Source organism: Corynebacterium faecium (assembly GCF_027257105.1).
Lineage (GTDB): Bacteria > Actinomycetota > Actinomycetes > Mycobacteriales > Mycobacteriaceae > Corynebacterium > Corynebacterium lehmanniae.
On the sequence record NZ_JAPYJX010000009.1, the window covers coordinates 56266 to 147692 of the forward strand.

The window sequence follows — 91427 nt, forward strand, 5'->3', positions numbered from 1 at the left end:
GGGTACTCGAATGTCATGCCGAACCGGTCCTCCAGGGCGTGGATGGTGGCCATGCATGCGTCGTAGTCGAGGTCGTTTTCGTACTTCTCCACCGCGGAGTGACACCGGTTGTAGAACTCCGCCCGGTCCTTGCGTTTCTGGCGCCGTTTCTCCAGCGTCGTCTTCCATCTCGGGTTCGTCGGCTGCAGGTAGTCGGTGATGAACCCTTCCGGCGCCGAGACCTGGAAGGTGCCGTCCGCGTGCAGCCACACAATTTCGCCGGTGACAGGGTCTGGCACGTAGTACACGCGACGATCGGTTTTGATGTTGTGGTGGTGTGCACACAGGCTGAACAGGTTGGACACGGTGGTCTTGCCGCCCTCGTCGTACGGGATGCGGTGGTCCAGCTGGCAGTTTTCGGCCTTCACGTTGCAGCCGGGCCAGAGGCAGACCCCGTCGCGGGCCTGCACCAGCGCGCGGATGGCGGCGGTGGGCACGTATGCCTCGGTTTCGGCGTGCTCGGCTTCGTCCAGGTCCACGATGTGGGGCGGGTTGTCCTCCAGCATCTGCTCCACCGCGGCGGTGCCGTCGGCGTCCGTCCAGCCGAAGTTGGGAATGTAGTAGGAGCTGCCCGGCGTTTTCGAGGTGAACATGTAGAGCACGACCTTGGGCGTCGCGCGAATGTCACCGGTGAGGATGGCCTTGATCGCGTCGTCCCGCGAGAGCTTGTGCTCGCGCGCCACTTGTTCGGTGTAGCGCTCCATCAGGCCGACCGTGGCGGGATCGCCCTCGACGTTCAGCCCCGCGTCGCCGTCGTCCTGGCCGTAGAAGTGGCTCCGGCAGGTGCCGAACGGCATGTCTTTCTCTTTCTTCCGCTCCTTGATCTTCTTTTGGTTCGGCGCGAGGTCGGAATCGATGCGCTGGATCCGCTCGCGCAGGCGGCGACGCAGCGAGCTTGGCGACGGCAACTCCGCCCCCACCCGCCGCGGCGTGAACACCTTGACCAGGTACTCATCCATGTCCGCGAGAATGTCTGGCGTGGCCAGGTCATTGAGACGGTTCAGTGTGGACTCGATGGCCGACAACCTCCGAACGTCCAACCTGCGGGTCTCCTCCTGCAGCGCACACAGCTTCGGCAAATCCGCCAGCACTGAGTACCCGAGGATCCCGCTTTCAGCCCAACTCTGGCTCTCGCCGACTGCCATCGCGATGGAATAGGCCTCTAGTTCGAAGTCCTCTACCTCCACCAACGGTTTGGCGTACCGGTGAAAGATTGCAAACTCCGCTTCCCGCATCGCCTGGCCTGCAGCTGCGACCGGACAACCTTCCTTTTCTGTGACAAATGTTCCGTTCATGTCTCACCCTCCTTCCCGAAACTAATATCGAACATAATGCCGACCAGCAACCAGAGTCAAGGGTTTTCAAAACTTTTTTCGGCAACTTTTTCGAACGCCTAAAAACGCGAAAATCCCCCGCGCATACCTATAGCAAACGACCCCGACACGGGCCCTAGACTGCGCCGACCACGCTTTCCGCGAGCTTCAGGTCCAGCGGGGTGGTGATTTTGAACGCCATGGGATCCCCCTCTACAGACACCACCGGCACCCCGAACCACTCCATCAACGAGGCGTCGTCGGTGGCGACAAACGCAGGCGTTTCGGCGAGGTACTTCTCGTTCGCGTCACGCAGCATCCGCAGGTCAAAGCCCTGCGGCGTCTGGGCGGCGCGCAACGCGGACCGGTCCAGGGTTGCTTCGATAGTCTGTCCCGATACCCGCTTCACCGTGTCCGCAACCGGCACCACCGGCACGACGGCGGGAGCGCCACCCAGCACCGCGTCGACCACGCGCGAGACCATCGCGGCGGGGGTTAACGCGCGGGCGGCGTCGTGGACGACCACGCAGGCGTCGTCAAGCGTAATTGCTTTGAGCGCAGCGAAGATGGAGTCCGCGCGCTCCGCGCCCCCGTGCACGAATTGGACCGTATAGTCCGCGAGAAGTTCGCGGGCGCGCGCTTCCATTGACGGGCTGACTACCACGACGACATGGTCGACGACCTCGGACATCGTGGCCACGGAGCGCTCGAGCAGCGTGCGGCCGCCGAGCTCCACGTACGCCTTGGGCACCTCGGCGCCGAGGCGGGTTCCCTGGCCGGCGGCGGCGACGACCGCCACTGTTTCGCGGCGCAATTTACTTGTCGTCATCCTCGTCGTCGAAGGAGAGGTCGTCCAGATCCACCTCGTCATCGTCGTCGACCTGGCCCGGATCCTCGGAAATACCGGCCTTGACCTGCGCGTCGATGATGGCCTGGATCTGCTTTTCCATCTCCTCGACCTTCTTCTCGTCCACCGGCTCCGCCAGCGCGAGCTCGCCGACGAGAATCTGCCGCGCCTTGCCCAGCATGCGCTTTTCACCTGCGGAAAGGCCCTTACCCTGGTCGCGGCGCCAGAGGTCGCGGACCACCTCGGCCACCTTATTGATGTCACCGGACGCGAGGCGCTCCTGGTTGGCCTTGTAACGGCGGGACCAGTTGCCCGCCTCCTCCACATCGGTCTCGCGCAGCACGGAGAACACCTTCTGCAGGCCTTCCTCGTTGACCACGTCGCGCACACCGACGAGCTCGGAGTTCTTCACCGGAACGCGCACTTCAAGGTCCGAGTGGAGAATCTGCAGCACCAGGTAATCGAGCGTCTCCCCGCGCATCTCGCGCTGCTCGATGTCGGCGATGCGGGCCGCTCCGTGGTGCGGGTACACGACCACTTCTCCGACCTTGAATTCCATTGCGGCTCCTTGCGTCGTTAGGCGAAGTTCAGACCCCAACACCCTACCACCGAGCATTTTGCTTCTCGACGACCAAAGGTCGGCTCGCCCAATAGGGGGAGCAAGTGGGAAAACTTACTGTGCAGACGCTAGAGTAAGGCGGAGAAAACCCTCGAATGAGTTTGATGATGGAGGACACCCCCGTGAAGTCCCTGAAGCGCGTCGCTGCCGCCGCCGTCGCTGGCTGCGCCACCCTGGCCCTCGTCGGCTGCTCCGCCGGCCAGATCACCCAGACCTCGAACCAGGTTGCGGCCGTTGACGGCGCAAGCGCCTCCACCGAGGACGGTTCCGTCGCCGTGCACGACGTGACCGTGGTGCTCGCTGAGGACGGCCAGGCCGCACTGAAGTTCACCGCCACCAACCAGGACACCTCCATGAAGGACCACACCTTGAAGTCCGTGGAAGTTGACGGCAAGCCGGCGACCGTTTCCAGCACCTCCGCAATCGCCTACAACTGCGCGCTGGTCGCGGATTCCAAGGACGGCCTGGAGCGCATGCCGCAGGACAAGAACGACAACTGCATCGAGTACACCGCCACCTCCCTGGTGAACGACGGCTTCGCCTACGGCGGCAACGTCCCGGTCACCTTCAAGTTCGATACCGGCTCCGTGGACGTGGACGCGACCGTGTCCGCCCCGACGCTGGCTTCCGGCCAGGTGGACCGCGAGGTTTAGTTCCTCTTTCAGAATTTGCCGCTGGCTTGACCAGCGGTTTTTCGTGTTCGAACGCCGTGTCGGGGCCGTGTTATACGGTGTGCCGCATGGCAAAGAAACCCCGTGTGATCCACACCTGCACCGAGTGCGGTTACTCCTCCCCCAAGTGGCTCGGCCGCTGCCCCGAGTGCGGGTCCTGGGGCACGCTCCAAGAAGAGGCACCGGTTGCGTCGGGGCCGGTGAAGACGTCCTCGCTGACACCGTCGGCTCCCGCGAGCCCGATCACGAAGGTGGAGGCCGCGGCGACGAAGACGGTGAAGTCCGGCATCCGGGAGCTGGACCGCGTGCTCGGCTCCGGTGTGGTGCCCGGCTCCGTGGTGCTGATGGCGGGCGAGCCCGGTGTGGGCAAGTCCACGCTGCTGCTGGAGGTGGCGTCGCGGTGGGCGAAGCAGGGACGCAAGGCGCTCTACGTCACGGCCGAAGAGTCCGCGGGCCAGGTCCGGGCCCGCGCCGAGCGCACCGAGGCGCTGGTGGACACGCTGTACCTTGCCGCAGAGTCCAACCTGGACGTGGTGTTCGGGCACGTGGAACAGCTGAAACCCTCGCTGCTGATTGTGGATTCGGTGCAGACCATGCACGCCGCCGGCGTCGAAGGCGTGGCCGGTGGCGTGGCGCAGTCCCGCGCGGTGACGGCGGCGCTGACCACGCTGGCCAAGACCACGAACATCCCGGTGCTGTTGGTGGGGCACGTGACCAAGGACGGCAACGTGGCCGGCCCGCGCGTGCTGGAGCACCTGGTGGACGTGGTGTTGAACTTTGAGGGGGACAGGCAGTCGTCGCTAAGAATGCTCCGGGGCATTAAGAACCGCTTCGGCGCCACCGACGAGGTCGGCTGCTTCGAGCAGACCTCCGGCGGCATCCGAGAGGTGCCGGACCCGTCGGGGCTGTTCCTGTCGCACCGCGGGCAAACGCCGGACGGGTCGGCGGTGACGGTGGCGATGGACGGCGTGCGCCCCATCCTCGCCGAGGTGCAGGCGCTGACCGTGGACCCGGTGAATAAGAGCCCGCGGCGCGTGGTCACCGGCCTGGATTTCAACCGGGTGCCCATGGTGCTGGCGGTGCTGCAGGCGCGCTGCGGGGAACGCACGAACGACAAGGACGCCTATGTGGCCACCGTCGGCGGGGTGAAGATCACGGAGACGGCCACGGACCTCGCGGTCGCGCTTGCCACTTGGTCGAGCTTGCACGAGAAGCCACTGCCTGCGAAAACGGTGGTTGTGGGCGAGGTGGGGCTGGCGGGAGAGATCAGGCGCGTGCCCAACCTCGGCCGGCGCCTCCAAGAAGCGGCGCGCATGGGCTACACCGGCGCGATCGTGCCTGCCGGTGAGAAGCTGTCTATCGACGGCCTGACGGTCCGCCCCGTCTCCACCCTCGCGGAGGCGCTGTCCTTGCTACAGTAGGCGCCATGAATGAGGGGGAAATTCAGCGGGCTATTCACGTGCTCCGCGAACACACGGCAGATCCAAACCATGTTGTTGCAGTAATTGAGACGGCGACGTTTCTGTTGCGGGGAGGGCTGCAAGACCAGGCGTTGGGCCTCGTATCCGGCACCGAGCCGTTCATCGAGTATCCGGCGGAGGCGATGGGCGCCCTCGGGGAATTCTTCGCGGTCGCGGCCGAGGCGGGGCTGGGGGAATATCCGCTCGTGCGGTTCACCTCCCCGCGCTGGCCGGGCACAGACCCGCAGGTGGCGTCGCTGGCGAAGGCGTTCGAGGGACGGTACAAGCGGGTGGAGGAGTCTTGCCTCGACCTGGCGGATTTCGCGGACACGGTGGTGTTTTCGTTGACGGCCCCCGTCGGGACGCACCTGCCGGAGCCGGACCAGCTGGTGGAGCAGGTGATGGTGCTGCAGGACCTGGACCTGGGCACGGAGCAGGCCCGCCAGATCTTCGACGCGGCCGGCGCGGTGGCGTTCCACCCGTCGCTGGACTACGTGGTGGTGTTCCAGCTCGCGCTGCTTGCCGACGAGGCGCGGCGTCCCCTGGACACCTTAGCGTTTCTGGACGCGCTGTCGCAGCTGCCGGAGCGAATCTGTCCCGGCATGGAAGAGATAGATCTCGCACTGGTGAAGGCCGCGAACTACATGGACCTGGGCGCCACTCGCGACGCCGCGGCGTGCCTGCTGCGGGACACCGCCGGTGCAGACCCGGACACCGCGCTGCGCCGGTATTCGCTGGTGATGCGCAGACTGCTACGTGCAGACGAGTTCGACGCCGCGCTGTACTTGGTCTCCCCCACCCAGGACATTGTGGACGCGGGGCAGGGTGCGCCGTGGTGGCGCCTGCAGGGGGCGTCGGCGGTGGCGCAGTGGGTCGCCTCCGCGGCAGACCCGGGGTTCGGCGAGCTGTGGCCGTCGGCGCGGGGCCGGCTTGAGCTCGTGTTTTCCGAGTACGTGGACAGCGGCGGGGCGGAAAGCTTGGGCGCGCAATACATTGGCAACGTGGTTACAGCGCTGCAAAAAACGCAGCGAGCCGAAGAAGCGGTGGATCTGTCGTCGTGGGCGCTGCCGGTCGCCGCAGAGTCGAACAACCCGCGGGAGACGCTGTTTACGCTGTGCGACAACGCAGTGTCGCTGTTTTGCTGCGAGCGCTTCGCGGAATCCGCGATGGTGCTTGAGTCCGTGCACCAGCGGGCGCGCGAGGTGGGCGACGCGGAGGCCATGGGCTGGGCCGTGAACTACCTGCGCGACTTCGGGGTGTTCTCGGGATCACCCGCGTATTCGCAGGCGCTCAAGCGGCTTAGGTGATGTTGAAGGGGCTGGCGTCGGAGGCGTTGTCTCCGATCACGCCGTGCAGGAAGTAGGAACCGGCCTTCACTTCCGGACGGTTGTCGCACTGCCCCGGCTGCGATGCGGTGGCGGACCAGCGGGCCTCCCAGCGCCGCTTCTCGCCCGGCGCGAACTCGACGGAGCCGGCGGCGACTGGCGGGTAGCAGTCGGTGTCGGACCAGATGCGGTCGTTGGTGGCCATGTCGTAGACCTCGAAGCGCAGCAGGTTGTTGTCCAGGTTGATCACGCAGTCGGTGTCCGTGGGGTTTTCCACCTCCATGTAGAACACCGGCTGGACCCCAACCGCATACGAGGGCTGGTTGCTGGACGCGTGGATTTGCAGGTCAGCCAGCTCGCAGCTGCCCTTCTTCACCGGGGCGGCGGCGGTTTCCTCGGTCGGTTGGGTGGGTGCCTCCGAGGATGTCGGTGTCGTGCTCTCCTCGGAAAGCTGCACCGTCGGCTCGGTGGCCAGGGTGGTGGACGGGGCTTCCGCCACGGTTTCGGGGGTGTTTTCCGTCTCGTCCGTCTTTCCGCTGCGGGCGAACGCGGACAGGCCCCACACCAAAAGCGCCACAACCACCAGCAGGATGACGAGTGCCGCCACGCGGCGGCGCATGTAAATCTCTGGAGGCAGTGGGCGCTGGTTCGACATGCCTATAACTTAATCGCCGAAGTTTTCGTAGGTGGTCTCGACACGGCCGTCGGACAGGCGGTAGCGTGCACCGACCACTCCGACCGTCTTGCGCTCCAGCCCGGAAATGACGGCCGGGATGCGCGCCACCAGGTGCTCTGCCCCGTTGCGGGCGTGCGCCTGCTCCACCTGTTCGCCGCGGGTTTTCGCCTCCGCCACGGCCGGCGAAATCTTCTCCACGAACACGCGCGTCAGCCCAGGCGGGATGTCACCGGACTCGAGCGCGGACACCGCGGCGCCCACAGCGCCGCACTTCTCATGGGCGAGGAAGAGCACGAGGTCCACCCCGAGGCCGTCCACGGCGTACTCCACCGACGCCGACACGGCGGAGTCCACGCAGCCGCCGGCGGTGCGGATGACAAAGATGTCGCCGAAGCCGGCGTCGAACAGCAGCTCAATGGGCACACGGGAGTCCGAGCAGCCCACCACGCACACCGCGGGGTTCTGGCCCGAGGTGAGCTGCTGGCGGGTGGCTGGGTCGCGGCGCGGGTCCGCGGTGTGGCCGGTGGCGAAGCGCTCGTTGCCGGCTTGGAGCAGCTCCCACACCTCGCGGGGTGTGGCGGCGGCCTGGAGATCGGTTACATCAGTCATGCCCACTATTGTTGCACGCATTGTGACGAAACTTCCCCCAAACAAGGTCATCGATTGGTACCGGGCCAACGCCCGCGAACTGCCGTGGCGTGTGGCGGGTACTTCTCCCTGGGGCGTGCTGCTCAGTGAGGTGATGAGCCACCAAACTCAGGTCGAGCGGGTCGCCCCCATCTGGCAGGAATGGATGGAACGATGGCCCACCCCGGCGGCGTTCGCGCAGGCTGGCACGGACGAGATCCTGCGGGCCTGGGGCAGCCTGGGCTACCCGCGCCGGGCGCTGCGTTTGAAGGAATGTGCGCAGGTCATCGTGGATGAGCATGGCGGCGAGGTGCCGGAGGACGTCGATAAGCTGCTGGCGCTTCCCGGCATCGGCGACTACACCGCGCGGGCGGTAACGTGCTTCGCGTACGGCAAGAATGTGCCGGTGGTGGACACGAATGTGCGACGCGTGGTGGCCCGCGTGGTGCGCGGCGAGGCGCTCGGGGCGCCCGGCAAGAAGGAAATCGAGCAGGTTGCGGCGCTGTTGCCGGAGCAGAATGGCCCCGAGTTTTCTGTCGGGCTGATGGAGCTCGGCGCGCTCGTGTGCACCGCGCGGGCACCGAAATGCGAGGAGTGCCCCGTAAGTGACGAATGCACGTGGCTCGCAGCCGGAAAGCCTGAGGCCGAGGTGAAAAAGCGCTCGCAGCGCTTTGTTGGCACCGACCGCCAGGTGCGCGGCAAGATCATGCGGTTGTTGCGGGAGTCCGAAAGCCCAGTGGAGCAAAAGCTTATCGACGCCCTCTGGCACGACCCCGCACAGCTTTCCCGCGCGCTATTTTCCCTGCTCGAAGACGGTCTGGCCGAGCAGGACGAGAAGGGTTACTTCCACCTGCCGCGGTAGTGCAGCCCGCCGGGCAGCTTCACGTACACGCCGCCGCGGGAATTGAAAGTGACCGGCCCGATCTTCCTTGATGCGGACACGCCGGACTTGGAGTAGTTGAGCCAGCTGCCGTCGCTGATCTTTTGGCGCTTGCGGTACTGAATTCCCATGGACGGGAGCTTACACTGCTTCATATGCGTAAACGGTGGTGTCTTTTTGCTGTCCCGCTCCTGATTTGTCCATCTGCGCACGCTGAGGATTTGAGCGCGGAGTCCCTGTCGTCGTTGTCGTCGGTTGGCTCGTCCACGAGGGATGTGGTCCGCGACGCGTCATCGTTGTCGTCCATACCGGAGCTGTCTTCGCAATCGTTTGACGGCGCGGCGGGTGGCACTGCCGGCAAGCTCGACGCGAAGAAGCGGGTGCTGGGGTCCAACGGCAAACGCATCCGCTACACCTCCGTCAACGAACGCGGCGAGAAAGTGCCGGTCACCGGCGCGTTGTACGACCGTCCGTTTGCGAAGGGCCTGGTTGTTCTCGCTCCGGGCACGCGCGGCCTGGGCGACCAGTGCGCGCCGTCGGCGGCGTCCTCCATGCTGTCTTCGCTCGGCCTCGACGGCACGGTGAACATCAACTACGAGGCACCTATGGTGCAGATGCTTCTCGACGACGGTTACCGCGTGGTCGTCACCGACTACATGGGGCTGGGCACCGACGGCCTGCACACCTACCTCAACCGCGTCGACCAGGGCCGCGCGGTCATCGATGCCGCCCGCGCCGTGTCCAAACGCGGCGAGAAGGTGGCGTTCTGGGGCTACTCTCAGGGCGGCGGTGCGGCTGCCGCGGCCGCGGAGCTCGTCGGCGACTATGCCCCGGAGCTCAACGTGGTGGGGACGTTTGCCGGCGCTCCCCCGGCCGACCCGTTGGCCGTGCTGCAGCAGGCATCCGCGTCGATGCTCACCGCCGTGGCGGGCTTCGCCGCCGCCAGCTACTCGGAGACCTACCCCGAGTTCCGCGACGCCATCCAGGAGTACCTCACCGACGACGGCAAGAAACTGTTGGAGGATCTGAAAACGTCGTGCGTGGTGGACGCGTCGATGCGCGCCCCGAAGATCACGGGCGACATCTTCGTCGACGGCAAGACCTTCGCGGAGATTGCGGAGGAAGACGAGCGGATTGGCAAGTACCTCGAGCGCAACAAGTTGGGCAAGGTGAAGCCGAACGCCCCGATTATGGTGCTGACCAACCCGGACGACGACCTCGTCCCGGAGCCGCAGGCCACCCAGTTGGCCGAGGACTACTGCGCGATCGGCGCCGATGTGGAGTACCGGCGCGTGGTGGTGCCGGGGTCGCCGACGCAGCCCTTGTCGTCCGGCCGCCGCGAGCTCACCCCGCGCGCGCCGGGTTCCGGCCACGCGCTGCCGCTGGTGCTGCAGACGGGCAACGTCTCGGACTGGCTGTCCGACCGCTTCAAGGGCAAGCCCATGAAACAGGTGTGCCCCTCCGACCACCCCGAGTATGAGGTGGTCGAGGGGCTCAACGCCGTGGAGATCACTGCGATCGTTGTCGCAATCCTCGGCGCCCTGGGCTTGTGGGCTTACACCGGCTCGGGGCCGTTGCCCTCGTTGCCGTCGCTACCGTCCTTGCCGTCGTTGCCCTTCTGATCTTCGCGCTCATCCGGGAACTCTGAGGCCTCGGACTCCGGCTGGGTGCGCTCCGGCTCGATGTCGCGGACTTCGTCCTCCGGCTCCACGTCGAAGGCCTCGGCCGGCAGCGGGCGCGGGCGCGGGGTGAAGGTGAACTTCGCGTCCGGCGCGGCCTTGCCACGCTCCTTGCGCGCGGACTCAACGTCGCCGTCCCAGCCCTCGACGTCCACGGTGATGATCTCGCCGGCGCCGATCTCGCCGAACAGGATCTTCTCCGACAGGATGTCTTCGATCTCGCGCTGGATCGTGCGGCGCAGCGGGCGGGCGCCCAACACCGGGTCGAAGCCGCGGACCGCGAGCAGGTTCTTCGCGTTCTCGGTCAGCTCGATGCCCATATCCTGCGCGGCCAGGTTCTTGTCCACGCGGCCGATGAGCAGATCCACCATCTTGACAATCTCGTCCTGGCTGAGCTGCTTGAACACCACGATCTCGTCGATGCGGTTCAAGAACTCGGGGCGGAAGTGCTTCTTCAGCTCGTCGTGGACCTTGCCCTTCATGCGCTCGTACTGCGCATCGGAATCCGCGGCGGTGTCGCCGGTGAAGCCCAGGCCGACCGGCTTGGAGATGTCGGACGTGCCCAGGTTCGAGGTGAAGATCAGCACCGTGTTCTTGAAGTCCACGTTGCGGCCCTGGCCGTCGGTGACGTGGCCCTCTTCGAGTACCTGGAGAAGCGTGTTGTAGATCTCCTTGTGCGCCTTTTCGATCTCGTCGAAAAGCACCACGCTAAACGGCTTGCGGCGCACCTTCTCGGTGAGCTGGCCGCCCTCTTCGTAGCCGACGTATCCCGGAGGGGCGCCGAAGAGGCGCGAGGCGGTGAAGCGGTCGTGGAACTCGCCCATGTCCACCTGGATCAGGGAGTCGTCGTCGCCGAAGAGGAACTCGGCGAGCGCCTTGGACAGCTCCGTCTTACCCACACCGGACGGGCCGGCGAAGATGAAGGAGCCGGACGGACGGTTCGGGTCCTTCAGGCCGGCACGGGTGCGGCGGATGGAGCGGGAGACGGCCTTGACTGCCTCGTCCTGGCCGATGATGCGCTTGTGCAGCTCGTCTTCCATGTGGAGGAGACGGCTGGACTCGCTTTCGGTGAGCTTGAACACCGGGATGCCAGTCCAGTTGGCCAGCACGTCCGCGATCTGGTCCTCGCCGACCTCGGCGATTTCCTCCAGGTCGTCGGAGCGCCACTTCTTCTCCTTGGCGGAGCGCTCCTCCCCCAGCTTGCGCTCGGTGTCGCGCAGGCCGGCGGCCTTTTCGAAGTCCTGGGCGTCGATCGCCGCTTCCTTTTCCTTGCGCACCTCGGAGATGCGGTCGTCCACCTCACGCAGGTCCTCCGGTGCGGTCATGCGTTTGATGCGCATGCGGGCACCGGCCTCGTCGAGCAGGTCGACGGCCTTGTCCGGCAGGAAGCGGTCGTTGATGTAGCGGTCCGACAACGCCGCGGCAGCCTTGAGCGCGTCGTCGGTGTAGGACACGCGGTGGTGTGCCTCGTAGCGGTCGCGCAGGCCCTTGAGGATCTGCACGGTGTCTTCCACGGACGGCTCGTCCACCTGCACCGGCTGGAAGCGGCGCTCGAGGGCCGCGTCCTTCTCGATGTGCTTGCGGTACTCGTCCAGCGTGGTCGCGCCGATGGTCTGGAGCTCGCCGCGCGCCAGCTTCGGCTTCAAAAGCGACGCCGCGTCGATGGCGCCTTCGGCGGCACCTGCGCCGACGAGGGTGTGGATCTCGTCGATGAACAGGATGATGTCGCCGCGCTGGTTAATCTCCTTGAGCACCTTCTTCAGGCGCTCCTCGAAGTCGCCGCGGTAGCGGGAACCCGCAACCAGGGAGCCCAGATCCAGGGAGTAGACCTGCTTGTCCTTCAGCGTCTCCGGGACCTTGCCATTGGCGATGTCCAGGGCAAGGCCCTCCACCACGGCGGTCTTACCCACACCGGGCTCGCCGATGAGCACCGGGTTGTTCTTGGTGCGGCGCGACAGCACCTGCATGACGCGCTCGATCTCCTTGTCGCGGCCGACAACTGGGTCGAGCTTGCCTTCCTTCGCGGCTGCGGTGAGGTTGCGACCGAACTGGTCCAGCACCAGCGAGTTGGAGCGCTCGCCGCCCTGCGGGCCGCCGCCAGCGCGCGGACCCGCGCCCGCACCCGCGAAGCCCGGCTGGTTCTGCTGCGGGGACTCCGGGTTCTGGCCCTCGCCGCCCTCGTAGCCGGACAGCAGCTGGATAACCTGCTGGCGCACGCGCGGAAGATCCGCGCCGAGCTTGATCAGCACCTGTGCTGCCACGCCGTCGCCCTCACGGATGAGGCCGAGCAGCAGGAACTCGGTGCCGATGTACTTGTGGCCCATCTGCAGGCCCTCGCGCAGGGAAAGCTCCAGCACCTTCTTCGCGCGCGGGGTGAACGGGATGTGGCCGGTCACCGGCTGGGTGCCGTGGCCGATAATGTCGATGACCTCGCGGCGCACGTCGTCGAGGTTGATGCCCATGGACTCGAGCGCCTTCGCTGCGACGCCCTCGCCCTCCTTGATCAGGCCGAGCAGGATGTGCTCGGTGCCCATGTAATTGTGGTTGAGCTCGCGCGCCTCCTCCTGTGCAAGGACGATGACGCGACGGGCGCGGTCCGTGAACCTCTCGAACATGTGGCAGACCCCTTTGCAATGCGGTTCCTAAACGAATTGTCCCCCACCATAACGCGCGGGTTCCACACGACTTCCCGCCTTTTTGGGCCTTTGCTTGCCGACGCCCCCTTTTTCCTGCTCAGACCCGGTGTTTGCTGGTAGCGAACGGCCGTCGAAAAGCAAAAATGCCCCGCTTTGTGCTACCGTCTCCCCCAGCCCGAAAGGGTGCCACAACAGATCCTTTAAGAACCGCGCACTGACGCGGAGAAGGAGCAGAATAATGAGCGAACTCATGGACGCTGCGGATATCAACCGCACGCTCGACCGCATTTCGCACCAGATCATTGAGAAGACCGCGGACGCTGACCGCGTTGTCCTCCTGGGAATCCCCTCCGGTGGCGTTCCCTTGGCGAAGCGCCTCGCCACCAAGATCGAGCAGTACGGGGGAAAGACAATCCCCTCCGGCTCTCTTGACACCACGCTTTACCGTGATGACCTGCGCGGACGCCCGCACCGCGCGCTGCAGCCCACCTCCATCCCCGACGAGGGGATCGACGGCGCCACCGTTGTGCTGGTGGACGACGTGCTGTACTCCGGCCGCACCATCCGCGCCGCGCTCGACAGCCTGCGCGACCTGGGCCGCCCCGCGCGCATCCAACTGGCGGTCCTGGTGGACCGCGGCCACCGCGAGCTGCCAATTCGGGCGGACTACGTGGGCAAGAACCTGCCCACCTCCACCGAAGAAAAGGTCGCTGTGCTGCTGGAAGAGATTGACGGCGGCGACTCGGTCATCCTCACTCGAAAGGAAGCGTAAGAAGCGTGAAGCACCTCCTGAGCATTTCTGACCTGTCCAAGGACGAGATCGTCGCCCTGATGGACACCGCCGACCGCTTCCGCGAGTCGCTCGAGGGCCGCTCTGTGCCCCAGCTGCCCACGCTGCGCGGCCGCATGGTGTTCAACCTCTTCTACGAGAACTCCACGCGCACCCGCTCCTCCTTCGAGGCCGCGGGCAAGGCGCTGTCGGCCAACATGATGAACATCGCCGCCTCCACCTCCTCGGTGAAGAAGGGCGAGTCCCTGCGGGACACGGGCCTGACGCTGAAGGCGCTGGGCGCCGACGCGATCATCATCCGCCACCCGCTCTCCGGCGCGCCCCAGCACCTGGCCGAGGTTGTCGCCCCGGGCGGCAAGGGCCCGAGCGTGATCAACGCCGGCGACGGCCGCCACCAGCACCCCACCCAGGCCCTGCTGGACGCGGTAACCATGCGCTCGCGCATCGGGGACGTTGCCGGCAAGAAGGTTGTCATCTGCGGCGACTGCCTGCACTCGCGCGTGGTGCGCTCCAACGTGGACCTGTTGTCCACCCTCGGCGCGGAGGTGGTGCTCGTGGCGCCGCCGACCCTGTTGCCGGTGGGCGTGGAGAACTGGCCGGTGCGCACCTCCGCCGACTTCGACGCCGAACTGCCCGACGCGGACGTGGTGATGATGCTGCGCGTGCAGGCCGAGCGCATGCTGGGCGGCTTCTTCCCGTCCAACCGCGAGTACTCCGCGCTCTTCGGCATGAACGAGGAGCGCTCCGCCGCGATGAAGCCCGGCGCGATTGTCATGCACCCCGGCCCGATGCTGCGCGGCATGGAGATGGACTACGTGGTGCCGGACCAGGACAAGTCCACCGTGCTGCAGCAGGTGACCACCGGCGTGCACGCCCGCATGGCCGTGCTCTACACCCTTCTTGCCAACGAGGATCTGGCCTAACCGGGCCGCGAAAGGACGACTTCCATGACTTCCCTGCTCATCACCAACGTCCGCCCCTACGGCGAGGGCGAGCCGGTTAACGTGCTGGTGGAAAACGGCGTGATCGCCTCCGTCAACGCGGGCGCGGACGCCCAGGCGGATTCCGCGCTCGACGGCAAGGGCGCCGTGCTCCTGCCGGGCCTGGTGGACATGCACGTGCACCTGCGCGAGCCCGGCGGCGAAGACGCCGAGACCATCGAGACCGGCTCCCGCGCCGCCGCGCGCGGCGGGTTCACTGCCGTGTTCGCCATGGCGAACACCACCCCGGTGAATGATTCCCCGGTGATCTCCGAGGCCATCTGGCACAAGGGCCAGCAGGTGGGCCTGTGCGACGTGCACCCGGTGGGCGCCATTACCAAGGGCCTAGAGGGCGAGACGCTCACCGAGTTCGGCCTCATGGCCCGCTCCGACGCCAAGGTGCGCATGTTCTCCGACGACGGCAAGTGCGTCGACAACCCGCGCGTCATGCGCCGCGCCATCGAGTACGCCCGCGGTACCGACGTGTTGCTGGCCCAGCACTGCGAGGAGCCGCGCCTGACCGAGGGGGCCAGCGCCCACGAGGGCGAGAACGCTGGCCGCCTCGGCCTGGGCGGCTGGCCACGTGCCGCCGAGGAGTCCATCGTGGCCCGCGACATCCTGCTTGCCCGCGACTACCACGGCCGCGTCCACTTCTGCCACGCCTCCACCGCCGGCTCCGTCGAGCTGATCGCATGGGGCAAGCAGCAGGGCGCGGACATCACCGCCGAGGTAACCCCGCACCACCTCCTGCTCTCCGACGACCTGCTGGACACCTACGACGGCACCTACCGCGTCAACCCGCCGCTGCGCGAGGAGACCGATGTGGAGGCGTTGCGCAGGGCGCTTCTCGACGGCACCGTGGACGTCGTCGCCACCGACCACGCACCCCACACCCCCGAGGACAAGGCATGCGAGTTCGAGCTCGCCCGCCCGGGCATGCTGGGCATGGAGACCTCCCTGGCCATCATCGCCGAGATCTTTGTCAAGGGCGGCCTCGCCGACTGGCGCTGGGTGGCCAAGGTCATGTCCGAGCGCCCCGCCGAGATCACCCGCCTCGCCGACCAGGGCCGGCCCATCGCCGAGGGCGAGCCGGCCAACCTGACCCTGGTCAACGAGGACGACACGTGGGCGGTGGACGAGGCCGGCTTCGCCTCCAAGTCCAGCAACACGCCGTACCGCGGCCACACCTTCAGCACCCGCGTCGCCGCGACGGTGTTGCGGGGCGAGGTGACGTTCGCTGGGGATCGTCGATAAGCAAACGGTGATAATTGTCATACGCGTTGGGCATAGAACAAGCAGCCGCCCCGGCGCTACCATCGGCAGTGGATGGAATTCCCACCGTCCCTTCCCAACGCGAAAAGGAGTTTCCAATGCCTGTCAGCCTCAGCGGCCGCAACTTCACCAAGTTGCTCGACTTCACCCCCGATGAAATCCGCTACCTGATCAAGCTCTCCAAAGAGTTCAAGAATCTGAAGCTCACCGGCACCCCGCACCGCTACCTTGAGGGCAAGAACATCGTCCTGCTCTTTGAGAAGACCTCCACCCGCACCCGCTGCGCCTTCGAGGTCGCCGGCATGGACCTGGGCATGGGCGTGACCTACCTGGACCCGGGCTCCTCGCAGATGGGCAAGAAGGAATCCATCGAGGACACCGCCCGCGTGCTCGGCCGGATGTACGACGGCATCGAGTACCGTGGCTTCGCCCAGGAGATCGTCGAGGACCTGGCCGCCAACGCCGGCGTGCCGGTGTGGAACGGCCTGACCACGGAGTTCCACCCCACCCAGATGATCGCGGACATGCTCACGGTGGAGGAGAACTTCCCGCAGGGCCTCAAGGGCCTCAAGTTCGTGTTCATGGGCGACGCCCAGAACAACGTGGCCAACTCGCTCATGGTCGTCTGCGCCAAGCTGGGCCTGGACTTCGTCGCCTGCGGCCCGCAGGAGCAGATGCCCGAGGCCGAGCTGGTGGAGCAGTGCAAGGAGATTGCCGCTGAGAACGGCGGCTCCGTCACCCTGACCGAGGACGTGGACGCGGCCGCCACCGGCGCGCACGTGATCTACACCGACATCTGGGTGTCCATGGGCGAGCCCGACGACATCTGGGAGTCCCGCATCAAGCTCCTCGAGCCCTACCGCGTTACCAAGGACGTCATGGCCAAGGCCGCCGACGACGCCATCTTCATGCACTGCCTGCCCTCCTTCCACGACACGAAGACCACCATCGGCGCCGACATCGCCGAGAAGTTCGGCGTGTCCGAGATGGAGGTCTCCGACGAGGTCTTCGAGTCCGCGCAGTCCAAGGTTTTCGACGAGGCCGAGAACCGCATGCACACCATCAAGGCCGTCATGTACGCCACCCTCAGCTAGGAGAATCAACATGGGACACCGTTTGGTTGTCGCCCTCGGCGGGAACGCCTTGGGCAACTCGCCCCATGAGCAGCTCGAGCTGATCCAGGGCACCGCCACCGCGCTGGTCGACCTCATCGAAGGCGGCCACGAGGTGATCATCACCCACGGCAACGGCCCCCAGGTGGGCATGATCAAGGTTGCCACCGACAATTCGGCCGAGAAGGTCGGCGGCACGCCGGAGATCCCGTTCCCCGAGTGCTCCGCCATGAGCCAGGGCTACATCGGCTACCACCTGCAGCAGGCGCTGGAAAACGAGCTCCGCAAGCGGGACATTGCCAAGCCCGTGGCGTCGCTGATCACCCAGACACTAGTTCAGGCCGATGACCCGGCCTTCAACAACCCGAACAAACCCGTCGGCTCCTTCTACTCCGAGGAGGACGCGAAGCGCCTCATGGAGGAGACCGGCGAGACGTACGTGGAGGACTCCGGCCGCGGCTGGCGCTGGGTTGTGGCGTCGCCGCAGCCGACGGAGATCGTCGAGGGCGAGGCCATCACCTCGCTCGTCAACGCAGGCGCAGTGGTTATCTCCACGGGCGGCGGCGGCATCCCCGTTGTCCGCCGCGACGGCGGCGGCTTCGAGGGCGTGCCCGCCGTGATTGACAAGGACCGCTCCGCCGCGATCATGGCTGACCAAGTTGGCGCGAGCCACCTGATCATCCTCACGGCCGTGGCGAACGTGGCAGTCAACTTCAACACGCCCGAGCAGCGCGACCTGACCGAGATCACCGTCGACGAGGCCAAGCAGCACATGGCGGACGGCCAGTTCGCCCCCGGCTCCATGCTTCCCAAGGTGGAGGCGTGCGTCTCCTACGTCGAGGGCAGCGCCGGGCGGACCGCCATCATCACCTCGCTGGAGAACGCCGGCGAGGCCCTGAACGGCACCGTGGGCACCTCCATCAAGAGCTAAGCCCGCCGCCCGATCGCGGGGCACGGAACCTTTCCAGGTTCCGCGCCCCGTTTTTCGTGGCCAAATAGTTGGCGCGCACCAACTTGTCCGCAATGCGGAGGCTTGACGCGCGGAGGGGGGCAAAAAACACGCACGTTATAGGCGCCGTTTCTGCTGGTAGAAATCCAGTGGGAAGCATTTTTATAATGACAACGAGCGGGAGCTGGGCTACCACGAGCTCGAGATTGCGCTGACCGTGTACGGCGAGACCGGCGGGTAGGACGTCGAGAAGCAACCCGGGTACTACCGGCGGCGTTAAAGATCGGGGAGATCGCGTACAACGGGGACGACGAGCTACTGGGCGGCGGAGGCGGCGTGCGCTCCGCGGCAGACGGTATCCGGGTACGGTCTGCCGATCGGCCGGAAGCTGGTGCAGGCGCTGACGGGCATCGTTCCCATCGCCCGCACCACCCCGAAAATCACCCTGGCCACGCCTACTTGCCCAACAACATCGGCGTGCCGAGCGCCGGGGGGTGCACGCACACACGCTTCATCGAGGTCCACCACGTTAAGGAATGGAAAAACGGGGCCACACAGATCTGGAGAATCTGCTGCCCCTGTGTTCCGCGTGCCATTCACTGGTGACGGACGGCTACCTGCGCATCGTTCGGGAGGCGTCGCACCTCCACTTCATCTACGGCGACGGTAGCCGGTACGTCTCCGTGAACCACTCCCTGCCCCGCCGAGGGCGGGGGGAGGGCGCCGGCCCTAGCTGTAGATGAGCACCTGCGCGACAAGCATCGCGCCGCCGAAGACGATCATGAACACCACCATCGGCCAGACGAACTTCAACCAGTGGGAGTACTTGATATGCAGCATCTGCAGCGTGGCCATAACCAGGCCGGTCGGGGCGATGAAGAGCATCGCGTACTGGCCCCAGTTGTAGGCGGACACGGCGATGAAGCGGGGGATGCCCACGGAGTCCGCGAGCGGGGCGATGATCGGCATCGCCAGCACGGCGAGGCCGGAGGACGAGGGCACCACGAAGCCGAGGAAGAAGAACACCACCATCAGCATCAGGATGAACACGGGGCCGTGCATGCCGGAGACGAGGCGGGTGGCAGCGTCGAGCATGGTGTCGGAGATCATGCCCTCGTTGAGGACCAAGTTGATGCCGCGGGCGAGGCCGATGATCAGGGCCACGCCCACCATCTCGGAAGCGCCCTGCGAGAAGGACTCAACTACCTCGCCCTCGCTGAGCTTGTGCTTGCCAAACAGCGACAGGATCATGATGATGATCGCGATGATGAGGAAGGACGCTGCCATGGTGGGGAACCACCAGCTCTGGCTCATCACGCCCCACACCATGATGGGGAAGGCCGCGGCGAAGAGGATCAGGATGACCTTCTGCTTCAGGTCGAACGGCCGGATGTCCTCCTCCGCGGTGTCGAGCTGCCACTGCGCGTTGAACTTCTCGCGGTCCTCGTAGGTGATGGAGGCCGAGGGGTCCTTCTTAATCTTCTTGGCGTACCAGTACAGGTAGGCAATCACCACGATCGCGCCCACCACCGCGCCGGCGACACGCCAGCCGATACCCTCGGTGAACTTAATGCCCGCGGAGTTGGAGGCGATGATGACCGAGAACGGGTTGATGGTGGAGAATGCCGAGCCGATGGAGCCGGCGAGGAACACCGAGCCAACCACAATGATCGCGTCGAAGCCGAGCGAGATGAAGATGGGGGCGAGGATGGGGTAAAACGCCACCGCCTCCTCCTCGAGGCCGCAGAAGGAGCCGCCCATTACCATGAGGATCGACACCGCGGCGACGAGAATGAACTCGCGGCCCTTCGTCTTCTTGGTCAGCGCGAACAAGCCGGATTCGAACGCCCCGGTTGCGCGCACTACGCCGATGAGGCCGCCGAGCACCAGGATGAACACGATGATGTCCACGCCCTCGATGGTGCCGCGCACCATGCTGAGCGGGATGTCCATAAAGCCGGCGTGGTTCGGGTCAACGTGCTCGTAGGTGCCGGGGATGGAGACGGGTTTGGTGATGTCCCCGCCGGTGAAGCTGTCGATGTTGATCGGCACGCCCAGCTGGTCCAGGGTTTCCTGGGTGGCGGGCATGTCGCTGGTTTCGCCGCTCGGCGCGGTGACGACGAAGTCGCCGGCGCCCTCGTTGTACTCCACCTTGGAGTAGGAGCCGGCTGGCACCCACCAGGTACAGAGCACCGCGATGACGGTGAGGAAAAAGAGAATGGTGAAGGCCGACGGGAACTCGAATTTCTTCTTCTTCTTCTTCTCCGGGGCCTGTTGCTGGGGAACTGCCGTGGTCACGGTGTTAGTCCTTCCCTGGCTAGGCGCCCGAGGCGAACGTCCCAGGCGCGTGGTCGGTACAGGAATAAGTGTAAACCCGCCACCATGCGCCACAGGCATCGCGAGAGGGTGATTATTCTTACAGCAATTGCCCTCGGGTATCAGAGCAGGTCGTGCGCTGCGTCGCGGGCCTGCGCCGCCGTGGGCGCGGCGAGGGCCCGGCGCGCCATCTCGCGGCACGTATCCAGGTCGTGCCCGCAGAGCGCGGCCCGCACCGGCCCGATTCTGGAGGGCGCCATGCTTAGCGACGCCACCCCGAGCCCCACCAACACCAGAGCTGCAAGCGGGTCCCCGCCCGCCTCCCCGCACACCCCGACTGGCTTGCCGGCGGCCCGGCCACCCTCGGCGGCGGCGCGGATCATAGCGAGCACGGCGGGTTGCCACACGGACAGCAGCGGGGCGAGCTCGCCCTGCATGCGGTCGGCGGCCATCGTGTACTGGGACAGGCCGTTCGTGCCGATGGAGGCGATGTCCGCCGCACCCAGGAGCTGTTCGGCGGTCAAGGCAGCTTGCCCTTCATCCGCTCGTACTGCGCCTCGGAATCCGTGGCGATGTTCGCCCTTAGCGAACAGGCCGGAAATACACATCCTCGTGGGCCTTGCAGCCGGGGTTGAAAGGGTGCCCGCACGAGGGACAGGACGCTCCGTATTCGGCATGCGTCATCATGCGCCCGCACGCGCCGCACATCACGGAGGGCAGTTGCCTATCGACGGGCACGAAACCGTGATCGGCCAACTCGTCGTGGCATAGCGAGCAGGCCCACAGTTTCTCGCATTCGCCGCACGTGTTGGCAACAACGTCGCGCTCGGAGTGCCAGTGAGCGCAACGTCCTTGCCCATCGACGTCGATTCCGTGGATCAGAGCAGATCCTTCAGCACCGGATCGGCGAGGTTCAGCACGGCCTCGCGTGCGATCTTCGCGGTGCGGGCGTCGACGGCGAAGTTGGCCATTTGACGGCAGGTGTCGAAGTCGTGCAGGCGCAGTGCCGCGCGCACGGCGTTGACCTTGCCTGGGGCCATCGACAGGGACTTCACGCCGAGGCCCACCAGCACCAGGGCCATCAGCGGGTCGCCGCCCGCCTCGCCGCACACGCCGACCGGCTTGCCGGTGGCCTCGCCGCCGCGACAGGTCTCGCGGATCATGGACAGCACCGCGGGCTGCCACGGCGAGAGCAGCTCAGCGAGTTCGCCCTGCATGCGGTCCGCGGCCATCGTGTACTGCGACAGGTCGTTGGTGCCGATGGAGGCGAAGTCCACCTCTTCCAGCACCTGCCCGGCGCGGATGGCGGCCGCCGGGGTTTCCACCATCACGCCGACCTTCTTCAGTCCCGCGCCGCGGGCGCGCTCAGCGAACCAATTGGCTTCTTCCACGGTGGCGACCATCGGGGCCATGACCCACAGCTCGGAGTCGGGGACGTTGTGAGCTGCGCTTGCAAGCGCCTCCAGCTGCGTGGCAAGGAGGTCTTCACGTGCCTGCGAGAGGCGCAGGCCGCGGCGGCCCAGGGCGGGGTTTTCTTCTTCGCCGAGGTCCGCGAACGACAGCGGCTTGTCCGCGCCGGCATCCAGGGTGCGCACCACCACGCGGCGGTTGCCGAAGCCCTCGAGCACCTTCGTGTAAGTCTCGGTCTGCTCCTCCAGGCTGGGCGCTGCGTCGCGGTCGAGGAAGAGGAACTCGGAGCGGAACAGGCCGGAGCCCTCGAGGTCGTAGCCGGCTGCCTTCTGCGCGTCCTCGGCGGTGCCGGTATTGGCCAGCAGCTTCACCTTGTAGCCGTCGCGGGTCGCGCCCTCGCCGGAGGAACCGGCCAGGGCAGCCGCGCGGCGGCGGGAGCGTTCCTCGAGCTCGTCCACGTCGGATGCGTTCGGCGCGACGATCACTTCGCCGACGCCGCCGTCGAGGGCGACCAGCGGTGCGTCCACAGTCGCCTCCGCGATGCCCTTGACCTGCACGGCACACGGGATGCCCAGCTGCGCCGCCAGGATGGCGGTGTGGGACGTCGCACCGCCCGCCTCGGTGACGATGCCGAGCACCAGGTTCTTGTCCAGCGTCGCCGTCTCCGCCGGCGCGAGGTCGTGCGCGATCAGGATGGACGACTCAGTCAGGTCCGGGATTCCCGGCTCCGGCAGGCCGCGCAGGCGCGCGGTGGCGCGGTCGCGGATGTCGTAGAGGTCGGTGACGCGCTCGGCCATGAAGCCGCCGATTTTGCGCAGCTTGTTGGCGTAGAGCTCCACCGCGTCGTGGATCGCCTTCGTCGGGCCGGTGCCCTTCTTCAGCTCCTTGTCGATGCCGCGGATTAAGCCCTTGTCGGTTGCCAAGGAAGCCGTCGCATCCATCACGGCTTTCGCCGAGTCCGAGTTGGCGTGCTCGGCGCGTGCGGAAAGCGACGCCGCGACGTCGTTAAGCACAGCGCGAATGCGCTCGCTGTCGGCCTCCGGATCTGTGGAGGCGGGCTCGTGCTCGTCGATGCCCACTGCGGGCGTGACTACGGCGATCGGGCCGGACGCGGTGCCGGCCGAAACGCCGATGCCGTGCAGGACGGTGCGGTTAGACATTCGTGTTCACCTCAGTTGTGACCTCGAGAATAGGATCGCCGGCGGCGACCGTGCCGTCCGCAACGTCATTGACGCCACCGAGCTTCTTCGAGTTCACCACTGTAGTGATAACCGTCGTGTCCACGCCGTGGCCGGCGATTGCGGCGAAGTCAACCTCCGCCAGCGGGTCGCCCGCGTTGACCATCTGCTTCTTCTCCGCCAGCGGGGTGAAACCCTCGCCGCCGAGCTTGACGGTGTCCACGCCGATGTGGACGAGCAGCTCCACACCATTATCGGTCTTGATGCCGTAGGCGTGACCCGTCTTGGCTACGGAAATCACCTTGCCGGCCGCCGGGGCGACCACGGTGAGCTTGGTGTTTTCGGGTGTGATGCCGACGGCCTGGCCGAGGGCGCCGGAGGCAAACGCGGCGTCCGAAAGCGCTTCCATCGCAACAACCTCGCCCGCAACGGGCGCGAGCACAGTGGCATCCGCATCGCTTGCCGACGTCAGCTTCGCCGGGTCATCCGTGGCCGTGACCTCGTCCTCGACCAGCTCAGCCTCCTCGGCCTCGTCGGCGTTGCGAGCGGCAGCGGCGCGGGCGAGCGCCTCCGCCTTCTCCTCCGGGGTGCGGTAGTCCGTGATCAGGATGATGAAGAACGCGGTGAAGAAGGCCACCGCGATGGCGAGCATGTAGACCCACTTCGGGTCGAACACGAACATGGTCGGCAGCGAAGTGAACACGAACGCGTTCGTCTTCACGCCACCGAACGGGGTACCCAGGATCGCGATGGTCAGGCCGCCGGCGAAGCAGCCCACAAGCATGCGCGGGTAGATCTTCTTGTAACGCAGGTGGATGCCGTAGAGCGACGGCTCGGAGATTCCGCCGAGCAGGCCCGCGGCGAGCGCGGAACCGGACGTCTGGCGCATGAGCGGGTCGTGGTCGCGGATGGACAGCGCGAGCACCGCGGCGGTGGCGCCGAAGCAGGCGAAGTTCCACGCGCCCATCGGACCCTGGATGAAGTCGTAGCCGAGCGTGTCAATGTTGACCAGCATCAGCGCGTTGAGCGGCCAGTGCAGCCCCAGCGGCACGAGGAACGGGTACAGCATCGGAATCAGCAGGGCGAATACGAACGGCGCGTTGCCGTTCATCCAGGCAAGGCCGGTGCCGATCCAGGCGCCGAGCAGGTAACCGAACGGGCCGATGAGGAACGCGGTGACCGGGATCATCACTAGCAGCGTCAAAAACGGCACGAAGACCATGTGCACCGCGGAGGGGATGATTTTCTGCAGCCCCTTATAAAGCAACGCAGCGACCGCGGCCATGATCAGCGGCACGAAGACGTTGCCGTCGTAGCCGTTATGGATCATGGGCATGCCGAAAACGTCGACAACATCGGTCGGCTCGCCGAAGAGCTCCACCACGCGCGCTTCGGGGTGGTCGGCCAGTTCCATGAAGTTCGGGGTGAACAGCGCCAGCATGATCGCGGCCGGCACCCACGGGTCGATGTCCAGCTTCTTGCCCGCGTTGTAGGCCACCGCCACCGGCAGGAAGAAGAACACGGAGTTCCACATGGCGTCCACGAACTGCCAGCCCGGGCTCTTCACTTCCGCGTGGAAGTTCACCAGTTCGAACGCGTCCAGCACCGCGGCGAACGCGATGATCAGCGACGCACCGAGCAGCACACCCAGAATAGGGCGGAAGGAGTCGGAGAGGTACTCGAAGAACGCGTCCAGCCAAGGGACCTTGCCCTTGGCCTTGTCGCGCTGCTGGGCTTTGAGGTCCTCGTTGGACAGGTCGCGCCCGGCCAGCTCGGGCAGCTTGTTCATGGCGTTGTACACGGTGGCCACGTCGCCGCCGACGATCACCTGGTAGTGGTTGCCGCCCTGCGGGACGGCACCCATGACCTTGGGGTTTGCTTCCAGTCGGTCCTTGTCGGCCAGGGAAGCGTCGTAAAGCTCGAAGCGCAAACGTGTCGCGCAGTGCGTCATGGACGCGATGTTTTCCGCCCCGCCGATGCCGGCGAGGATGTCGGCGGCCTGATCCTGCAGGCTCGCCTTGGTGGTTGCCATGCTGATGCTCCTTTCAACCACAAAGATTGATCGCATCAAACGTTAGTTGGTTATAACCACCACGCACAACTGCGGATAGTTGTTACTTCAGCGGGATACCCCGGCTGTCTCTGTCATAGCCGTCCACGCCGACAAGCACGAAAATAAATTCCACTAGCACCCACGTGCTTGAGACAAACAAAATGAGTTGCCCGACAAACATCCACGCCAGCGGCAAAGCAAGCAGAAGTAGGAACACCTTGCACGCGCCGCGCGCGTACTGGTTGAGGTAGAAATTGCCCGCCCCAAAGATTCCGAGGAAGAAAAACAGCAGCGCCGCGGTGGTCTTGCTCTTGTGCGGCTCGATGAGCGGTTTCCCACCCTGGTCTCCCGGGTAGTTGGGGTACGGGGTCACACTCACGGCGTATCCGCTTCTATGCTTCCGGCTTCACCATCGGGAAGAGGACCGTCTCGCGGATACCCAGGCCGGTCAGGGCCATCAGCAGGCGGTCCACGCCCATGCCGCAGCCGGCTGTCGGCGGCATGCCCTGCTCCATCGCGGCGAGGAAGTCCTCGTCAAGCTGCATCGCTTCGTCGTCGCCGGCGCTGGCCAGGCGCGCCTGGTCCTCGAAGCGCTCGCGCTGGATCACCGGGTCCACCAGCTCGGAGTAGCCGGTGGCCAGCTCGAAGCCGCGCACGTACAGGTCGAACTTCTCGGTCACACCCTTTTGGCTTCGGTGGTCGCGAGTCAGCGGCGAGGTCTCCACCGGGAAGTTGACCACGAAGGTCGGCTCGTAGAGCTGGTCGGAGCACAGCTCCTCCCAGATCTCCTCCACCAGCTTGCCGTGCAGCCAGCCGGCGTTCTCCGGCACCTTCAGGCCGATGGTTTCCGCAATGCCCTTGAGCGTGTCCACGTCGGTGTCGATGGTCACTTCCGGCTGGCCCGGGAACTTACGCTGCAGCGCCTCGTTCAGGCTCGGGTACATCTCCAGAACCTTCCACTCGCCGCCGAAGTCGTACTCCGTGCCGTCCGCGAGCGTGACCTTCTGAGAGCCGAAAACTTCCTCGGCGCAGAACTGCACAAGGCCCTTCATGGTGGCCGCGCCGTCCTTGTAGGTGCCCCACGCCTGGTAGGTCTCCAGCATGGTGAACTCCGGGGAGTGGGAGGAATCCACGCCCTCGTTGCGGAAGTTCCTGTTGATCTCGAAGACGCGCTCGATGCCGCCGACCACAGCCCTCTTGAGGTAGAGCTCCGGCGCGATGCGCAGGTACAGGTCGATGTCCAGCGCGTTGGAGCGGGTGACAAACGGACGTGCCGCGGCGCCGCCGTGCAGCGTCTGCAGCATCGGCGTCTCAATCTCCACGAAGTCCAGGCCCGTGAGGTACTTGCGCACCGCCGCGATGACCTTGATGCGGGTCATGGCGTTGGTGCGCGCGTCCTCGCGCATGATCAGGTCGGTGTAGCGGCGGCGCACCCGCTGCTCCTCGTTCATGTCCGCGAACGCCACCGGCAGCGGGTTGAGCGCCTTCGACGCCATATGCCAGGACTTCGCCATCACGGACAGCTCGCCGCGCTTGGAGGCGATGACGCGGCCGCGCACGGAGACGATGTCGCCCAGGTCGGTGTCGGCCTTCCACTGCGCCAGCGCTTCTTCGCCGACCTCAGCCAGGGAGAGCATGACCTGCAGCTGGGTGCCGTCGCCTTCCTGCAGGGTGGCAAAGCACAGCTTGCCGGTGTTGCGCTGGAACATGATGCGGCCAGCGACGGCGACCTCGTCCTGGGTTTCCTCGCCGGGCTCCAGCGTGCCGTCGTACTTAGCGCGCAAGTCTTTCAGAGACGTCGTGCGATCGACTTCGACGGGGTAGGCGTCCCGCCCTTCGTCGATAAGCCTCTGCCTCTTCTCCCGGCGGATTTGCTGCTGCTCTGAAAAGTCCTGCGTAGTCACGGCGAATAATCGTAGCTTATTCGCACACCGGGAGGTCCAGTCGCTGGTTCTCCGCGTCGAAACCGTTGACGATGAACAGGTACTCCGGCTTGTCCTGCGGCGTCATCACATACGCCGGCGGGTTCGCGTCCGGCAGCTCGTAGGAGTAAATCGTGCACTCGCCGGAGCCGAGCACCACGGCCTCGCTCGGGTCCGGCACCGCATCGTCGCGGTCGGACTCGGAGGCGTACTGGGCGACGGAAACGCCGAGCTCATCGTTGGCGCAGCGGATCTTGCCCACCTGGTCGATGTCCAGCGAACCCGGCTCGCAGACCAGCTCCTTCCAACCCTTCTGGCCCGAACGCTCGGAGACGACCTTCGGGTAGTCCTGCGCGATCTGCGCCTCCGCGCCGGCCCAGTCCTCGCCGCGGTGGGTGCTCCAGTACCACAGCGCAGCCAGCGCGATGAGCAGCAGCGCGAGGATGGCGATGATCCACGGCCACGGCGCAGTCTTCTTCTGCTTCGTCGGGACCGTGCGCACGTAGTTGCCGTCGGTGCCGTAGGCGTAGGGCTCCGGCGGCTTGCGGTAGCCGTCCTGCGGGCGCGGCGCCACGGACTGGTCGGGGGATTCAATAGCCACATGCTCGGCAGGGGCGGTCTCCAGCACGCCAGCGCAGGTCCGCGCGCCGGAGCGCGGTTCGTCGCCAGTCATCAGCGCGACCACGTTGGCGAACTCTTCCACGTTGCCCTTCGCCGCCGCCTCGTCGCTTTGCGCCGGGTCGGTGCTCGGCCCTACCAGGGTGAGCTTGACCGGGGTGGTGGACCACTGCGGCTGCACCAAGAGGCGCTCCGGAGTGATGGAGCGCGAGACGAAGCCGGCCAGGCCCTTCAGGTCGTAGTCGTCGATCGCCTCCGCCACCGGCGCGAGCAGGTCGCGCACCTCCTGCGGGGTGAACGTCGCGCCCTTCTCCGCGATCAGGTCCGACAGCGGGGTGCCGGTGGGTGCCTCGCGCAGGACGAACAGCTTGCCGTCCTCGGTGGTGCCCACGCTGCGCGGCTGGAACGCGCCCGGGTGCGCCGCCAGCGCAAGGCGCGAGTTGAGGGTGTTGACTTCATCGCCGATCGCGGAATCCACGGCGGTGTCGAAGACTTCTACTTCCACACCGTGGCCTGTGTCGTCGGTGGCGGTGTAGAGCGTGGACGTCTCGGTGCTCCCGGTCTGTTCAACCTGCTCCGGGGTGAAGGTGAACCCGAAGCGTTCTGCGAGCATTCCGGCGATGGTGGCGTTGGACATGCGCGTGAGTCTACCGGGTGTCATGCTTCGACGTGTTTGAAGCCGACCCCCAGCGGCAGACCCACATTGTCCGTCAGGTGCACCCCGCCCAAATCCACAGCGCCCAAAAGCCGCGCGTCACCCTCCTCGGGCGCCTCGCGCATGGCCAGGTCGCGCAGCTCAAGGTACGTCGGGGCCACACCGGCGGCCTCGAGGACACCGCGCGCGGTCTCCAGGACTTTGGCCTTTCCGTGCTCCGCGGCGTGCGCCCCGGCTGTGAGCGCGGCCGAGAGCGCGAGAGCAGCATCCCGCTTATCGACGGCAACAAGCGCGTTCCTGTTCGACAGCGCCAGCCCATCGGGGGTTCGCACCGTGGGTACGCTGTGGAGCTTGCACTCCATGCGCAGCCCGGACACCGCGTACTGGGTTGCCACCAGCACCTCGAAGTCCTTCTCCCCCAGCACCACGTCCGTGGCGTGGGTGGCGTTGATCGCGGCGAGGATCCGCGCGACTGCTGCTTGCGTGAGCTGTGGATCCTCCAGCGGCTCCACGCCGGAATCCACGCGCACCGACGTTGCCAGCTCGCCGTGGAAGACCACGTCCACCTTCTCCCGGGCGAAGACCCCAGGGACTTCTTTGCCCGAGAACGTGACCACCACGTAGGAGCCGAGCAGCGACTTCGCCGCGCGGATGAGCTCCACGTGCCCGCCGTGGATGTCCGTGCCCAGCGGCACCACAACCACAGACTTGCCGATCTTGCGGAACGCGCGGCCGTAGGTGGCCAGCATCCGCTCGTCGGTGACCACCACTGCCTGGCCTGGTTCGAAAGCCATTTATCCTCCCTCGTATTTCTGAATCACCCACAACTCGGTGTCGGTGTCCTGGTCCACCTCGCCGCGCCTGCGCACCAGATCCACAAACAGGCGGCGAACGCCAGGATCCGGCAACGCGGCGACGAGCTTCTCCAGGTGCTGCGTGTCGTGGGCGCTTCGCGTCGCCGGCGGGGCGAGAAGGAACTGCTGCGCCACGGCGTCGAACCCCGGCACCGCATCGGCGAGGATCGCCTGCGCGTCGTCGCGGATGACGGCCTCCATCGCCCGCAGCTCCTGGGCGGCGGCGATCGCGGGGCGCGCGTCGTCGTCAATGCGCAAGCTCACTCCGCCGATCTCCGCGATAAGCAGACCCACCACCGTCTCGCCGAGTTCGTCGGCCGCCGAGGTCACCCACACGTTGTCGAAGATGTTGTGGGCGCACATGGTGATCGCCTGGGCGACCTCCACGTCGTCGAGCAGCTGCTGGCCTTCGTCCAGCGCGGTGTGCAGGAACATCTGCCGCGGGCGGGCGTGGTCGGCCAGTATTTCGCAGGCGGTGCGGATGTCGGCCGACGGGCCGTCGAGAAGCACAAGATCCACGTGCGTGACCGCGCCGGGGTCTTGCTCGATGTCCAGCGCGCGCACCGTGTGGCCGGCGCGCTCGAAGCGCTCCGCGAGCGGCGAGACGCCGAACACCGCCCCCACCAGCAGGCGAGGCGGCATTTACTTCCCCTGGCGGGCGAGCAGCTCAGCCACGGAAACCGCGCCGTCTCCACGCTCATCGGCGCGGCGGCGGCCAGAACGGCGCTCAGGCTGCGGCTCGGGGGTTGGTTCCGGGGTTGGCTCTGGCTTCGCCTTTTCCGCCTCCCGTTCGCTGATCAGGTCGGACAGCGGGTTGCGCGCCGGGCGGGCCGACGGCTGGGTGCCGATGCGGCCCGCGATCGCGTCCGAGCTCGGCGCACCGGTCGGGCGGGAGGGGCGCACGCGGCTGATCACGACGGTGTCGTCCGTGGACGGGCTTTGCGCCGGCTGCGGCTTCGGCTCCGGGGCGGGTTCCGGGGTTGGCTCTGGTTCTGGCTCCTTCTTCGACTCCAACTCGCTGATGCGGCGGGCGCGGGCCTGCACAGCGGCGGGCTCGTACTCGAAGACTCGGCCGTTGAGCTCCTCCAGCTGAGCGCGCAGCGCCTGGATCTGCTCCTGCAGCTCGCGCAGCGTCTTCACGTCCACGGACGGCGCGGTCTTGGCCTCCAGCTCTTCCTGGTGGCGCCGCTCCTGTTCCTGGATGCGCTGCTCGGCGGCCGCAGCCTCGGAGGTGGCGGCGTCGCGGTCCCGGCGCACCTTGGAGTTGATCAGGATCCCGGCGGCGCCAGCCCACAGCGCGAAGATCAGCGCGATCTTCAGCGCGTTAGCGGAGTTGGTGAACAGCATGACCACGGTGCCGATGACAGCGACCACAAAAGGCACGATGACCCACAGGCTCGCGCGGTCTGGGGACGCATTCTGGGCACTCATGCCCAACACTCTAGCTAACGCCTTGGCCCTCGTTGGGCGGCGACACCTCGCAGTTTTTCTCCAGCCAAATTCCGGCCGCGCACAGGGCTAGTCCGCCCAGGGTGCCGGCGACCAGCGGCGGGACGTCGCCAGGCGCTGCCTCAAGCACGCCGAGTTTGGTCACCACGTAGCTCAGCGTGCCGCCGTAGAGCCCGCCGAACACCGCACCGGCCCAGGCGCTCGCCTTGCCGAAGACCATGAAGTTCGCCGCCTGCATGGGGTTGAGCTGGCTGCGGTCGAGCCCGACCTTGCCCTCCTTGCGTCGCTTGCGCACCACGAGCGCGAGCCACGCGGCGATCACGGCCATCACCCACAGCGACAGCGGCACCACCATGCTCAAGGACTCCAGCAGGTTGTAGAACCTGCGCACCAAGATCACCGCAGCAGCAGCGCAGAACCCGGCGACCGCGATCAACCCCTCGTACGGCGTGCGCTTCATAGCTTTCGCACCCCCTGGTCTTCGAGGTTTTCGAGCAGCTCGCTTATCGACGCTCCGTTAAGCTCCGCACCCGGATCCACCTCGAGCCAGGGCTCGAGCACGAACTGGCGCAGGTGCGCGCGCGGGTGCGGCACGGTCAGCTCAGGGTCGTCCGAGGTGTAACCCTCGATCCAGATGATGTCCACGTCCAACGTGCGCGGACCCCACCGCTCCTCGCGGACCCGGTGCGCGCGCTGCTCCAGCTCCTGGCAGCGGGCCAGAAGTTCGTGCGGGGTGTCGTCCACGTCCACCAGGAGGGACTGGTTGAGAAAGTCCGGCTGGTCGGTTTTGCCCCACGGCGCGGTGGCGTAGATGGAGCTCGCGGCGAGGGTGTCGCCGGCGAACTCGTCGGCCACCGTTTGCAGGTGGGCGCGCGCGTCGCCCATGTTGGACCCGGAGGACAGCACGGCACGCATTGGCTACATCCGCTTTCGGGAGCGGCGGGCGACCACCGCGACGTCGTCGAACACGGCCGGGATCGGCGCGTGCGGCTTGTGCAGGGTGACCTCCACGGCGTGCAGTGCGTCGTAGTTGCGCATGGCGGTTTCGGCGATCTCCACCACCACCGTTTCAATCAGCTGGCGCGGGGTGCCGGTGGCGATCTTTAAAGCCGCGTCCGCCAGCTCGGCGTAGTTGACGGTTTGCGTGAGGTCGTCGTCGCGCGCCGCGCCCGCGAAATCTAGCCAGCAGGTGATGTCCAGCGAAAACGCCTGCCCGAACTCGGTTTCGTGCTCGAGGACGCCGTGGTTGGCGTGGAACTGCAGGCCTTTCAACTCAATCCGGTCAGCCATTTTTCCACCTTTCCGCCACGTCAACGGCGTCGCGCGAGACCGCCACCTCGTGCACCCGCACGCACCAGGCTCCGGCCTGGGCTGCAAGTGCGGTGACTGCTGCGGTGGCGGGATCGGCGTCGATAGGCGAATGCTCCAGGCCGCGCTGTTGGCGGATTTCCATGAGGAAGCGCTTGCGCGACGCGCCGACGAGGATGGGGAACCCGCTGGCGATGAACTCCGGCAGCGAGTTCAGCAGCGCCCAGTTGTCCGCGGCCGTCTTGGCAAAGCCCAGGCCCGGGTCCAGGGTGATCTGGCTTTCGTCCACGCCGGCGGCGGTTGCCTTCTCGACGAGCTCCGCCAGCACCTCGTGCACATCCCCCACCACGTCCCCGCCGTGGTCCGCCGCGCCGGAGGCGTTGACGAAGGCGTCCGCGCGCCAGTGCATCAGGCACACCGGGAGTTTCGTTTCCGCCATCACGCGGTACATGTTTTCGTCCGCGAGGCCGCCGGAGACGTCGTTGATCAAATCCACGCCCTCCTCGGCCGCGGCCAGCGCGGTCGCGGCGCGCATGGTGTCGACGGAGGTGCGGATCCCGTCCGCGTGCAGCGCGCGGATCACGGGCCGGACGCGCTCCGCTTCCACCTCGGCGGGGACGCGGGTGGCGCCAGGGCGGGTGGATTCCGCGCCGACGTCGATAATGTCAGCGCCCAGGCGCACCAGCTCGTGGGCGTGCGCGATGGCGTCGTCGGCGGCGAGCCACTTGCCGCCGTCGGAAAACGAATCCTCCGTGACGTTGACAATGCCCATCACGCTCGTGCGCCCCGGCACGGTCAGATCGGCAACGGTAGTCATCTTCTATCCCCTAATCAGGCTCAGCACTTCCGCGCGCGAGGCCGCGTTGTTCTGGAAGCCGCCGCGCACCGCCGAGGTGGTGGTGGTCGCGCCCGGCTTGCGGATCCCGCGCATGGCCATGCACAGGTGCTCGCACTCGATGACCACGATAACCGCAGAAGCATGAAGCTTTTCGACGATCGCGTCCGCGATCTGCTGCGTCAACCGCTCCTGCACCTGCGGTCGCTTCGCGTACATGTCCGCCACCCGCGCCAGCTTGGACAGGCCGGTGACCTTGCCCTCCGCGCCCGGGATGTAGCCGATGTGCGCCACGCCGTAGAACGGCACTAGGTGGTGCTCACAGGTGGAGTAGATCGGGATGTCGCGCACCAGCACCAGCTCGCGGTGGTTCTCGGAGAACGACTTCTCCAGGTGCACCTTCGGGTCCTCGCGCAGGCCCGCGAAGACCTCCTCGTAGGCGCGCGCGACGCGGGCCGGGGTTTCCACCAGACCCTCGCGCTCCGGGTCCTCCCCGACCGCGATGAGCAGCTCGCGCACCGCAGCCTCAGCGCGCTCGCGGTCGAACTTCGGGTTAGTCATCGTCCCTCCTGTGCTTCGGCGCGCGCTCCTCGCGCGGCAGCTGGGTGGTCTCCGCATCCGGCGTCGTCTCCGGCTCCGGGCCGCGGGAAGCGTGGTCCGGCCGCTCGTTTTCCGGCAGGCGGAAGCCGATCTGTTCTGTGTTTTCCGCAGGGTAGTTGCGGGTGCCCGGGTGCTGTTCCTTCGGCGCTCCCTTGTAGGTCCAGCCTTCCGGCGGCTTCGGGCCGCCGTACTGCGGCTCCTTGTGTTTTGGCTGCTGCCAGCGGGTCGAGCCCTTCTTCGGCGCGGGGTTCTGCTCCGCCTCGCGTTCCTTGCGGCGACGCTCGCGGGTGGCCTTGGACGCCTCCAGGATGGAGAAGCGCTTCGGCGGCTCCTCGCCGCGCTCCTTGGCAAGCTCCACCGGGGTCTTCACCGGCTCGCGGTCAGACTGGCGCCCGAAGCGCGCGTCGTGGGCGGGCAGGGCCGGGCGGGTCGGCTCGACGGTGTCGAAGATGGCCTCCAAATCGCCGCGGCGCAGCGTCTCCTTCTCTAGGAGCTTCGAGGCCAGGGTGTCCAGCTCGTCGCGGTAGCGCTCGAGGGTGGCGTAGGCGACCTTGTGCGCTTCGTCGAGAAGCAACTGCATCTCCTCGTCGATCTTCGCGGCAACCGCCGGCGAGTACTCGAGCGAGCCTCCGGAGCCGCGGCCGGAGAAGGGATCGCCCTGCTCCTGGCCGTACTTCACCGCGCCGAGCGCGGAGGTCATGCCGTACTCGGTGACCATCGCACGCGCGATCTTGGTCGCCTGCTCGATGTCGTTCGACGCGCCAGTGGTCGGCGCGCCGAAGACCAGCTCCTCGGCGGAGCGGCCGCCCATGGCAAAGACCATGCGGGCGAACAGCTCGTCGCGGGTGTACATGCCCTTGTCGTCCTCGTCGGCGGTCATGGCGAAGCCGCCGGTGCGGCCGCGGGCGAGGATAGTCACCTTGTACACGCGCTCAATGTCTTTCAGCGCCCAGGCGGCGAGCGTGTGGCCGCCTTCGTGGTAGGCGGTGACCTTCTTCTCGTGCTCGGAGATGACCTTGCTGGAGCGGCGCGGGCCGCCGATGACGCGGTCCGTGGCCTCCTCCAGAGCGTCCGCGGTAATGACGTTGCCGCCGATGCGGGCGGTCAGCAGCGCGGCCTCGTTGAGCACGTTGGCCAAATCCGCGCCTGACATGCCGGCGGTGCGCTTGGCCAAAGCGTCGAGCGAGACGTCGTCTGCAAGCGGCTTGTTCTTGGCGTGCACCTTGAGAATCTGCGCGCGGCCGGCCAGGTCCGGGTTGGTCACCGGGATCTGGCGGTCGAAGCGGCCGGGGCGCAGCAGTGCCGGGTCCAGGATGTCCGGGCGGTTCGTCGCCGCGATGAGGATCACGCCCTCGCGGCCGGAGAAACCGTCCATCTCCACCAGCAGCTGGTTCAGGGTCTGCTCGCGCTCGTCGTGACCTCCGCCCATGCCGGAGCCACGTTGGCGGCCCACCGCGTCGATCTCGTCGACGAAGATGATGCACGGGCTGTTCTCGCGCGCCTGCTTGAACAGGTCGCGTACGCGGGAGGCGCCCACGCCGACGAACATTTCCACGAAGTCGGAGCCGGAGATGGTGTAGAACGGCACGCCAGCCTCGCCGGCGACGGCGCGGGCGAGCAGCGTCTTACCGGTGCCGGGCGGGCCGTAGAGCAGCACGCCGCGCGGGATCTTCGCGCCGAGTTCCTCGTACACGGTCGGGTCGGTGAGGAAGTCCACCACCTCGTGCAGCTCGTCCACCGCCTCGTCGGCGCCGGCGACGTCCGCGAAGGTGTTGGTCGGGTTGTCCTTGGTCAGCTGCTTCGCCTTCGAGCCGCCGATGCCGAATGGCCCGCCGCCGCCCGCCTGCATGCGGTACATGAAGTAGAAGATCAGCCCGAACACCAGGACCATCGGCAGCATGAAGCCGAGCATGGACATCAGGAAGGATTCCTGCGTCACGTTCGTCTCGTACTTGTCCGCGCCGGATTCGCGCACCGCCCCGAAAATCTCCGGGGTGGTGCGAGCCGGGTACTGCGCGGAGATTGCCTCGACGCCCTCGCGTTCGTCCACGGTGATCGGCTCGCGAAGGTCGATGCGCACGCGCTGCTCGCGGTCGTCGATCTGCACTTCTTCAGCGTTGTGGTTCTGCAGCTGCTCGATGGCAACAGACGTGTCCACGCGCTGGTAGGCGCGGGAATCGTCCCCGATCAGCGTGAGCAGGTAGAGGACGATCAGCGCGATGGCGCCGATGATGCCCCACCGCAAAACCTTGTTATTTTTGCTCATAAACCTTTGTTCTAGTCAGCGTCTGAGTACACGCGCGGGTGCAGCGTGCCCACATACGGCAGGTCCCTGTAACGCTCGGCGTAATCCAGGCCGTAGCCGATGACGAACTCGTTGGGAATGTCGAAGCCGATGTCCAGCAGATCAATCTTCGCCGTCTGCACATCGGGCTTGCGCAGAAGAGTAACGACTTCGAGGCTCTTCGGGTTCCGGTTACGCAGATTGCGCAGTAGCCAGGACAGGGTCAGGCCGGAGTCGATGATGTCTTCCACCACGAGCACGTCGCGGCCGGCGATCTCCTTGTCCAGGTCCTTCAAGATGCGCACCACGCCGGAGCTGGTGGTGGAGTTGCCGTACGAGGACACGGCCATGAATTCCATCTCCGCCGGGATGGACAGCTTGCGCGCGAAGTCGGTGAGGAAGAACACCGCGCCCTTGAGCACGCAGACCAAAATCAGGTCTTCTTCCGAGTCGCGGTACTTCTCCGAGACCATGTCCGCCAGCTCCTGGATGCGCTCCTGGAGCACGTCTTCCGGGATCAGGATCGCCTCGACGTCATCGCCGTAGCGGTTCGCTGGGACGTTGAAGTCCTTCTTGTCGTGCAACTCGGTCATGGGCTGGCCCTTCCCTCTCGCGGTTTTCGCGCTTCAGTTTGCGTTTACGTGCGCGTAACTTCCACATCTTGCCACCTGCCAGGCGGTAGGTACAACCATCTGCGGGGTTCGGGTCAGCCGAGACTTTCCAATCAGTTCAGCTCGGCCTCGTCGCGGCTTAGCACCGCGTCATCGAAGAGCCCATCGCAGTCTTCAAGGATGCCGCCTTCGATGCCACGCGCAGCTTGAAATTCCCGGAGACGGCGAACCGCATCGCTATTTCCCGAATCAAAGACCTGCGTTGCCACCTTGTTCATGCAGCACCTCCTGTATGCAAGCAGACCATATACACGGCGGGGTTAATCCACAATGATCAATTTTCACTTTGCCCCGGGAGCCGACCAGCTATTGCAAACTTCGTAATAACATGCGATGATCGCGAGCAGGAATTCCGAGAGAGACTCCGTTGGTTCACGACCAAGATTTCCACGAAAGAGGGAGACTCGGGTTCGATTCCCGGCCCACCTTGGTGGTGTAGCTCAGTGGCAGAGCCCCTCTTTACTTATCTCCACTGTGGATTTCCCCCAAAATATCCAGCTGTCCACCCTCGCGCACCACCGCGCGCCCGCCCGCGACAGCCACGGGCCCTTGCCCATGCCAATCGACGACCAAGGCTTCCACCGCGTCGAGCTGGTCCCCTTGCAACGGCACGCCTTCCCCCAGAAGCCATGCTGCTAATCGACGCCTCCGGACCGGCCCCGCATCCGCCTTCAACTCCGCACACGAGGTCGTCGGCGCGAGGTCGGTCAGCGACGCGATCAGGGCCTGGTCCGCCGCGATCCGGTCGGCGGTTGCCGCGAGCGCGGGGACGGCGTCACCGCCGAGAAGCTCGCTGAGCTGGGGCAACACCTGGTTGCGCATGGCCACGCGGCGGAAGGCCGGGTCGGCGTTCATCGGGTCGTGCCAGGGATCGAGGCCCAGCTCCTCGCAGGCCCCGACGGTATCCGCGCGGCGGATACCCAGAAACGGCCGGACGATGCGCCCAACGCGCGGCGCCATCCCGGACGGGTTGCCGCGCAGCGCGCCGAGTAGGAGCGTTTCCGCCTGGTCATCGACTGTGTGGCCGACCCAGACATCACTCCCGTACGCCAGCAGCGCCTCGTACCTGGCGCTGCGCGCGGCCGCCTCTAGGTTGCCCTCGCCAACCTCGACGCGGACAACTTCGGCGGCGAGGCCGAAACCCCGAGCAACGACCGCTGCCCGCCTAGCCACCTCCGCCGAACCGTCCTGGAGCCCGTGGTCCACCACCACGCAGCGCACGTCCTTCTTCTCTGCCGCTGCCGCGGCGGCCAAGGCGAGCGAGTCGGGCCCGCCGGACAGGCCGATGATGGCGGGGGCGTCGAAGGGGCGGAGTGCTCGTCGGCAGGCAAGGAAGTGCGGCGAGCGGCGCGGCCAGAATGGGTCCATCAGAACTCGCGCAGTGCAGAGGTGAACTCGTCCATGGCGCGGCGCGCGGCGAGGACGTCGGCGTCGTTGCAGATCAGCGCGAACGTGTAGACGTTGCCGTTCACACTGGTCACGGTGCCGGCCAGCGACGCGGTGCCGTCGAGTGTGCCCGTTTTCGCGCGCACCCAGCCGCGGCCAGCGAGGTCGCTGTAGCGGTCCAGGAGTGTGCCCTCGCCTGCGGCCACGGGCAGCGCGGACAGCAGGGGGCGCAGCGCGGGTTGGGCGGTGGCGTCGTACAGCAGGGCGTCCAGAAGCTTCGGTGCGATGAGGTCGTCCGCGGACAGCCCGGAGTTGTCGTGCAGGACGAGCCCGGCGGTGTTGAAGCCGCGCTCCTCCAGCACGCTCTGGGTCGCGCCCGGCGCGTCGGTGGTGCCGCGCGCCAGCGCCACCTCGCGCCCGATGGCCTCGGCGTAGACGTTGTCGGAGTTTTTCATCATCAGCTCGAGCCGCTCCACAAGCGTCGGCGACTCCACCGCGGCGACGACCTCGCCGTCGCCGTGACCTTCGCCGACGTTCTGCGCGCCGACGCGGTTCGCCAGCGCCTGCGCCACCTCGAGCGCCGGGGTGTGGGAGCGGGGCACGTCGCCGGAGGTCTCGCCGTTTAACCGCCCGCCGGACAGCATCGCGGGCTGCAGTGGTGCGACGAACCCGCCGTCGATGTCCAGCGGGTCCCAGCCCGGCATGAGCTCCGGCATGCCATCCCAGACAGAGGTGTCGATGAGCACCGTGTCGGCCTCACCCACCTGCGCCGCGAGCTCATCCAGGGCTTCACTGTTCAGCCACACGTCGCCTGCCGCCTTGATCACCACTTCCCCCGGGTTCGCGCCGCGCACCACCTCGGTGGTGATGCGGTCCTGTGCGCCCAGGCTCAGCAGCGCCGCCGACGCGGTGAGCACCTTCGTCACACTCGCCGGCTTCAGTGCCTCGTCGGAGGCGCGGTCGAACACCGTATCCCCGCTGCCTGCCTGCGTGACGTGGCCGTGGAACACGCCCAGGTCAGGGTTGTCGGCGAGTGTTGCCAGGTTCGTTCGCAGCGAAGCGTCGTCGATAGGCGAGGGCAGCGCGGGCTCCAACGCGGACGGGGCCGACTGCAGCTGGTACGGGGGCGCGTGCGTGATCTCGGAGAGCTGCTCGTGCGCCGCGATGCCGAAGCCTGCGACACCGCCGACCGCAGCGAGCGCGACGGCGCCTGCGACCCAAGTCCATACCTTCATCGGCCAAAATGGTAGCCGAAGTATGATGGCGGGCGGACATTCACCAAGCAAAGGAGAAGTAATGGCTATCGAGGTCATCATCGAGATCCCCAAGGGTTCCCGCAACAAGTACGAGGTCGACCACGAGACCGGTCGCGTCTTCCTCGACCGCTACCTGTTCACCCCGATGGCGTACCCGGCGGACTACGGCTTCATCGACAACACCCTGGCCGACGACGGCGACCCGCTCGACGCCCTTGTGATCACCCCGGAGCCCGTCTTCCCGGGTGTCACCGTGATCGCGCGCCCGATCGGCGTGTTCAAGATGACCGACGAGGCCGGCGGCGACGACAAGCTGCTCTGCGTCATCGACGACGTGCGCTACGAGTCCTACCAGGACATCTCCGACGTCTCCGACTTTGTCAAGGACGAGATCGAGCACTTCTTCGTGCACTACAAGGACCTCGAGCCGAACAAGGAAGTCTCCGGTTCCGGCTGGGGCGACAAGGCTGAGGCGGAGAAGATCCTGCAGGCCGCGCTCTACGAGTTCAAGCGCGTCGGCGACAACTCCCGCGAGGGCCTCGAGGCGGACAAGGACGCCAAGACCGTCAACTAACTTGCTTATCGACGGCTAAAGCCGGGCCCGCATTCTCGCGTCGGCCCGGCTTTTGTTTTGCGCTGCTAGAACCAGCTGCGCATGAACGCGAGACCGAGGCCGATCGCGGAGATCGCGGCCGCGGCCACCGGCAGGATGATCGCAAGCGGCGAGACACGCTTCGGCTGCTCGGGGGTGGGCTCCGGCGCGACCGTGGTTTCGATGACGGTCGTGCGTCGCTCGGTGGGCGTTTCGCTAGTCGTGGGCTGCGTCTTCGGCTCCCACGCCACCGTTGTCCGGATCGGGGTCGGTGCGACCTCGACGACCGTGGAGTTGCGTTCGCCGACCCACTCGTAGACGTTGCCGTTGTTCGGCGGGGTGGGTTCTGGGGTGGGGGTAGCGGTAGTCGTCGATAGGCGAGCTGCCCGCAAGTTGTTCGCCTGGATGAGCACCTGCGTATCCAGCGGCTGCGGTGTCTTGGCCACCTTGCCGCGGTTGGTGCCGTCCTTCATCAGCGCGCCGTCGCAGGAGTGCGCCAGGCCCATGGCGTGGCCGAGCTCGTGCGCGATGGTCATGACCAGGCTCTCGTAGTAGCCGTTGCGCAAAATGTCCGGGTTGAGCAAAAGCTCCATGTTGTTCACGTTGCCCTGCACGCGGCCGACGACGTAGCCGCCCAGGTTGGCCTCGCGCACGGTGACCACCTTGTAGCCGGGCTGGTCCACGTACTCGAAGCGCATCAGGCCGTCGGTAGCGCTGACCCACTGGTCCGTGGCCTGGGTGATGTACGGCTTGTACTTCGCCGGCGCGAAGATGCGAAGCACGCCGTTGTCGATGGCATTTTCGCTGCTGTTGAGCAGGTAGTTGCCGATGTTCGGGATCGGCTGGCCCATGTTCGCCGCTGCGGTGGCGGCGCGGCACTCACGGCCGACCGGGTCGACGGCGGCGTGGGCCGGGGTGGCAATGGTGCCTGCCGCGACGGCGGCGGCACAGCAGGATGCGAGCAGATGTCTATAATTCACCAACTTAGAGAACACCATTCTCCAAGCTGGCGCAAATCTGCACGGCTAGATCAGGCGGCGGCGGGCGAACGCGAAGAAGCCTGCGCCCAGGGCGCTTGCCAGCGCCAGCGCAAACAGCGCGCGGGCGACGGTGTTGGAGCCGGTCTCTGCCTCCAGGCCGCGGGCGGGTGCGGCGTACGGGGATGCGATCTGATTTTGCGTGGCAGCCTCGACGGCCTCGACAGCCTCGCCCGCAGCACGCGCCGCCTCAAGCCCCTGGCGACCGATCTCGCCAGCGTTGGCCTGGATCATCGCCTCGGAGTCCGCAGCCTCCTCCGGGGTGACGTCCGCGTTGACGCGGGCGACATCGGCGACGAAGGTGTGGCCGTCCTTGTTCAGGAAGAACGTCTTGCCGTCCAGCGTGAGCACCGGCGGGAACTTCACCAGGCCGTGGGCGACGGGATTGTCGTCGGCGGGGTCCACATCCTCGGCGCCGAGCGGCTCCTCCGGCGCGTTTTCCGGGGACGGTGCCGGTGCTTCGGCGGACGTTTCAGCGGGCGTTTCGGCGGTTTCCGGATCCGTCGGCACCGGCTCGCCCGTCGGCTGGTCGGCGGGCTGGTCCCGAATCACGCCGGAGCCGATCAGGCCTGCGACCGCGGCATCCGCGACCGCGACCGCGCGTTCCTGCTGGCCGCTGTCCAGCTGCGCGTACGGCTGCGCCGCCTCCTGGAGCGTGCGCACGTAGTGGGAGCCCTCCTCGTTGAGGAAGTACTGCTCGCCGCGTGCGTCGGCGGTCTCGGCCGGCAGATCCTGCGCGGTTGCGGCGACCGGCACAGCGAGCAGAGCTGCGGCGGCAGCAGTTGCGACAGCGGCGGCGCGGGTGGTGCGGTTCATGACGGACTCCTAGGAAGTTCGGGGAAGCTCGAGGGGTCAAACCTCAAGCGTTGGTTGAGAGTTTACACACTTTGCCCCCATTTTTCACTCCAGTAACAACTGTTTGCTTCCCGCTTGGGACAAACCAGACCTCAGCAAGAAACCAGACCTCAGCGGCGGGCGCGACCAGGGGTTTTAGGTACGCAAAACGCTTGAGGTCTGGTTACGCGAAAGTAACCAGACCTCAAGCGAAGAGGGTGTCGGCCTAGACCAGGAAGCGGCGGCCAGCCACGAACGCGGCTGCACCAAGCACGGAAGCGATCACCAGCGCGAACAGGGTGCGCACGAGCGTGTTGGAGCCAGTCTCAGCCTCGACGCCACGGTTCGCGGCGGCAGCGACCTGCTGCGCGGCGATCTCGTCGGCGTGCTCAGCGCGGAGCTGATCGGACTTCTCCTTCTCCTCCGGGGTCGGCTGCTGGTTCACGCGCTCTGAGGAGCCGACCAGGGTCTCGCCGTCCTGGTTGAGGAAGTAGGTCACGCCAGCGATGACGATCGGGATGCCGATCGCAGCAGCAGCGATGCCCGCGATCGCACCCGGGGACAGCTCGGCGTTGGCCTCGCCAGCTGCACCGTTGGAGCTGCCCGCGCCAGCGCCGGCGCCGCCCAGGTTTGCATCCACAGTTGCGGAGACGGTGGTGTCCGTACCCGCCGGCACCGTAAGGGTGGTCGCGGTGGAGGTGGAGGTTGCAGTAGCGGCAGCCTCGCCGGTCGCCTTCGGCGCCGGGGCCTGGGGAGTGGTGGTGGTGGACTCAGCGGCCGGCTTGGCCTTCCCCAGCACGATCGTCTCACCGGAGCCGTCCGCAAGGGTGGCGACGATGTCACCGTTGTCAGCCAGGGAAACCTCCGCGGCGTTCTCAGCGCCGGCCGGGGTGGTTGCGGCCTCCTTGTATTCGCCGTTGACCAGCTCATAGTAGGTGCCGTTCGGAGCAACAATGACGGCCGGGAAACGACCCTCGATGATCTTGGTGGCAACCTCGGTCGGGTCGATGGTGGTCTGGGCGTCGGCGGCGGGGGTCACGGAAATTGCGATCGCGCCGGCCATTGCGGCTGCGGCCAGCGTGCGGATGGTGCGCTTCATTGGGGGCTCCTATCGGGAAAGTCTAAACCTCAGGTCGAAGGTTACGCCACAACAGTAAACACGTTTCACACAAGTCTCAACTAAACCTTCAGACTTTTTGGACAACACCTGTAAAACCGCAGGTCAAACCTCGCAAAAGAGACGCAAAAATCTTGACTACCGCGGCTCGAAGGCCGTCTCAACCTCGTCATCGGTCGTCGTTCCGGCCAGCTGCCACCCCACCACGGCGTTGCGCACGCTGTCCGCCAGCAGGTTCGCCGGCTGGATGCAGGAAATGGTCAGCAGCCGCCCCGGCATCGGCCCCGTCCCCCAGATCTCCGCGTTGCCCGCCAGCGCGCCCTTGTCCGGGTCGTGCAGGTCGGTCGCGGTGTACTTCAGCCAGTCGTCGCCCGAGGTTTCCGTGCGCAGGAACAGCGTGTCGCCCGTGGCTACGGTGTGGCGTTCGGCTTTGCCGTCGTAAAGCTTGTTAAACACCGCGTCCACGCCCGCGCCGGTATGCCCCGCCACGACCACAATGTCGCCGGCGTCCGTGCCCGGCAGCTCGTACGGGTAGCTCTCCCCCGTCAGCGCGCACGCCTTATCCATGCTTTTCGGGTCGATCTTGCCGCCCACCACGCGGCAATCCGCCTGCTCGAACCCGGCGCGCAGCCCCAGCACCGGCACCACCATCTCCACCGGGCGCCCCTGCGGAATCGAGGCAGCAGCTTGCCGACGAGGCTCCGCCGACACCGACGTCTCCTGCGTTGGCTCTGCCGCTGGGGGGTCCGAAGGTTCGTCGTGAAGCAGTGCCTTGAAACCTGCGCGCACCAGAAGGAACAGAATCAGCAGTGCGACGATGCGGCGGACGTGGTACTTCACGGCAGTTATCATACGAGCCATGAAGGAAGTTTCCGTAGATAAAGTCCCCGCAGGCGCGCAGCTTATCGACGTGCGCGAGCCCGACGAGTACGCCGCCGTCCGCGCGGAGGGCGCCGTGAACATCCCACTGTCCGAGTTCGTCGCACGCACCGACGAGATCGACCCGGAGCGCGACATTTACCTGATCTGCAAGTCTGGCGGCCGCAGCGCGCAAGCCGGCGAATACTTGGAGCAGGCCCGCGGCTGGGACAACGTCATCAACGTCGCCGGCGGCACCACTGCCTGGGTGGAGCAGGGCCTGCCACACCAGAATTAGGCAGTCTTAGGCGTTCCCAATTGTTGGGCGCCTAAACATAGTTATGATGAAGGCCATGCCCACGCTCCCCGAACTGCCGTCCGCACTGGCCAAGTCCCCCCACTTCCAGGTTGAACGCGTGCGCAGGCACACCAAAGACGAGGTCGAGCGCACCCTGGCCAAGCACGACTCCACCATGCGCGAGTACTGGATCCTCATGTGCGTGGACGGGGAGCCGATGAGCCAGCGCCAGCTGTCGGAGCTGCTCACCATCGACGCGTCCGACATGGTCCGCCTCATCGACAACCTGGAGAACAACAACTGGGTCACCCGCGAGCGCGACCCGAAGGACCGACGCCGCCAGATCGTCGCCGCCACCAAGAAAGGCACCAAGGTGCTGGCGAAACTTGCCGCGGACGTGGCTGAGGCGGAGGACCGCGCGCTGGAGGCGTCTTCCAACAAGCAGCTGAAGAGCCTGCGCAAGCTCTCCCAGGCACTGGACGGCGACGACTAGAACGTGGGCGGGCGCAAATAGTTGGCGTTTCCCATAATTTGCGGTTTTTCGTTGCGCTATTAGCCTTATCCGCATGTCTCAGCCCGACAACCCCCTCCTTCGCAGCCACCTGGCCCCGCCGGAGCGGACGCTCATCGACGTCCTCACGGCCACCGCCGCCGAGCACCCCGATGCCGCCGCCATCGACGACGGCGGCGCGAACTCCGCCGACGACGGCGTGCTCACCTACGCCGAACTGGTGGAGGAAATCGAGCGCCGCGCCGCCGACATGCGCAAGATGGGCGTGCGTGATGGGGGCCGCGTGGGGGTCCGGATGACGTCGGGAAGCAGGGAGCTCTACCTTGCGATCCTGTCCACGATGCGCGCGGGCTGCGCGTACGTGCCGGTGGACGCGGACGACCCGGACGAGCGCGCGGAGACCGTCTTCGGCGAGGCGGACGTGGACGCGATCTGGACCGATGACGGGCTGCGCGTGCTCAAGCCTGCGCAGCCGACCCCGCTCGGCGAGGTCACCCCGGACCACGACTGCTGGATCATCTTCACCTCCGGCTCCACAGGAAAACCGAAGGGTGTGGCGGTGACGCACCGCTCGGCGGCCGCGTTCGTGGACGCGGAGGCGCGCTTGTTCTGCCAGGACAACCCGCTCGGCCCGGACGACCGTGTGCTGGCCGGGCTGTCCGTGGCCTTCGACGCGTCCTGCGAGGAGATGTGGCTCGCGTGGGGCCACGGCGCCTGCCTGGTGCCGGCCCCGCGCGCGCTGGTGCGCTCCGGCCAGGACTTAGGCCCGTGGCTGATCCGCCGCGACATCACCGTCGTGTCCACGGTGCCGACCCTGGCCGGCCTGTGGCCGAAGGAGGCGCTGGACAACATCCGCCTGCTCATCGTGGGCGGCGAGGCCTGCTCGCAGGAGCTGACCGACCGCCTGGCGGACGGCCGCGAGATGTGGAACACCTACGGCCCCACCGAGGCGACCGTGGTGGCTAGCGCGAAGCAGCTGTTTCCGGGTGAGGCAGTGACCATCGGTTGGCCGCTGGACGGCTGGGACCTCGCAGTCGCCGAAGACGGGGAGCTCATCATCGGCGGCGTGGGCCTGGCCCGCTACCTGGATCCGGAGAAGGACGCGGAGAAGTACGCCCCGATGGGCGACTGGGAGCGCGCGTACCGCACCGGCGACCACGTCAAGCTCACCGATAACGGCCTGGCGTTCATCGGCCGCGCCGACGACCAGGTGAAGATCGGCGGCCGCCGTATCGAGCTGGGCGAGGTGGAGGCCAACGTCGCGGCGCTCGAGGGCGTGTACAACTCGGCCGTCGCGGTGCAGACCCTGCCGTCGGGCGACAAGGTGCTGGTGGGCTACGTCTCCCCCAACGACGGCACCGAGCTGGACGTTCCGCAAATGCGCGAGCGTCTCGCCGAGGTCATGCCGGCAGCACTGGTGCCGCGCCTGCACGTGATGGACGAGCTGCCGATCCGCACCTCTGGCAAGGTGGACAAGAAGGCCCTGCCGTGGCCGCTGCCCGCCAGCGTCGACGCGGTTGGGCTGACCGAGACGGAGACGTGGGTGGCCGAGCAGTGGGTCGAGGTCCTCGGCCTGGACGTGCCGGGACGCGACGCGGACTTCTTCGAGCTCGGCGGCTCGTCGCTCGCGGCCGCCGCGCTGATCACCCGCCTGCGCGAGCGTGTACCCACCATCGCGGTGCGCGACCTCTACGACCACCCCAGGCTAGAAACGCTTGCTTCGCTTATCGACGAGCTCACGCTTTCCAACCGCACCGCCAAGCGCGAACGCGAAGTAGAGCCCGTCGGCGCCGGCACCCGCGTGGCGCAGAGTTTGGCCCTGGTGCCGGTGATGACGTTGAAGGCAGCCACGGCGGTGACCTGGGTGGCCATCGCGGCGAACCTGCTGGGCCTGACCGAGCTGAGCTGGCCCTGGCTCGCCGCCGCCTTCGTGGTGCTGTGCACCCCGTTCGGGCGCATCCCCATCGGCGCGCTGGGCACCCGACTGATCCGCGGGCGGGTGAAGCCCGGCGTGTACACACGCGGCGGCGCGCAGCACGTGCGCCTGTGGGCGGCGGAGCGGTGGCTTGCGGCCTCCGGCGCGCTGAACATCTCCAGCGCCAACGCCGCGAAAATCACCGCCCGCATGTTGGGTGCCAAGATCGGCAAGGGCGTGGACATGCACGCCTTCGCACCGGTGACGGGCCTGCTCACCATTGGTGAAGGCTCCGCCATCGAGCCGGAAGTGGACCTGTCGGGTGTGTGGCTCGACGGCGACGAATTCCACGTCGGCGAGGTGTCCATCGGCGCGGAGGCGCGCGTCGGCGCGCGCTCCACGCTCATGCCCGGCACCGAGATTCGCAACGGCGCGCACGTGGAGCCGGGCTCCACCGTCACCGGCCGCAAGCCCGTGAAGAAGCGCTCGCGCTGGGCGGGCTCGCCCGCGCGCAAGGTGGGCCGCTCCAAGCACCGCTTCCCCGACGAGCGCCCGCCGCGCCGACCACTGTGGGCGCTGGGATACGGCCTGACGTCGCTGTTCCTCGCGCTGCTGCCGGCTACTGCCGGTGTTGCCGGCGCCGCCGCGACGGTGGGGCTGGCTCGCGTGGCGCATACCTCGTCGGTGTGGGGTCTGCTCGTGTTCGCCCCGGTCGGCGGCCTGGTCTACATCGGGGCTGGTTTGCTGTTGACGTGGCTGGCCGTGAGGGTGGCGTCGATAGGCGTGAAGCCCGGCGTCTTCCCTGTGCGCAGCGTGCATGGCTGGGCGCTGTGGACTGTGACCAGGCTTATGGACGACGCCCGCACCCGCTACTTCCCCATCTACGCAGGCCTGGCCACCCCGGTGTGGCTGCGGTCGCTGGGCGCGCAGATCGGCGAGCGCGCCGAGGTGTCCACCGCCGTGATGGTGCCGAAGCTGACCGAGGTGCGCGACGGGGCATTCCTTGCCGACGACACGATGGTCGGCACCTACGAACTCGGCGACGGCTGGATCCGCACCGACCACACCGTGGTGGGCAAGCGCTCCTTCGTGGGCAACTCCGGCATGGTCGCGCCCGGCCGCAAGCTGGCGAAACAGTCGCTGGTGGCGGTGCTGTCAGCGTCGCCGAAGAAGTCGAAGGCGGGCTCGAACTGGTGGGGCTCGCCGCCGGAGCGCATGCGCCGCGTCGAGGTGGAGGCCGCCGGCGAGGCGACCTACAAGCCGTCCGCGTCGCTCATGCGCAAGCGCGGGTTTGTGGAGACGCTGCGCCTGCTCGCGCCCATGACGCAAGCCGTGCTGGCGGCGGTGTTCGCCGCTGTTGTGGTGACGCTTCTGGAGCGCTTCGGCTTCTGGACGTACCTCCTCGGCGGCCTGGTGTGGATGGCCGTGGGCGTTCTGGCCGTGCTCTCCGCCGTGGTGGCGAAGTGGGTGCTGGTCGGGCGGCACAAGGCTGGCGAGCACCCGCTGTACTCCTGGTTCGTGTGGCTCAACGAGCTGCAGGACCAGTTCGTCGAGGTCGTCGCCGCGCCGTGGTTCTTCAACTGGGCCTCCAGCGCCGGCGAGATGAACCTGGCACTGCGCGCGCTGGGCGTGCGCGTCGGCCGCGGCGCGTGGATCGAGTCCTACTGGTTCCCGGAGACGGACTTGTGCGTGGTGGGCCGCGGCGCGTCGGTCGGCCCGGGCACGGTGGTGCAGACGCACCTGTTCCAGGACCGCGTGATGTCCCTGGACACGGTCTCGATCCTGGACTCGGCGACGCTGGCCGCCCACTCGGTTTCCCTGCCAGGCTCCGTCATCGGCGCCGGCGCGACGGTGGGCCCGGGCTCGCTGGTCATGCGCGGCGACGAGGTGCCGGCAATGACCGTGTGGCAGGGCAACCCCGTGGAGCCGCAGTAGGGGTTTACGGCGCGGTTTCGTCCGCGCTCAGCTCCCGAAACTCATCGGTTTGCCGAACGGGCTTTCTGCATCGAACAACTTCTCAAGTTTCGTTGTCTCAGCTGGCTCGTCCAGAATCCGCTGTACTTGGCTAAAGTCCTCTTCGGAGAGGAAAATCTGTTTCTCTTCCATCGTTGCCTCCTGTGTATGGCTGTTTCTTCGTCAGTTCCATGGCCGGTCATGGTCCTTGGCGGTGCGGAGGTTGCCTTCCCCCAATCGAACCCAATCGGTGTCTCCAGTCGATTGTGGAGCAGAGTGCGCGAGCAAGAACTCTTCGTCTTCGGGTATATCTCGGATGTCAGAGACCACCCGTTTGAGAACCCGAACAGCGAAAGACGGGTCGTTCTCGGTCTGAATTTCGTTGCGCAACCAGTCCGCGAATTTGGGGTACGAATAGTGCCGTTCCACAACCACACCTCCTTCCACCGAGGTCAATCAACCTAATGAGCAACAGATTACTTGGTTGGGCAAGCGAAGGCCCCGCCTTGCGACGAATCGCAAAGCGGGGCCAACGATCTCAGAGCGCTTCGGTGCTATAGAGCCCTAGACCGTCTCGCGGCGGCTGAAGGCGTAGCCCGCAGCGCCCACGATCGACAGAATCAGCAGCGCGACCAGGCCAGCGGGCAGCTCTGCGACACCGGTGGAGGCGTTCATGCCGCGCTCGCCGTTCGCCGCGGCGGCGTTGCCGGCACTGTTCGCTGCGGCGCCAGCACCCGCGCCAGCGTTACCTGCGTTACCTGTGGCCGGGGCACCACCGTTGGCCTCGACCTGCTTGGCGATCTCATCGCCGTGGTCCTTCTTCACCTGGTCGGACTCGGCCTTCTCCTCTGGGGAGGCCGGCTGGTCAACGCGGTTCGGGTCCTTGACCAGGTCACCGTCCTTGTTCACGAAGTACTGCACACCGGCGATGATCAGGCCCAGGCCGGCGAGAGCACCCAGGGAGCCGAGCACGATCGCCGCGGTGTTGTCCTTGGTGGTCGGCGTGGCGGTGGCCGTGGCGGTACCGGTTGCGGTCTCCGTCGCAGTTGCCGTCGCGGTGCCGGTGGCGGTGCCCTCAGTGCCCGCGGCAGCGCCCGAGTCACCCGCCGTTGCCGTTTCCGTGGCCGTCGCGGTAGCAGTGGCGGTTTCGGTCTCAGTCGCAGCCTGCTCATTCGTGCCCAGGGAGTTCGACGAGGTCGGCTCCGAGCCCTCCGGGGCGCCCGGAAGCAGCTGGTCGTTCGGGTTTTCCGGGGCGTTGCCGGTCGCCTGCGCGGCACCGTCGCCAGTGCCGTTGCCGAAGATGCTCATATCGGCATCGTTCGGGCTGTCAGTGGCCTGCTGCACGCCGTCGTCGAGCTTCGGCGCGTTGCTCTCCTGAGCACCCGCAGTCGGGATTACGCCAGCACCAAGTGCAGCGGCGGTCGTCAGTGCGATTGCAGTCTTGTTCAAACGCATTGTCTGCTCCTTCACTTTCGGTTGTTTATCCCACCCACCTAATGCATCGGCCAGGTGGCGCGGTTACGTTACAACCGGACCCTCCACACACCCTGTCAGTTCGATACGAAATCCGCGCACAATAGGTGCCGCGAGCTATCCCCGAGGGATAGAGGGGGCAGGTTCAGCGGAGCCGTCGATAGGCCCGGCGACTCCTGCAAACTGCCAGCCCACGACCGCATTTCGTACCGACTGCTGGTAGAACGGCGGCTGGATACAACTGATTGTCAGCAACCTGCCAGGGGTGGGTCCTTCACCCCAGATGGAGGTATCGCTACTTAGTGACGCTTTCACCGGATCGTGGAAGTCCGTCGCCGTGTACTTTAGCCACGCCTCGCCGGAGGCCTCGGTGCGCAGGTACAGCACGTCGCCGGCGCGGACGGTGTGGTGGTCGGCGGAGCCGTCGTAAAGCTTGTCAAAGACTGCTTCCACCCCGGAACCTGTGTGACCCGCGATGACCACAATGTCCTCGGCCTGCGAGCCCGGCAGCGCGTACGGGCGGTCGGGTGAGGTGTACGCGCAGGCGAGGTCGAGCGTGGCCGGGTCGATGGTGCCGTCGTGCGCGCGGCAATCGTTCGGTTCGAAGTCCGCGACCAGGCCAATTGCGGGAATGTACATCTCCAGCGGGCGGCTGTCCGCGATGTACGGCGCCTCCTGCTGCGGTGCCGGGGCTTCGGCAGCGGGAGGCTCGGGCGCGGGCTCGTCGGTGGGCTGGTCGTTGCCGGTCCACCACAGGTATACGAGGGCAAGCAGCGTAACGACGACCAAAGGTCCGACCACGGACCGCCCAGAATGTGATGCCACGGCGTACTCCTTCCCAGTTCAATGACGCGATAGTAGTCCTGCTGGGCATCAAGACAATTTTCGGCGTTCTAGAGCTTCGGCGGCGGGAGCATCGGCTTCAAAGGATCAGGAACTCCGATTTCGCCTTGAGGGCGTAGTCTCCGGATTTCGGTTAATACCGCTTGCCAGTGGCGGTCAGAAAGCGGTCCCCAATTCTCCATGTGACTGAGGTAGTCGCTGGAGAGCACGAAATTGATCGCCTTGCGCTCCGACTTGGTGAGATTGCGCTTCGGCTCAGTGACTGATGCGCAAGCGAGAAGCGCTAGGGAGTCTTGCACGTGCCGCTCACGGTTGGCGTCCGGCTGGCGTAGTGCCCACCCTTTGATTGCTAGAGCGGACCAGACATTGGGGATACGGACGCTCCGGCCCTCGCCCACATCTACCTCAAGAATCTCTTTTTGCTTGCCGTCCGAATATCGCCCCAGAGCGGACTTTGACCCCGGGCACTTTACGACGCGAAACCCCAACCAGCGATCAGGCGTGAGGTTACTGTCTTTCCCCATAACATCGATGGCGAAACCGTTCTCCCGTTCGAAGCGATGGAGAGCCCCACTGCTATGCAATTGGTCGACTCTTTCGAAACCGTTCTTTTCAAGGCATGCCGCAACTCCGATTAGCGTCGAATCTCGAACAGGATCCACGACAATATCCACGTCGGATGTGGGGCGCTCGTAGGTGACCTCCCCTAAAACGCAGTGTACCTGGGTCATCGCCCCTCCGACTAACAACCAATCTTGTCCGTCGAGGATTTCAGCAGCTTCGGCCACGTGCTGGAAAATATTCGCTGCCATTGTTAAGCAGCAGTATTGGAGGCTGAAGCGAGGTGAGTCCGAATCGCGGTCTGAACGCGTGTATCTCCAAGCATGTACGCATCCGCAAAAGCCTGCATTTCGCTGGTGTCTTCCTCCCGGATGAGGAAACCGTGAGAGCTAACTTGATCGGACAATTCGGTAACTCCAGCGGAATAAAGCGCCCCGAAATCAGATACCTGGTAAAACTGCCGTCCCCCAGGCACGATTCCGAATCTCTCGATACCCAACAGCCCCGTTCCAGCTTGCACAAATCGCGCGCAGGGCACGTTGGTCATTCCGGTGAACACGAGGTCGAGGCCGGGCAGAGTCGCCGAAGCGCCGAACAAAGCCTCGAACTCGTCCGATACATAACGCGACATCGCTTGGGCTAACAGGTGGTTGACCGTCCCGTTCGCATCCAGAGCAACCAACCCTTTATCGACGATGCCTTGCAGCAACGACGCATCCACGCGATATCCAGATGCGGCTTGTTCGATGGTAAGTCTCACGGAACTCCTCCTCCCTGTAGCCCAGTTCAACTAAGTGTGAGCATATGCCGTTGATTAGGGCATTGCTACCCCGGGCAGTTCCGTCGAAACGCGCGCTGCAACCCCTCAGCGCTACCGAAGCCCCGCGATCGGGTCCGGGAGCAACCCGCGCAACTGGTCGCCAAACTGCGAGGCGATGAACGCGAAGGCCCCACCAAGCGCCGCGACGATGCCGATGACCAGGGCGGCCTTCGCTCCGGCAGAGGAGCCCTCCGCCGAATCAGAATCAGCATCAGCGTCCGGGGTGGGCTCTGCCGGGGGCTGTACCGGAGGCGTCGATAGGCGGTGCTGCTTTGAAAAGTCCTGGTACTTGAGCATCTTTGCCTCGCCGTCGGGGTTGGTCAGGCTGTGGCCGTCCTTGAAGTCCCAGGCCTCGACGCGGATGCGATCGTCGTAGACCTTCACGCGCAGGCCGGTGGCGGCCTTGTCGTCCACGATCTCCTCGTCGTGGTCGCCGTCCGGCAGGTACTCGTTGAGGATCGCGCCCGTGTTCACCACGGGGAAGCCGATGGCGCCTTGCGGGGTGCCGTCGTAACGCCTGGTGCCCCACCAGTTGTTCTGCTTCAGCGAGGAGTGCGAGTGGCTGGTGAACGCCACGATGTCGTTGTACTTGGACAGCACATCCGAGATGGCCTGCTCGTCCTCAAAATCGTTCTGGTACCAGGCGGAATGGCTCATGGACACCGTCCCAGGCAGCAGCGGGTGCGTGAACACCAGCGCGGTCACGCCCTGCTTATCCCAGTGCGCGAGGCGCTCGTCCAACCACTGCAGCTGCTCGGCGGAGATGCGCTGGAACGGCTCCTTGCCGTCGCGGTCGACGTCCGAGTAGTACTCCGTGTTGATGGAGATCAGCGGCGTGCCGTCCACCACCACCTCGTTCCACGGCTTGTCCTGCCCGGAGTATTTGAGGAAGCGCTGCATGTGCACCTCCGAGGTTTCCTTGCCGTACATCTCGTGGTTGCCGATGGTCCACAGCTCCACACCCGAATCGTGCGGGACCTCCTTGCGCGCGGCGAGGAACTTGTCCCACTGCTCCTGACTGCCGTTGTCCACCAGATCACCGTTGATCACCAGCGCGCTGGCCTTCCCCGGCATGGCGTTGAGGCGCCGCACGGCCAGCTTGAAATCCTCGGGGTCGTCCTGCGTATCGGAGATGACGTCGATGACGGTGTTCGGCTTCTCTGCGGCCTGGGTGAACGGCGCGCGCACCGCGACGTTGTCCACGGCCCACCAGTAGTCGTCATTGCCCCCGAGGTAGCTAAACGTCACCTGCATCGTCTTCGCACCTTCCGGCACGTCGAGCTCGAAGTACTCGTGGGAGGAGTAGCGGTTGCTAGTTAGCCTATCGACGACCTCCGGTTCCCCACCATCGAAACCCACCGCAACCAATGCGGTTTGCCCCTTCTTGCCCTGCCGGTAATGCTGGTCGAACTCGAGGGCGACCGTGCTCTGGCCGGCGATGTCGATCGGCTCGGTGGTCATGCGCGCGTCCATGGAGTCGCGCTCGGTAAGGCGCTGCTGCTTCGAGTCAATGATGGCGAACTGGTCGTGGCCTTGCGTGAAAAAGTGGCGCTCATCGGTGCCAGCGGCCCAGGTCCAGTGGCGCACATCCGAGATGGTCCAGCCGTTCCAGCGGGCCTCGCCCGAGGTCACACCCTCAACGTCTTGCGACCAGCCCTCAGGCAGGTCGTGCGTGAAGTGGGCGGGGTTGTCCACCCCGTCGAAGCTCTGGAAGTACAGGTACGGACGAGTGGATTCGGGGAACGCCTCCGGCTGGGCGGCGTTCGCGGGAACGGCGGTGGTGGCGGTGGCGAGGAGGGCAGCGGTGGTGGCGGCGAGTACGCGTCGGGACATCATGCGTCAAAAATTAGCGCAACCTGAGAGTTCCCGCAGCGCGAACTCGGTTCGGGCTGCTCGGAAGAGTTCTGGCACGGCTAAAGGCCCGGCCCAATCGGTGACGATTGAGACGGGCCTTTCTGGCGCGCGGTTAGAGCGTGGTCCAGCGCTTAAGCCGCAACCTTGCGCCTGCCCATCAGCGCACCCGCGGCGATGAGCGCACCACCGAGCAGGATCGGGAGCTGAACACCCACGCCACCGGTCTTCGGCAGGTTGCCCTGGCGGACGTTGGCAACCGCAATGACGGCATCTGATGAGCTCAAATTCCACTGCCCAGGTGAATCTTCAGTCGGAATCTGGCGAGCCATTATCTCTCCGCTATCAAAATCGACCTGAACTTTGGATTGACCGTTTTCCTTTACAATCCTTATCTCGAACTCAATCGGTGCAACAAGAAGGCTGTATGACCGGCCGTCTACATCTTTCGGCGCCTTCGTTTCGACCAGACGATACCGCCCTGGTGTCAGCTCTTCCGTAGAGAATTTGTTTAATTCTGGGTCAAACTGCAGAACCGTTGACTCACCGGTTTGCTCAGATACATCCGAGACTTCCTGAAGCTCAAACTCTGCGCCTTCAATCAGAGCGCCAGCAATGTCTCCGTGATCAAACGTATCCTTCGACACCTTTACGAGATGGAGCTTTACGGTTTCAGACGTATTTTCTGGAGGAGGCACGCACGCGGTAGCAGTCTTCGAGCCGACGGTTGCAGCGTTAAAGATAAATCCTGAATTTGCGCTACATTCCTCCCCCTCTGGGACGGGGGCCGGATCTTCAATAGCAATGATCATTTCCAGTTCAAATGAGTGAACACCGCTGCTAGAGCGACCAGCTTCTGTCGCTCCTCGAGGACGAATAGTGTCTTGCTCGGAAAGTACAAATGGCCCACTTCCGCTTTGATGGGTCCTTCGACTTTTAGAACCAAACTCGTCAGTTTTCACCCACGATGCCTTCAAAACCGAAACACCAGATGGGACTGCAGGAGTGTCAGTTACTCGCCGGTAGGTAGCGTCACGAGAAGTGTCTGGGTTTTGAACCTCCACCAAATATTTGATCCGGTACGTGCCTTCATCGAGCTTCTCCGCTGCTCCAATTGCCTGTTTTACAATGTCTGGTTCAACCGGCGGCCGCGGGTTGTCGATAGCTGGGGCCGACGTGCCATCTGTGTTGTACGAAACTGGCCCCCAGGAGGATCCACTAATCTTAACCGCAATCTTCCTACGGTCAGAATAGGATGCCGAAGGGTTTTCAACTTTTAGCTTCACAACTTGCGCCTCATGCTGATCAGCGCCAACTGCGCCTCCGCCTAGGCCAAAAGCCATTGACCCGTCCTTCTCCAACCACGCCTGCCCAAACACATGAAACCTATCAGGAGCAGCGCGCACGAACTGGCCTACGGTCTGCTGCGTGCCCGGTACTAGCATATTGGTTATTTCTGTCCTGACAGCCGATTCACCGTTAGTGCTGACCCGCTCGAGGAATACTCGGCCCGGATCGTTCGGGTTTGCCCAACTACTCTGCAACCCCCAGAGGTACCCCGGAGCACCTGGCAAGCTGACTAGATCCTCAGAAACGGTGCGATACGGGGTCTTTTCCGCAAATGGCTGGCTTGAAACTGCATTCTGGAGCTTCGCATTTGTGAAAGCTGTTTTCCTGTCAAGATCAACTCGGTACAGCATACCGGTGCCCCAATTCGACGAGGCAGAAACCCAATAGTTCCCATCTTCATCGAAGGACCCAGAGTTAACACCGCTACCGAGATCATTCGCGGTTGTAACGCGTTTATTTTCTGGGAGTTGTCCTTGAAACCCAGTGACTTTACCCAAGTCATAGACTTCACCAGTGTACGGATCAATCTGCAGCAAGTGACCAGCCTGGAAACAAGGATCATCTACATAACCACCGTTGAGGTGATAACGCGGCTCACTGATCGCGTAGAGATAGTTGTCGTTTTTATTGAAAGCTAGGGCGTTGTACACCCAGCCCGACTTCGGACCGACCTCATGCGTTTCCATTCGTCCGTTTTCACCATCGACCAATAGATAGAGCTGAGATGAGATTCGCGACTCCGTACTCACCGGGCTAGCAACGATATAGCGTCTAAACCCGTAATCCTCCTCGGCCTGAGTAAGTTCTCGACGACGCTTCCGCTGCACTGGGCTAGTGTCGCGGTGAACACAACGATCCCCCGGGCTAGTGGTAGGCGGCACGTCGTTTTCCTCAATTGGAGCAATTGGCAAACGCGACCCAGCTTCAGCTGGATCCGCGGCAGTGCCTTTCAGCACTAGGCGTTCTTCCCTCGTGGGATTGGACCTGTACGAGGTACGAAGTGTCGCAGTCGATCCAGCCGGCACGACAACCGAACCGACACGGGCCCCGTTCTTAGTGGGATACCACGTGATCTCCACTCGATCCGAAAACGTTTTGACTTCGTGCTCGAGTCGAACGCCTTCTGCTGCTTCGATCGGTACAGAGAGGAACACGTCTTCGAGACGAACCGAGGGACTCAACGTGACCTTCGCGCTCGAGAAGTTGGATCGCGACCCGATGATGAATGTTGTCTCGTACGGATTGGAACCAACCGTCTTCGGATCAGAGACCGGAATGCCCTCTCCGATCACAGTTACATCATGGTCTTGTGGCTCATTGTCCAAGTCCTGCCCCCACATTTGGACCTGGTATGTGCCGTTTGGCGGGCCAACGGGGTTAAGAATGACAGTGTCACCTCCCTGAACGAACAGATCCATCGTGTCGGGGATCAACTGAAACTCTGTGTCGTATGACTTCCCTTTCGCGTTGGTTCCCCAGAAGATCTTTTCCGGATCGATTGTGCGGTCGGAGACAACAGCTCCATCACGGATCACCTGAATGCGAACAGGCCCCGTAATATCCTTCGAGTTCGAGTCGTTCTTGTCTTTCTTGATGGCAAACCTGGTCATCCGCCAAGATCCGCTCTCGTTCACCTTGAACTGAAGCTGTGGATTGCTATTGACCCACTCCGCTTTCGGAGACGACAGGTTCAGCTCCTGATCTTGTTCACCCGGGACCCCTGGAATGTTGCCCGGAGCAGCAGCACGCGCCATGCCCACGCCCTCCGGATTCACGGTGGCGGCGGCCTGGTCGGTGCAGCCGTACCCGGTCTCCGAAAGTTCGCGTGCCGTCGGCACCTCGTCTGGTTCTGCAATCGCGTATTCGCCGGCCTCGGTGGTTTCGACCTCAATCTCGAGCTCCATCGGCGGGATCGTCCAGAAGGCGTCTTCGTCGATGCCGATGACGTCAAAGTCCTCGCCGTTGACGTAGCCGAAGTACTGCGGGTCCAGCTCTTCGCCGTCAGCGACAACCTTCACAATGCGGGTGATGTCACCGTCACCGGTGCGCTTCACGCCCCAGATGTACTCGTCGGAAGCCTTGCGGCCGGAGTCCCAGGGGTTGTCGTCGGTGTCGCGGATGGTGATGTGGTCGACATCGTCTTCACGCTCAACCGTCACAGAGTTCGGCTCAACCACGACCGGCTTAGGCGCCGCGGAAAATGTCTGAGACGAAGTAGGTGTCTCTGCCGCAGTCGTGGTGGAAGCTGCGGTCTCGGCCGTCGCACTCGTCGTGGTTTCGGCGCTGGTCTCCTGCGCGTCCACCGGGTACGAGCCCAGACCGGCGGCGAGTGCCACGGAGGCAACCACGGCAGCGACGCCACGGACTGAGCGACGTGCGCGCGAGCTAGCAGTTCGCGCTGCAGGCTTCAAAATGTTTCGCATAATCGTTTTCCTAAATCCGCTTACTTACCGTGATTGGTCTTCGTTCTTGCTGCGACGGGCCAGGAAGAACCCGACCAGGATCAGCAGGCCGCCCAGGCCTGCCGCCCACAGGACATTCGCGCCGGTGTAGGCCAGGTCGCCGCTGCGTTGTTTATCTGCCGGTGGCTGCGTCACCGTGGTGACGGAACCGTTCGGCTGGGTGGTCACGTACGTCGAGGGCCGCGTGGTGATCACCGTGGTCGAGCCGTTCGGCATGGTGGAGGTGATCGTGGACTCGACCGGGGTGAACTCCGTGGTGCGCTCTGTGGAGGTCTCGGTGGTTTTCTCCGTGGTGTTTTCGGTCGTGCGCTCCGTCGTCGTCGACGTCGATGGCGACGGCGTCGGGGTGGAGGTTGGCGGCTCGCCACCGTCGCTGCCGTCCCACTTGGTCACCACCACGTTCTCATACTTGAACTGGGTGCCACGCACGTCACCGAGCGGGAGGATGATTAGCTGTGGGCTGGACACGTGGTACTCGTGCCCGTCGTCCGGGGCGTCTTCCTCCAGCAGGTAAAGCCCGGGCTTCAGGTTGTCGAAGCCGGCTGCGCCCTTCTCGCTCGTCTGGGCGGTGGCGATTGGGGTGAGGCCTTTGGCTTTAGCGTCGTCAAGCGAAAGCTTCTTGGCACCCGCGCGCCCTTCATCCGTGGTGACATCCACGCCCTTGACCAACGACAACTTGAACGTCGCACCGGCGATGGCCGGCGGCTTCTCCCCTGCCGGCACATCGTCGTACGGGTTCGTCGCCGCTTTCTTCACCATCAACGAGATCGGCTGGGTGGTGTCCACGCTCGCCGCCGGGATGTCGCGGTCATTGCCGCTGATCACTTTCGCATCGGCAGCGGGACCGAAGAACCCGCACGCAAGGACTGACGCCGCGCCGAGCGCCGCCACAAACTTCGAAGTGCGCATTAGGACAGAACCTCTCTAGTCATGGCGTCCTTGCGGTCGCTTTTCTTCTTCTCGCGGATGATCCACCAAATCAGCGCCAGCAGGACAGTGAGCGCCACGGCGCCGAGCACCCACATCCACCACTGGACGGTGGAGGTGGACTCGTCGAGCACCTTGGCTTCGTCCGGATCCAGCGGCACGCGCTCGGCGTGCACCAGCAGACGGTGGGTGTTGATGCCGTACGGGGTGCAGGTCACCAGCGTGAGCAGGTCCCGACCGGCCTCCGCGCGCAGGCTGTCGGTCTCGTCCGGCAACACGACCTCGGTCTTGTACACCTGGTACTTCAGGCGCTTGCCGAAGGTGGAGATGTAAATGGCGTCGCCTTCCTTGACGTCCACGAGGTCGTCAAAAAGCGTCGCGGTGGTCAGGCCGGTGTGGCCGGTGATCACGGAGTGGAACCCTTCGCCGCCGGTCGGCAGCGCGGAACCGTACAGGTGGCCGAGGCCCTTCTGCAGCGTGTTGTCGCTGGTGCCGTGGTAGACGGGCAGGCGAACGTCGATGGACGGGATCGCCAGCTGCGACATCGCGGATACACCTGCGAGGTGGCTTTCGTACTCCTTGTACTCCGCGTTGTCCTCGCTGATGCGCGCCAGCCATGGATCCAGGATCGGGCCGTCAGTGTGCGTGCGGTTGTACTCCACCGCCGCCTCATACGCGCGGTTGACCTGCTCCGGCGGCACGACCTGCAGTTTCTCCTCGTACTGCTTGGCCACTTGCTCTTGCACGTGGTTGTTCCACTGCGTGGAAATCACCGGGTAGATCAGCACTAGCAGTCCAACGAGAATGATGAGGACCGGCAGGCCGACGCGCTGGAAAAAGGACTTCTGCGCCGGCTGCTGCCGATGCTTCGCCTTCACTGCGGTAGTCACCTGTCGTGTCCTCTCTTTGGGGCCGTCGCCTATCGACGACCTCCGGTTTCAAACTGGAGCAGGAATTTTTCGCCCTCCTGCCGGCGGGCGTGCGCGCCGGCGTGTGTGCCGGGGCGCCTCCCGGCCTAGCGCCTGTTTGCAGCCACTAGACCTAGGTCCGCGCTTGTGCTTATGCGGACTGGGAGTTGCGACGTGCCGCGTAGACACCGCCGCCGATGATCGCGAGGCCAGCCAGTGCGATGATCAGCACACCCATGCCACCGGTGGCGGGGAGGGTCGGCGTGGTCTTCTTCACGTTGTCGATCACCGCGCCGTTGGCGATTACGTTCTTGGATGCAGCTGCATCGAAGGCCGTCTTTTCGGAGTTAAGTGCTTTTGCTGTCTCGCGGGTCAAAGTAATCTCGTGAACAGCCTTCTTCCCGGACGGCGTTGCATAGCCAGACGGAGCCTTCGTCTCCTTGACGCAGTAGTTCGCGACCGCGTTCGTAACCTCTGCGTCGTTGACGTAATCGGTGACGTGCAGGCCCGGGAAGGTCAGGTTGCCCTCTGCGTCGGTCACACCGGTCTGGATTGCATTGCCAGCGATGTCGTTCTTGTCAGCGTTGCATTTACCGATCTGGAACTCTGCTCCAGCCAGAGCTTTGTTGCCTTCTCCACGCTTGTAGACGCTGATGTCGCCAACGTAGGTGACGACCTTGTCATCCGGGGTTTCCTTAGGCTGGTCCTTATCGCCGGTAGTCGGATTGCGGAACACGAAAGACTCGCGGACAGAGTTCTCGATGCCCTTAGAAGTTGCATCGTCCTTCAGCATGGTGGCTTTGACTTTGACGCGAACAGTCTCGCCCGGCTTCAAACCTGCTTTCTGCGCATCCACTGCCACGGTGAATGCCTGGTTGGCGCCCGCGGCAAGGCCCTCAACATTGGTGGCAGGAACATCGGCTTTCTCGTTCACGGTGTAGTTCTCGGCAGCGATCGCAACCTCCTTACCATCACGAACGACGAACACGCCCTCAATGAAACCCTCGTCCCACTGCAACTCTTCCTTCTTAGAAGCATCGGTCAGGGTCAAGGTCTTCAACTCGCGACCTTCCGGAGCAGCGGGAACCACACCGTCGAGGGTGTAGCTCACCACCGCGTTCTCCGCAGGGCGTGGCCCAAGGTATCCAGGCTTGCCCTCTTCGCCAGAGGCCTTGTCGATCTTGGTGTTCTTGTCCTTATCGACAACAGCCTTGCTGACCTTGGCCATCGAGTTCTTCGGGTAGACGTGAACATCACGGTTCCACTTCGCGCCGTCCGAATCCGTCATCGGCAGGAACACGATGAACGACTCGCCAGGCACGTAGGTCTCGGTATTCGGAGACTTCACCTCAGGAGCGCTTACTTCCTTAACGAGGTAAGCGCCTACGGGCATATTCTCCCAGGTAATTTCACCGTCACTATTAGTAGTGCCCTCGTAAAGGTTCCCTTCGAGCCCACGGGCTTCGGCACCGGACACATCGCGCTTGTTCGCCAACTCAGCAATTTCATTAAAGGTTGCCTGATCGGTGATCTCACCCTTGATCTTCTGAGCGGTGAACTTCACGCCTGGAAGTGGCTTACCGGAAGCATCCTTGTCGGTTTGACCAGTTGCATTACGAAGCTCGGTCGGGTTCACCCGCTTGTGGACGGTGAGTTTTGCCGGATCTTTTCCAATGCTGGCCGCATCCGGGACACCGGAGGCTACCGCAGGAGCAGTGGTGTTCATCGTCTGCGCCAGCGCGTCCTGCGCGGCGATGCCAGCCGAGCCGGCGAAAGTCAGGCCCGCGGCGATCGCGATCGCAGCGGTCTTCTTGACGGCAATTGCCATGGGGAATCCTTTCGGAAGTTCGGAGTTCGCTGGGCCCGTTTGTGGTCAGCGAGAAGAGGATTTTCAGTGGCCGGGAGGGGTTTACCCCCCCCCGTTGAAATGGCCTCTGGGCCCAGCTTGGGCGCCACTGAAAAATATATCGACAATCACAAGCCTTGTAAAGTGGTTTTATCCGCGATTTTCCAGGTTCTCAGCAGGTTATTAGCGTTTTTCATCCATTCGAACCCAGTTTATTCACCGAAGTTCCGTGAAAAATGTCCATAACCAGCGGTCACGCGGTTTTGATTAGTCGCCATTTATACGGCATGTGTTTCTGGCCACTTTTTCTGCCCCCACCCCTCTGGCGGTTTTCTCAGCAATGCGACTCCCCAGGTAGTTTTCGGTATCGAACCTGGTCAGCGCAGAAACCGGCCGGGTGCCCCCCGAGGGGCGGCGTGGGTGGCCGGGGGTGACGTCGCAAAGCGATGGCTCCTAGTCGGAGACCATCAGTTCCGCCTGACGCCGCCGCTTCTTCCGCCGGTCCCGCCAGCGTTTCCACAGGATCAGCAGCAGCACCAGCAGGATGAGCACGAGCACGGCGATCATCCACCAGGACCACACGAAGGCGTCCACGGTCGGCTCCGGCGTGTCCGGGTCCAGGGGTGCGCGCTCGGCGTGGACCAGCAGACGATCGGTGTTGAGCCCGTACGGGGTGCAGGTGATCAGCGTGATCTTGTCTTTGCCGGGTTCGTAGGTCACGGCGTCGTAATCGTCGGGTTTGACCACGTCGCGCGAGGTCATGCGGTAGCGCAGGCGCTCGCCCAGCACGTCGATGAAGATGTCGTCGCCGGGCTTGAGCATGGGCAGCTGGTCGAACATCGCCGCATTCACCATGCCGGTGTGCGCAGAGATCACCGCGTTGGTGCCATCGCCGCCGACAGGGAGGGTGGAGCCATACATGTGGCCGGCGCCGTCGTAAAGCACGTCCGCCCTGGTGGTGTGGTACACGGGCAGGTCCACGTTGATGCGTGGGATGCGCACGCGCGCCATCACGTGGTAGCTCTCCGGCAGGGTCAGCTGGGACATGTAGTCGTCGAAGCCGGGGTCCTCGTCACGCGGGGCGCGCGCGTGGGGGCCGGCTGCCAGCAACCGGTCGTTGTACTCGTGGGCGCGGGCGAGCTCGCGGGCCTTGGTGTCGTCGCTGAGCTCCTGCACCGCGCCCGCGTACTCTTCGTTCTGCTTGATCTGCCGGTACTGCGCGGACAGCGTAGACGCGATCGGGTACAGCAACAGCAGCGCCCCCAAGATCAGCACGATCCAGGAGACGACGTTGCTGCCGCGCTTACTCTTCTTCTTCGCCATTACGCCTGCGCAGAATCAGTCCGAGGATGATCAGCAGCACCGCCACGCCCGTGATGCCGATGACGCCCGCGCCGGTGTACGCGAGGTTGCCTACGCGCTCGCCTATCGACGGCGTCCCGTCCCCCTCGCCCCTCCTCACCACGGTTTCAGTCACAGTGGCCATGGAACCGTCCGCACGCGTGGTCTCCCGAGTGACCACCTCGGTGACCGTGGCGTCGGAGGGGGCGGCGCTGGTCTGAGTTTGGGTTTCGGTCTCGGTCTCGGTGCTGGGCTGGTCGTCGTCGGTGACGGTGGTGGTTGCGGCGGCAGCGTCGAAGCACTTGCCGCGCTGCACCACGTTGATGTGGTTGACGTGCTCGACGGTGACGGGCGCGCGGGTGGCGTCCATGCCGTCTGCCGTCAGCGTCGCGGTGGCTGCGAGGTCCCCGAGCGTGGCGTTGCGTACCGGGCCGCTGCCCCACGGCTTCTTCTCGTTCGCCTTCGCCGGCACCCAGGTCTCAACCGTGGTGGCCGGATCCAGCGACTTCGCGCGGGCGAGCTTGGCCAGGCCCGCGCTGGTGAGCGTGAAGGTCGCCTCGTCGTTGCCCTGCTGCTGCTCGTCGTAGTCCTCGCCGCGTTTCAGCTCGGTGCTCTTGCCCGCGCCGTGGATGGTCAGCCGCGGCGCTTGTAGCTTGGTCACCGGCTGGTCCTTGCGCGCCGTGCCCGGCACCTGCTTCGAGGTGGTCGCCGCCGCTGCGTCGAAGCGAAGCACCTGCTCGCCTCGCGCCACCACGCTGCGGGGCCCGTCATTGACCCACTTCACAGTGTGGCCACGCGAGAACTCCAAGGTCAGCGCGTACTGGCTCAGCGTGCCGTCGGTGGAGAGGTTTGGCACGGTGGAGACGAAGTCGTACTCCACGTACGTGCCGGGGGCTGCAGCGTCGCGCCACTCCGGGGTATTGCACGCCGTCAACGGGTCCACGCTAATCCCCAGCTCCTGCGCCTTCGGCGCGACCACCTGCGCCGGCTTGTCCGGGGTCACCGCCACCACGAACGGGGCGTAGGACACGCGGGCGTCCTGCGTATCCGGGTTGTCCGCCACCCGCACCAGGTACACACCGGTGTCAAGGCCCGTGAAGGTGGCGGTGCCTTCCTTCGACGCCATAGTGCCCACCTTCCGCAGGCGTTCCGGATGGTCGTGGGTGATCGCCGGAATGTCCAAGGATTGGAGGTTGTCGGGGGTGGGCCGGAGGTCGTCGATAAGCAACAGCTCAACATCGCGGTCACCAATGCGCGCGAACCACTCCGCGCCGACGCTCTCGCTCAGGTCGACCCGGAGGTCGGCGGCGGATGCGGCGGGCGCGCAGGCAAGGAAGGCAGCGGCGAGCGCGGCGGCGAGCCTGGGTGCCGTGCGTGAGTGCATTATGTCCTTCCTTGTCATGGTGAGAGCGTTTATGGATGGTGAATTACAGATGGTGAACATGCGCCACTTTGGGGCATCTTCACCATCGGTGTTTCACCATCTGCGCGGTTTAAGCGTTGCGGCGGCTGAGCTGGTACGCAGCGCCGCCGCCGAACAGCACGAGGCCGACCGCCAGGATGTAGAGCATGGTGCGCTCACCGGTCGCGGGCAGGCGACCCCAGATGTTGTCCTTCACGTCGTTGACCGCGACGGTGTAGACGGGGCGGGTGGTGTCGGTGCCCTCCGTGGTGCGGGTGAGCAGCTGCGGGTCCGGGTTGACCAGGTAGCCCTGCGGCGCCTTGGTCTCAACTGCGCAGTACTGCACGGTCGGGTTGAGCTGCATGCCGAAGCCGGAGGCCACAGCGGCCTTCGCGGAGGCGACGTCGCCGCCCTGGGCGGTGAAGGAGGTCGCGAGCTCGGTGGAGTTGGCAGTTGCGGTGCCCTTGATCGCCTCGGCGTCCTTGGCTACTGCGTAGCCTTTGTCGCCGTCCGGTGCGCAGGGGTAGATCTCGAACTCGGCGCCGTTGCCGGTCTTTTCGTCCTCCACCGCATTGCCGTTGAGGTTCTTGGTCACCTCGACGTTGACGTACTGCGTGGTGGTGTTGTTGGTGTCCTGGTCGCCGTCCTTTGTGGTCTCCGGCTTGGTCGGAATCGGATTTTCGCGGTTGGGCACGTAGACGTTGGCGGTGTTGTTGATCTGGCCGTTTGCCGGGATGGCGTTGACCTTCGCCTTGAACACCACCTGGGCGGTCAGGCCCGGGTTCTCGCCGCGCAGCTTCTCCAAGCGCTGCAGGCCGGCCTCGGTGAACTCGACGGTGAGGTTCTGGCCGTTGTTGGTGATGGTGTAGTCGCCGGACTGCAGGGAAGCGTCCACGCCGTCCTTGGCGCCGATGAGGGTGACGGCCGCCGAGTCAGCGACGTAGGTCAGTTCCTTCTGCAGGTCGTCGGTGATACGGAACTGGCTGATGGTGCGGGTGCCGTCCTGCAGCACGTCACCTGCCGGCACCGGTGCCTTGACGGTGTAGGTGATCTCGTCGCCGATGTTGGCGTTCGCGTCGTCTGCAGCCTTGGTCGGGTCCAGCTTCTGGTTCTTCGGGGAGACGGTCGGGTTGTAGTTCAATTCGCCGTCCTGCGTCAGCGGCAGCGTGACCAGGAACGGGGCGGCGACGGTGTAGTTGCCGTTGGTCTTCTCGGTGACCTTGTAGATGCCGACCTTGAGGTTGTCGAACTTGGCGATGCCGTCAGCACCGGTCTTGACGTTCTGGGCGGTGAAGGTGGTGTCGATAGTCGCTGCATCGGCGCCAGAGTTGACGATGTCGCCGGCTTCCTTCCAGCCCGCGGCGGTGTTCAGCCCGTTTTGCATCTGCACGCGCTCGACGATGAACTCGGTGCCCGCGACGTTGCCGGTGGCGTCGCCCGGGTCGCCTTCCTGCTTGTGGATGGTCAGGCTCGCCGTTTTGTTCACGTCAACCGCCTGGTTGTTCTGCGCGATGGCGACAGGCGCGAGGTCCGGGGCGACGGCGAGCGGGGTGGCGGTTGCGAACGCGGCCGCGGCTGCGAGCGCGAAGGTCTTCTTCGAAAGGTTCGACATGGTTGCAAGTCCTTTTCTGGGAGTGGGTGGGTGTGTGGAGTTGGTTTTCGGAATTACGTGTGCCGGATTAGGAAAGCCCGTACACCGTCCGCTTGTAGCGGGCGAACTTTCTACACCTCAACGAGCTCACCGCCTTCCGCATGCTCGTCGCGGCGGCTCACCCGCCATGCGCCCCAGCCGAACAGCACCAGGCCGAGCAGCAGGAACAGCACCAGGGTCTGCTCACCGGTTTCGGGGAGCAGCATGCTTAGCGACGCCGAAGGTTTCAACGCACCCTGCGCATCCGTCGCCTTGACCGTCTGGGCCGCCCCGCCAGCGTTCGCCGTGGCGGCAACGGTCACGGCGGCGTCGCCCTCGGCCGGGTAGCGCCAGGTCTCGTTTGCGCTTGCTGGAATGGAGACGTTGAAGGTGCAGGAGAACTCCTCGCCAGCGGCCAGCTCGGTGGTCGGGCAGATGCTGTCCGGCACGGCGCCGTCGTCGCCGATGCGCGTAACCACCCCGCCGCGGGTGACGTCGAGGCCGGCGAGCGACGGGTCCGTCACCGTGAAATCCTTCAGCGGGAATTCGCCGGTGTTGGTCACGGTGTAGGTCATCCGCATGGACGTGGCGTCGTGGCGCAGCAGCGTGGTGCCGAAGGCGTCGCCGGTGAGCTGGCCCAGCGGAGTGCCGTCGATAGTCTTTTGCACCTTCAGCCCGGGGAAGGTGTTCTTCGCCGTGAGCGACCACCGGTCGCCGGAGCGCGCCACGTCCTTGGGGTCGGAGACCGGCTGCGCGGTGAACATGACCGAGTCCGCGTCGCCCTTGAGCGGGGTGACCAATTCGCCGTTGGACACCACCTGGAACACGGACGCGGCGTCGGGGTTGCCGTCGTCGACCTCGTCAACGGCGCAGTCGCTGTCCACCGGCACGTCCGAGATGGTGTGCGTCTCGCCGGCGTGCAGCTGGAACTCCTCGCTCCGCGACGAACACGACTGGTGGAACGTGAACGTGCCGGAGTTCGGGCCGGCGGCAGTCTTGGTGAACGCGACGTCGTAGTGGGCGCGCGGGTGGTAGATGTCCGCGCCGACGGTCAGCGCGGTCTCCGCCGACGGCAGGTTCGCCGCGGTGGCGAAGGTGTACGAGTACGCCTTGTCGGAGCCGTTCACCTCGTCCGGGGCGAGGTTGGACAGCGAGCCGGTGGGCAGCGCGGGCGAACCGCTCCCCCACGTGGCGTACTGCGCCAGCGGGGTGCGTGCGCCGTCGGTCACCTCGAGCTGGCCGCGAGCGGCGAGCGCCGCGCTGCCGGCGAAGTCGAGAGTGCAGTTCGCCCCCACCGGCAGGTCCACGACCTGCCCGCCCGCCGGGGCTTCGAAACTGCGGGGCATCTCCGATCCGGACAGGGCGGTCAGCGGGAACTGCCTGGTCACGGCGGTCTGCGCGGGGTCGTCGCAACGCAGCTGCGCGGTGTAGCCCGCCTCATCCGCGCCGACGAGGTAGCCGGAGTTGAACACCGCCAGACGCACCGGGGTGGTGCGCCGCTCCACCTTGTTCACGAAGTGGAGGTCCGCAGGCGCGGTTTCACCCGGGTTGGGGGCGTAGCCGCGCACGACCTTCTGCTCCGGGGCGATGGTCAGCGCCTCCGGCACGTTCGTCGCATCCTGCTCGTTGAACGTGCACAGCGACCCGGCTGGAACCTTCGCCTCGCCGGAGACAAACGTGCCGTCGGTGAAGTCGCCCTTGCGGATACTTGCAGGAATGACGTAACCGTCCGCCGGGCGCAGCTTCTCCGGGATGAAGGAGGTCTCGCCCACCGAGCTGGTCTGATAGCCGATCGCCTTGCACTGCAGCGTGAAGTTGAACGTGTAGTCGTCCGGGATCTCGCTGAGGTTGCCCGCCGCGCCGGCGAGGTCCTTGCGCAGACGCACCGCGGAGGTCTCGTACTCGTAGTGGTTGTCCAGGCGGACGTGGTTCTTCGCCGGGTCGTCCACGGTGAGGAACACCGGCGACGTGGTCGTGTCGTTGTCCAGCTTCTGGTCCGGGTAGGCGTTGCCGCCTTCGCGGTCCACAACCCAATCCACAAAGGCCGGGCGCAAGAACGCTTTCAGGTCGTCCTGCCCGTCGTTCATCGCCAAGGCGAGGGAGCCGAACTTGTCGCCGGTGAGTTGGCAGTCGGCGCCGACCGGGACGCCGTCGAAAAGCGCAGTGCCCTCACCCTTGATGGACTTCTGCTGCTCCTGCAGTACCGCGGTGTCACCCGTCTCCGGGTCGCGGCACACGAGGGTGAACGAGTGGTTGTACAGCGCGTCCTGCAGGTCCTTTCCGGCATTCGCGTACTGGGTGCGGATGCTGTCGGTGGGCAGGATCGCTTTCTTGTCCAGCTGAATCTGGGTGACTCGGCGGGAGTAGGTGTTGATGAACAGCAGCGTCGTGCCGCCGTCGCTGACGACGAAGTCGGCGGAGCCGCCGTTTACCTGCGCACCGTTGACCGCCATGGACTTGTCCAACGTGATGCCCACCGCGGTGGAGGTCTCCCCCTCGGTGGCAGTACAGCTGGAGCCGACCGCCGCTGTCGTGCCGCCGGGCGCCTGGCCCTGCTGCACCGTGGTGGACAGGCGCGGGCCTTCCGTGCCGTCTGGGTTGGTGCACGTCAAGGTCACCGGGAACACGCGGTTGGTCTTGATGTCCCGGCGCGGCTGCGAGATCAGGTTGTTCGGGTCGTTGAACCGCACTTCCTTGGTTCCCTGCACCGGCGCCTGGATCAGGTCGTACTCGTGGTGCACGTCCATGGTGGACTGCTTGCCGATGGTGAACTGCCCATTCGCCCCCACATCCTTGCTGCCACCAGCGTCAGCGGCGTAGAGATACTCGGACGTGCTGCTGATCGGGTACTGCCGCCCGTCCTTCGTTGTCCGGGTCGCGCTGTCGCCGCTTTCCGCGAGCGTGCATTGCGTGCCCTGCGGCACCTGCCCGGCAGTGAACTCGGCGCTTCCGCCGGGTGCGAGGTCAAAGCGGTCGGTGAAGCCATTGTCGCAGGTGAGCTCATAGCTTAACGACGATGGCGCCAGCGTCGTCCGACCACCAGTGCGCAAATTGACCGTCAACCCATTGCCCGCCGGAGCGAACGTGTTGGTCACCGTGGCAGTGGTGGTGTCCTGGGAGATCGTCGGGGTGATGCTCTGCACGTCCGTGCTGAACAGGATCCCGCCCGCGACCTGCGGGGTCTCCTCCGTGAAGGTGCACGTGTTGCCGTAAGGCACTCCCATACTGCCGCCGAGGTCGTTTGCCGCGGCGTCGTCCGCCTTCAGCGTGACGGTGCCGTTCGCCGCGACGGTGGCGCGGCCGGTGAGCTCCACGGAACGGGACTGCCCCGCCACGCCCGTGGCAACATTGCGCGTCCCGCAGCGGAACGAGAACGCGTACGTGCTGGGGAGCTTGCCCGTGACGGTGGAGTTGACCACCTTGTTCAGCTGTACCGTGCCCAGCTTCGGGTCGAAGGTGTTGATCACAGTGACCAGGTTGCGGTCCGTGCCGGAAACCGGCCGGATGGTGTAAATGGCCCGGTTCTTCGCCTCCGCGTTGGTCAACGTGGTCACTTGGTCGCCAGCGTTGGACGCGCTGACCTGCGCACCGACGAACTTCGTGTTCGCGGTTTCGCCGGGTTCGTCCTCCCACACCTTGCACGCGGCGCTGGCTGGCACGCCCTCGACAACCGCTTCACCGTCGGAGCCGGTTAGTGTGACGGTCCCTTCCTTCGCCGGGTGGCCGGCGACCTCGCACCGGTAGTGCACCGTGTAGGTCAGCTTGGCCACATCGGGGTCGCCAGCGGCGAGACCGTTGACCTGGTTCCGGATGTGCAGGGGGAACGTGAGGTAGGCGTAGCTCGTGGTGAAGTGGAGCTCCGGCGTCGTGCCTTCGTGGAGCGTGAAGTGGTATTCCGCGCCCGACGGGTTCAGCGGCGCGCCGGCGAGCTGGGAATCGCGGCCGGTGAACTCGATGGTCTTTCGCTGCTCCTCGGTGAGGTCCGTCAGCGGCGTGATCGAGCAGTCCCGCTCCACCGGGATGTTGTCCAGGGTGACGGCGTTGGACGGCTTCGCCTGGGTCAGATCCAGCGTGAATTCTCGGCTGATGTTGGTCCCGGCGCACGTCAGGTTGAAGCGGTAGGTCCCGCCAACCTTGCCGTCTGTGACCGGGTCGCCGACGATCGTCTTGCTGAAGACGAGCTTGCCCGGCGTGTACGTGTAGGAGTTGTTGGCGTTTGCCGAGCCGATAGCTGTGGGAGCAGCCGCCGTGGTTGGCAGCTGGACCGTCACCGGTGCCGAAGCGGACGGCGCAGCCGTGCCGTTCCACGACAGGGTGAGTTTCGTTCCGGCAGGCGGCGCCGGGACCTTCTCCGTGATGGTGCAGGTGCTGCCCTGGGGCAGGTTGTCCACGCTGGCGGAGCGCCCCTTTTCCACAACAACGTCGTCTTCGAGCTTGACGCTTGGATATGCAGTTTCGAACCCCGTGGGCACAGTGCACTTGTAGTGCAGCGTGTACTTCTGCAGGCTGTTTTCCGCGAAGTTTGCGGCATTGCCGTCAACCGTTTTGGCGAGGTTGAGCTTGGCTGGTTTGAACCGGGATTCCCAGGTGACCGAGCAGTTTGGCACTCGAGTTTCGGCCGCGGGGATCAACAGCGTGGACGTTCCGGTCTTCGGGTTTTCTGAGAGCGTGAAACCAGCGGGGACGGTTCCCTTTCGGATCAGATACGTGTCGCTTGTAGTTCCGCCCGAGGTGAGGGTGCACTTCCACACTGGGTCGTAGCGGTCGAACGCGCGGTCTGCCGGGTCGAGCGTGGAGGTGTAGCCCAGCTGGTCAAGTGGGACGCCGTCGGATCCGACGCGGCGAAGCGCCGTGGTCGAACCACCCGCCGGGGTGGATAACGTGGTGCGGTTGGAGCCGTCCTGCAAAAACGCCGAGTAGCTGGCAGTTCGCGCGGTGGGGTCCGCCACCTTTTCAAAGGCGTTCTGCACCGTGGCGGAGCCTTCTTTGTCGAAGGCGATGCGGCTCAGCGCGATGCCGATGGCAATGCCCTGTGTGCCTGAGCTGTTGGAACCCATGCTGACCTGCAGCGTCTTCGGGTTGTCAACGCCAACCACCCACGTGCCGTACGTGCCGCTTGAGCGGGAGAAGCACACGAACCCGCGGGAGCGGCCGTCGGACATGCTGCCCCAGTTTTTCGGCTCGTTCCCGGGACCGAACTGCGGGTCCCTGCCGCCGGTGCAGGCATCTTTCGCGTTCGGCGGGGTGAGACGGACCGCCTGCCCCACTGTTCCGCCGTCGACGCTGATCATCTCGCCGTTTCCGCCGGCACCGGTGGACTCGCCGTCCACCACGGCGAAGCGGTACGACGCGAGCGGATCGGCCACCCCGTTTCGCTTCACCACAATGTCCGACAGTGTGAAACGGGCGAACGGGTCACCCGCACCTTCCATCTGCAGAATGTCCTGCGACGTCGAGCTTGGGTACCGCTCGAAGAACCCGGTGTTCGTTTTAGCGAATGCCGTGCCGGACCAGCTGGGGTTGGAATTGGCGGTGAACCGGGTGCTGGTGTTTTTCGTTTCAATCCCGAGGTTGAAGGTGATGGTGTAATCGCCCACCCTCTTCGTCTTTGCGCCCGGTGTGGTCAAATCCGAAACATCCAGCCAGCACATCTGGTTGGCCCATGTCTCGGCAACTCCCGTACCTCTGCGGAACGAGCAGTCCCCAAAGTTCACGCCGTCATTTGAGGTAGTTTGGGCCTCCGCCTGCTGCACTCCCGGGGACACGACACCCGCGACAAGCGTCAGCGCGGCAAGAATCAGCGCTGCCCAAACCGCCACTGCGCCATGCTGGCGGCGGCTGGATGTGGGGTGGACAGTCTGGGACATGCATCCTCGGATCATTGTGAACCTATTTATTGCGTCATGGATGCTACGCGGTAAACGTCAGGATGAAAACACAGCGAAACCAGCGTTTAAAAGTTGGACACACTGCCTGCCCACAGCCTTTCCCCAGCCTTCGCGTTGTCCAACCCGTTTCCGCACGTTAAAAGATTATGCAACTCATGTCAGAGCCTTGGTGCGAAAGCGAAAAGCTCTCCGCACGCACCCTCGCCGCCAACGTGTTTTCCGTCACTACCCGCTGACCACACTGAAGATTTCGAGTTCCACCTTTCGAGGATCAGCCCAATTTCCATGGTTTTCGAAATCCGCTCTTCGAAACCTTTGGGCAGCCGCCCCCACGGATAGACAGCAAAACGCCCGGCTGACGGAATCAGCCGGGCGTCGAAAAGCGATAAGCCCCTAGTCGCCGATCTGGTCGCGGCCGCGCTTCACAATGAGCGGATCCGGCTCGCCGACAACCTCGTGGTCCTTGTTCGTGTACTCGAACTTGCTCAAGATGTAGCGCATCGCGTTGAGGCGGGCGCGCTTCTTGTCGTTGGACTTAATGGTGATCCACGGCGACTCGTCCGTGTCGGTGTAGCGGAACTGCTCCTCCTTGGCGCGGGTGTAGTCCTCCCACTTATCCAGGGACGCCAGGTCCATCGGCGAGAGCTTCCACTGACGCACCGGGTCCACCTGGCGGATGGCGAAGCGGGTGCGCTGCTCCTTCTGGGTCACGGAGAACCAGAACTTGGTCAGGGAGATGCCGGAGCCGAGGATCATATTCTCCAGCATCGGCACCTCGCGGAGGAACTCGGCGTGCTGGGACTCGGTGCAGAAGCCCATGACGCGCTCGACGCCGGAGCGGTTGTACCAGGAGCGGTCGAAGAAGACGATCTCTCCGGCGGCCGGGAAGTGCTCGATGTAGCGCTGGAAGTACCAGGAGGTGGACTCGCGCGGCGACGGCTTCTCCAGCGCCACGGTGCGTGCACCGCGTGGGTTGAGGTGCTCGTTGAAGCGCTTGATGGTGCCGCCTTTGCCGGCCGCGTCACGGCCCTCGAAGAGGATGATGTGGCGCTGGCCGGTGTCCTTGGTCCAGTTCTGCCACTTCAGCAGCTCAATCTGCAGGGCGCGCTTTTCCTTCTCGTAGTCGTCGCGAGAAAGACGCTCGTCGTAGGGGTAATTCTCGCGCCATGTCTGAATGGCGGTGCCGTCCGGCATGAGCAGGACGGGATCGTCCTCGTCGGTGTCGTCGACGACCCAGCCCTCGGTCTCGGCGAGGTCGATCATCGGCAGTTCGTCGTCTTTATTGTCAGCCATGACTCTCAGTGTATTCGGCGCGGGCGAGGTCTGCTCAGGTATGCAGGAATACAAAAAGGCCCCGCCGCTTTGCGACGGGACCTTCGGCTATGCGCGTTACAGTTACGCGACCAGGCCGATCAGCTTGGAGACAGCCTCAGCCAGCTCGCCGAGGTTGCCCAGCAGCTCAACGAGAGCGCCCGGAACCTTGGTGATGCCGTTGGCGCCGGTGCCGGAGGACAGTGCAACCCAGTTGGTCAATGCTTCCATGATGATTCTCCTTTAGAAAAGTTTGTGTCGAGTGAGGTGAAGGCTTACTTAGCCGGCGCGACCTTGGTAGCGAAGTCCAGGAGGGTCTTCGGGGTCTTGGTGAAGAGCTTGGAGAGGTTCTTCGCGAAGGTTGCGAACTGGTCCAGAGCCTTCTTAGCGGACTTGAGATCGAAAGGCATTGATTTCCCCTTTTCGATAGGTGCCAGTGATTGTCTGGCAAAACTTGACAGGTACTGACACCCGGTGGGCGTCACAGGAGGAATTTTGCCACATCGACCAGCTACGTCAAGCGCATTCTCAAAATAGGATTTGCACCACACAGGCAGCTTTAAGCTGGTATGCGTTCACCGAAACGTAACCTTTTCGCGACCGGGCCGATAACCTGCCCCGACTGACGGTCGAAAGTTAACACCAATTGAATTGGTCGCGGAACGTGTAACTCATTCGGTTGCGAGGACGATCTGTACACGCCCAAAACCACCGTCCCCCTGTGACTTTTTACACCAATACGGGGGTGGGGCGGAGCTGACGTCGATAAGCATGAAAAAAGCGCGCCCCGAAGGACGCGCTTCAAGCCTTAGGGCTGATTTACATCATGCCCATAGCTTCCGGGTCCATGCCCGGGTTTGCGCCAGCCGGCTCCGGCTTGTCGGCCACGACAGCCTCGGTGGTGAGGAACAGCGCGGCGATGGACGCGGCGTTCTGGAGCGCAGAACGGGTCACCTTGGCCGGGTCGGCGATGCCGCTGGCCAGCATGTCCACGTACTCTCCGGTGGCGGCGTTGAGGCCCTCGCCGTCCGGGAGGTTGGCAACCTTGTCGGCCACCACACCCGGCTCCAGGCCAGCGTTCAGCGCGATCTGCTTCAGCGGAGCGGACAGGGCCTCGCGGACGATCTTCACGCCGGTGGCCTCGTCGCCCTCCAGGCCGAGGTCGTCGGTGAGCTCGTTGGCGGCCTGCAGCAGAGCCACGCCGCCGCCGGCGACGATGCCCTCCTCAACGGCAGCCTTCGCGTTGCGCACAGCATCCTCGATGCGCAGCTTCTGCTCCTTCAGCTCCACCTCGGTGGCGGCGCCGACCTTGATCACCGCAACGCCGCCGGCCAGCTTGGCCAGGCGCTCCTGCAGCTTCTCACGGTCGTACTCGGAGTCGGAGTTGTCGATCTCGGCGCGGATCTGCTTCACACGGCCGTCGATCTGCGCCTGGTCGCCGGCGCCCTGGACGATGGTGGTCTCGTCCTTGGTCACCACAACCTTACGGGCCTGGCCGAGCAGCTCGATGCCGGCGGTCTCCAGCGAGAGGCCGACCTCCTCGGAGATGACCTGGCCGCCGGTGAGGATAGCCAGGTCCTGCAGCATGGCCTTGCGGCGATCACCGAAGCCCGGAGCCTTCACTGCCACGGACTTGAAGGTGCCGCGGATCTTGTTCACCACGAGGGTGGACAGAGCCTCGCCCTCGACGTCCTCGGCGATGATCAGCAGCGGCTTGCCGGACTGCATGACCTGCTCCAGCACCGGCACGAGCTCCTTGACGTTGGAGATCTTGCCGGATACCAGCAGGATGTACGGGTCCTCGAGCACTGCCTCGCCGCGCTCCATGTCGGTGGCGAAGTATGCGGAGATGAAGCCCTTGTCAAAGCGCATACCCTCGGTGACTTCGAGGTCCACGCCGAAGGTGTTGGACTCCTCGACCGTGATCACGGATTCCTTGTTCACGGCGCCGTTGCCCACGGCGTACATCGCCTCGGCGATCTTCTTGCCAATCTCCGGGTCGGACGCGGAGATACCCGCGGTGGAGGCGATCTCCTCCTGGGTCTCAACTTCCTTGGCCTGGTCCAGCAGGTACTTGGACACCTTGTCGGTGGCGGCCTGGATGCCGCGCTTGATGCCCATCGGGTTGGAACCAGCCGCGACGTTGCGCAGGCCCTCGCGCACCAGGGCCTGAGCGAGCACGGTGGCGGTGGTGGTGCCGTCGCCAGCGACGTCGTCGGTCTTCTTGGCAACTTCCTTGACCAGCTCAGCGCCGATCTTCTCGTACGGGTCCTCGAGGTCGATCTCCTTGGCGATGGTCACGCCGTCGTTAGTGATCGTCGGTGCGCCCCACGACTTCTCCAGCACCACGTTGCGGCCCTTCGGGCCGAGCGTGACCTTCACGGCGTCAGCCAGGGTGTTCAGGCCGTTTTCGAGGCTGCGGCGTGCTTCCTCGTCGAATGCAATCATCTTTGCCATGTGAGTGTGTCACTCCTTGTAAATAGGCGTACGTGGACGGTCACTCAGTTCGTCGGTGCAAGCAGGCGCCCGCGACGGCACGGCTGACGAGTGGTCTCAGCCTCACCCGCTTTTGTTCGTTTATTGGCACTCGGTTTACGTGAGTGCCAGCCACATTTTTAGCACTCGACGGGGTTGAGTGCAAGGAACGCAAGGGGGCGTGGTTGTGCCTGCTGGATGCTTACCGGTTCGAGGATGCTTACTGCAGGATGCTTACTTCTCGAGTAACGCGGGCGAGAACGCCGGGGGTTACTCGAACAATAAGCATCCTGGGGTAAGCATCTAGCCGGGTAAGCATCCTGGGGTAAGCATTTGCGGCCCAACACCGCCCAACACCGCCCCCAATTCCGCCGAACCGGCCCCGCCAACGCTGCTAGCGTGGTGCCATGACTGCACAGAACGGAACACAAAACTTCACCCCGCAACGCGACCGCATCTTCAGCGACCTGTCCACGCTGGTCTCCTTCAACTCGGTGCACTCCACGCCCGAGCTGGCGGACCAGCACGAGGATGCCTGCGCCTGGACGGTCAACGCCCTGGAGGATCTGGGTCTGGACGTGACTCGCTACCCGACGGTGGATGACGCTGACACGATCGTCGCTAAGCGTGAGCCCAAAAACGGCGCACCGACGGTGCTTTTGTACTCCCACTACGACGTGGTCCCCGCGAACAACCCGGACGCCTGGACGAACAGCCCGTTCGAGCTGACGGAGCGAAACGGCCGCTGGTACGGCCGCGGCGCCGCGGACTGCAAGGGCAACCTGGCCATGCACCTGGAGGCGCTGCGTCTGCTGGAGGAAAACGGCGGCACTGACCTGGGGCTGAAGGTCGTGGTCGAGGGCTCTGAGGAGCTCGGCGGCAAGGACGGGCTGGGCAAGCTCATCGAGGAAAAGCCGGAGGTGTTCGAGGCGGACGCGATCCTCATCGCGGACTCCGGCAACGTCGCCGCAGGCGTGCCCACGCTGACCACCTCGCTGCGCGGCGGCGCGCAGGTGAAGGTCACCGTGGAGACGCTGGCGAACCAGGTCCACTCCGGCAGCTTCGGCGGCGGCGCCCCGGACGCCGCGCACGCGCTCGTGGTCATTGCGAACTCGCTTTTCGACGAGCACGGCCGCACCACCATCGACGGCGTCGACACCACATCGAAGTGGGACGGCGACCCTTACGACCGCGGGTCCTTCCGCACGGATGCCACCGTGCTCGAGGGCGTGCAGCTGCTCGGCACCGCGGACGACGAGCCGGCCGACTTGGTGTGGGCGCGCCCGGCGGTGACCATGATCGGGTTCACCTCCACCCCTGTGGCCGAGGCGATGAACGCGGTGAACTCGCGCGCGGAGGCCCAGTTCAACCTGCGCGTGCCGGCCGGCCAGAGTGCAGCCGAGATCGCGCAGAAGATGGAGGAGCACATCAAGTCGCACACCCCGTGGGGCGCGAAGGTCGAGGTTGAGGTCAGCGGGGTCAACGAGCCCTTTGCGACGGATCCGTCGGCCGGCGCGGTGGCCGCACTCGGCGAGTGCCTCAAGGAGGCCTACGGCGCCGACAAGCTGTCCGTGGTCGGCTCCGGCGGCTCCATCCCGCTGACCATTACGCTGCAGAACACCTTCCCGGACGCGGAGATCGCACTCTACGGCGTGGAGGAGCCCATGTGCGGCATCCACGGCGTCGACGAATCGGTCGATCCGACAGAGATCGAGCGCATCGCGGTGGCGGAGGCGACTTTCCTTCAGCGCTACGGCAAGTAGCATCAAAAATCGCTACAGTGAATTTCTAACGGCCGCGCCACCCGTGTTGACGCGTAGATACCCAGCAGCTGCTGGAGTGAGTATTTTTGTGTGAACTCAATGAGCTGCCCCGCTTGAGGCGCGGCGTGCCTTGCACGCACACGACCAGAGGAGGGCTGCGCACCCCGTGCTGAAACTGCTCATCGCGCTCACCGCCGCCACGCTGGCCGCCCCTGTGCTCCTCCGCACGGTGGGCCGCGCCGCGTTCGGCTTACTCGCGCTGGTGCCGCTGGGCGGGTTTATTTGGGTGGCTCGCCTGTTCGCCACCGGGGTATTCCGCGACGGCGGCGAGGTCAAGGCGGCGTTCACGTGGATGCCGTCCACAAACCTCAACTTGGAATTCCGCCTGGATGCGCTCGCGGGGCTGTTCAGTCTGATCATCCTGGGTATCGGCGCACTAGTGCTGTTTTATTGTTGGGGCTATTTCGACTCCAACCCGCGCCGCCTGGCCAAGTTCGGCTTCGAGCTGACGTTTTTCGCCACGGTCATGTACGGCCTGGTCATCGCCGACAACTTCCTGCTCATGTACGTGTTCTGGGAGTTGACGTCGGTGCTGTCCTACATGCTCGTGTCCTATTACGGCGAGCGCGCATCTTCTCGACGGGCCGCCATGCAGGCGCTGATGGTGACCACCCTCGGCGGGTTGGCCATGCTCGTGGGCATCAACCTGCTGGGCTTCAAGGCGCAGATTTGGAAGCTGTCGGACATCCCCCAGATCACCGACATTGAAAACACGCCGGCGATCTCCGCCGCCATCGTGCTAATCATGCTGGGCGCGCTGACCAAGTCCGCCCAGTCTCCCTGGCACTTCTGGCTGCCCGGCGCGATGGCCGCACCCACCCCGGTGTCGGCCTACCTGCACTCCGCGGCCATGGTGAAGGCCGGCATTTACCTGGTGGCGCGTCTGGCGCCGGACCTGTCCGCGGTGAACACCTGGCACCTGGTGGTGCTGTCCACCGGCGGGTTCACCATGCTGCTGGGCGGCTGGATGGCGCTGAAGCAGCGGGACCTGAAACTGATCTTGGCGTACGGCACCGTCAGCCAGCTGGGCTTTATCACCACCGTCATCGGCGTGGGCTCACGCGAGGCCACCATGGCGGGGTTGGCCATCACGTTCGCACACTCGCTGTTCAAGGCCACGCTGTTCATGGTCGTCGGCGCGATCGACCACACCACCGGCACCCGCGACATCCACGAGCTGTCCGGGCTGGGCCGAAAGCAGCCGCTTTTGGCCACGCTGGCGATCATCTCCGCCGCCTCCATGGCGGGCATCCCGCCGCTGTTCGGGTTCGTGGCGAAGGAGACGGCGCTGGACGCCATCCTGCACGAGGAACTGCTCACCGGCATGCCCGGCAAGATCACCCTCGTGGCGCTTGTGGCCGGCTCGATCCTCACCATGGCGTACTCCCTGTACTTCGTCTACGGCGCATTCGCCACCAAGAGCCAGCCGTGGGAGGACGGGCAATCCGAGGCGGTGCGCGAGATGCACGCCATCAGCCCAAAGCTGTGGCTCTCCCCCGCCGTGCTCACCGCCTGCACCGTGGCCTTCGGCGTGGCGCCGGCGGTGCTGTCGGCGCCGATCAACGAGTACCTCAACGTGCGCTTCCCGGATGTTGCAGGCGCGGACCTTGCGCTGTGGCACGGGTTCACGGTGCCGCTGGTGCTCTCCGGCGTGATCATCTTCGCCGGCGCCATCATGTTCTGGCAGCGCGACGTAGTGGCCAAGGCGCAGTTCGAGCGCCCCGCGCTCGGCGACGCCAACGCGGTGTGGGACACCATCATGAACACGCTGCGCCGCTGGTCGCTGAAGCTGACGGCGTCCACGCAGCGCGGCTCGCTGACCATCAACCTGGCCGTCATCTTCACCTTCCTGGCCGTGGTGCCGCTGGCCGCGCTGATCCTGGGCGATTCCAACAACATCCGGATGCAGGTGTGGGACAACGTCTGGCAGGGCCTGGCCGTCACCGTCATGGCGGGGCTGGCGTTTTTCGCCGCCGTGCAGCGCAACCGCCTCTCCGGCGTGATCCTGGTGGGCCTGACCGGCTACTTCATGGCGCTGATCTTCGTGCTGCACGGCGCGCCGGACCTGGCGCTGACGCAGGCGCTGGTGGAGACCATCGTGATGGTGGTGTTCATGCTGGTGCTGCGCAAGATGCCCACGGAAACGGAGCAGCGCAACGAGGACAACCGCCTGCGCGCCTGGCTGGCCATCGGCACCGGTGTTTCCGTGGTCACGGTGTCGATGACGGCCATGTCCGCGCGCGTCGCCGAGCCGATTTCCAAGTACATGCCGGAGCTGGCCTACGAGATCGGCCACGGCCGCAACACCGTCAACGTGCTGCTGGTGGACCTGCGCGCGGCCGACACGTTCGGTGAGACGCTGGTGCTGGTGGTTGCCGCCACCGGCATCGCCAGCCTGATCTTCGGCACCTTCCGTTTCGACCCGGAGTCGCGCCGGCCCACCCTGTCCACCACCAAGGCGCGCTGGCTCGCCTCCGGCGTGGAGACGGAGACCGCGCAGAACCGCTCCATCCTGGTGGATGTGGTCACGCGCCTGCTCTTCCCGTCGATGATGCTGCTGTCGGCCTACTTCTTCTTCTCCGGCCACAACGCCCCGGGCGGCGGGTTCGCCGGCGGGCTCGTCGCGGCGCTTGCGCTGACGTTGCGGTACCTAGCGGGAGGACGTCGAGAAGCAGAAGAAACGCTCCCGGTGCACCCGGGCAAGGTCATGGGCATCGGCATCATGTTCACCACCGCGGCCGCGGTCGCCCCGATGTTCTTCGGGATGCCGCCGCTGACCTCCTCGTACGCGGAGTTCGACGTCCCGCTCATCGGCGAGGTGACGGTGCCGTCGGCGCTGGTCTTCGACGCGGGCGTCTACATCATCGTCGTCGGGCTGATCATGCACGTGCTGGCCTCCATGGGCGCCTACCTGGACCGCGAGGAGGACACTCGAAAGCAGCGCGCCCGCGACCGCGCGCGCAAGCTGCAGGCCAAAAACGAGCAACGCCGCAGGCTCATGTCCAGGAACCGCAGAGCCCGTTACAACGAGCGCAGGGCGGCGGCGGCCAGCGGATCGTCCATAAGCAAACGCGAAAGGAGAGGCGAGTAAATGGAAGCGAACCTGTTCCTGCTCATCGGCTCCGGCGTGCTGATCGCGTGCGGCGTGTACCTGATGCTGGACAAGTCCATGACCCGCATGATCATGGGCGTGACCCTGATCGGCAACGGTGCCAACCTGCTGCTTCTGCAGTCCGGCGGGCCCGCCGGCTCCCCGCCGATCATCGGGCGCGACTCCAAAGCGGCCGCCGACAGCGCGGACCCGCTGGCGCAGGCGATGATCCTGACCGCGATTGTGATCTCCATGGCCATGGTCGGGTTCATGCTCGCCCTGGCCTACCGCCAGTACCGCTACCGCACCGACGACATCGTGGAGCGGGACGAGGAGGATCGCGCAATCGCCGCGCGGCCGAAGTCCGCCTCCCCGGACCGCGACAAGTCCGACGACGCGCAGACCGGCAAGGCCAGCCCCTCCGGCGACGAGTTCGGCCCCAAGCCGTTCGAGGACCCGGTGAAGGAAGTCAAGGGAGGCCACGATGCGAAATAGTTTCATGGCCTTCGCCGACTGGGTGCTACCCGCGATGCCGTACATGATCGTTATGCCGATCATCCTGCCCGCGTTCGCCGCCGGGCTGATCGTGCTGTTCCGCGGCGTGAACCTGCAGCGCTTCATCGCCCTGGGGACCCTGGCGGCGCTGACCGTGATCGCCGCGGTGATGATCATCGTCGCCGACACCCACGGCATCCAGACCGTGCAGATGGGCGGCTGGGACGCGCCGGTGGGCATCACGATGGTGGCGGACCGGCTGAGCTCGATCATGCTGTTCGTCTCCTCCATCGTGCTGTTCGCGGTGATGTGGTACGGCATCTCGCAGGGGCTTCGCGACGGCGACGACGACGACCCAGTCGCCGTCTTCCTGCCCACCTACATGCTGCTCAGCATGGGCGTGAACCTGTCCTTCCTCGCCGGCGACCTGTTCAACCTCTACGTCGGCTTCGAGGTGTTCCTGGTGGCCTCCTACGTGCTGCTCACCCTGGGCGCGTCCCCGCAGCGCGTGCGCGCCGGCATCGGCTACGTCATGGTCTCCATGGCGTCGTCCATGGTCTTCCTGTTCGCCCTCGCGCTGGTGTACGCGTCGGTGGGCACCGTGAACATGGCGCAGGCCGGCATCCGCATGGAGGAGCTGCCCAACGGCACCCGCGCCGCCATCTTCGCCACCTTCATCGTGGCCTTCGGCATCAAAGCGGCGATCTTCCCGCTGGACGCGTGGCTGCCGGACTCCTACCCCACCGCTGCCTCCATCGTCACCGCCGTGTTCGCCGGGCTGTTGACCAAGGTGGGCGTCTACGCGTTTATCCGCGTGCGCTCCACCGTGTTCACCGACGGCGCCCTGGATTCCACGCTGATGGTCATTGCGCTTTTGACCATGATCGTGGGTGTGATGGGCGCGATCGCCCAAAACGACATCAAACGTCTGATGTCGTTTACCCTGGTCAGCCACATCGGCTACATGATCTTTGGCGTCGCCCTCGGCTCCGTTGCGGGCCTGTCCGGCGCCATCTTCTACGCCGTGCACCACATTCTGGTGCAGACCTCCCTGTTCCTGGTGGTGGGCCTGGTGGAGCGCCAGGCGGGCTCCGCGCAGCTGCGCCGCTTGGGCTCGCTGCTCTACACCGCGCCCGTGATTGCGCTGCTCTACTTAATCCCCGCGCTCAACCTGGGCGGCATCCCGCCGTTTTCCGGCTTTTTGGGCAAGGTCATGCTCATCCAGGCCGGCGCCGAAGACGGCTCATGGCTGGCATGGGTGCTCATCGGCGGCGCGGTGATCACCTCGCTGCTCACCCTTTACGCCATGATGAACGTCTGGTCCAAGGGCTTCCTCCGCGACCGCGCCGACGCCCCCGAAGGCGACGTCGTCCTGGCGCGCCCCGCCAATCTGGCCGCGCGCGACGAAACCGTCTCCTCCGGCGACCGCGACGACGTCGGCCGCGTGCCCACCGGCATGCTTTTGTCGACCGCGTTCTTGGTGCTTGCGTCGACAAGCATCACGTTCCTCGCTGGCCCGATCTCCAGCATCACGGACCGCGCCGCGCAAACCGCCCAGGACCTGTCCATCTACAGAAGCGCCGTGCTTATCGACGACCCTTCGGCCCCCACACGCAACCTCGATGCTTTCCGCGAACAGACCAGCGCCGGCGGCGGCCGGGACTCCCTGGAACACAGGGACTCGTCCCGCCCCGCCGGGCCCACCAGCACCGGCGTGACCACCGAGGTCGTGCCGGAGCCCGCGGACGCTGAATCGAACGAGGTGAGCCGCTGATGTTTGCCGGAATCGCCCACCGCTTCCGCCCGCTGACCGTGGCGTGGCTGACGTTCATGTGGATCCTGCTGATGGGCCAGCTCAGCTGGGGCAACCTCGTCGCCGGGCTGGGATTGGGGTTGCTCATCGTGCTTGCGCTGCCCCTGCCGCCGGTGCCGCGCAGCGGCAACCGGGTCAACTGGCTCAAGCTCATCGCGTTTGTGGCCGAGTGGTTCTTCGACCTGCTCGTGGCGTCCGCGAAGGTGGCGTGGCTGTCCCTGCGCCGCGCGCCGCAGCCGCGCAACGCCGTGCTGCGCGTGCCGATGCGCCTGAGCAACGAGCTGGTGTTGTACCTGGCCACCTGCGCCTACAACCTGCAGCCCGGCGGCACCGTCACCGACATCGACCTGGCCAACCGCGAATGGACCATCCACGTCCTCGACGCCGAAGGCGACGCCGCCATCGCCCGCGAAATCGCCAACGTGCAGAAACTGGAGCGCCAAATGATCGCCATCTTCGAAGGAGGCCGCTGACATGCACAGCACCGCCTACACCGTCTGCCTCACCGTGGCCGCCGTGTTCCTGGTGGCCGGATTTTTCATCTTCGCCTGGCGGGCCATCGTCGGCCCCGACTCCATGGATCGCATGCTGGCCAACGACGGCATCACCGCCTCCCTCCAGTGCGCACTCGCCCTGTACATCTGCTGGACGCTGGACACCACGGTGGTCAACGTCATGATCGTCATCGCCCTGCTCGGCTTCATCGCCACCCTGTCCGTGGCCCGCTTCCGCAAGAGGGACGGTTCCCTATGATTTCCGACATCATCTCGCTGGTGTTCATCCTCCCCGGCGCGTTCATGGTCTTCTCCGCCGCCGTGGGCACCGCCCGGTTCAACTCCACCCTGGCGCGCGTGCACGCCATCGCCAAACCCCAAACCACCGGCCTGGTGCTGATGATCACCGGCACCATCATCCGCGTGGTCACTGCCGAGGAATTCAGCGTGCACGAACGCGGCGACATCGGCATGATGGTGCTGCTCGTGATATTCGCCCTGATGACCAGCCCCGTCACCGCGCAGCGTCTCGGCCGCATCGCGCGACGCGAAGGCCTCTACGGCGACGACGAGCAGCTCACCCGCAACGACCGCCCCGCCAGCTACCACCCGCGGCGCGTCAACCCTAAAGGCTGAGCTCCCACATCTCCGCGCAGGTTGCGTCCACGACGTCCTTCCAATCCCCGGTGCGCTGGTAGATCGCGCGCTGGCGCTCATAGCCGGCGCCGCGCTCGATGATCTCGCGGACCAAGTTCAGCTCGTCGACGCAATCGAGGTCGGCGGCGACGGGCGTGAGCTCGTCGATAAGCAATTGCAACTCGTTTTTGATCCAGTCCTCGTCGGTGTCGCGACTCGTGATCACTAGGGCGTCCATGCCGTAGCGGGCGCCGCGCCACTTGTTCTCCGCGACATGCCACTGCTGCAGCGTGGGCAACTTCTCGCCGCGCTCGAGCATGCGGTCGTAGTGGACCACCAGGCAATGCGTCAGCGCCACGACGGCCGCGAGCTCGCGCAGATTACTCGTGGCGTCCGAAATGCGCACCTCGACGGTGCCCCACTTCGCGGCCGGACGGACGTCGAAATGCATCGAGCCCGTGTGGTTGATCACGCCCGACGTCTGCTGGTCGCGCATGAAACCGACCCACTCGTCCCAGCTCTGGAATTGATACGGCATGCCCGCGGTGGGCAGCTGCTGGTACAGCATCGTGCGGTTCGACGCATAAGAAGTGTCGATGCCGTCCCAACCCGGGCTCGACGCGGAAATGGCCAGCAGGTGCGGGTACTTGGTCATCACCGCGTTGATGATCGGCCACACCTTGTCCTCGTGACTGATGCCGACGTGGCAGTGGATGCCCCACAGCAGCATGTGCTGGCCCCAGTACTGCGTGCGGTTGACGATCTCCTCGTACGTGTGCTTCGGACTCAGCGGGTTCGTGCGGAAATCCGAGAACGGGTGGCCGCCACTTGCCCAGAGCTTGAGGCCCATCTCGTCGGCGACCTCCTTGACGGCGTTGAGGTCGCGCTGGAGCGCCTGGATGGCCTCTTTGGTGTTCGCGCAGATCGGGGTGACCAACTCGATGGTGTTCTGCAGGAACTCCGGCTCGAGGTGGACGTCCGAGTGGCGGGCCTGCACCTCTTCGATCACCTCGGCGGCGCGGGGCACCAAGTCGCGCGTGACCGGGTCGACGAGGCAAATCTCCCACTCGACGCCGAGGGTGGGGCCGTCGGACCTGGCAAAATCGCGGAATGGATCCATAATGGACGAGCCTATCCTCTGCGGCGGCTGGGGCGGGTGCCGGAGGCGGGTTTATATGCGCGGGGTGGTCTCTGTTCACGCACCGCCGTGCCACCAACGCCGGCTCGCTCCCGTCCATGCGCCGAAACCGGCTACCTAGAACCGGTTACCAGCTTGATTTTCGCTTGGTAGCCGGTTCTAGGTAGCCGGTTTTTGGGAGGGGGCGCTCTGGGCGCGCGGGGCTATCCCGCCAGGACCACCGCCACGGCGGCGCTGTTGTTTGCCGCCTGTTCAGGGATGCTCGTCGCGCCCTCGGGGAGGTCGCCCTTCGCGCGGGCGGCGCCGCCGACGCGACGGGCGATGTCTGCCGCCACCTGCTCGGCGCCCGGGACGGCCGGGTCGAAGAAGACGTAGGTCTCCGGGAAGACGCCGTAGACCTGCTCCGGCATGTTCATCACCGCGGCGTCGTTGGAGCTGTTGGCGACGTTGTACTGGCCCTTCAGCTGGTCCGCGGTGCGGCTGGCCAGGTCCGGGGTGCCGGAGTTGTTGTAGACGTACACCTGGGCCGACGCGTTGTCGAGGCCCGCGCCCGCCGGTGCCGGCGCCGGTGCAGGCTGGCCGTTCTCGCCCTGGCCCTCGGCGCCCTCCGGACGCTGGGCGTTCGGGTCCTGGGCGTTCGGATCCTGGGCCGGCTGGCCGTCGGTGGTCTGGGTGTTTTGATCGGCGCCCGTTGCTGCGCCGCCCTGGCCCTCGGCACCCTGACCAGCGCCGTCAGCGCCCTGGCCGTTCTGACCAGCCCCGTCGCCGGCGGGGACGGCTGCGGAGGAGCCCACCACGGTCGACGAGGTCGGCGCGGCACCCTCGCCGTCGCCGCCCTTGTCGTCCTGGGTCATCTTCCAAATCCCCCACAGCGCCAGCAGCGCCGCCACGGCGATCAGGATCATCGCCAGGCCGCGCTTCGGCAGGCCGCCCGACGCAGCGCCGTCGGCAGCAGCTGCCTTACGACGCTCCTTCGGCTCTGCCTCGTAATCGTCCCCGTAGGCGTCGTCGTAGGGCTCCTCGTAGATAGCGTCGTCGGCGTTGCGCGAGCGGTCGCGCGCCCCGGCAGCACCGGCGGCACCGTAATCGACGTCCTCGATGTACTCGGAGTCGTCGTCGCGGCGGTGGGCGCCGCGGTACTCGGTGTCGTCGACGATTTCGGCGTCGATCGGCTCGGCAGCGTACGAGCCGTCGTAAGCCTCGTCGTACGCGCCGCCAAACGAGTCGGAGTTGCCGGTGTAGCGCGTGGAGCCGGAGCCCGGCTCGAACTCGGAGTCGGAGTCGGGACGGTTGTTGCCATAGTTGTCGTTAGTCACATCGGCAACTCTAACCACACCGCCCCGGAATCCAGGCGCAACACACCGTAAACCTGAACTAGAGGTTGGGGGACCTTTGGTCGTCGCGAAGCCTTTGCAAACGCCGCACCAGCTGGGGCTCGGCTGCGAGCGCATCGGGCGAGTCGAGCAACCGGTTGAGATGCTGGTAGTAGCGGATGGGCTGCATGCCCAGCTCAGCGCGCACCGCATCCTCGCGCGCGCCGATCGACCTGGGGGCGCGCGCGGCGAAGCGGAGCACGGAAAGGTCGGTCTCTGAAAGCATGCCTAATATATTGGCATGACCATCCGACCCATCGTTATCCACGGCGACCCGGTGCTGCACGAGCCGACCAAGGAAGTCACGCAGCCCGTCGAGGAGCTGCAGGAGCTCATCGCCGACATGCACGAAACCATGGACGCCGCCCACGGCGTGGGCCTGGCCGCCAACCAGATCGGCGTGCCGCTGCGCATCTTCGTCTATCACTGCCCGGACGGCGATCAGATGCGCCGCGGCACCGTGATCAACCCGGTGCTGGAGACCTCCGAGATCCCCAAGACCATGCCCGCCGACACCGGCGAGGACGACGAAGGCTGCCTGTCCGTGCCGGGCTACGGCTGGCCCACCGGCCGCGCGGACTGGGCGAAAGTGACCGGCCTGGACGAAAACGGCAACGAGATTGAGGTCGAGGGCACCGGCTTTTTCGCCCGCTGCCTGCAGCACGAAACGGGCCACCTGGACGGCTTTTTGTACACCGACGTGCTCACGGGCCGCTACAAGAAGGAGGCCAAGCGCGTGATCCGCGACAACGGCTGGAAGGAAGCCGGCCACACCTGGCTTCCGGGCACGGACGAAGATCCGTTCGGCCACGACGATTAACGCGCTAAGATATCCGCCATGCGTATCCCCGCCGCCATCACCGCCGCGTCGCTCACCCTCGCTCCGGCGACGCCCGCGGAGCCAGTTGAGCAATTGCTTGACGACGTCTCCGCCACCCACGAGACCTCCATCACCGCGATCAACAGCGCGGAGACGGACGACGAGGTGCGAGACGTGCTCATCGCCTGGCGCAAGGAGCTCATCGCGGCCTCCGACGAGCTGGCCGAGCTGCGCGAGGAAGCCGCCGAAGACGGCCTGACCAAGGAGGAGAAGGCCACCTTCGACGAGGCGGCTGCGGCGCTGAAGCGCGAGCGCGCGGGTGTGCGCCAGTTGCGCTCGGAGCTTTTGCCTGACGACGAACCCGTGGTCGTGCCCGCCCCCATCGAGGGCCTCGGCGGGATCCTGGGCACCACCGCCATTGACGCGTTCGAGCGCTCCGAAACCGGCGACGCCCCGATCGTGTTCGGCATCCCCGGCGCGGAGCGCACGCGCGATGCGGAGGAGGCGACCACACCGACGGTGGTCGAGGAGCCGACCACCCCGTCGACGTCCCCAGCCGTCATCACCACCCCGGCCACCACTACTGAGACCACACCGACCAGCACTGCCGAGGCCAGCACCTCCCCCGCGTTCGGCCCCGAGGTGACCCACAGCGTGGAGCGTTTCCAGGACACCGAGACCTCCACCGACGAAACCACCACTTCGGAGACCACGACGACGGAGACCACCACCACCGACTCGTCGACCACCTCTTCCTCGTCCACCACCACCGACACATCCACGACCACCACCGCAGAAACGACTACCTCGTCCTCCACGACGTCGTCGAGCAGCTCCGCACGCTCGGTGATGGAAAACCGCACCACGTCGGCGACCTCTAGCTCGACCACCTCCTCGTCGTCCACCACGTCGAAGACCTCCTCGACCACCACGACCGAGGACGATGACGAACGCGACGACGACCTCGCCGACACCGGCACCCCGATGCGCGCCCTGATCGCCATCGGCATGCTCTCGCTGATGATCGGCGCGGCCCTGGTGCTCACCGGCGCGATCCGCCCGCGCGGCGCCCGCAAGTAGACGTGTCGCGCATTTTCCGCTCCGACGAGGTGGCGGTGGGCGATCGCGTCGTGGTGCGCCAGCGCCGCGGCGAGCACGCCAGCGACATCATCGGACACGTGCTCAGCCTCGACCCGCTGGTGATCCGCCCGCAGGAGGTCGGCGGCTTCCCCTCCTCCAAGGAAGCGATCGAGGTCACGGACCTGCACATCATCAAGAAGCTCTCCCCGCGCACCGTGCGCAACTCGGAAATCCGCGGGCTGGAAAAACGCCTCGCAGACCGCCTCGACGTGCGCGAATCCGAATGGGCCGGCGGCTGGCTCATGCGCGTGGGCGACACCGACCAGGCCAACTCCGCAGTCCCACTCGGCCCCTCGGCGGGCTTCGAGCCCTTGCCTCTCGACACCATCCGGTCCTTCTACGACCAGCGGAGCCTGCCGGTGCGGCTGGTCATCCCGGAGCGGATCGGCAAACCGGCGCTGAAGGTGCTCGATCGCGCGTGGGAGCTCCAGGACGAGCAGATTGTCTGGGTTGCGGGGGAGGCCTTTGGTGTGGCGTCGATAGGCAATGTGCCCGAAGGGGCGCTGGAGCACCACCGTAGGCGGCTGGCGCTAGGCTAGGCCGCATGCGAATCGCCACATGGAACGTCAACTCGGTGCGCACCCGCGCCGAGCGGATCGCCGCCTTCCTCGAACGCGAGGACGTGGACGTGCTGGCGATGCAGGAAACCAAAACCGCGGACGACAAGTTCCCCTACGCCACCTTCGAAGCCGAAGGCTACGAGGTTGCGCACGTCGGGGTCAGCCAGTGGAACGGCGTGGCGATCGCCTCGCGCGTGGGGCTGGACAACGTCCGCGACAGCTTCGAGCGCCAGCCCGCGTTTGCCAAGAAGGGCGACCCGTCGGTGGAGGCGCGCGCCGTTGGTGCTGTGTGCGGCGGGGTGGACGTGTGGAGCCTGTACGTGCCCAACGGCCGCGAAATCGGCGACCCGCACTACGACTACAAGCTGCAGTTCCTCTGGTCCCTGGCCGACCAGGTGCAGCCCGGCGAGCTGCAGGTGTACATGGGCGACTTCAACGTCGCGCCTCGCGACGAGGACGTGTGGGACGTTGCCTGGTTCGAGGGCAAAACCCACGTGACCGAGCCGGAGCGAGCCGCGTTCCAGATGCTGATCGAGGCCGGGCTGCACGAGGTCACGCACGAGCAGCAGTACACGTTCTGGGACTACAAAGCCATGCGCTTTCAGAAGAACGAGGGCATGCTCATCGACTTCCAGCTGGCCACCAAGCCCATGTTCGACCGGGTCCAACGCGCGTTCGTTGACGTGGAGGAGCGCAAGGGCAAGGGCGCGTCCGACCACGCGCCCGTGATCGTGGACTACGACACCCGCGGCCTGGCCTACGACGAGGTGCGATGAGCCTGGATCTTTCCTGGTGGCAGTTCGCGGCCATGGTCGTGGACTACGCCATCAAATTCGTGATGATCGGCGTGGTGCCCGGCGGGCGCAAGCCGTCCTCAGCCAACGCGTGGCTGCTTCTGATCCTGCTCCTGCCGGTTGTGGGCCTGCCGTTGTACCTGCTGTTCGGCTCCACGTTCGTCTCGCGGCGCCGCCACCGCATCCAAGTCCAGGCGCGCCGCATGCTCGACGGGGCGTGGGCGGGCCCAGACGGCACCATCGCGCGCCTGCCGCCCGAAACCGCCTCGCTGGTGCGCCTCAACCGCGAACTCACCGGCTACCCCGCCGTCCGCGGCGAGGTGCGCGCGCTGTGGGCGGACTACCGCAAAACGATGCTGCGGATAGCCAAGCTTATCGACGAAGCATCCGCCACCATCTCCATCGAAATCTATGCCGTCGCCTGGGACGACACCACGGACGTGGTGTTCCGGGCGCTGCAGCGCGCCGTGGCGCGGGGCGTGCACGTGCGGCTGCTTTTCGACCACATCGGCTCCGCCAAATACCCCGGCTTCCGGGCTTTGAAGAAGCGGCTTACCGACATCGGCGTGGACTGGCACATGATGCTGCCCCTAGCTCCCTTGCGCGGCCGCTGGCGCCGCCCCGACCTGCGCAACCACCGCAAAGTGGTGGTCATCGACTCTGAGGTGGCGTTCGTCGGCTCGTTCAACCTCATCGACCGCGGCTACCTCATGCCCGGCCATGTGAAGGCCGGGCGCCAGTGGGTCGACGCTTTCGTGGAGCTGGAGGGGCCGATCGTGGAGTCCGTCGAGTCCATGTTCGCCGTGGACTGGTACACCGAATCCGGCGAGACGCTCGACGTGGTGGCTGGTTCCGGTGCTGGGGCTGGTGAGGGGGTGGCGGAGCCGTCGACAGGCGATGTGCTCCAGCTTGTCCCCTCCGGGCCCGGATACCTCACCGAGCCGAACCTGCGCATGTTCAACTCCATCGTCCACAACGCGAAAGAGCAGCTCACGCTGTGCTCGCCGTACTTCGTGCCCGAGGAATCGCTGCTGGAGGCCATCACCTCCGCGTGCTACCGCGGCGTGCGCGTGGACCTCTTCGTCGGCGAAAAGGCCGACCAGTTCATGGTGCAGCACGCGCAGTCCGCGTACTACGAGGCGCTGCTGGAAGCCGGGGTGCGCATCTGGGAATTCCCCGCCCCGTACGTGCTGCACACCAAGTTCGTGCTTGCCGATCCCGGGCGCGAGGGCGCCGTCGGCGTGCTCGGGTCCTCCAACATGGACATCCGCTCGTTCTCGCTGAACTACGAATCCTCCCTGCTCGTCGCGTCCGGCGCTTTGCTGCCGGCGCTGGAGCAGCTGGGCGCGAACTACCAGGCCGTCTCGCGAGAGCTGACGCTGGAGCGGTGGGCGCGCAGGCCCTGGTACCGGCGGTACGTGGACAACGTGATGAAGCTGACGTCGGCGCTGCAGTAGGGGTTTGGGCGCGCGGCGGTGCGCCTTGGTGCGCCCGCCGGTCCACGTTCCGATCCTCGCCGCCGGCCCTGCCTCGCCGCCCCCTGCTCACCCCCACCGCTAAACCGGCTACCTACAACCGGCTACCACGCTATAAAGGGAGCGCGGACAAAAAGTTGGAGTGTTGGGGGCTGGAAGGTATTCCGATGCCCGCAGGTTTTCCATCTGATATCCGCGTTGGTGCGGTTGAGAGGTTTTTGGCCGGTTTGTCTGCCCGTGAGGTCTGCGACTGGGCTGAACACGCGTGTGGTCGCCGACCGTCGGTGGCGACGGTCGGCAACTGGGTTGCGGCCAAGCGCCGCGGCCAGTCCTTTGACGGTGCGCGACGCGCTTACGACGCTGAGACCATCGCAAAAGTTGTCGCACGCAGATTGACCTCGCAGGCGACAGTGCGTGACATCGCTGTAGAGTTCGATGTCCACGACACCGCGGCACTGACCTGGACGAAGCGGTATTGGCCCGACGATGACGAACGCGATTCGGCAGCGTCGATGACATTCGACGAGGCCTATGCGGCGACAATGGAACGCGTGAGCAAACACCGCAAAGTCCAACGCAACCATCAGCAGCAGCGAGTCGATGAGGCAGCCGATGCGAAACGGCCACCCCGGCCAGTCAACGAGTGGCTGCCAGGGCCTGGGCCGATAGACGATATCGCTGATTTACCCAGTGACATGGACGAGCTGAAAAAGCTCGTTGTTGAGATGCGCGACCGGGAAACGGTCAAAGACGCCATTATTCAAGTGCTCATGAGCGATGGTGAGTCGCGGGGAAAAGACGACGTCCGTGACGGTGAGCTGTCCACCGCGGCGAAAGCCGCTGTGGTGGTTGCCCTCACGGACGCTCACGAGTTTTCCATCGCTCGAGCATGCGCGGTTGTC

General features: G+C 65.4%; 80 protein-coding genes (1 of these 80 running past the window's edge). 27 read left to right on the plus strand and 53 right to left on the minus strand.

Going from position 1 to position 91427, the window contains the following annotated elements:
* The 3 genes from O5O53_RS10740 to O5O53_RS10750 all read right to left on the minus strand — a co-directional run.
* On the minus strand, positions 1-1334 hold the 5' portion of the coding sequence (locus tag O5O53_RS10740; protein ID WP_269511934.1) for an HNH endonuclease signature motif containing protein. Its footprint begins 142 nt before the window's first position; only the first 1334 of its 1476 coding nucleotides appear in the window; its start codon is at positions 1332-1334; its stop codon lies off the left edge, out of view.
* A 154-nt stretch (positions 1335-1488) separates the two neighbouring features.
* A complete protein-coding gene (gene ispD, locus O5O53_RS10745; protein WP_269511935.1) occupies positions 1489-2181 on the minus strand; it encodes a 2-C-methyl-D-erythritol 4-phosphate cytidylyltransferase in 693 nt (230 codons plus the stop codon).
* On the minus strand, positions 2168-2758 hold the full coding sequence (locus O5O53_RS10750; protein ID WP_181889064.1) for a CarD family transcriptional regulator: 591 nt from the start codon (positions 2756-2758) through the stop codon (positions 2168-2170). The genes ispD and O5O53_RS10750 overlap by 14 nt, the downstream gene beginning before the upstream one ends.
* A gap of 167 nt (positions 2759-2925) precedes the next feature.
* Between O5O53_RS10750 and O5O53_RS10755 the strand changes: the two genes are divergently transcribed.
* From O5O53_RS10755 to O5O53_RS10765, 3 genes are all read left to right on the plus strand, one after another.
* Positions 2926-3471, plus strand: a complete 546-nt coding sequence (locus O5O53_RS10755; protein WP_269512026.1) for a hypothetical protein — start codon at positions 2926-2928, stop codon at positions 3469-3471.
* Between the two features lie 86 nt (positions 3472-3557).
* Positions 3558-4910, plus strand: a complete 1353-nt coding sequence (radA, locus tag O5O53_RS10760) for a DNA repair protein RadA (protein ID WP_070844591.1) — start codon at positions 3558-3560, stop codon at positions 4908-4910.
* A gap of 5 nt (positions 4911-4915) precedes the next feature.
* Positions 4916-6256, plus strand: coding sequence for a hypothetical protein (locus O5O53_RS10765; RefSeq protein WP_269511936.1), 1341 nt, complete (start codon positions 4916-4918; stop codon positions 6254-6256).
* On the opposite strand, the gene O5O53_RS10770 is transcribed toward O5O53_RS10765, so the two are convergent.
* Both O5O53_RS10770 and O5O53_RS10775 read right to left on the minus strand, forming a co-directional pair.
* The gene (locus tag O5O53_RS10770; RefSeq protein ID WP_269511937.1) at positions 6249-6929 is read right to left on the minus strand and encodes a hypothetical protein; all 681 of its coding nucleotides are present in this window, start codon (positions 6927-6929) and stop codon (positions 6249-6251) included. The genes O5O53_RS10765 and O5O53_RS10770 overlap by 8 nt on opposite strands.
* Positions 6930-6938: 9 nt before the next feature.
* Positions 6939-7559, minus strand: a complete 621-nt coding sequence (locus O5O53_RS10775) for a carbonic anhydrase (protein ID WP_269511938.1) — start codon at positions 7557-7559, stop codon at positions 6939-6941.
* Here O5O53_RS10775 and O5O53_RS10780 point away from each other — a divergent pair.
* Entirely contained in the window at positions 7558-8439 is an 882-nt protein-coding gene (locus O5O53_RS10780; RefSeq protein ID WP_269511939.1) for an HhH-GPD family protein, read from the plus strand. The two genes, O5O53_RS10775 and O5O53_RS10780, sit on opposite strands and share 2 nt — an antisense overlap.
* Here the strand turns inward: O5O53_RS10780 and O5O53_RS10785 are convergent.
* Positions 8418-8588: a DUF4236 domain-containing protein gene (locus O5O53_RS10785; protein WP_141764919.1), complete on the minus strand. Its 171-nt coding sequence runs from the start codon at positions 8586-8588 to the stop codon at positions 8418-8420. The two genes, O5O53_RS10780 and O5O53_RS10785, sit on opposite strands and share 22 nt — an antisense overlap.
* Positions 8589-8678: 90 nt before the next feature.
* Between O5O53_RS10785 and O5O53_RS10790 the strand changes: the two genes are divergently transcribed.
* On the plus strand, positions 8679-10079 hold the full coding sequence (locus O5O53_RS10790) for an alpha/beta fold hydrolase (RefSeq protein ID WP_269511941.1): 1401 nt from the start codon (positions 8679-8681) through the stop codon (positions 10077-10079).
* Here O5O53_RS10790 and O5O53_RS10795 read toward each other — a convergent pair.
* Positions 10013-12751, minus strand: a complete 2739-nt coding sequence (locus O5O53_RS10795) for an ATP-dependent Clp protease ATP-binding subunit (RefSeq protein ID WP_269511942.1) — start codon at positions 12749-12751, stop codon at positions 10013-10015. The two genes, O5O53_RS10790 and O5O53_RS10795, sit on opposite strands and share 67 nt — an antisense overlap.
* 259 nt (positions 12752-13010) lie before the next feature.
* Here O5O53_RS10795 and pyrR point away from each other — a divergent pair, with 259 nt between their 5' ends.
* From pyrR to arcC, 5 genes are all read left to right on the plus strand, one after another.
* The gene (pyrR, locus tag O5O53_RS10800) at positions 13011-13544 is read left to right on the plus strand and encodes a bifunctional pyr operon transcriptional regulator/uracil phosphoribosyltransferase PyrR (RefSeq protein WP_437177859.1); all 534 of its coding nucleotides are present in this window, start codon (positions 13011-13013) and stop codon (positions 13542-13544) included.
* Between the two features lie 5 nt (positions 13545-13549).
* Positions 13550-14485 (plus strand): aspartate carbamoyltransferase catalytic subunit, encoded by a 936-nt coding sequence (locus tag O5O53_RS10805; RefSeq protein ID WP_269511943.1) that lies wholly within the window; start codon positions 13550-13552, stop codon positions 14483-14485.
* Positions 14486-14509: 24 nt separating this feature from the next.
* Positions 14510-15796 (plus strand): dihydroorotase, encoded by a 1287-nt coding sequence (locus O5O53_RS10810; protein ID WP_269511945.1) that lies wholly within the window; start codon positions 14510-14512, stop codon positions 15794-15796.
* 116 nt (positions 15797-15912) lie between these two features.
* Complete coding sequence (gene argF, locus O5O53_RS10815; RefSeq protein WP_269511946.1) at positions 15913-16908, plus strand: ornithine carbamoyltransferase; 996 nt, start codon at positions 15913-15915, stop codon at positions 16906-16908.
* A 10-nt stretch (positions 16909-16918) separates the two neighbouring features.
* A complete protein-coding gene (gene arcC, locus O5O53_RS10820; protein WP_269511947.1) occupies positions 16919-17857 on the plus strand; it encodes a carbamate kinase in 939 nt (312 codons plus the stop codon).
* Positions 17858-18604: 747 nt separating this feature from the next.
* Here arcC and O5O53_RS10825 read toward each other — a convergent pair.
* The 21 genes from O5O53_RS10825 to dacB form a co-directional block, all read right to left on the minus strand.
* The gene (locus O5O53_RS10825) at positions 18605-20173 is read right to left on the minus strand and encodes a YfcC family protein (RefSeq protein WP_269511948.1); all 1569 of its coding nucleotides are present in this window, start codon (positions 20171-20173) and stop codon (positions 18605-18607) included.
* Between the two features lie 140 nt (positions 20174-20313).
* Positions 20314-20715, minus strand: coding sequence for a putative PEP-binding protein (locus tag O5O53_RS10830; RefSeq protein WP_437177860.1), 402 nt, complete (start codon positions 20713-20715; stop codon positions 20314-20316).
* A gap of 58 nt (positions 20716-20773) precedes the next feature.
* A complete protein-coding gene (locus O5O53_RS10835) occupies positions 20774-21172 on the minus strand; it encodes a CHY zinc finger protein (protein ID WP_367616748.1) in 399 nt (132 codons plus the stop codon).
* Positions 21070-22761, minus strand: coding sequence for a phosphoenolpyruvate--protein phosphotransferase (gene ptsP, locus O5O53_RS10840; protein WP_269511949.1), 1692 nt, complete (start codon positions 22759-22761; stop codon positions 21070-21072). Before ptsP ends, O5O53_RS10835 begins: the two co-directional genes overlap by 103 nt.
* Entirely contained in the window at positions 22754-24811 is a 2058-nt protein-coding gene (locus O5O53_RS10845) for a glucose PTS transporter subunit IIA (RefSeq protein WP_269511950.1), read from the minus strand. The genes ptsP and O5O53_RS10845 overlap by 8 nt, the downstream gene beginning before the upstream one ends.
* A gap of 82 nt (positions 24812-24893) precedes the next feature.
* Complete coding sequence (locus tag O5O53_RS10850) at positions 24894-25211, minus strand: NINE protein (protein ID WP_269511951.1); 318 nt, start codon at positions 25209-25211, stop codon at positions 24894-24896.
* 13 nt (positions 25212-25224) lie between these two features.
* Positions 25225-26736 (minus strand): lysine--tRNA ligase, encoded by a 1512-nt coding sequence (gene lysS, locus O5O53_RS10855; protein ID WP_239306362.1) that lies wholly within the window; start codon positions 26734-26736, stop codon positions 25225-25227.
* A 16-nt stretch (positions 26737-26752) separates the two neighbouring features.
* Positions 26753-28009, minus strand: a complete 1257-nt coding sequence (locus tag O5O53_RS10860) for a protein kinase family protein (protein WP_269511952.1) — start codon at positions 28007-28009, stop codon at positions 26753-26755.
* 20 nt (positions 28010-28029) lie between these two features.
* Entirely contained in the window at positions 28030-28821 is a 792-nt protein-coding gene (locus tag O5O53_RS10865; protein WP_269511953.1) for a pantoate--beta-alanine ligase, read from the minus strand.
* Positions 28822-29523: a 6PGD fold domain-containing protein gene (locus O5O53_RS10870; protein WP_269511954.1), complete on the minus strand. Its 702-nt coding sequence runs from the start codon at positions 29521-29523 to the stop codon at positions 28822-28824. It abuts the gene before it with no gap.
* Entirely contained in the window at positions 29524-30312 is a 789-nt protein-coding gene (locus tag O5O53_RS10875) for a DUF6779 domain-containing protein (protein WP_269511955.1), read from the minus strand. It lies immediately after the preceding gene.
* Between the two features lie 10 nt (positions 30313-30322).
* A complete protein-coding gene (locus O5O53_RS10880; RefSeq protein WP_269511956.1) occupies positions 30323-30790 on the minus strand; it encodes a DUF3180 domain-containing protein in 468 nt (155 codons plus the stop codon).
* Positions 30787-31245, minus strand: coding sequence for a 2-amino-4-hydroxy-6-hydroxymethyldihydropteridine diphosphokinase (gene folK / locus O5O53_RS10885; RefSeq protein WP_269511957.1), 459 nt, complete (start codon positions 31243-31245; stop codon positions 30787-30789). Before folK ends, O5O53_RS10880 begins: the two co-directional genes overlap by 4 nt.
* 3 nt (positions 31246-31248) lie before the next feature.
* Positions 31249-31620: a dihydroneopterin aldolase gene (folB, locus tag O5O53_RS10890; protein WP_269511959.1), complete on the minus strand. Its 372-nt coding sequence runs from the start codon at positions 31618-31620 to the stop codon at positions 31249-31251.
* Positions 31613-32455, minus strand: a complete 843-nt coding sequence (gene folP / locus O5O53_RS10895) for a dihydropteroate synthase (protein ID WP_269511960.1) — start codon at positions 32453-32455, stop codon at positions 31613-31615. Before folP ends, folB begins: the two co-directional genes overlap by 8 nt.
* A gap of 3 nt (positions 32456-32458) precedes the next feature.
* Complete coding sequence (folE, locus tag O5O53_RS10900) at positions 32459-33034, minus strand: GTP cyclohydrolase I FolE (protein WP_269511961.1); 576 nt, start codon at positions 33032-33034, stop codon at positions 32459-32461.
* Positions 33027-35339 carry an ATP-dependent zinc metalloprotease FtsH gene (gene ftsH, locus O5O53_RS10905; RefSeq protein WP_269511962.1) on the minus strand — a complete coding sequence of 771 codons (2313 nt, stop codon included), beginning with the start codon at positions 35337-35339 and terminating at the stop codon, positions 33027-33029. The genes folE and ftsH overlap by 8 nt, the downstream gene beginning before the upstream one ends.
* A gap of 11 nt (positions 35340-35350) precedes the next feature.
* The gene (hpt, locus tag O5O53_RS10910; protein WP_239306353.1) at positions 35351-35950 is read right to left on the minus strand and encodes a hypoxanthine phosphoribosyltransferase; all 600 of its coding nucleotides are present in this window, start codon (positions 35948-35950) and stop codon (positions 35351-35353) included.
* A gap of 131 nt (positions 35951-36081) precedes the next feature.
* A complete protein-coding gene (locus tag O5O53_RS10915; protein WP_269511963.1) occupies positions 36082-36246 on the minus strand; it encodes a hypothetical protein in 165 nt (54 codons plus the stop codon).
* 241 nt (positions 36247-36487) lie between these two features.
* Entirely contained in the window at positions 36488-37396 is a 909-nt protein-coding gene (tilS, locus tag O5O53_RS10920; protein WP_269511965.1) for a tRNA lysidine(34) synthetase TilS, read from the minus strand.
* A complete protein-coding gene (gene dacB, locus O5O53_RS10925) occupies positions 37396-38649 on the minus strand; it encodes a D-alanyl-D-alanine carboxypeptidase/D-alanyl-D-alanine endopeptidase (protein WP_269511967.1) in 1254 nt (417 codons plus the stop codon). The genes tilS and dacB overlap by 1 nt, the downstream gene beginning before the upstream one ends.
* 61 nt (positions 38650-38710) lie before the next feature.
* On the opposite strand from dacB, the gene O5O53_RS10930 reads away from it, so the two are divergent.
* Positions 38711-39244 carry an inorganic diphosphatase gene (locus O5O53_RS10930; RefSeq protein WP_269511968.1) on the plus strand — a complete coding sequence of 178 codons (534 nt, stop codon included), beginning with the start codon at positions 38711-38713 and terminating at the stop codon, positions 39242-39244.
* Positions 39245-39309: 65 nt separating this feature from the next.
* Here the strand turns inward: O5O53_RS10930 and O5O53_RS10935 are convergent, their stop codons facing one another.
* From O5O53_RS10935 to O5O53_RS10950, 4 genes are all read right to left on the minus strand, one after another.
* A complete protein-coding gene (locus tag O5O53_RS10935) occupies positions 39310-40242 on the minus strand; it encodes a zinc metalloprotease (protein ID WP_269511969.1) in 933 nt (310 codons plus the stop codon).
* Positions 40243-40287: 45 nt separating this feature from the next.
* On the minus strand, positions 40288-41115 hold the full coding sequence (locus tag O5O53_RS10940) for a hypothetical protein (RefSeq protein ID WP_269511970.1): 828 nt from the start codon (positions 41113-41115) through the stop codon (positions 40288-40290).
* Between the two features lie 244 nt (positions 41116-41359).
* Positions 41360-42232 carry a hypothetical protein gene (locus tag O5O53_RS10945; protein WP_269511972.1) on the minus strand — a complete coding sequence of 291 codons (873 nt, stop codon included), beginning with the start codon at positions 42230-42232 and terminating at the stop codon, positions 41360-41362.
* Between the two features lie 156 nt (positions 42233-42388).
* Positions 42389-43090, minus strand: a complete 702-nt coding sequence (locus O5O53_RS10950; protein ID WP_269511973.1) for a hypothetical protein — start codon at positions 43088-43090, stop codon at positions 42389-42391.
* A gap of 19 nt (positions 43091-43109) precedes the next feature.
* Here O5O53_RS10950 and O5O53_RS10955 point away from each other — a divergent pair, with 19 nt between their 5' ends.
* From O5O53_RS10955 to O5O53_RS10965, 3 genes are all read left to right on the plus strand, one after another.
* Positions 43110-43406 carry a rhodanese-like domain-containing protein gene (locus tag O5O53_RS10955; RefSeq protein WP_181889094.1) on the plus strand — a complete coding sequence of 99 codons (297 nt, stop codon included), beginning with the start codon at positions 43110-43112 and terminating at the stop codon, positions 43404-43406.
* A 55-nt stretch (positions 43407-43461) separates the two neighbouring features.
* Positions 43462-43899, plus strand: coding sequence for a MarR family winged helix-turn-helix transcriptional regulator (locus O5O53_RS10960; protein WP_269511974.1), 438 nt, complete (start codon positions 43462-43464; stop codon positions 43897-43899).
* Between the two features lie 73 nt (positions 43900-43972).
* A complete protein-coding gene (locus tag O5O53_RS10965; protein WP_269511976.1) occupies positions 43973-47767 on the plus strand; it encodes a Pls/PosA family non-ribosomal peptide synthetase in 3795 nt (1264 codons plus the stop codon).
* 27 nt (positions 47768-47794) lie between these two features.
* Here O5O53_RS10965 and O5O53_RS10970 read toward each other — a convergent pair whose 3' ends face one another.
* The 18 genes from O5O53_RS10970 to groL all read right to left on the minus strand — a co-directional run bounded on the left by O5O53_RS10970 (position 47795) and on the right by groL (position 74855).
* The gene (locus O5O53_RS10970) at positions 47795-47938 is read right to left on the minus strand and encodes a type II toxin-antitoxin system TacA family antitoxin (RefSeq protein ID WP_269511977.1); all 144 of its coding nucleotides are present in this window, start codon (positions 47936-47938) and stop codon (positions 47795-47797) included.
* Positions 47939-48349: 411 nt separating this feature from the next.
* Positions 48350-49240, minus strand: coding sequence for a hypothetical protein (locus tag O5O53_RS10975; RefSeq protein ID WP_269511978.1), 891 nt, complete (start codon positions 49238-49240; stop codon positions 48350-48352).
* Between the two features lie 135 nt (positions 49241-49375).
* Complete coding sequence (locus O5O53_RS10980) at positions 49376-50083, minus strand: hypothetical protein (RefSeq protein WP_269511979.1); 708 nt, start codon at positions 50081-50083, stop codon at positions 49376-49378.
* 68 nt (positions 50084-50151) lie between these two features.
* Positions 50152-50889 carry a hypothetical protein gene (locus O5O53_RS10985; protein ID WP_269511980.1) on the minus strand — a complete coding sequence of 246 codons (738 nt, stop codon included), beginning with the start codon at positions 50887-50889 and terminating at the stop codon, positions 50152-50154.
* Positions 50890-50915: 26 nt separating this feature from the next.
* Positions 50916-51422 (minus strand): hypothetical protein, encoded by a 507-nt coding sequence (locus tag O5O53_RS10990; protein WP_181192845.1) that lies wholly within the window; start codon positions 51420-51422, stop codon positions 50916-50918.
* A 111-nt stretch (positions 51423-51533) separates the two neighbouring features.
* Positions 51534-53318, minus strand: coding sequence for a metallophosphoesterase family protein (locus O5O53_RS10995; protein ID WP_269511981.1), 1785 nt, complete (start codon positions 53316-53318; stop codon positions 51534-51536).
* A 149-nt stretch (positions 53319-53467) separates the two neighbouring features.
* Positions 53468-57019, minus strand: a complete 3552-nt coding sequence (locus O5O53_RS11790) for a DUF6923 family protein (RefSeq protein WP_269511982.1) — start codon at positions 57017-57019, stop codon at positions 53468-53470.
* Between the two features lie 111 nt (positions 57020-57130).
* The gene (locus O5O53_RS11005; RefSeq protein ID WP_269511983.1) at positions 57131-58054 is read right to left on the minus strand and encodes an LPXTG cell wall anchor domain-containing protein; all 924 of its coding nucleotides are present in this window, start codon (positions 58052-58054) and stop codon (positions 57131-57133) included.
* On the minus strand, positions 58054-58962 hold the full coding sequence (locus O5O53_RS11010; protein ID WP_269511984.1) for a class C sortase: 909 nt from the start codon (positions 58960-58962) through the stop codon (positions 58054-58056). Before O5O53_RS11010 ends, O5O53_RS11005 begins: the two co-directional genes overlap by 1 nt.
* A 169-nt stretch (positions 58963-59131) precedes the next feature.
* Positions 59132-60808 carry a SpaH/EbpB family LPXTG-anchored major pilin gene (locus O5O53_RS11015; RefSeq protein WP_269511985.1) on the minus strand — a complete coding sequence of 559 codons (1677 nt, stop codon included), beginning with the start codon at positions 60806-60808 and terminating at the stop codon, positions 59132-59134.
* A 471-nt stretch (positions 60809-61279) separates the two neighbouring features.
* Positions 61280-62149: a class C sortase gene (locus tag O5O53_RS11020; RefSeq protein ID WP_269511986.1), complete on the minus strand. Its 870-nt coding sequence runs from the start codon at positions 62147-62149 to the stop codon at positions 61280-61282.
* On the minus strand, positions 62130-63551 hold the full coding sequence (locus O5O53_RS11025) for a hypothetical protein (RefSeq protein ID WP_269511988.1): 1422 nt from the start codon (positions 63549-63551) through the stop codon (positions 62130-62132). The genes O5O53_RS11020 and O5O53_RS11025 overlap by 20 nt, the downstream gene beginning before the upstream one ends.
* Positions 63552-63660: 109 nt before the next feature.
* Positions 63661-65181, minus strand: a complete 1521-nt coding sequence (locus tag O5O53_RS11030; RefSeq protein WP_269511989.1) for a SpaH/EbpB family LPXTG-anchored major pilin — start codon at positions 65179-65181, stop codon at positions 63661-63663.
* A 110-nt stretch (positions 65182-65291) separates the two neighbouring features.
* Complete coding sequence (locus O5O53_RS11035; RefSeq protein ID WP_269511990.1) at positions 65292-71066, minus strand: DUF5979 domain-containing protein; 5775 nt, start codon at positions 71064-71066, stop codon at positions 65292-65294.
* A 414-nt stretch (positions 71067-71480) separates the two neighbouring features.
* Positions 71481-72380: a polyphosphate kinase 2 gene (ppk2, locus tag O5O53_RS11040; protein ID WP_181889114.1), complete on the minus strand. Its 900-nt coding sequence runs from the start codon at positions 72378-72380 to the stop codon at positions 71481-71483.
* A gap of 102 nt (positions 72381-72482) precedes the next feature.
* Positions 72483-72629 (minus strand): hypothetical protein, encoded by a 147-nt coding sequence (locus O5O53_RS11045; protein ID WP_181889115.1) that lies wholly within the window; start codon positions 72627-72629, stop codon positions 72483-72485.
* 44 nt (positions 72630-72673) lie between these two features.
* The gene (locus O5O53_RS11050) at positions 72674-72808 is read right to left on the minus strand and encodes a hypothetical protein (protein WP_269511991.1); all 135 of its coding nucleotides are present in this window, start codon (positions 72806-72808) and stop codon (positions 72674-72676) included.
* 409 nt (positions 72809-73217) lie between these two features.
* The gene (gene groL, locus O5O53_RS11055) at positions 73218-74855 is read right to left on the minus strand and encodes a chaperonin GroEL (RefSeq protein WP_269511994.1); all 1638 of its coding nucleotides are present in this window, start codon (positions 74853-74855) and stop codon (positions 73218-73220) included.
* A gap of 425 nt (positions 74856-75280) precedes the next feature.
* Here groL and O5O53_RS11060 point away from each other — a divergent pair, with 425 nt between their 5' ends.
* The 7 genes from O5O53_RS11060 (at position 75281) to O5O53_RS11090 (ending at position 83225) form a co-directional block, all read left to right on the plus strand.
* Positions 75281-76636, plus strand: coding sequence for a dipeptidase (locus O5O53_RS11060; RefSeq protein ID WP_269511996.1), 1356 nt, complete (start codon positions 75281-75283; stop codon positions 76634-76636).
* 166 nt (positions 76637-76802) lie between these two features.
* Positions 76803-79787, plus strand: coding sequence for a Na+/H+ antiporter subunit A (locus O5O53_RS11065; protein WP_269511999.1), 2985 nt, complete (start codon positions 76803-76805; stop codon positions 79785-79787).
* Positions 79788-80282: a Na(+)/H(+) antiporter subunit C gene (locus tag O5O53_RS11070; protein WP_181889119.1), complete on the plus strand. Its 495-nt coding sequence runs from the start codon at positions 79788-79790 to the stop codon at positions 80280-80282.
* Positions 80272-82056, plus strand: coding sequence for a Na+/H+ antiporter subunit D (locus O5O53_RS11075; RefSeq protein WP_269512002.1), 1785 nt, complete (start codon positions 80272-80274; stop codon positions 82054-82056). The genes O5O53_RS11070 and O5O53_RS11075 overlap by 11 nt, the downstream gene beginning before the upstream one ends.
* Positions 82056-82568, plus strand: coding sequence for a Na+/H+ antiporter subunit E (locus O5O53_RS11080; protein WP_269512004.1), 513 nt, complete (start codon positions 82056-82058; stop codon positions 82566-82568). The genes O5O53_RS11075 and O5O53_RS11080 overlap by 1 nt, the downstream gene beginning before the upstream one ends.
* Position 82569: 1 nt before the next feature.
* Positions 82570-82848 carry a monovalent cation/H+ antiporter complex subunit F gene (locus O5O53_RS11085; RefSeq protein WP_070474753.1) on the plus strand — a complete coding sequence of 93 codons (279 nt, stop codon included), beginning with the start codon at positions 82570-82572 and terminating at the stop codon, positions 82846-82848.
* Positions 82845-83225, plus strand: a complete 381-nt coding sequence (locus O5O53_RS11090) for a monovalent cation/H(+) antiporter subunit G (RefSeq protein WP_269512006.1) — start codon at positions 82845-82847, stop codon at positions 83223-83225. The genes O5O53_RS11085 and O5O53_RS11090 overlap by 4 nt, the downstream gene beginning before the upstream one ends.
* On the opposite strand, the gene O5O53_RS11095 is transcribed toward O5O53_RS11090, so the two are convergent.
* The 3 genes from O5O53_RS11095 to O5O53_RS11105 form a co-directional block, all read right to left on the minus strand.
* A complete protein-coding gene (locus O5O53_RS11095; protein ID WP_269512008.1) occupies positions 83215-84345 on the minus strand; it encodes a glutamate--cysteine ligase in 1131 nt (376 codons plus the stop codon). The two genes, O5O53_RS11090 and O5O53_RS11095, sit on opposite strands and share 11 nt — an antisense overlap.
* 221 nt (positions 84346-84566) lie before the next feature.
* Positions 84567-85679: a LytR C-terminal domain-containing protein gene (locus tag O5O53_RS11795; protein WP_269512010.1), complete on the minus strand. Its 1113-nt coding sequence runs from the start codon at positions 85677-85679 to the stop codon at positions 84567-84569.
* Positions 85680-85737: 58 nt separating this feature from the next.
* Positions 85738-85962, minus strand: coding sequence for a DUF3263 domain-containing protein (locus tag O5O53_RS11105; RefSeq protein WP_239306316.1), 225 nt, complete (start codon positions 85960-85962; stop codon positions 85738-85740).
* Between the two features lie 15 nt (positions 85963-85977).
* On the opposite strand from O5O53_RS11105, the gene O5O53_RS11110 reads away from it, so the two are divergent.
* The 6 genes from O5O53_RS11110 to O5O53_RS11135 all read left to right on the plus strand — a co-directional run.
* Positions 85978-86556, plus strand: coding sequence for a peptide deformylase (locus O5O53_RS11110; protein WP_035000125.1), 579 nt, complete (start codon positions 85978-85980; stop codon positions 86554-86556).
* Between the two features lie 18 nt (positions 86557-86574).
* Positions 86575-87636, plus strand: a complete 1062-nt coding sequence (locus O5O53_RS11115) for a hypothetical protein (RefSeq protein ID WP_269512013.1) — start codon at positions 86575-86577, stop codon at positions 87634-87636.
* A gap of 2 nt (positions 87637-87638) precedes the next feature.
* Complete coding sequence (locus tag O5O53_RS11120; RefSeq protein WP_367616747.1) at positions 87639-88235, plus strand: GNAT family N-acetyltransferase, cg3035/Rv0428c family; 597 nt, start codon at positions 87639-87641, stop codon at positions 88233-88235.
* A gap of 5 nt (positions 88236-88240) precedes the next feature.
* Positions 88241-89032: an exodeoxyribonuclease III gene (locus O5O53_RS11125; protein ID WP_269512015.1), complete on the plus strand. Its 792-nt coding sequence runs from the start codon at positions 88241-88243 to the stop codon at positions 89030-89032.
* The gene (locus O5O53_RS11130; RefSeq protein ID WP_269512017.1) at positions 89029-90507 is read left to right on the plus strand and encodes a phospholipase D-like domain-containing protein; all 1479 of its coding nucleotides are present in this window, start codon (positions 89029-89031) and stop codon (positions 90505-90507) included. The genes O5O53_RS11125 and O5O53_RS11130 overlap by 4 nt, the downstream gene beginning before the upstream one ends.
* Positions 90508-90692: 185 nt before the next feature.
* Positions 90693-91427, plus strand: a 735-nt coding sequence (locus O5O53_RS11135) for a hypothetical protein (protein ID WP_269512020.1), incomplete at its 3' end; no start/stop codon positions are given.

What these genes read in the sequence shown, in the direction of transcription:
- ispD (WP_269511935.1), bottom strand. Translation starts at nt 2,181, where the DNA reads ATGACGACAAGTAAATTGCGCCGCGAAACAGTGGCGGTCGTCGCCGCC.
- O5O53_RS10750 (WP_181889064.1), bottom strand. Translation starts at nt 2,758, where the DNA reads ATGGAATTCAAGGTCGGAGAAGTGGTCGTGTACCCGCACCACGGAGCG.
- O5O53_RS10755 (WP_269512026.1), top strand. Translation starts at nt 2,926, where the DNA reads ATGGAGGACACCCCCGTGAAGTCCCTGAAGCGCGTCGCTGCCGCCGCC.
- radA (WP_070844591.1), top strand. Translation starts at nt 3,558, where the DNA reads ATGGCAAAGAAACCCCGTGTGATCCACACCTGCACCGAGTGCGGTTAC.
- O5O53_RS10765 (WP_269511936.1), top strand. Translation starts at nt 4,916, where the DNA reads ATGAATGAGGGGGAAATTCAGCGGGCTATTCACGTGCTCCGCGAACAC.
- O5O53_RS10770 (WP_269511937.1), bottom strand. Translation starts at nt 6,929, where the DNA reads ATGTCGAACCAGCGCCCACTGCCTCCAGAGATTTACATGCGCCGCCGC.
- O5O53_RS10780 (WP_269511939.1), top strand. Translation starts at nt 7,558, where the DNA reads ATGCCCACTATTGTTGCACGCATTGTGACGAAACTTCCCCCAAACAAG.
- O5O53_RS10775 (WP_269511938.1), bottom strand. Translation starts at nt 7,559, where the DNA reads ATGACTGATGTAACCGATCTCCAGGCCGCCGCCACACCCCGCGAGGTG.
- O5O53_RS10785 (WP_141764919.1), bottom strand. Translation starts at nt 8,588, where the DNA reads ATGGGAATTCAGTACCGCAAGCGCCAAAAGATCAGCGACGGCAGCTGG.
- O5O53_RS10795 (WP_269511942.1), bottom strand. Translation starts at nt 12,751, where the DNA reads ATGTTCGAGAGGTTCACGGACCGCGCCCGTCGCGTCATCGTCCTTGCA.
- pyrR (WP_437177859.1), top strand. Translation starts at nt 13,011, where the DNA reads ATGAGCGAACTCATGGACGCTGCGGATATCAACCGCACGCTCGACCGC.
- O5O53_RS10810 (WP_269511945.1), top strand. Translation starts at nt 14,510, where the DNA reads ATGACTTCCCTGCTCATCACCAACGTCCGCCCCTACGGCGAGGGCGAG.
- argF (WP_269511946.1), top strand. Translation starts at nt 15,913, where the DNA reads ATGCCTGTCAGCCTCAGCGGCCGCAACTTCACCAAGTTGCTCGACTTC.
- arcC (WP_269511947.1), top strand. Translation starts at nt 16,919, where the DNA reads ATGGGACACCGTTTGGTTGTCGCCCTCGGCGGGAACGCCTTGGGCAAC.
- ptsP (WP_269511949.1), bottom strand. Translation starts at nt 22,761, where the DNA reads ATGTCTAACCGCACCGTCCTGCACGGCATCGGCGTTTCGGCCGGCACC.
- O5O53_RS10845 (WP_269511950.1), bottom strand. Translation starts at nt 24,811, where the DNA reads ATGGCAACCACCAAGGCGAGCCTGCAGGATCAGGCCGCCGACATCCTC.
- O5O53_RS10860 (WP_269511952.1), bottom strand. Translation starts at nt 28,009, where the DNA reads ATGTCCAACGCCACCATCGCCGGAATGCTCGCAGAACGCTTCGGGTTC.
- O5O53_RS10865 (WP_269511953.1), bottom strand. Translation starts at nt 28,821, where the DNA reads ATGGCTTTCGAACCAGGCCAGGCAGTGGTGGTCACCGACGAGCGGATG.
- O5O53_RS10870 (WP_269511954.1), bottom strand. Translation starts at nt 29,523, where the DNA reads ATGCCGCCTCGCCTGCTGGTGGGGGCGGTGTTCGGCGTCTCGCCGCTC.
- O5O53_RS10875 (WP_269511955.1), bottom strand. Translation starts at nt 30,312, where the DNA reads ATGAGTGCCCAGAATGCGTCCCCAGACCGCGCGAGCCTGTGGGTCATC.
- O5O53_RS10880 (WP_269511956.1), bottom strand. Translation starts at nt 30,790, where the DNA reads ATGAAGCGCACGCCGTACGAGGGGTTGATCGCGGTCGCCGGGTTCTGC.
- folK (WP_269511957.1), bottom strand. Translation starts at nt 31,245, where the DNA reads ATGCGTGCCGTGCTGTCCTCCGGGTCCAACATGGGCGACGCGCGCGCC.
- folB (WP_269511959.1), bottom strand. Translation starts at nt 31,620, where the DNA reads ATGGCTGACCGGATTGAGTTGAAAGGCCTGCAGTTCCACGCCAACCAC.
- folP (WP_269511960.1), bottom strand. Translation starts at nt 32,455, where the DNA reads ATGACTACCGTTGCCGATCTGACCGTGCCGGGGCGCACGAGCGTGATG.
- folE (WP_269511961.1), bottom strand. Translation starts at nt 33,034, where the DNA reads ATGACTAACCCGAAGTTCGACCGCGAGCGCGCTGAGGCTGCGGTGCGC.
- ftsH (WP_269511962.1), bottom strand. Translation starts at nt 35,339, where the DNA reads ATGAGCAAAAATAACAAGGTTTTGCGGTGGGGCATCATCGGCGCCATC.
- hpt (WP_239306353.1), bottom strand. Translation starts at nt 35,950, where the DNA reads ATGACCGAGTTGCACGACAAGAAGGACTTCAACGTCCCAGCGAACCGC.
- O5O53_RS10915 (WP_269511963.1), bottom strand. Translation starts at nt 36,246, where the DNA reads ATGAACAAGGTGGCAACGCAGGTCTTTGATTCGGGAAATAGCGATGCG.
- tilS (WP_269511965.1), bottom strand. Translation starts at nt 37,396, where the DNA reads ATGGACCCATTCTGGCCGCGCCGCTCGCCGCACTTCCTTGCCTGCCGA.
- dacB (WP_269511967.1), bottom strand. Translation starts at nt 38,649, where the DNA reads ATGAAGGTATGGACTTGGGTCGCAGGCGCCGTCGCGCTCGCTGCGGTC.
- O5O53_RS10930 (WP_269511968.1), top strand. Translation starts at nt 38,711, where the DNA reads ATGGCTATCGAGGTCATCATCGAGATCCCCAAGGGTTCCCGCAACAAG.
- O5O53_RS10940 (WP_269511970.1), bottom strand. Translation starts at nt 41,115, where the DNA reads ATGAACCGCACCACCCGCGCCGCCGCTGTCGCAACTGCTGCCGCCGCA.
- O5O53_RS10945 (WP_269511972.1), bottom strand. Translation starts at nt 42,232, where the DNA reads ATGAAGCGCACCATCCGCACGCTGGCCGCAGCCGCAATGGCCGGCGCG.
- O5O53_RS10955 (WP_181889094.1), top strand. Translation starts at nt 43,110, where the DNA reads ATGAAGGAAGTTTCCGTAGATAAAGTCCCCGCAGGCGCGCAGCTTATC.
- O5O53_RS10960 (WP_269511974.1), top strand. Translation starts at nt 43,462, where the DNA reads ATGCCCACGCTCCCCGAACTGCCGTCCGCACTGGCCAAGTCCCCCCAC.
- O5O53_RS10965 (WP_269511976.1), top strand. Translation starts at nt 43,973, where the DNA reads ATGTCTCAGCCCGACAACCCCCTCCTTCGCAGCCACCTGGCCCCGCCG.
- O5O53_RS10970 (WP_269511977.1), bottom strand. Translation starts at nt 47,938, where the DNA reads ATGGAAGAGAAACAGATTTTCCTCTCCGAAGAGGACTTTAGCCAAGTA.
- O5O53_RS10975 (WP_269511978.1), bottom strand. Translation starts at nt 49,240, where the DNA reads ATGCGTTTGAACAAGACTGCAATCGCACTGACGACCGCCGCTGCACTT.
- O5O53_RS10995 (WP_269511981.1), bottom strand. Translation starts at nt 53,318, where the DNA reads ATGATGTCCCGACGCGTACTCGCCGCCACCACCGCTGCCCTCCTCGCC.
- O5O53_RS11005 (WP_269511983.1), bottom strand. Translation starts at nt 58,054, where the DNA reads ATGCGCACTTCGAAGTTTGTGGCGGCGCTCGGCGCGGCGTCAGTCCTT.
- O5O53_RS11015 (WP_269511985.1), bottom strand. Translation starts at nt 60,808, where the DNA reads ATGGCAATTGCCGTCAAGAAGACCGCTGCGATCGCGATCGCCGCGGGC.
- O5O53_RS11020 (WP_269511986.1), bottom strand. Translation starts at nt 62,149, where the DNA reads ATGGCGAAGAAGAAGAGTAAGCGCGGCAGCAACGTCGTCTCCTGGATC.
- O5O53_RS11025 (WP_269511988.1), bottom strand. Translation starts at nt 63,551, where the DNA reads ATGCACTCACGCACGGCACCCAGGCTCGCCGCCGCGCTCGCCGCTGCC.
- O5O53_RS11030 (WP_269511989.1), bottom strand. Translation starts at nt 65,181, where the DNA reads ATGTCGAACCTTTCGAAGAAGACCTTCGCGCTCGCAGCCGCGGCCGCG.
- O5O53_RS11035 (WP_269511990.1), bottom strand. Translation starts at nt 71,066, where the DNA reads ATGTCCCAGACTGTCCACCCCACATCCAGCCGCCGCCAGCATGGCGCA.
- ppk2 (WP_181889114.1), bottom strand. Translation starts at nt 72,380, where the DNA reads ATGGCTGACAATAAAGACGACGAACTGCCGATGATCGACCTCGCCGAG.
- O5O53_RS11045 (WP_181889115.1), bottom strand. Translation starts at nt 72,629, where the DNA reads ATGGAAGCATTGACCAACTGGGTTGCACTGTCCTCCGGCACCGGCGCC.
- O5O53_RS11050 (WP_269511991.1), bottom strand. Translation starts at nt 72,808, where the DNA reads ATGCCTTTCGATCTCAAGTCCGCTAAGAAGGCTCTGGACCAGTTCGCA.
- groL (WP_269511994.1), bottom strand. Translation starts at nt 74,855, where the DNA reads ATGGCAAAGATGATTGCATTCGACGAGGAAGCACGCCGCAGCCTCGAA.
- O5O53_RS11060 (WP_269511996.1), top strand. Translation starts at nt 75,281, where the DNA reads ATGACTGCACAGAACGGAACACAAAACTTCACCCCGCAACGCGACCGC.
- O5O53_RS11070 (WP_181889119.1), top strand. Translation starts at nt 79,788, where the DNA reads ATGGAAGCGAACCTGTTCCTGCTCATCGGCTCCGGCGTGCTGATCGCG.
- O5O53_RS11075 (WP_269512002.1), top strand. Translation starts at nt 80,272, where the DNA reads ATGCGAAATAGTTTCATGGCCTTCGCCGACTGGGTGCTACCCGCGATG.
- O5O53_RS11080 (WP_269512004.1), top strand. Translation starts at nt 82,056, where the DNA reads ATGTTTGCCGGAATCGCCCACCGCTTCCGCCCGCTGACCGTGGCGTGG.
- O5O53_RS11085 (WP_070474753.1), top strand. Translation starts at nt 82,570, where the DNA reads ATGCACAGCACCGCCTACACCGTCTGCCTCACCGTGGCCGCCGTGTTC.
- O5O53_RS11090 (WP_269512006.1), top strand. Translation starts at nt 82,845, where the DNA reads ATGATTTCCGACATCATCTCGCTGGTGTTCATCCTCCCCGGCGCGTTC.
- O5O53_RS11095 (WP_269512008.1), bottom strand. Translation starts at nt 84,345, where the DNA reads ATGGATCCATTCCGCGATTTTGCCAGGTCCGACGGCCCCACCCTCGGC.
- O5O53_RS11105 (WP_239306316.1), bottom strand. Translation starts at nt 85,962, where the DNA reads ATGCTTTCAGAGACCGACCTTTCCGTGCTCCGCTTCGCCGCGCGCGCC.
- O5O53_RS11110 (WP_035000125.1), top strand. Translation starts at nt 85,978, where the DNA reads ATGACCATCCGACCCATCGTTATCCACGGCGACCCGGTGCTGCACGAG.
- O5O53_RS11115 (WP_269512013.1), top strand. Translation starts at nt 86,575, where the DNA reads ATGCGTATCCCCGCCGCCATCACCGCCGCGTCGCTCACCCTCGCTCCG.
- O5O53_RS11125 (WP_269512015.1), top strand. Translation starts at nt 88,241, where the DNA reads ATGCGAATCGCCACATGGAACGTCAACTCGGTGCGCACCCGCGCCGAG.
- O5O53_RS11130 (WP_269512017.1), top strand. Translation starts at nt 89,029, where the DNA reads ATGAGCCTGGATCTTTCCTGGTGGCAGTTCGCGGCCATGGTCGTGGAC.